Source organism: Variovorax sp. PDC80 (genome assembly GCF_900115375.1).
Lineage (GTDB): Bacteria > Pseudomonadota > Gammaproteobacteria > Burkholderiales > Burkholderiaceae_C > Variovorax.
The window spans coordinates 1-112,189 of record NZ_FOWG01000005.1; the positions used below are offsets into that span (position 1 = coordinate 1).

The following is a 112,189-nucleotide window of genomic DNA, read 5'->3' on the forward strand; positions in this document are numbered from 1 at the left end:
AGGCGACGTAGGTGTGGCCCGTGATCCAGCCGATGTCGGCGGTGCACCAGAACACGTCCTCGGGGCGGATGTCGAAGGTCCAGTCCATCGTCATCTTGGCCCACAGCAGGTAGCCGCCGGTGGCGTGCTGCACGCCCTTGGGCTTGCCGGTGGAGCCCGAGGTGTAGAGGATGAACAGCGGGTGCTCGGCGTTCACCGGCTCGGGCGCGCACTCGGTGCTCTGGCCGGCCAGCGCTTCGGCGAAGGTCTTGTCGCGGCCCTCGACGCGGTGCCAGGCCGAGGCCGTACGCTCGTAGACGAACACGGTCTTGATCGACTCGCAGCCGCCGAGCGCGATGCCGTCGTCGACGATGGCCTTGAGCGGCAGCTCCTTGCCGCCGCGCAGTTGGAAGTTGGCCGTGATGACCGCGACCGCGCCGGCGTCGATGATGCGTTCCTGCAGCGCCTTGGCCGAGAAGCCGCCGAACACCACGCTGTGGGTGGCGCCGATGCGCGCGCAGGCCTGCATCGCGATCACGCCCTCGACCGTCATCGGCATGTAGACGATGACGCGGTCGCCCTTCTTGATGCCGGAGGCCTTGAGCGCATTGGCGAACTGGCTCACGCGCGCGAGCAGTTCCTTGTAGGTGACCTTCGTGACGGTGCCATCGTCGGCTTCGAAGACGATGGCGGTCTTGTTCTCGACGGGCGTGCCGATGTGGCGGTCGAGGCAGTTGGCGCTGGCGTTGAGTTCGCCGTCGCCGAACCATTGGTAGAACGGCGCGTTCGACTCGTCGAGGATCCTGCTGAAGGGCTTGGTCCACTGCAGGTGGGTCGTGGCCTGGCGGCTCCAGAAGCCTTCGAAGTCCTGTTCCGCTTCCTTGCACAGGGCCTCGTAAGCGGCCATGCCGGAAATGCGGGCGCCTTGCGTGGCGCGGGCATCGGGCGGGAACACGCGGTTCTCGACCAGGACGGATTCAATGTTCTTCGATGCGCTGCTCATGTCTCGTGTCTCCTGGATGAATTGCGGCCGTAATGTCGGCGCGACCACTTACGGGCCACTGACGCCGAACCGGCGTGCTGCTGACGGACCCCCGATGTTAGAGCGGGGGGTTATCACGAGTGCGTCACCGGGACACCCCTAGAATCCGCGCTCCCGTCACACACGCCTCCCCGATGTCCTCCCCCGACCCCTTCGATCCCCGGAACATGCCCGTTCACGCCCGCACCTCTCCGTTGCGCCCGCTGCCACGGCTGATCTTCGCGAGCCGCTGGCTCCAGCTGCCGCTGTACCTGGGACTGATCGTGGCGCAGGCGGTTTACGTGGTGCATTTCCTGGTCGAGCTGCTGCACCTGGTCGAGGCCGCGTTCGGCAGCCAGACCGCGCTGCAGGCGCTGATCAACAGCATCGGCTACAAGACCACCGCGCCGGTGGCCGCGCTCAACGAGACGGTGATCATGCTCGTGGTGCTGGCGCTGATCGACGTGGTGATGATCTCGAACCTGCTGATCATGGTGATCGTGGGCGGCTACGAGACCTTCGTGAGCCGCATGGACCTCGAAGGCCACCGCGACCAGCCCGAGTGGCTGAGCCATGTGAACGCCTCGGTGCTCAAGGTCAAGCTGGCCACCGCCATCATCGGCATCAGCTCGATCCACCTGCTCAAGACCTTCATCAACGCCGACAACTACACCGACAAGGTGCTGATCGCGCAGACGGTGATCCACGTCGCCTTCCTGCTCTCGGCCATGGCCATCGCCTTCACCGACCGGCTGATGGCGCATCCCCCGGCCGACCACTGAGCTTCGTTCAGGCCGCCAGCGGCAGGTCCCAGGCCGGCACGGCGGTGAAGCGCTGCGCCAGGAAATCGAGCATGGTGCGCAAGGTGGCCGGCATGTGCTTGCGCGAGGTGTAGACCGCGTACATGCCCACCACCTGCGGCTCGAAATCGGGGAACAGCGGCACCAGCTCCCCGCCGTGCACGAGCTGCGCCGTCAGGTAGGTCGGCAGCATCGCGATGCCCGCGCCCGCGCGCGCCAGGCACATCAGGCTGGCCGCATCGTTGGCCGACACGTTGCCGTCCACGGCCACCGACACCGGCGCGCCGTCGCTCTTGCGCGTGAAGCTCCAGAGGCTGTGGCCGAAGTAGGAATGCGTGAGGCAGTTGCGCTGCGCCAGTTCGTCCACGCGCTGCGGCGTACCGTGCTCGGCCAGGTAGGCCGGCGAGGCGCAGACCACCGAGCGGCAGTCCGTGAGCCGGCGCGCGATCAGGTTGGGATCGATCTCGGCCGCGGTGCGGATCGCGAGGTCGATGCGCTCGTCGACCAGATTCACGGTGCGGTCGAGCAGCACCAGGTCGACCATCACGCCCGGATAGAGCCGCACGTAGTCGGCGATGGCATCGGCCAGTTGCGCCTGCGCGAACGAGGTGCCGGTGGTGATGCGCAACTGCCCGCGCGGCGCCTCGGCCGGATGGCGCACCGCGGCCTGCATGTCGCCCGCGAGCTCCAACACCTGGCGGCAGCGCGGCAGCAGTTCCTCGCCCGCGGCCGTGAGGCTCAGGCGCCGGGTGGTGCGGTGCAACAGCCGCGCGCCGGTCCATTGCTCGAGCTCGGCGACGTAGCGCGTGACCACGGGGCGCGACATGTCGAGCTTGTCGGCGGCGGCCGAGAGGCTGCCCGCGTCGACCACGGTCACGAAGACGCGCATTGCGTTGAGACGGTCCATTCGAACGATTTTAGGAATAAAGAAGCGCGAATTTCGAGGTATTTCTTTCGAAATGAGAAACCTAAGATGAGCCTCATCGCCCTCTTCCCATCGCTCGTTCCAAGGAGTCCTCCATGAGCCATATCGCCATCATCGGCGCCACCGGTCGCGCCGGCGGCCGCCTCCTCGAAGAAGCACTGCGCCGCGGCCACACGGTCACGGCCATCGCGCGCCATGCCAGCGCCAAGCTCGCCGACCGCGCCAACGTCAAGGCCGTCGACCTCGACGTGCTCGACGGCGCCGCGCTCGAGAAGGCCCTGGCCGGCCACGACGCCGTGTTCAGCGCCGCCCACTTCGCGACCGTGCCGCCCACGGCCATCATCGAACCCGCGAAGCGCGCGGGCGTGAAGCGCCTGCTGGTGGTCGGCGGCGCCGGCAGCCTGTTCGCGGCACCGGGCCTCAAGGTCATCGAGACACCGAACTTCCCCGAGGCCTACAAGGCCGAGGCCTCGGCCGGTGGCGTGTTCCTCGAGGCGCTGCGCGCCGAGAAGGAACTCGACTGGACCTTCCTCTCGCCCTCGGCCGAATTCGTCGAAGGCGAACGCACCGGCAAGTTCCGCCTCGGCCAGAACGACCTGCTGGTCAGCGCCGAGGGCCGCAGCTGGATCACGTTCGAGGACTACGCGATCGCCTTTATCGACGAGCTCGAGAAGCCCGCGCACTCGCGCCAGCGCTACACGATCGGGTACTGAACCCACCCGTCGCCCAACGAAAAAAGGACCCTCACGGGTCCTTTTTGCATGGGGCAGGCTCGACTCAGCGGCCCGTCATGTTCTCGGGCACCACCCACTGGTCGAACTGCTCGGCCGTGAGGTGGCCCGAGGCGATCGCGGCCTCGCGCAGGCTGGTGCCTTCCTTGTGCGCCTTCTTCGCGATATAGGCCGACTTGTCGTAGCCGATGTGCGTGTTGAGCGCGGTCACCAGCATCAGCGAACGCTGCACCAGCTCGGTGATGCGCTCGCGGTTCGGCTCGATGCCCACGGCGCAGTGGTCGTTGAAGCTCACCATGCCGTCGGCCAACAGGCGCACGCTCTGCAGGAAGTTGTGGGCCACCATCGGGCGGAACACGTTGAGCTCGAAGTTGCCCGAGGCGCCGCCGATGTTGATGGCCACGTCGTTGCCGAACACCTGCGCGGCCAGCATCGTGACGGCCTCGCTCTGGGTCGGGTTGACCTTGCCCGGCATGATCGACGAGCCCGGTTCGTTCTCGGGAATGCTCAGCTCGCCGATGCCGCTGCGCGGGCCGCTCGCGAGCCAGCGCACGTCGTTGGCGATCTTGTTCATGCTGGCGGCCAGGGTCTTGAGCGCGCCGTGGGCATGCACCAGCGCATCGACGCTGGCCATCGCCTCGAACTTGCTCGGCGCGGTCACGAACGGCAGGCCGGTGAGCTTCGCGAGCTCGGCCGCCACCTGCTCGGCATAGCCCTTGGGCGCGTTGAGGCCGGTGCCCACGGCCGTGCCGCCCAGCGCCAGTTCGCTCAGGTGCGGCAGCGCGGCGCGCACGTGCGCCTCGCCATGGGCGAGTTGCGCCACGTAGCCCGAGAACTCCTGGCCCAAGGTGAGCGGCGTGGCGTCCTGCAGGTGGGTGCGGCCGATCTTCACGATGTCGGCGAAGTCCTTCGACTTCTGCTCGAGCGTGCCGCGCAGCTTGGCGATGGCCGGCAGCAGCTTGTGCGTGATGGCCTCGACGGCCGCCACGTGCATCGCGGTCGGGAACACGTCGTTGCTCGACTGGCTGCGGTTCACGTCGTCGTTGGGATGCACCAGGCGCCCTTCGCCGCGCTCGCCGCCCAGCAGTTCGCTCGCGCGGTTGGCCAGCACCTCGTTGACGTTCATGTTGGTCTGCGTGCCCGAGCCGGTCTGCCAGACCACCAGCGGGAACTCGCCCGGGTGCTTGCCGGCGATGACCTCGTCGGCCGCGGCGACGATGGCGTGGGTCTTCTTCTCGTCCTGCAGGCCCAGCGCGTGGTTGACCACGGCCGATGCGCGCTTGACCTGGGCCAGGGCCTTGATGATCTCGCGCGGCTGCTGCTCGCCCGAGATGTCGAAGTTCTGCAGCGAGCGCTGCGTTTGCGCGCCCCACAGCTTGTCGGCCGGCACGTCGATCGGTCCGAAGGTGTCGCGCTCGGCACGGGTCTTGGGGGAAGTCGTCATGAGAAAAGCTCCGCAGTCTTGAAAAGGGGTGCGCCCGCTCGCCGGACGCGGCCCCGAGTATCGCCCGATAAGAATGGCTCTCATCTGACGCGGCCATTGCGTTCCAGACTACAGCCGTTCGCAGGCGGCGGATTGACATGCTTCATGTCAAAAAGTTATAATCATCGTCTTTCGCGGACCTGCAAGTCATTTACAAATCCCACTGCGGGATGACGCTGCAGCTCCCGCCGGCACTACTCGCGGATCTCCGAATCCCGTCGCGGTGCAGGTTCTCCCGCCGGGCCCAGCCCGGCACACCGGCCGGATAGTTCCGGCCCCACTGCCACGTCACGCTTCTCCAGGCGGCGCCCCTCGACCAGGCCCGTTGCCCGCGAGCGAAGCATCCGGCGGGCACTGGTTTCGTCGCCACGTCGTCCTCAGTGCCTTCCGGCAGCCATCGGCTGATGGCGTGGCCGCTGCCGTCCCGCTTCCAGGCGGAACGGCACCCGTCCAACCTTCGCACAAGGAGCCCGGCATATGGCCAAAGGAATTCTCATCGACCACGTCTTCAAGGTCTTCGGCGACGCGCCCGACGACGCGCTGGCGCTGGTGCGCCAAGGTCTGTCGAAGAGGGAGATCCTCGCGAAGACCGGCCAGTCGATCGGCGTGTTCGATGCCACCTTCGAGATCCAGGCCGGCGAGATCTTCGTGATCATGGGCCTGTCGGGCTCGGGCAAGTCGACGCTGGTGCGGCTGCTGAACCGGCTGATCGAGCCGACCGCGGGCCGCATCGTGATCGACGGCGCCGACATCAACGAACACTCCGACGCCAGGCTGCGCGCGCTGCGCCGCAAGGACATCAGCATGGTGTTCCAGTCCTTCGCGCTGATGCCGCACATGACGGTGCGCGAGAACACGGCCTTCGGGCTCGAGCTGTCGGGCACCGGCAAGAAGGAGCGCCTGGCGCAGGCCGACCTCGCGCTCGCGCAGGTGGGGCTGGCCGGCTGGGGCGACAGCTATCCCGACGAACTCTCGGGCGGCATGCAGCAGCGCGTGGGCCTGGCGCGCGCGCTGGCCTCCGATCCCTCGATCCTGCTGATGGACGAGGCCTTCTCGGCGCTCGACCCGATCATCCGCACCGAGATGCAGTCCGAGCTGCTGCGGCTGCAACAGCAGCAGCGCCGCACCATCGTCTTCATCTCGCACGACCTCGACGAGGCGATGCGCATCGGCGACCGCATCGCGATCATGAAGGACGGCCAGGTGATCCAGGTCGGCACGCCCGACGAGATCCTGCGCTGCCCGGCCAACGACTACGTGCGCAGCTTCGTTCGCGGCGTGGACGCGGCGGCCGTGTTCAAGGCCGCCGACATCGCGCGCAAGCCGCTGACCGTGGTCTGCGAGCATCCCGAGCGCGGCGCCCGCGCGGCGCTCAAGCTGCTCGAGGACCAGGACCGCGACTTCGCCTACGTGACCAGCCCCGACCGGCGCTACCTCGGCACGGTCTCGGCCGACACGCTGCGCGCCGCGCTCGACGGCCATTCGGGACCGCTGGGCCTGCGCCATGCGTTCCTCGCCGATCTCGGCACCATCGAGGCCGACGCGCCCGTGGCCGGACTGATCGGCCAGGTGGGCCAGGCGCCCTGCGCGGTGCCGGTGGTGGCGGCCGACGGCCGCTTCTGCGGCGCGATCAGCAAGACCACGCTGCTGAAGTTCCTCGATCGCGACACGCCGCCGATCGATCCCGCGCTGCCGCCCGCGCCCGCCGCGAGCGCCGCTCCTGCCCATGTCCTGGCCTGAACCCGATTTCGAAGGAACCGCCGAGAAGATGAACGACACCACCCTGCCCTCCGACCTCGCCACCGCCAACGATGCCGCCGCCGCGCTGGCGCAACAGCCCGCGCCGGCGCCCGTCGCGCTCGATCCCTGGGAGGCCCTGTCGGCCGCGCCCGATCCCGCGGCCACCAGCGCCTGGCTCGACGCACCCGTGCCGTCCGACGCCGCGCACCAGCTCGCCGGCCAAGCCGATGCCGCCGGCTTCCAGCTGCACCGCCTCTGGGACGGCTCGCTGCCGGTCGAGTCCTGGATCAACCAGGGCCTGGGCTGGGTGGTCGAGCATTTCCGCCCCTTCTTCCAGACCGTGCGGCTGCCGATCGACAGCACCCTGAACTCGGTGCAGAGCCTGCTGACCGGGCTGCCGACACTCGCGATGATCGCGCTGATCGGCCTCCTGGCCTGGCAGTTCGCGGGCCGCGCGCTGGCCATCGGCAGTACCGTCGCGCTGCTGCTGGTCGCGATGCTGGGCATCTGGCCCGAGGCCATGGTCACGCTGTCGCTGGTGCTGACCTCGCTGGTCTTCTGCATGGTCATCGGCCTGCCGCTGGGCGTGCTGCTGGCCAGCAGCGACCGGGCCCAGCGCGTGATGCGCCCGGTGCTCGACGCGATGCAGACCACGCCGGCCTTCGTCTACCTGGTGCCGGTGGTGATGCTGTTCGGCATCGGCAACGTGCCGGGCGTGATCGTGACCATCGTGTTCGCGCTGGCGCCGCTGGTGCGCCTGACCAACCTGGGGCTGCGCCAGGTGCGTCCCGACCTGATCGAGGCCGCGCGCGCCTATGGCGCCTCGCCCTGGCAGATGCTGGTGAAGGTGAAGCTGCCGCTGGCCATGCCCTCGATCATGGCCGGCATCAACCAGGCGCTGATGCTGTCGCTGTCGATGGTGGTGATCGCCTCGATGATCGCCGTGGGCGGCCTGGGCCAGATGGTGCTGCGCGGCATCGGCCGGCTCGACATGGGCCTGGCCACCGTCGGCGGCCTGGGCATCGTGCTGCTCGCGATCTCGCTCGACCGGCTGACGCAGGCCATGGGCCGGCCGCGCCGCGGCGGCCAGCGCTGGTGGCATGGCGGACCCGTGGGCCTGGCGCTGCGCACGCTGCAGCGCGCGGTGGCGCCGTCCGCATCGCGCGGCGCGGAAGAAGCCGTGCCGGCCCTTTCGACCCAGACCCGCTGAAGCACCGGAGGAACACGACGCATGAAGACATCGATGAATCCCTTCGCACGCAGCCTCGGCCTGCTGGCCCTGGCCTTCGCGGCCGCGACGACCTTCACCCTGCCGGCGCATGCCGCCACCGACCTGCCCGGCCAGGGCATCGTCGTCAAGCCGCTCAAGAGCTCGCTGGCCGAAGAGGCCTTCCAGACCCTGCTCGTGATGCGCGCGCTCGAGAAGCTCGGCTACACGGTCGAACCGATGAAGGACCTGGAGCCCGCGACCGAGCACCTGGCGATCGCCAACGGCGACGCCACCTTCATGGCCAACCACTGGAGCCTGCTGCACGCCGACTTCTACAAGAACAGCGGCGGCGACGCGAAGCTGTGGCGCCAGGGCGTCTACGCCGACGGCGCGGTGCAGGGCTACCTGATCGACCGCAAGACCGCCGAGCAGTACCACATCACCAACATCGCGCAGCTCAAGGAGCCGGCGATCGCGAAGCTGTTCGACACCGACGGCGACGGCAAGGCCGACCTCACGGGCTGCAACCCCGGCTGGGGCTGCGAGCTCGCGATCGAGAACCACCTGGGCGCCTACGGCCTGCGCGACACCGTGACGCACCGCCAGGGCAGCTATGCCGCGCTGATGGCCGACACCATCGCGCGCTTCAAGCAGGACAAGCCGATCCTCTACTACACCTGGACGCCCTACTGGGTCAGTGCCGTGCTGCGCCCGGGCGCCGACGTGGTGTGGCTGCAGGTGCCGTTCTCGGCCTCGCAGGGTGGCGAGAACATCGACACGCGCCAGCCGAACGGCAAGAACTACGGCTTCCTCGCCAACCAGGAACGCATCGTCGCCAACCGCGAATTCGCCGAGAAGAACCCGGCCGCGGCGAAGCTGTTCGAGGTCATGAACGTGCCGATCGGCGACATCAACGCGCAGAACCTGCGCATGAGCGAAGGCGCGAACAGCCAGCAGGACATGGAGCGGCATGCCGACGGCTGGATCCGCGCGCACCAATCGCTGTTCGACGGCTGGATCGCGCAGGCGCGGGCCGCGGCGCAGTAGCCACCGGCCGCGCGGCCGGGATCAGAAAGCGACCCGGTCCGCGCCCTTGAGCGCCAGCATGGCGCGCGCCTCGTCGGGCGTGGCGATCTCGTGGCCCAGTTCCTCCAGCAGGCGGCGTACCTTCGCCACCTGCTGCGCGTTCGACGTCGCCAGCTCGCCGCGCGCGATCTGCAGCGAATCCTCCAGGCCCACCCGCACATGGCCGCCCAGCGTCGCGGCGGCCACGGCCAGCTGCATCTGGCTCGCGCCCGCGCCCAGCACCGACCATTGGTAGCCGGTGCCGAAGAGCTTGTCGGCGGTGCGCTTCATGAAGACCAGGTTCTCGAGGTCCGCGCCGATGCCGCCGAGGATGCCGAGCACGAACTGGATGAAGACCGGGGCCTCGAACAGGCCGCTGTCCATGCAGAACTTCAGGTTGTAGAGCTGGCCCACGTCGTAGCACTCGTGCTCGAACTTGATGCCGTGCGTTGCCAGCGCACGGGCCGCCATGCCGATGTCGCGGAAGGTGTTGCGGAAGATGTAGCCGTCGGACTCGCGCAGGTAGGGCTCCTCCCAGTCGAACTTCCATTCCTTGTAGCGCTGCGCGAGCGGATGCATGGAGAAGTTCATGCTCCCCATGTTGAGCGAGCACATCTCCGGCGAGAAGCGCAGCGCCGGCGCGATGCGTTCGGCCACCGTGTGATTGAGGCTGCCGCCGGTCGACAGGTTGACCACCGCGCCGGTGGCGGCGCGGATGGCGGGCAGGAAGGCCTGGAAGCGTTCCGGCTCGATGGAGACCGCGCCCGTTTCCGGATGCCGCGCATGCAGGTGCAGCACCGCGGCGCCGGCCTCGGCCGCCTCGATGGCCTGCCGGGCGATGTCCTCGGGTCGATAGGGCAGCGCGTCCGACATGGTGGGCGTGTGGATGGCGCCGGTCACGGCGCAGGTGATGATGACTTTTCTAGAAGGCTTGGTCATGGCGTGGCCGATGGGGTGGGTGTGCGAAGGGGTTCGGGCATGGCATCCAGCCCGATGGGGGCGCGCTGCCAGACCAGCTTCAGGACGGTCTCGACACCCGCCTGCGGCTGCGGCGCGGTGCGCAGCTCGATCGTGTCGCCGGCCAGCCGCACCTCGCGGCGCAGGCGGGTCCCGACCCAGTTCGGGTAGCTCGAGATGTCGACGTGGTGCACGATCCAGTCGCCCTCGCGGACATAGCGCCCGGCATAACCGATCGACGAGCGGTACGCCGCTGCGCTCTCGGCGTCGGTGGCGTCCTGCCGGTCCGAGCCCGAAAGGCGCGCGCGGCCGTCGTGCGTGATGAGTGCCGTCATGCGGCCGTCGGCGCCGTAGTGGATGACGCCCGAGGGTCGGGCGCCGTAGACGTCGAACAGACGTTCGCCACGGGGGTCCACGGCATGGGCCTCGCGGAGGTACCAGGTCCCGAGCAAGGCGTGGTCCGGCGCGGCGCTCATGGCAGCACCGCCACGGCCCGCACCCAGCCGGCCGAGGCCTTGTGGATCTTCACGGGGAAGCAGATGACGTGGAAGCCGCTGGCGGGCAGGAGGTCGAGGTTGGTCAGTTTTTCCATCTGGTAGTAGCCCGTGGTGCGGCCGGCCTTGTGCCCCTCCCATATCAGGGAGGCGTCTCCGGTGGCGGCGTAGCGCCGGGCGGTGTGCGAGAAAGGGGCGTCCCAGGACCAGGCGTCGGTGCCCACCACGCGCACGCCCTGCTGCGTCAGCCAGAGCGTGGCTTCGCGGCCCAGGCCGCAGCCGCTGTCGAGGTAGTCGGGTTGGCCGTAGCGCGCGGCGGCGGCCGTGTTCACCAGCACGATGTCCAGCGGCTGCAGCACGTGGCCGATGCGCTGCAGCTCCGCGCCCAGGTCATCGACCGTGGCGACGTGGCCGTGCGGCAGGTGGCGCAGGTCCAGCTTCACGCCGGGGCGATGGCACCAGTCCAGCGGCACCTCGTCGATGGTGGCGGCGGGCCGGCCGCCGTCCATGGTCGAGGCGTAGTGCCACGGCGCGTCCATGTGGGTGCCGTTGTGGGTGGACAGGTCGATGCGCTCCACCGCCCAGGCCTCGCCATCGGGCAGGTCCTCGGGCCGCAGGCCGGCGAAGGGCCCGGCCAGGGCCGCGAAGGTCTCGCGGTGGTGCTGGTAGCGGATGCGCGGCCCGTTGCCCGGGCGGTCCACCGGCAGGTCGTTCTCGATGGCGACGGACAGGTCGATCAACTGCATGAATGCCCCCGCCTCACTGCTGCGCCAGGCCGATGGACTTCACCAGTCCGGGCCAGCGCTGCGTTTCGGTCTTCAGGTGCGCGGCGGCCGCCTCCACCGTGCCGCCCACGGGCTCGTTGGCGAACTCGCGGAACTTCGCGGCCACCTCGGGCTGCGCCAGGATCGCGTTCGCCTCGCGATTGAGCCGCGCCACCACGTCGGCGGGCGTGCCGGCCGGCGCCACCAGCATGAACCACAGGGAGAAGTCGATGCCCGGCAGGCCAGCCTCGGCGAAGGTGGGCACCTCGGGCAGCAGGCTGGTGCGGGCGCGGGTGGAGACGGCCAGCGGCCGCACCTTGCGCGACTCGATGAAGGGCCGGATGGTGCCCACGTTGTCGCACAGCGCCTGCACGCTGCCGCCCAGCAGGTCGGTGATGGCGGGGGCGGCGCCCTTGTACGGCACATGGGTCACGGCCGCGCCGGCCTCGCGGGCGAACAGCCCGGCGCAGATGTGATGCGGCGAGCCCTCGCCGGCGTTGGCCAGGGTCAGTTGGCCCGGATGCTGGCGCGCGAAGGCGATCAGCTGGCGCAGGTCGCCCGCGGGGGCGCCCGGGCCCGCCACCAGCACCAGCGGCGCGGACGAGACCTGCACGATGGGCGCGAACGCGCGTGCCGGGTCGTAGGGCATGCGTGCGTACAGCCCCGGGTTCACGGCCAGCGGGCCCAGGCCCGCGAGCAGCAGCGTGTAGCCGTCGGGCCGGGCCTTGGCCACCGCGTCGGCGCCGATGTTGCCGTTGGCGCCGCCCCGGTTGTCGACCACGAAGGGCTGGCCCAGGCGCTGCGAGAGCTTGTCCGCGAGCAGGCGGGCGATGTTGTCGGTGCCGCCGCCCGCGGGGTAAGGCACGACCAGGCGAACGCTGCGCTCGGGGTACTGGGACCAGGCCGGCGCGGCGGCGAGCACGGCCAGGGACAAGGCGGCGGCAGCGCCGCGCAAGAGGGTGAACAGGGTCATCGGGTCTCCACCGGCGGTTCATCCGCCGGGTTTATTAGTTAGTCGATCGACTAATAATAACCACGAAATCGGACCCTCGGCAAGGCCAGTTACCATCGATCCCCTTCCCCGCAGCCCGCGCGATCGCGATCCCCGATGCCCGCCACTCCCAAAGCCGCCACGGCCGAAGCGCCCGCGCCCAAGGCCCCTCGAACACCTCGCAAGACCGATGGCCGCGAAGCCATCCTGCGCGCGGCCGAGCGGCTGTTCGCGGAGCACGGATTCGAAGGCTGCTCGCTGCGCGCGGTGGCCGACCTGGCCAAGGTCAACCAGGGGATGATTCATTACTTCTTCAAGTCGAAGGACGCCCTCTTCCTCGAGGCCTACATGCGCGGCGGCCAGCCGCTGGTGGACGAGCGCATGCGGTTGCTCGATGCCGAAGAAGCGCTGCAGGAAGACCGCCCCATCGGGCTCGAGCGCCTGATCGAGATCTTCCTGACGCCGGCCGTGGCGCTCGCGCTCAGCGGCGCGCGGGGCCGCAACTTCCTGCGCATGCAGGCCCATCTGCAGCTCGACGGCACGCGCTTCGGCAGCAAGCTGCGCAGCTCGCTCTACGACGACTCCTCGCGGCGCTTCGTGCGCGCCTTCGCGCGCAGCCTGCCCGGGCTCTCGCAGGAGCAGGTGGCCTGGCGCTTCATCTTCGTGCTGGGCACCTACCAGTACGTGCTGGCCGACACCGGCCGGCTCGAAGTGATCTCCGACGGCGCGAGCAACGGCCGCGAATTCGACAAGGCGCTGCGCGAGATGATTCCGTTCCTGGCGGCGGGTATGCGCGCGGCGGGGCCCGCCTGACAAGGTGTGAATAGACCTACTGCGCGCCCCGATCTCGCACCTGCGGTCCTCACCGTACAAAGTACGGCTCCGGTCCTCGGCGCGACCTCGGGGCGCTCGCTACGGTTTCTTCACACCTTGTGAGCGCCCCAGCCGGCAAAACCCGGCGCTGAGATAATCGGGGGGCGTTTCCACACCCTAAAAAAAGCCCCCCACCATGACGACCACGATCCAGCAGGCCGACCTGATCGAATCGATCAGCGCCGCGCTGCAGTACATCAGCTACTACCACCCCGCCGACTACATCGCCCACCTGGCCAAGGCCTACGAGCGCGAGCAGAGTCCCGCCGCCAAGGACGCGATGGCGCAGATCCTCACCAACAGCAAGATGAGCGCGACCGGCCAGCGCCCGATCTGCCAGGACACCGGCATCGTCAACGTGTTCCTCAAGGTGGGCATGGACGTGCGCTGGGGCGGCTTCACCGGCAGCCTCGACGACGCCATCAACGAAGGCGTGCGCCGCGGCTACAACCACCCCGACAACACGCTGCGCGCCTCGGTCGTGGCCGATCCGCAGTTCGACCGCAAGAACACCAAGGACAACACGCCCGCGGTGATCTTCACCGAGATCGTGCCCGGCGACAAAGTCGAGGTGACGGTGGCCGCCAAGGGCGGCGGCAGCGAGAACAAGAGCAAGCTGGTGATGCTGAACCCCGGCGACAGCGTGGTCGACTGGGTGCTCAAGACCGTGCCGACCATGGGCGCCGGCTGGTGCCCGCCGGGCATGCTGGGCATCGGCATCGGCGGCACGGCCGAGAAGGCCGCGCTGCTGGCCAAGGAAAGCCTGATGGACGACCTCGACATGCACGAGCTGCAGGCCAAGGCGGCACGAAAGGAAGAGCTGACCAAGGTCGAAGCCCTGCGCCTCGAGCTGTTCGAGAAGGTCAACGCCCTGGGCATCGGCGCGCAGGGCCTGGGCGGCCTCGCGACCGTGCTCGACGTCAAGATCAAGATGTACCCGACCCACGCGGCCAGCAAGCCGGTGGCGATGATCCCGAACTGCGCGGCCACGCGCCATGCGCACTTCGTGATGGACGGCAGCGGCCCGGTCTACCTCGAGGCGCCCTCGCTCGACCTGTGGCCCAAGATCGACTGGGCACCCGACGAGAAGAAGAGCAAGCGCGTCGACCTCGACAAGCTCACGCCCGCCGAAGTCGCGAGCTGGAAGCCCGGCGACACGCTGCTGCTCAACGGCAAGATGCTCACCGGCCGCGACGCCGCGCACAAGCGCATCCAGGACATGCTGGCCAAGGGCGAGAAGCTGCCCGTGGACTTCACCAACCGCGTCATCTACTACGTGGGCCCGGTCGATCCGGTGAAGGGCGAGGCCGTGGGCCCGGCCGGCCCGACCACCGCCACGCGCATGGACGGCTTCACCGAGATGATGCTGGCCCAGACCGGCCTGATCGCGATGATCGGCAAGGCCGAGCGCGGCCCGGTCGCGATCGAGGCGATCAAGAAGCACAAGAGCGCCTACCTGATGGCCGTGGGCGGCGCCGCCTACCTCGTGAGCAAGGCGATCAAGACCGCCAAGGTGGTGGGCTTCGAGGACCTGGGCATGGAAGCCATCTACGAATTCGACGTGGTCGACATGCCGGTGACGGTGGCGGTCGATGCCGGCGGCACCAGCGCCCACATCACCGGCCCGGCCGGGTGGCAGAAGCGCATCGCCAGCGGCGAGTTCAAGACCATCACGCTGGAACCCGCTTGAGCCTCGCCGCGCGTCCGCAGCCGTCCGCTTCCACTTCGCCCGTCGGCGTGTTCGACAGCGGCGTGGGCGGGCTGAGCGTGCTGGGCGCGCTGCGCGCGGAGCTGCCGCGCGAGCGCTTCGTCTACTTCGCCGACACCGCGCATGCGCCCTACGGCGAGCGCGGCGACGCCTACGTGACCGAGCATTCGCGGCGCGTGGTCCACACGCTGGTGCGCGAGCACGGCATCAAGGCGCTGGTGGTGGCCTGCAACACCGCCACCACGGCCGCGATCCACGTGCTGCGCGCCGAGAACCCCGAGTTGCCGATCGTCGGCCTCGAGCCCGCGATCAAGCCCGCGGTGGCGGGCAGCGCCACCAGCCACGTCTCGGTGCTGGCCACGCGCGGCACGCTGGCGAGCGCCAAGTACGCGGCGCTGCGCCATACCTTTGTCCATCCCGAGCGCATCCGCTCGGTGCCCTGCGACGGGCTGGTGGCGGCGATCGAGCGGCTCGACGAGCTCGCCATCGACCAGCTCTGCGCCCACTACATGGCGCTGGCCGGCCCCTTCGGCGGCGACGCCGGCGAGACCGACACCGTGGTGCTCGGCTGCACCCACTATCCGCTGCTGCAGGACCGCCTGCGGCGGCTGGCACCCGCCGCCGTCCGTTTCCTCGATTCCGGCGTGCCGGTGGCGCTGCAGACGCGGCGGCTGCTCGGTGCGGCGGGGCTGCTGCGCGAAGATGCCGCGGCCCATGACGAAGGCTGGGTGGCGCTGCGCAGCAGCGGCGATGCCGCGGTGCTCCAGGCCGCGGCCGCGCGCTGGCTGGGACTGCGGCCTGCCGACCTGCTCCCCGACCGCCCGCAGGCGACCACGGCCTGAACGGCCGCCTCGTTCCATGCGCCCGCTGCGCCACCTCGCCCTCCTGCTCGCCGGCCTGCTCGCGGCCGGCGCGGGCCATGCGGCCTGCGAGAGCGGCCTGGCCGAGCGCATGCACGCCAAGCTGCATCCGCACCGGCCGCTCGACGAGCGGCTGGCCGCCTGCAAGCCCTGGCCGGCCTATCCGGGCCGCAGCATCGTCGTGCTGCCGATGCCGCGCGAGACCAGCGACAACGGCGCCAAGGTCTACGACCTCGAGGTGCTGCTGATCCAGCGCCCCGACAACGGCAACACCGAGCGCGACACCGTCATCGGCCGGCTCTTCCAGGCCGAGGCGCTCGACGAGGACCGCCACAACCTGATCCAGGACGTGCGCATCGACACCTCGCGCTACGTGCTCGCGAGCGACACCCGCGCCTTCGGCCTGCGCGTGCGCTACCGAGACGTCGGCACCGCCAGCGCCGCAAGCGAGACGCTGCGCCTCTACGTGCAGCAGGGCTCGAAGCTGCGCCAGGTGCTGCAGGAGATCGAGCTCGATCGCGAGAGCGGCGAATGGGATGCCTCGGCCTGCGCCGGACATTTCGAGAAACTGCGCACCATGCTGTCGGTGGGCAAGGCCGCGAGCAACGGCTATGCCGACCTGATGCTGTCGCGCACCGTCGTGCAAAGCCGCGCGCAGGCATCCGAGGACCAGGGCTGCATCGAGAAGGCGCTGCCCGCGCGTTTCAATTCGGTGACGCTGCGCTACGACGGCGAACGCTACAAGGTACCGAAGTCGCTGCGGCAGTCTTCGTTCTGACACACCGTCTTTACCGTCGAGCACCGCGGTGTTTCACTGAAATGTCATCCCAAAGTACCAGCATGCGCGGTTTGTTCAGAACAACCAACGCGCACCATGACAACGCCCACTCCGCTTCGCTCGACCCGCATTCCTTTCAAGCCCATGCTGCTCGCCAGCGCCCTCTCGCTGATGCTGGCCGCCTGCGGTGGCGGCGGTAGCGACGGCGGTTTCATCGGCTTCCTGCCGCCCCCGCCGCCCGCCACGGCGCCGCCGCCGCCTGCGCCCCCGCCGGCGCCGCAGCTCGTGTCGAGCGCCACCTTCACGCCCAACGCCGGCACCACCGAAGGTTCCTCGGACGCCTCCACCGCCTTCGCGCTGCCCGACGGCTTCATGCTGGTGGCCGACGACGAGGCCAACGTGCTGCGCGTGTACCCGCGTGCCGGCGGCGCTGCGGTCAAGGAATGGAGCTACGAGACCGATGGGCCGAAGCTCGGCAAGGAGCTCGACCTCGAGGCCGGTACGCGCATCGGCGACACGCTGTACCTCACGGGCTCCAACAGCAACAAGAAGGACGGCGGCGATGCGCCGGATCGCTCGCACCTATTCGCCGTGAAGGTGTCGGGCACGGGCGCTGCCACCACCTTCACCTATGTCGGCCAGTTCTCGGCCCTCGAAGCCCAGCTCGTCGCCTGGGATGTCTCCAACGGCCACGGCCTCGGTGCCAACCACTTCGGCTTCGCCGTCTCGGCGGGTGCCGGCGTCGTACCCGAGCGGGTCGACGGCTTCTCGGTCGAAGGCATGACCAGCGCACCGAACGACAGCGCGCTGTGGCTGGGCTTCCGGGCGCCGCAGACCGGCGGCTCGACGCGCGCCAAGGCGCTGATCGTGCCGGTGCAGAACTACGCCGCGCTGGTCGGAGGGACGGCCACGCAAGCCACCTTCGGCGCACCGATCGAACTCGAACTGGGCGGCCGCGGCATCCGCTCGATCGACAAGGGCACCGACGGCAACTACCTGATCGTGGCCGGCCCCGCGGGCGCCGCCAGCCCCGACGTGGACCGCAACTTCGCGCTGTTCGCCTGGAACGGCAATCCGTCGAGCGCGCCGGTCGAGCTCTCGAACGACCTCGATGCGCTGCGCAAGGCCACGGGCGGCAGCTTCGAATCGACGGTCGAGGTGCCGGGTCCGGTGAAGGCGGGCACGCAGGTCCAGCTGCTGCTGGACAACGGCGACACCGTGTGGCCCGGCCAGACCAAAGCCTCGAAGGACCTCGACCCGGCCGACCAGAAGTTCGACGGCTTCGTCGTGCGCCTCGGCGAACCCTGGGTCGACACCACCGGACCTCAGCTCAAGGTCGCCGCACCGGCCGCCGGCCGTGTGGGCGTGAACCTCGACACCTCGATCTCGCTCTCGTTCAACGAAGCCATCCGCCTCGGCGCCGGCAACATCGTGCTGCACAAGGCCGACGGCAGCGTGGTCGAGACCTTCAACGCCAAGAGTGCCGCCGCGCGCGTGCAGCTGGCATTCAACGTACTGACGCTGGTGCCGAGCGCCAAGCTCGCCGGTGACAGCGGCTACTACCTGACGGTGGATGCCAACGCGATCACCGATCCGGTCGGCAATGCCTACGCGGGCATCAGCAGCGCGACCGAACTGAGCTTCGTCACGGCCGGCGCGCCGACGCAGCTGGTGGCCGGCGACCTGCTGTTCATGGCGGGCAATGCCGAAGCGCCGGACGCCTACGCCTTCGTGCTGCTCAAGGCCGTGAACGGCGGCACCCAGGTGACCTTCACCGACCGCGACCGCAAGGCCGGCGCGCTCGAATTCACCGACATCACGAACGAGACCGCCTTTGTCTGGACCGCCGACCGCAACCTGCCCGCGGGCACGATCGTGACCATCCAGACCGACGTGACGGGCAACCCGATCGCCGACAAGGGCACCACGCTCGGCTCGCCCGGCGGCATCGGCAAGTCGGAGACGGTCTATGCCTTCCAGGGCGGCACCATCGATGGATTGGGCGTGGGCACCGCGGGCAAGATCACCGCGGTCGGCAACTACCTTGCGAGCCTGACGCTCGGCGGCGCGGCGGGCACCATCCCCGACGCGCTCACGACGGCGGGCACCGCCTTCTCGTTCACGGTCAGCCCGGCGAACCAGACCAACGCGATCTACACCGGATCGCTCGACCGCTCGGACCTGCCCGCCTTCGCAGCGCGCGTGAAGGACCCGGCGAACTGGACCATCCGCTACGCGCCGGCCGTGGGTTGGCCGATCACCAACAACAGCCTGTTCAACGGTTCCTGAGAACTACGCCTGCCCTCGCAGCGCGGCCTCACGGCCGCGCCGCACGTCGATCGGCCACAGCAGCAGCAGGCCGGCGACGAACAGCACCGCGGTCGACAGGATCGCGATGCGCTGGTGGCCGGCCGTGAGCCAGGTGACCGCGCCGTAGGCCAGCGGGCCGACGATGCTCGCGAGCCGCGTGGCGAAGGACCAGAGGCCGAAGAACTCGGCCATCTGGGCCGGCGGCGCGAAGTAGCCGGTCATCGCGCGGCCGGCCGACTGGCTCGAACCCATCGCCAGGCCCGCGATGGCAGCGGCCCACCAGAAGCCGCCCTTGGTCGTGACCAGCGCGGCGATCACGCAGACCGCGATCCAGGCCACCAGCGTCACGGCCAGCGAGGTCTTGTGGCCGATGCGGTCCTGCACGTAGCCGAAGCCGAAGGCACCGAGCGCCGCCGCGATGTTGAGCACGAAGATCAGCACCATGGTCTCGCTCGCGACGAAGCCGATCACCTGCTCGGCATAGATCGCGGCCAGCGTGATCGCCACCGCCACGCCACCCTGGTAGCAGACGGTGCAGGCCAGCAGGGTCATGAAGTCGCGGTAGGCGCGCGCCTGGCGGAAAGTGGAGCGCAACTGCTGCCAGGCACCCGGCGCCTTGACGTCGCCGAGGGCTTGCGCGCTCGCTTTGGCGCGCTCGGGCAGCAGCGCGAAAGTGGCGCAGGCGGCCGTGCCGTAGATCGCGGCGGTGATCAGCATCGTCACCGGCACGAAGTGCGAGGCCGGCAGGCCGCGCGCCTGCGACCACAGCACGTAGGCCAGGCACAGGCCCAGCGCCAGCATGCCGCCGACATAACCGAAGGCCCAGCCCCAGCCGCTGACCTTGCCCATGCCCTCGGGCGTCGCGAGCTCGGGCAGGAAGGCGCCGGTCAGCGACTCGCCGTAGGAGTAGAAGGTGTTCGACACCACGATCAGCAGCATCGCGACCGCCACGCCCGTGGCGCCCGAGAAGCGCGGCGAGAGCGCCAGCGCCGCGGTGCCGATCACGCAACCCACGGTGGTGATCGCCAGCAGCCGCTTCTTGGCCGCGCGCAGGTCGGCCCAGGCACCGATGGCCGGCATCGTGAACATCACGATCGCATAGGAGATGCTGAGCGCCACGGTCCATGCGAACGGGCCCCAGGGCGCGCCCTTGGCGATGCCGCCCACGAAATAGGCGGCGAACACGGCCGTGATGACCACGGTCGTGTAGCCCGAGTTGGCGAAGTCGTACATGGCCCAGCCGAACACCTCGCGCTTGCGCACGCCGGTGTTGAGGGCGGAAGAAGGAAAGAGCGCTGCCATGCGGCGGATGGTGGTGGCGCCGCGTGGCAGGCGTGTGGCGCTCAGTGCAGGTGGCGCGGGCGGCGTCCGCCGCCATGGCCGCTGCTGCCGCCGCCACCGGTACCGCCGGTGCCGCGCGGGCGCTTGCCGATCTCGAGCGAATTCACCAGGGCATCGAAGCGGTCGCTGAACAGGCGGTCGATCTCGGCCACCACGCCGCCGAGTTCGGAGCCGTCGAAGTGACGCTCCATCAGGTTCACCACGTCCTCGACCAGCAGGTCGCGCTGCACCTGCATGATCGCGGCCGGATTCGGGCCCACGAACAGCATCACGAAGTCGTCGCGCGACTCCTCGTCGGGGTCGCCCTCTTCCTCGTCGAAGTCGGTGTCGTAGAAGGTGACCTCGATCGCCGCGCCGCGCTCGGAGAGTTCGTTCAGAGCCATGCACATCTCGTCGAGCGCCTGGCGGAAGTCCTCGTCGCCGGCCACGGTCCAGCACATCTGGAGCATGTGGTCCTTGGGCTCGAAGCGGATGCCGGGTTCTTCCTCGTAGGAGCTGGCCGCGCCGTCGGCGAGCGACTTGGCGCCCGCGTATTTCCACAGTGGCTTCAGCGCTTCCTGGATCTGGTCGAAACCGACGTCCGAACGCAGGGCCACGTCGCCATGCACATGAATTTCGAATGGAGCGTTGTAGCGAGGCATTGAATGCTCCCTTGTTAGATGTGGTGCCCGGAACGGGGGTCGAACCCGTATGCCCCGATTAAGGAAGCGGCGGATTTTAAGTCCGATGTGTCTACCAATTTCACCATCCGGGCCCCGGGTTGAATGACGACGATACCCCAAACGAAACGAGCCCCGTCAACGTGGTTGGCGGGGCCTGGTTTATCGACGCTGGATTCAACGGGAGAAGTGTGGAGGCGCGATCCGGAGTCGAACCGGACTAGACGGATTTGCAATCCGTTGCATAACCGCTTTGCTATCGCGCCACGCAGAAAAAACGAAATCGAACTAGCGAAAAAAAGGGAAGCTGTTGCTTCCCTTTTTCAAAACTGGAGCGGGAAAAGAGTCTCGAACTCTCGACCTCAACCTTGGCAAGGTTGCGCTCTACCAACTGAGCTATTCCCGCGTTTCGAGCCTTGAATTATAGACCAGATTTTCGAGGTTTCGCAAGGCGAGCCCCCGAATTTCATGATCGTGTCGTTCAGTGCTTGACCGAGCCTTCCGAAGCCTGCGACTCGCGCTGCTTCGCGATCTCGGCCACGGCCGCCGCCGAGGCCGCGACCTCTTCGTCGGACAGCGGCGTGGGCAGCTTCTCGAGCGCGATCTCGAGCACCTTGTCGATCCACTTGACCGGCACGATCTCGAGGCCGTTCTTCACGTTCTCGGGAATGTCCTGCAGGTCCTTGGCGTTCTCCTCGGGGATCAGCACCGTCTTGATGCCGCCGCGCAGGGCCGCGAGCAGCTTTTCCTTCAGGCCGCCGATGGCCGTGACCTCGCCGCGCAGCGTGATCTCGCCGGTCATCGCCACATCGGCGCGCACCGGGATGCCCGTGAGCGCCGACACGAAGGCCGTGGTCATCGCCGCGCCCGCGCTCGGGCCGTCCTTGGGCGTGGCGCCGTCGGGCACGTGGATGTGGATGTCGCGCTTCTCGAACACCTCGTCCTTGATGCCCAGGCGGCGCGAGCGGCTGCGCACCACGGTGCGCGCGGCCTCGACCGATTCCTTCATCACGTCGCCCAGCGAACCGGTGCGGCTGATCACGCCCTTGCCGGGCATGGTCACGGCCTCGATCGTCAGCAGGTCGCCGCCGACCTCGGTCCATGCGAGGCCGACCACCTGGCCGACCTGGTTCTGCTTCTCGGCCAGGCCGAAGGTGAACTTGCGCACGCCGAGGAAGTCGTTGAGGTTCTCGCCGGTGACCGTGACCTTGGGCGTCATCTGCTTGAGCAGCAGGCCCTTGACCACCTTGCGGCAGATCTTCGAGAGTTCGCGCTCGAGCGAACGCACGCCGGCTTCACGCGTGTAGTAGCGAACGATGTCGCGCACGGCCTCCTCGGTGACGAGCAGTTCCTCTTCCTTCACGCCGTTGTTCTTCAGCTGCTTGGGCAGCAGGTACTTGATCGCGATGTTGGTCTTCTCGTCCTCGGTGTAGCCCGAGAGGCGGATGACTTCCATGCGGTCCAGCAGCGCCGGCGGGATGTTCATCGAGTTCGAGGTGGCGACGAACATCACGTCGCTCAGGTCGAAGTCGACTTCCACGTAGTGGTCGCCGAAGGTGTGGTTCTGCTCGGGATCGAGCACCTCGAGCAGCGCGCTCGACGGGTCGCCGCGGAAGTCGGTGCCCAGCTTGTCGATCTCGTCGAGCAGGAACAGCGGATTGCGCGTGCCGATCTTGCTGAGCCCCTGCAGCACCTTGCCCGGCAGCGCGCCGATGTAGGTGCGACGGTGGCCGCGGATCTCGGCTTCGTCGCGCATGCCGCCGAGCGCCATGCGGGTGTACTTGCGGCCGGTCGCCTTGGCGATCGACTGCCCGAGCGAGGTCTTGCCCACGCCCGGCGGGCCCACGAGGCACAGGATCGGCGCCTTGACCTTGTCGACACGCTGCTGCACCGCGAGGTACTCCAGGATGCGGTCCTTGACCTTCTCGAGGCCGTAGTGGTCGGCGTTGAGCACCGCCTCGGCATTCGCGAGGTCGTGCTTGATCTTGGTCCGCTTGGCCCAGGGCAGGCCCACCAGCACGTCGATGTAGTTGCGCACCACGGTGGCTTCGGCCGACATGGGCGACATCAGCTTGAGCTTCTTGAGCTCGCCCTCGGCCTTCTTGAGCGCGTCCTTGGGCATCTTGGCGAGCTTGATCTTCTTCTCGATCTCCTCGATGTCCGCGCCCTCCTCGCCTTCGCCGAGCTCCTTCTGGATCGCCTTGACCTGCTCGTTGAGGTAGAAGTCGCGCTGGTTCTTCTCCATCTGGCGCTTCACGCGGCCACGGATCTTCTTGTCGACGTTGAGGATGTCGACCTCGCGCTCGAGCTGGCCGAACAAGTTCTCCAGCCGTGCCTTGGTGTCGTCGAGGTCGAGCACCGCCTGCTTGTTGTCGAGCTTGAGCGGCAGGTGCGCGGCGATCGTGTCGGCCAGGCGGCCCGGATCGTCGATGCTCGAGATCGAGGTCAGGATCTCGGGCGGAATCTTCTTGTTGAGCTTCACGTACTGGTCGAACTGCTGCATCACCGCGCGGCGCAGCGCCTCGACCTCGGTGCCCTTCTCGCCGCCCTCGGGCGCCGCCACCGGCGTCACGTTGGCCGAGAAGTGGGTCTCGCCGTCATCGATGCGGTTCACGCGGGCGCGCTGCTGGCCTTCGACCAGCACCTTCACCGTGCCGTCCGGCAGCTTGAGCATCTGCAGGATGGTCGAGACGCAGCCGACCTCGAACATGTCCTCGACCGAGGGCTCGTCCTTGGCCGCGGCCTTCTGGGCCACCAGCATGATGCGGCGCTCGGCCTCCATGGCCAGCTCGAGCGCCTTGATGCTCTTGGGGCGCCCCACGAACAGCGGGATCACCATATGGGGGAACACGACGACATCGCGCAGCGGCAGCAGCGGCAGATCGATGGCGTCGGCGGGCAGAGGGGTATGACCGGACATGGATATCCTTTGATTGATCAAGCAAAGATGGTCGGCGACACGGGCATTTCAAGCCCGCGGCCGCAGTCTTTGTCGAAGACGCCGGGCATCTTGGGGGGAAGAGCCGGCTTGGGAGTCACTCAGGCCTTCTTGGCTGCCTCGCGGTACACGAGCAGCGGGGGCTTGTTCTCGTCGATGGTCGATTCCTCGACCACGACCTTGTCGACGTTGGTGGCATTGGGCAGCTCGAACATCGTGTCGATCAGCGACTGCTCGAGGATCGAGCGCAGGCCGCGTGCGCCGGTCTTGCGGGCCAGGGCCTTGCGCGCGATCGCCTTGAGGGCGGCGGGGCGGATCTCGAGGTCCACGCCCTCCATCTGCAGCAGCTTGGTGAACTGCTTGACCACGGCGTTCTTGGGCTCGGTGAGGATGCGCACCAGCGCGTCCTCGCTGAGCTCGGCCAGCGAGGCCACCACGGGCATGCGGCCCACGAGTTCGGGGATCAGGCCGAACTTGATCAGGTCCTCGGGCTCGACCTCGCGGAACACCTCGGTGAGGCTGCGCTGGGCCTTGCTCTTGACGCTGGCGCCGAAACCGATGCCCGAGGCCTCGGTGCGGTTCTCGATCACCTTCTCGAGGCCCGCGAAGGCACCGCCGCAGATGAACAGGATGTTGGTCGTGTCGATCTGCAGGAAGTCCTGGTTCGGGTGCTTGCGCCCGCCTTGGGGCGGCACGCTGGCCATGGTGCCTTCGATGAGCTTGAGCAGCGCCTGCTGCACGCCCTCGCCCGACACGTCGCGCGTGATCGAGGGGTTGTCGGACTTGCGCGAGATCTTGTCGATTTCATCGATGTAGACGATGCCGCGCTGCGCGCGCTCGACCTCGTAGTTGCAACTCTGCAGCAGCTTCTGGATGATGTTCTCGACGTCCTCGCCGACGTAGCCGGCCTCGGTCAGCGTGGTGGCGTCGGCCATCACGAAGGGCACGTCGAGCTGGCGCGCCAGCGTCTGCGCCAAGAGCGTCTTGCCCGAGCCCGTGGGGCCGATCAGCAGGATGTTGCTCTTGCTGAGCTCCACGTCCTCGCCCTTGGCCTTTTCCTTGTGGCGCAGGCGCTTGTAGTGGTTGTAAACGGCCACCGACAGCATGCGCTTGGCCGGCTCCTGGCCGATCACGTAGTTGTCGAGGTTGGTCTTGATCTCGAGCGGCGTCGGCAGGTCGTTGCGCGCCTCGCGCGCTTCCTCGCCGGCCGGCAGTTCGTCGCGGATGATCTCGTTGCAGAGGTCGATGCACTCGTCGCAGATGAAGACCGAAGGACCCGCGATCAGCTTCTTCACCTCGTGCTGGCTTTTGCCGCAGAACGAGCAGTAGAGCGTTTTTTCGCTGGAAGTGCCTTTTTTCTCGGCCATGGACAGGTGCCTCGTAACGGGTTTGGACAATGATAACGAAACAAAAACGGCGTTTCCCGTGTGGAAAACGCCGTTGTTGCCTTTTTGGCGCCTCCGGCATCGCGACGCCGGCGCGCCGAACCCCGCTCAGGGGCGCTTGGCGATGACCTGGTCGACCAGGCCGTAGTCCTTGGCCTCGTCGGCCGTCAGGAAGTAATCGCGCTCGGTATCGGACTTGACCTTGTCCAGCGGCTGGCCGGTGCGCTCGGCCAGGATGCGGTTCATCTGGTCCTTGGTGCGCAGGATGTCGCGCGCATGGATCTCGATGTCGGTGGCCTGGCCGCGGGCGCCGCCAAGCACCTGGTGGATCATGATCTTCGAGTTGGGCAGCGAGAAGCGCTTGCCCTTGGCACCGGCCGCGAGCAGGAACGCGCCCATGCTGGCCGCGAAGCCCACGCACAGGGTCGAGACCTCGGGCTTGATGAACTGCATGGTGTCGTAGATCGCCATGCCGGCCGTGACGCTGCCGCCCGGGGAGTTGATGTAGAACGAGATGTCCTTGTCGGGGTTCTCGCTCTCGAGGAACAGCAGCTGGGCCACCACGAGGTTGGCGGTCTGGTCGTTGACCTCGCCCACCAGGAAGATGATGCGTTCCTTGAGGAGCCGCGAGTAGATGTCGTAGGACCGTTCGCCACGGCCCGATTGCTCGATGACCATCGGGACCATGCCGAGGCCTTGGATTTCCTGTGCGCTCATGAATTTGCTCCGGAGAAGGGTTCGTTCGCTGTCGTCAATCTGAACTGTACGCCTGAGTGAAATGGGGCTCGTGCCGCAAAGCACAAGCCCCATGGCGTCCCGGGCCGAGGCGGCGATCAGGCCTGTTGCTGCTGCGCCATCAGTTCGTCGAACGACACCGACTTCTCGGCGACCTTGGCCTTGCCGAGCACGAAATCGGTCACGTTGTTCTCGATCACCACGGCCTCGACTTCGGCCAGGCGGTTGTTGTCGCTGAAGTACCAGCGCACCACGTCGGCCGGCTTCTCGTAGCTCGAGGCGAGCTCGTCGATGTGGGCCTTGATCTGCTCGGGCTTGGCCTGCAGGTTGTTGGCGCGCACCAGCTCGGCGACCACCAGGCCCAGGCGCACGCGGCGCTCGGCCTGGGGACGGAACACTTCCTCGGGGATCGGCGCCTTGTCGGCGTCCTTGATGCCGCGCTGCTTGAGCTCGGCGCGCGCGCCTTCGATCATGCGGTTGACTTCGGACTGCACGCTGGCGTTCGGCAGGTCGAGCTCGGCGTTGGCCACCAGCGCGTCCATCACGGCGTTCTTGTTGCGCGCCAGCAGGCGGAACTTGACCTCGCGCTCGAGGTTCTTCTTGATGTCGGCGCGCAGGCCGTCGACCGTGGCGTCGGCGATGCCGAGCGACTTGGCGAGCTGCTCGTTGACTTCGGGCAGGTGCGAGGCTTCGATCTTCTTCAGCGTGACGAGGAAGTCGGCTTGCTTGCCGGCCACGTCCTGGCCGTGGTAGTCGGCCGGGAACGACAGCGGGAAGGTGCGGCTGTCGCCGGCCTTCATGCCGCGCACGGCGTCTTCGAATTCCTTGAGCATCTGGCCTTCGCCGACCACGAACTGGAAGTCCTCGGCCTTGCCGCCCTGGAAGGGCTCGCCGTCGATCTTGCCTTCGAAGTCGACGGTCACGCGGTCGTCGTCCTGGGCCACGGCATCTTGCGCGCGCTGCGCGAAGGTGCGGCGCTGCTTGCGCAGGATGTCCAGCGTCTTGTCGATCGCGTCGTCGCCCACTTCGGCCGACAGCTTTTCGACTTCGGCGCCCGACAGGTCGTTGATCTTGACTTCGGGGAACACCTCGAACACGGCGTCGAAGGACAGCTCGCCCTCGGGCGCGCCTTCCTTCTCTGTGATGCGGGGCTGGCCGGCCACGCGCAGCTTGGCTTCGTTGGCGGCCTGCGAGAAGGCCTCGCCGACCTTGTCGTTCATGACCTCGAACTGCACCGAGTAGCCATAGCGCTGGGCCACGACGTTCATCGGCACCTTGCCGGGACGGAAGCCGTCCATCTTGACGGTGCGCGCGAGCTTCTTGAGGCGCGAATCGACTTCGGACTGGATGATGCCGACCGGCAGGGTCAGCGTGATCTTGCGTTCGAGCTTCTCGAGGGTTTCAACGGTCACGGTCATGATGTCTTCCTTGTGAGGGGGCTGCCACGCGGGGCCTGCATCGTTTTTATCAATACAGATCAAGGACTTACACGCGCTGGCGGGATTGATGCGGAGGCACGCGCATGCTGCGCGTAAAACCGGGCAACCCAAGATTCTAATCGGCCGGAACAGGCTCCCTTGGGCATGACCCGAAGTCGATGCGCGGAGGCCGCGGATGGCAAGCCGGATGGCCCCCGGTTTCGCGCTTACAGTGGCGGCCGGTTCGCCATTGCCCACAGGAAACCCGATGCTCCAGCGATTGCTCGCCGCCTTCAGCCTGGCCCTTGCCGCCGCCCTCGTGTTCGCCCTTCCGCTGGCGGCCCAGGCGAAGACCGGCGACGCGCAGGCGGCGAAGGTACCGACCATCCAGCAGATCTACGAAGCGGCGAGCAAGGGCCGGATGGACGCCGCCAACACGATGATCGAGAAGGTGCTCAAGAGCCATCCCCGCAGTGCGAAGGCCCATTTCGTCCATTCGGAGCTGCTGGCGATGCAGGACCGGCTCGACGACGCACGGGAGGCGCTGGCGCGGGCCAGGAAGCTGTCGCCAAGCCTCGAGTTCGCGAAGGCCGAATCGGTCGCCAAGCTCGAACGCAAGCTGGAGACGCCGGTCGAGATCCAGCCCGAGCCCGCGCCCGCCGCATTGCCCGCCGCGCCGGCGATGCCCTCGAGCCTGCCCTCGCCGAACGACTACTTCCCGCCGGACAGCAAGATCGCCTGGGGACCGATTGCCCTGGCGGCGACCGGCATCCTCGCGCTGGCCCTCGTCGCGCAGGTCTTCTTCCGGCGGCGTGCGCGCGCCGTCGACTTTCTCGAGCCCACGGAGCCCTCTGCGCCCCGCTCGCGCCGGCTCTCGCGGCCCGTCAGCGATTCGTCGATGGGCTACGGCACGCCCGCGACGGACGGCGATCGGGAGTTCCCGCCCGCGCCGGTGCCGAGCCAGGGCCCGAACCTCACGGAAGCGCTCGCGGTCGGCGCGGTGGTCGGTACCGTGGTCGTGGGCGAAGTGCTGCGCCGGGTCATCCAGGATCACGCGGACGAGCAGCGCGGCACCACGGTGAACATCTTCAACCACCACCATCACCGCAGCAGCCGCAGTCCGTGGTCGTCGTCCGATCCCGACCCGGAACCCTCGTACGACCGCAGCTTCGTGGACAAGGACTTCGGCATCAAGGACACGAGCTCGTGGGACAGCGCGAGCGACAGCAGCGACAGCTCGAGCAGCAGCAGCGACAGCGGCGGCGGCAGCAACGACTGGTAGCCCACGAAAAAAGCCTCCGGTCCCTGCGGAACGGAGGCTTTCTCGCTGCTCGATAGAACGGTCTACATAGCAGAGGCTGGTGCGCGGGGCCGGACTCGAACCGGCACGTTCTTGCGAACGTCAGGACCTAAACCTGGTGCGTCTACCAATTTCGCCACCCGCGCGATGCCAATCTTTCAGGTGAATGCAAAAGCGGACGGCCTTCCGGCACCTCGGTCATCCCTGGTGCCAAAGACCATCCGCTTGAAATCGGTCAGCTTCGGATTTTAAACATGAATGGGGGCCGCTTCCGGCCCGCTCGGTGCCGCGGGCTGCGCCTCCTCGCGCTTGACCCGGAACGCCGCCGCATACATCGCCGGCAGCGCCAGCAAGGTCAGCACCGTCGCCACGATCAGCCCGCCCATGATGGCGACCGCCATCGGGCCCCAGAACACGCTGCGCGAAAGCGGGATCATCGCCAGCACGGCGGCCGCGGCGGTCAGCACGATCGGGCGCAGGCGGCGCACGGCCGACTCGACGATGGCGTCCCAGGCCGGCACGCCGGCCGCGCGGTCGTGCTCGATCTGGTCGATCAGGATCACGGCGTTGCGCTGGATCATCCCCATCAGCGCGATCACGCCGAGCAGCGCGACGAAGCCGAAGGGCCGGTTCAGCACCAGCAGCGCACCGGCCACGCCGGCGATGCCCATGGGGCCGGTGATGAACACCAGCAGCGAGCGGCTGAAGCTGTGCAACTGCAGCATCAGCAGCGTGAACACCAGAAACAGCATGATCGGCACGCCGGCCACGATGGAGGCCGAGCCCTTGCTGCTCTCCTCCACCGCACCCGCCACCTCGATGCGATAGGCGCCCTGCCCGGCCGCGTGCCAGCCGGCCTCGAGCTCGCGCAGCTTCGGCAGCAGCTGGTCGGTCACGGTCGCGCCCTGCAGGCCCTCGGTCACGTCGCCCTGCACGGTGATCGCGTAGTCGCGGTTCTCGCGCCACATCACGCCCGGCTCCCAGGTGAACACCGGCTTGGCGATCTGCGTCAGCGGGATCGAGCGGCCCGAGGCCGTCGGCAGGTAGGCGTTGCCGATGTCCGAGATGGCTTCGCGCTCGTCGGCCGACTGGCGCAGCACGATGTCGATCAGCAGGTCGTTCTCGCGGTACTGGCCCACAGTGGTGCCGCTGAACATGGTGCGCGAGGCCTGCGCGATGGCCTGGCTGGTCACGCCGAGCGCGCGCGCCTTGGCCTGGTCGACCTCGAGGCGGATCACCTTCACCGACTCGTTCCAGTTGTCGTTCACGCCGCGCATGTTGGCGTTCTCGCGCAGCACGGCCTTGACCTCGTCGGCGTGCGCGCGCAGCTGCGCCGGGTCGGTGCCGATCACGCGGAACTGCACCGGGTACGGCACCGGCGGCCCGTTGGGCAGCAGCTTCACGCGGCCGCGCACCTCGGGAAACTCCTGCGCCAGCAGGCCGGGCAGCGACAGCCGCAGCGTCTCGCGCACCTTGAGGTCGCTCGCCAGCACGATCAGCTGCGAGACGTTGGACTGCGGGAACACCTGGTCCAGCGGCAGGTAGAAGCGCGGCACGCCCGAGCCGATCCAGGTGCTGACGGTCTTCACGCCGGCCTCCTTGAGGATGCGCTGCTCGACCCGCTTCGCCACTTCCTCGTTGGCCTGGAACGAGGTGCCCTCGGGGAACCAGATGTCGACCAGGATCTCGGGCCGGCTCGAGTCGGGGAAGAACTGCTGCTGCACCTTGCCCATGCCGACGATGCCGAGCGCGAAGATCAGCACGGTGGCGCCGATGGTCAGCCAGCGGTGCTGCACGCACCAGTTCACCGCGCGGCGGAAGGCGTTGTAGAACGGCGTGTCGAACAGCTCGTGCGGCGGCGCGTCCGGGTCGTGCGGCTTGACCTTGAGCAGCAAGGTGCCCAGGTACGGCACGAAGTACACCGAGACGATCCACGACAGCACCAGCGCGATCACCGTCACGGCGAAGATCGCGAAGGTGTATTCGCCGGTCACCGACTTGGCGATGCCGATCGGCAGGAAGCCCGCGGCGGTGATCAGCGTGCCGGTGAGCATGGGCTTGGCCGTCACGTCGTAGGCGAAGGTGGCGGCGCGGACCTTGTCGTAGCCCTCCTCCATCTTCCGCACCATCATCTCGACCGCGATGATCGCGTCGTCTACCAGCAGGCCCAGCGCGATGATCAGCGAGCCCAGCGATATCTTGTGCAGCCCGATGCCGAAGTAGTTCATCGCCAGGAAGGTCACGGCCAGCACCAGCGGGATGGTGATCGCCACCACCAGGCCCGGGCGCATGTCGATGTACCAGCCGAAGCGCCCGCCCTTGTGCAGGCCCAGCGAGATGATGCTGACCGCCAGCACGATGGCCACGGCCTCGATCAGCACGCGCACGAACTCGTTGACCGAGCTCGCCACGGCGACCGGCTGGTCCTGCACCTGCGCGAGCTTCACGCCCAGCGGCAGCTGCTTGTCGATGCTCGCGGTGGCCGCGCGCAGCGCCTTGCCCAAGGCGATGATGTCGCCGCCCTTGGTCATCGACACGCCCAGCGCGATCACTTCCTTGCCCTGGTGGTGCACCTTGACCGAGGGCGGATCGATGTAGCCGCGGCGGATCTCGGCGATGTCGCCGAGCTTGAGCTGGTTGCCCGAGCTGCCGCGGATCGGCATCTCGCGCAGCTGGTCGACGTTGGTGAACTGGCCGCCCACGCGCACCTGCACCACGTCGAGCGGCGACTGGATCGTGCCGGCGCTCTCGACCGCGTTCTGCGAGCCGAGCTGCTGCAGCACGGCGTTGAAGTCGAGGCCCAACTGCGCCAGGCGCTTCTGCGAGATCTCGATGAAGACCTTCTCGTCCTGCACGCCGAACTGGTCGACCTTGGCCACGTCCTTCACGCGCAGCAGCTGCTGGCGCACGTCGTCGGCCAGGGTCTTGAGCTCGGCATAGCTGAAGCCCTCGCTCTCGAGCGCGTAGATCACGCCGTAGACGTCGCCGAAGTCGTCGTTGAAGAACGGCCCCTGCACGCCCGCGGGCAGAGTGCCACGCATGTCGCCGATCTTCTTGCGCACCGTGTACCAGACGTTGGCGACCTCGCTCGCCTTCGAGGAGTCCTTGATCTGGAAGATGATCTGCGACTCGCCGGGCTTGGAGTAGCTGCGGATCTTGTCGGCGTACGGCGCCTCCTGCAGCGTGCGCTCGAGCTTGTCGGTGACCTGCTCGGCCACCTGCTGCGCGGTGGCGCCGGGCCAGTAGGTGCGCACCACCATCGCGCGGAAGGTGAAGGGCGGATCCTCGTCCTGCCCGAGCTGGAAGTAGGCGAAGGCGCCCAGCAGCATCAGCACCAGCATCAGGTAGCGCGTGAGCGGCGCGTGGTCGAGCGCCCATTTCGAGAGATTGAAGCCACCCGCGCGGGCGTCCGGCTCGGCGCCGTGGGTCGCCTTGTCAGCGCCGCTCATTTGCCGGCACCCGCTGCGATCTCCTTCTTGTTGGCGGCCACGGGCGCGACGCCCTGCGTGGCACTGCCCGCGTCCGCACCGCCCGCCGCCACTTCACGCGGCTGGTAGATCGTGACCTTCTGGCCCGGCGACAGCACGTGCACCCCCGCCACCACCACCTGCATGCCGGGCGTGACGCCGGCGCCGATCACGGCCTCGTTGCCGTCGGCGGTCGCCACCTGCACCGGCTGCGAGCGCACGGTCATGGTCGACTTGTCGAGCACCCACACGGCCGTGCCCTTGCCTTCCTGGCGCAGCGCGCTGGTCGGCAGCTTGACGACGGCCGGGCCGCTGCGCGCGAGCGCCTGCGGCCGCGCATAGACCGTGGCGCCGAGCGCGGGGGCACTGGCGGCATCGATCGCCACCTTCACGGTGAAGGTGCGGGTCACGGCATCGGCGCTGGCCGCCACCTCGCGCACCTGGCCCTGCAATTCCTCGCCGCCCGACCAGCCGCGCACCGCGACCGCCGAGCCGGGCTTGACCAGGCCCGCGCGGTCCTCGGGCACCGCGAACACCACGTCGCGCGCGCCGTCCTGCGCGATCCGCACCACCGGCGTGCCGGCCTGCACCACCTGGCCCGGCTCGGCCTCGATGGCGGTGATGACGCCGGCCACGTCGGCCACCAGCGTCGTGTAGTTGGCCTGGTTGCCCTGCGACGAAAGCTGGGCCTGCGCCTGCTCGAGCTGCGCCTGGGCTGCCTTCCAGGTCGATTCGCGGCGCTCGAGCTCGGCGCCGCTGATGAAGTTCTGCTCGCGCAACTCGCGGTAGCGCTTGAGGTCGGCCGCGGCCAGGTCGCGGTTGGTCAGCGCCGCGGCCTGCTGGGCACGGGCGGCCTCGGCGGCCAGCCGGTAGTCCTGCGGATCGAGCTGGGCCAGCACCTGGCCGGCCTGCACGCGCTGGCCGAGCTCGGCCTGGCGGCGCGTGATCTTGCCCGCCACGCGGAAGCCCAGGCGCGACTCGACGCGCGCCCGCACCTCGGCCGAGAACTCGGGCTGGGCATCGAATTCGCTGGTGCCCACGGTCACCAGCTTGACCGCGCGGACCGGTTCCTCCGCGGGTTTGGACGGCGAGCAGGCGGCCAGGGCCACGAGGGCGGGAACCAGCAGCCAGGCGGCCGCGCGGTCGAGCGAGAAGATGGATTGGGAGGCGGTCATGAGACACCCTGGAAGGAACGAACCGGGTCTTTAATGACCCACCGGTTAGTAATCTAGGGTAAACGTGAACCGCTGTCAATTACCCGCCGGTCATTAACGCCGGCGGGAGGCGGCGCCAGCGCTCAGGTCCGCTGGCCCATCTCCACCAGCCGGTTGTCGGGCAGCTCGAAGTAGTCGGAAGCACGCCCCGCGTTGCGCTGCAGCCAGCCGAACAGCGCGCGCCGGATCGGGTTGAGGCCCGGCAGGTTCTCCTCGCCCACCGAGGCGCGCGAGACGAAGTACGAGGTCTTCATCGAGTCGATCGCCAGCGTCTTCTGGTAGGCCAGGATGCGGATGAACTCGGGCACGTCGGGCCGCTCCATGAAGCCGTGGCGCGCGGTCACGACCCAGATGCCGGTCATCAGCGACTCGGCCTCGATGCGCAGGCGCGCGTCGACGCGCGGCGTGTCGCAGGGCAGCACACGCAGCACGATCACCTGCTCGTGCAGCACCTGGTTGTGCTTGAGGTTGTGCAGCAGCGCATGCGGCACCGACGTGACGTTGACGTTGAGGAACACCGCCGTGCCCTGCACCCGGTGCGGCATGTGGTGGGCCAGCGACTCGAAGAAGGGCCGCAGCGGCAGGCTCTCGGCCGCGGCCGCCTCCAGCCCCAGGCGCCGCCCCTTGGCCCAGGTGGTGAACAGCAGCATCACGCCCGCCGCCACCGCCAGCGTGAGCCAGCCGCCCTCGGCCACCTTGAGGCTGTTGGCGACCACGAAGGTCAGGTCGACCGCCGCGAAGGCCGCCACGCCCAGCGCCACCGCCGGCTTGTTCCAGCGCCACAGCCCCCAGGCCACGATGCCGGCCAGCAGGGTGGTCGTCACCATCGTGATCGACACCGCGATGCCGTAGGCCGCCGACAGCGCGCTCGAGCTGCGGAAGCCCAGCACCAGCAGCAGCACGCCCACCATCAGCAGCCAGTTGACGGTCGGCACGTAGATCTGGCCGATGGCCGTGCCCGAGGTCTGGATCACGCGCATGCGCGGCAGGTAGCCCATGCGCATCGCGTGCGCCGTGAGAGAGAAGGCACCCGAAATCACGGCCTGCGAGGCGATCACCGTCGCCATCGCGGCCAGCAGCACCATCGGCAGCACGCCCCAGGCCGGAAAGAGCCGGAAGAAGGGGTTGTCGATCGCCGCCGGGTTGGCCAGCACCAGCGCGCCCTGGCCGAAGTAGTTGAGCACCAGCCCCGGCAGCGCGATGAACAGCCAGGCGAGCCGAATCGGCCGCGCGCCGAAGTGGCCCATGTCGGCGTAGAGCGCCTCGCCGCCGGTGAAGGCCAGGAACACCGCGCCCAGCACCGCCAGCGACTGCAGCCGGTGCTCGACCAGGAACAGCACGGCGCGGCGCGGATCGAGCGCCGCCAGCACCTGCGGCTGGGCCAGCACCTGCAGCAGCCCGGCCACGCCGATCACCACGAACCACAGCAGCATCACCGGCCCGAACACCTTGCCGACCGCGCCAGTGCCCTTCTTCTGCACCGCGAACAGCGCGATCAGGATCACCACCGTGATCGGCAGCACCGCGCGCTCGAGCATCGGCGCGCGCACCTCCAGCCCCTCGACCGCCGACAGCACCGAGATCGCCGGCGTGATCAGGCTGTCGCCGTAGAACATGGCCGCGCCCACCAGGCCCAGCAGCCCGATCAGGTGGCCGAGCCAGGGCTTCGCACCGATGCGCGTGGCGGCATTGCGCGCCAGCGCCTGCAGCGCCAGGATGCCGCCCTCGCCGTCGTGGTCGGCGCGCAGCACGAACACCACGTACTTGAGCGTCACCACGAACAGCAGGCCCCAGAAGATCAGCGACAGCAGGCCAAGCACCGCGTCGGGCGAGAACGGCACGCCGTGCTCGGGATTGAGCGTTTCCTTGAAGGCGTACAGCGGCGAAGTGCCGATGTCGCCGAACACGACGCCGAGCGCCGCGATCACGACCAGGCCCTTGCCGGCCGGGTGCGCCGCGTCGCCTTGCGCGGTGGAGGTCCTGGCCGGTGCATTCATGGGAGCAAGAATCGGGAGTGGGGACGCCGGGAGCATAGCCGTGCTGGTTGACAATCGCAGCGTGTCCCAGACGCCCCCTCCCCCCCTCGCCGCCGCCGCCCCGACGCACTACGAGAATTTTCCCGTGGCCTCGTGGCTGTGCCCGCCGCGGCTGCGCGCGCCGATCGCGGCCATCTACCACTTCGCGCGCACGGCCGACGACATCGCCGACGAGGGCCAAGCCACGCCCGCACAGCGCCTGGCCGAGCTGCACGCCTACCGCGCCGCGCTGGCCGATGCGGCCCAGGGCCGCGTCGACCCGGCCGGGCGCTGGGCCGGGGTGTTCGGCCCGCTGGCCCACAGCATCGAAGCCTTCGGCCTGCCCGAGACGCTGCTGGCCGACCTGCTCGACGCCTTCATGCAGGACATCGTGAAGACCCGCGACGGCAGCGACTACGCCGACCGCGAGGAGCTGCTCGACTACTGCCGCCGCTCGGCCAACCCCGTGGGCCGGCTGCTGCTGCACCTGTACGGCGTACACGACGCGCCCTCGCTCGCGCAGAGCGACGCCATCTGCAGCGCGCTGCAACTCATCAATTTCTGGCAGGACCCGAGCGTGGACCTGCCGCGCGGGCGCTTCTACTTCCCGCTGACCGACTGCGCCCGGCGCGGCTTCACGCGCCAGCACTTCAAGGTGTTCGCGCCGCTGTCGCCCACCTACCCGCCGCCGCAGGAGGCCATCAACCTGATCTCGGTGGTGTCGTTCTGGGCCCGCGAGCTGATGCAGCAGGGCGCGCCGCTGGTGCACCGCCTGCCGGGACGCGCCGGCTGGGAGCTGCGCCTGGTCGTTCAAGGCGGCCTGCGCATCCTCGACAAGATCGAGGACCTGGGCTTCGACAGCTTCACGCAGCGGCCCACCATCGGCAAGGCCGATGCCCCCGTGCTGCTCTGGAAGGCACTGCGGATGCGGAGACAATCACGGCCCATGAACGCAGCGCCCTCCCGATGAATCCCGAGCAATACGTGCAAGACAAGGCCGCCGCCTCGGGCAGCAGTTTCTATTACGCCTTCCTGTTCCTTCCCAAGCCGCGGCGCGCGGCCATCACCGCCTTCTACGCCTTCTGCCGCGAGGTCGACGACGTGGTCGACGAGGTCAGCGACCCCGGCGTGGCCGCCACCAAGCTCGCCTGGTGGCGCACCGAGGTGGCCCAGGCCTTCGCGGGCACGCCGCGCCATCCGGTGATGCAGGCGCTGATGCCGCACGTGGCGGCCTACGGCATCGAGGCGCGCCAGCTCGACCAGGTCATCGAGGGCTGCCAGATGGACCTCGAGCAGACCCGCTACCTCGACTTCCCCGGCCTCGCGCGCTACTGCCACCTGGTGGCGGGCGTGGTGGGCGAGGTGGCGGCGCGCATCTTCGGCCAGACCGAGGCGCAGACCACCGCCTACGCACACAAGCTCGGCCTCGCGCTGCAGCTCACCAATATCATTCGCGACGTGGGCGAGGACGCCCTGCGCGGACGCATCTACCTGCCGGTCAACGACCTGCAGAAGCACGAGGTCAAGGCGCACGAGATCCTCAACCGTGTGCATTCCGAGCGCTTCGTCGCGCTGATGAAGTTCCAGGCGCAGCGCGCCCATGCCGCCTACGACGAGGCGCTGGCGCTGCTGCCCGCGGCCGACCGCCGCGCGCAGAAGCCCGGCCTGATGATGGCCAGCATCTACCGCACCCTGCTGCGCGAGATCGAACGCGACGACTTCCAGGTGCTGAACCAGCGCGTGAGCCTCACGCCCGTGCGCAAGCTGTGGCTGGCCTGGAAGGTGCAGGCGCTGGGCCGGCTGTGAGGCTGGCGGTCGTCGGCGCCGGCTGGGCCGGCCTGGCCTGCGCGGTCGAGGCCGTGCGCCAGGGCCATGCGGTCACCGTGTTCGAGGCCGCGCCCAACGCTGGCGGCCGCGCGCGCCGCGTCGACGATATGCACGGCATGGCGCTCGACAACGGCCAGCACATCCTGATCGGCGCCTATGCAGCCACACTGCAGTTGATGCGCGATGTCGGCGTCGATCCCGAGCGCGTGCTGCTGCGCCTGCCGCTGTCGCTGCGTTTCGCCGACGGTGGCGGCCTGCAGCTGCCGCGGCTGCTCGCGCCGCTCGACCTGCTGGTGGGCATCTTCCAGGCGCGCGGCTGGACCTGGCGCGACAAGTCCGCGCTGCTGCGCACCGCGATCGGCTGGCGCTTGAAGGGCTTTCGCTGCGACGCATCCACCACCGTGGCCGAGCTCTGCACGGGCCTCACGCCGCGCGTGATGCAGGAGCTGATCGAGCCGCTGTGCGTCTCGGCGCTCAACACCTCCGTCGCGCAATCGAGCGGCCAGGTCTTCCTGCGCGTGCTCCACGACGCGCTGTTCAGCGGCAGCGGCGGCGCCGACCTGCTGCTGCCGCGCGCCGACCTCGGCGCGCTGCTGCCCGACGCGGCGCTCGCCTGGCTGCGCGCGCATGCCGCGACCCTGCGCATCGGCCAGCGCGTGCGCGCGATCGCGCCCGAGGCGAAGACGTGGCGCGTCGACGACGAAGCCTTCGACCGCGTGGTGCTGGCCTGCGCGCCCTGGGATGCCGCGCGGCTGGTGCGCGCCAGCGGCCTGCCCGCCGAGGCCTGGTGCGCATGCACCGAGGCGCTGCGCTTCGAGGCCATCGCCACGATCTACCTGCGCGGTGCCACGCCGCTGGCCGAACCGATGCTCGCGCTGCGCAGCGACCCGGCCACGGCACCGGCCCAGTTCGTGTTCGACAAGGAACGGCTCTGCGGCCTGCCGGGCGTGCTCGCGATGGTCGTGAGCGCGAACGAGACGCCGCGCGAGCTGCTCGAGACGCAGGCGCTCGCGCAGGCGGCCGCGCAACTGGGCCAGGCCGGCCTGCAGGTCGTGCAGACCGTGGTCGAGAAGCGTGCGACCTTCGCCTGCACGCCTGGACTGGCGCGGCCACCGGTCACCATCGCGCCCGGCCTGCTGGCCTGCGGCGACTATGTGGCAGGCCCCTACCCCGCCACGCTCGAAGGCGCGGTGCTCAGCGGCCTGGCCGTTGCGAGGACGGCCGCATGAGCAGCGAGTTGCGCTACCTCAACTTCGACTACAGCGAGGACGCCGACGGCCATGGGAGCTTCGATGCGATGGCCTCGGTCGCGCCCGAGCGCCTGGGCGAGGTGCAAGCCGAGATCGACCGGGTGCTGGCCTGGGCCGAGGCCGCCTTTCCCGATGCGCGCGGCGCACTCGACGAGGGAGCGGTGTGGGACTGCGACCTGCAGCACACGCGCGACGATGCGCGTTTCGAGACCCTGGCCCTCTCGCTGAGCGGCACGGCCGATTTCTGCGCCGCGCTGCGCGAGCGCTTCGGCTTGGATTAAGCGGCAGTCTTGTTGCGCAACCGCAGCAGGCTCAGCCCCAGCAGCACGAACGCACCGCCCGAGACCTTGTTGAACAGCCGCGTGCGGCGCGGGTCCGACAGCTGCTTGCGCAGCAGGCGCGCCAGCAGCACGTAGAAGGCGTGCGACAGCACCGAGGCGGCCGCGAAGGTGGTGGTCAGCACCGCGAACTGGGTGGCGATCGGCGCGTCCTGCGTGAGGAACTGCGGGAACAGCGCCGAGAAGAACAGGATGCTCTTCGGATTGGTCAGCGCCACCGTCAGGCCATGGCCGAACAGGCGCCAGCTCGAACGCGGCGAGCCCGCCGCCGAGGCGCCCTGCAGGTCGGCGAACACGCTGCCCTGGCTGCGCCACTGCTTGATGCCGAGGTAGATCAGGTAGGCCGCGCCCGCCAGCTTCAGCACCATGAAGGCATGGGCCGAGGTCGAGAGCACCACGCCCAGCCCGGCCATCGCGGCGGCCGACACCATGAACAGCCCGGTCGCATTGCCCAGCGAGCTGATCATCGCGCGGCGCGGCCCCACGGACATGGAGTTCGACACCGCCAGCAGCACCGCGGGGCCGGGCGTGAAGGCGACGAGCAGGGTCACGCCGCAGAAGAGGAGCCAGTTGGACAGATGCATGGGGAGCTTTCGCGCGGCGCGCTCGCGCCGCAGGCCGGGGAAGCAAAACTATAGTCGGGCCACCCGTTCGCCGCAGCCGCGGCGGAAATTGCCCTCACGGCCCACCCTCCCCCTTCACCCCCACCATGGTCACCTGCTACCTGCGCTACATCGTCGACCCCTACAAGCTCGAGGAGTTCGAGCACTACGGCAAGCTCTGGATCCCGCTGGTCGAGAAGTTCGGCGGCCAGCACCACGGCTACTTCCTGCCTTCCGAAGGCGTCAGCAACGTGGCGCTCGCGATGTTCAGCTTTCCCAGCCTCGCGGCCTACGAGCAGTACCGCGCCGACTCGATGCAGGACGCCGACTGCCAGGCCGCCTTCCGCTATGCCGAGGAAACGCGCTGCTTCCTCAGCTACGAGCGCAGCTTCTTCCGTCCGGTCTTCGCCTGAGGATCAGGCGCCGAGCGCCACGCACAACGCGTGCAGGTTCGGCACGATCAGCTGCGGCCGCGCGCCATGCACCCAGGGCCGCTCGTCGCGCACCAGCCAGGCCGCCTGCATGCCGGCGTTGAGCGCGCCCACCACGTCGAGCTCGGCATCGTCGCCCACGTGCAGCACGTCCTTGGGCAGCAGGCCGACCGAGGCCGCGGCGGCGCGGAAGATCGGCGCATGCGGCTTGCCGCTGCCGAAGGCGCGCGCATTGAAGGCGGTGCGGAACCAGCGCGCCACGCCGGTCTTGTGGATGTCGGCATTGCCGTTCGACACCGCCACCAGCGGATAACGTTCGCTGAGCCACTTGAGCGCGGGCAGCGCATCGTCATAGAGCGTCACGCGCTGGCGCTCGGCGAAGAAGGCGTCGAAGGCCGGATCGGCCAGCGCCGGGTCCTCGCCCGCGCGGCGCAGCGCGGTGCGTATCGATTCGCGGCGCAGCGCGCTGAGGTCGTGCGCGAGGTCGGAACGCTCCTTGGCCGTGGCTTCGCGCAGCTCGCGCAGCACGCCCGGCGTGACCAGCAAGGCGGCCGTCTTCGGCGCCTCGCGCAGCAGCCAGGCATGCAGCACGGCCTCCGCACGTTCGATGGTCGGCCAGATCGGCCAGAGGGTGTCGTCGAGGTCGAGGGTGATGGCGCTGATGCGCTTCAGATCGAGCGGCGCGTTGCTCGCGGGGACCGTGGGGTCGGAAGTCATGCCCGAGAATATCGCATGCCTCCAAGTCCCTCGCTCGCCCCCGGCAACGCTCCCCGCAGCACCGCCGTCCTCTGGTGCAACCTGGGCTCGCCCGATGCCCCCACCGCCGCCGCCGTGCGCAGCTATCTCGCGGACTTCCTCGGCGATCCGCGCGTGGTCGAGATCCCGCGCCTGCTCTGGCTGCCGATCCTGCACGGCATCATCCTGCGCGTGCGGCCCGCGAAGTCGGCCGCCAAGTACGCGAGCATCTGGCTGCCCGAGGGCTCGCCGCTCAAGGTCTGGAGCGAACGGCAGGCGCAGCGCCTGGGCGACACGCTGGGCCGGCGCGGCCACCGCGTGGCGGTGCGCGATGCGATGCGCTATGCCAACCCGTCGATCGGCGCGCGGCTCGATGCGCTGCAAGCCGAAGGCGTCGAGCGCGTGCTCGTGCTGCAGGGCTATCCGCAGTACTCGGCCACCACCACCGCGAGCGTGATCGACGCCGTCAACGACTGGAGCCGCGCGCAGCGCAGCGTGCCCGAGTTCCGCTTCGTCAACCAGTTCCACGACGACCCCGGCTACATCGAGGCGCTCGCGCGGCGCATCGAGACGCACTGGCAGGACCAGGGCCGCGGCGAGGTGCTGCTGCTGAGCTTCCACGGCATTCCCGCGCGCAACATCGAGCTCGGCGATCCCTACCAGTCGCAGTGCCTCGAGACCGCGCGCCTGCTCGCCGCGCGCCTGGGCCTGGCACCCGCGCAATACCGCGTGACCTTCCAGTCGCGCTTCGGCAAGGCCAAATGGCTCGAGCCCTACACCGAACCCACGCTGCGCGAACTCGGCGCCGCGGGCGTGAAGCGCGTCGACGTGGCCTGCCCGGGCTTTCCGGCCGACTGCCTCGAAACGCTCGAGGAGATCGCGATGGAAGGCCGCGAGGCCTTCCTGCATGCGGGCGGCCAGCAGTTCAGCTACATCCCCTGCCTCAACGACGGACCGGCCTGGATCGACGCCCTCGCCGACATCGCCGAGCGCCATCTCGCGGGCTGGAGCACGCGATGAAGCCCGAGCTGCACGAGGCCAACCGCCTCTCGTGGAACGCCGCCACGCTCGCGCACAACAGCCACAAGGGCGACCAGGCGGCCTTCTTCCGCGACGGCGGCAGCACCCTGTTCCCCGAGGAGGCCGGCCTGCTCGGCGAGGTGAAGGGCCTGTCGGTGCTGCACCTGCAATGCAATGCCGGGCAGGACAGCCTGAGCATCGCGCGCCTCGGCGCCGAGGTGACGGGCGTCGACATCTCCGACGAGGCCATCGACTTCGCCACCCGGCTCTCGCGGCAGTCGGGCATCGCGGCGCGCTTCGTCCGCTCGGACGTCTACGACTACTTCCGCGACGCGCAGGCACGCGGCGAGCGCCACGACATCGTGTTCTGCTCGTACGGCACGCTGTGCTGGCTCTCCGACATCGCGGCCTGGGCACGCGGCGTGGCGCAGCTGCTCGCGCCCGGCGGCCGCTTCGTCTTCGTCGAGTTCCATCCGTTCGCGCTGGTGTTCGACCCGGCCTGGAAATTCCATTACGACTACTTCAACGACGCCCCCGTGCCCGAGGAAGGCGTGGGCGACTACGTGGCCGCGTCGGGCGATGGCCTCGTGCGCGAAGGCTATGAGCGCGGCGTGGAGAACTTCAGCAACCCGCACCCGAGCTTCGAATTCACCTGGGGCCTGGGCCAGGTGACGACGGCGCTGTCGCAGGCCGGACTGGTCATCGAGCGGCTCGACGAGTACCCGTACGCCAATGGCTGGAAGCCCTTCGAGGGCATGCGCGACATCGGCGGCCGCCGCATGGCGCCGCCCGAGGGCATGCCGCGCATTCCGCTGATGTATTCGATCCGCGCACGCAAGCCCTGACCTGCTGCGCTCAGCTCGCGGCACGGCGCGCCAGCAGCGCCTCGATCGCGGCTTCCATCTCGGCGTATTCGCCCTCGCCGAAATGCCGCCGCATCACCTGCCCCTTGGCGTCGACCAGATAGAACGCGGGCCAGTACTGGTTGTCGTAGGCCTTCCAGGTGGCGAAGCCGTTGTCCTGCGCCACCGGGTAGCGGATGCCGAAGCGCTCGATCGCGTCCTGCACGTTGCGCGTCGACTTCTCGTAGGCGAACTCGGGCGAATGCACGCCCACCACCACGAAGCCCTGGTCCTTGTACTTCTCGTACCAGCGCACCACGTGCGGCAGCGTGTGGATGCAGTTGATGCAGGAGTAGGTCCAGAAATCGACCAGCACCACCTTGCCGGCCAGCCCCCGCAGGGTGAGCGGCTCCGAGTTGAGCCACTTGTCGATGCCCGCGAACTCGGGGGCCTTGCCATAGTCGCGCAGGCCCGGCGACACGGCCAGCGCGCTGCGCACCGGCCATCCGCCGCCCACGGCCGCCACGAACGCGGAAGCGCCGGCGGCCAGCCCCGAGAACGCCCTTCTGGACAACATGTTCATGATCGCGAACCTCGCTCGAATGTCAGACCGACAGCGGTCAGGCGCGATTGTTCGCGGCACGCGCCGTGCGTGCGCAGGTGTCACGGCAATTTGAAGGTTGTCCCGGCAGCGTGAAGGTCGCCGGCCTTCGCGGTCTCAGAACTTGCCGAGATAGTCCATCTTGCCCACCGGCACGCCGGCGTTGCGCAGCACGTCGTAGGCGGTGGTGGCGTGGAAGAAGAAGTTGGGCAGCGCGAACTGCAGCAGGTAGCGCTGCGCGGTGAAATGCACCTCGGTGCCGCGCGCGGTGATGACCACCGGGCGGTCCTCGTGGCCATCGATCTGCGCGCGGTCCACGCCGAGCAGGAACTCCTCGGTCTTCGCGATGCGCACCAGCAGCTCGTCGTAGCTCTTCTCCTCGTCGGGGAAGCTGGGCGCGGTCACGCCCGCGATGCGCGCGGTGCCGAGCTTGCAGGCATCGCTCGCGCGCTGCACCTGGCCGGCCAGCGTGAGCATGTCGGGCGCGAGGCGCGCATCGACCAGGGTCGAGGGATCGATGCCGTTGGCTTGCGCATGGGCCAGGCCCTTGCCGAGCACGTGGCGAAGCTGGGCCAGCCCGCGGGTGAAGACCGGCACGGAAATGTCGTACATCGAAAGCGCCATGGTGCGAATGCCTCTGTGTGTTGCTGTGGGTGATGACCGGCGGCGATTGTGGAGGCCGCCGTCCCCTCAGCGGCCGGCGGCGCGAATAAACCCTTCGATGCACTCCAGTTGTTCGGGCACGTTGAGCGCGGGCGCGTGGCCGCAGCCCTGGATCTCGACCACCTCGAGCCGCCCCGCCGCGCCCGGGCCGCGATGCCGCATGGCCTCGACCACCTCGGGCAGCACCAGGTCGGACTCGGCGCCGCGCAGGCACAGCACCGGCGCCTCGACGGCGTCGTAGTGCGGCCAGATCAGGTAGTCGTCCTCGCGCGTGCTGAACTGGCGCACCATCGCCGGGTCGTAGTGCGGCGTGACGCGGCCGTCGGGCAGCCGGCGCGTCGAGGTCTCGGCGAGCCGGCGCCACTGCGCGTCGCTGAGCCAGCCATAGGGCTTGTAGACGCCGCGAAAGAAGGTCTCGAGTTCGCTCACCGTGTCGAAGGCCGGCGGGTTGCCGGCATAGGCGCGGATGCGCTCGATCGCGGCCTGCGCGAGTTCGGGCGCGTTGTCGTTGAGCACCAGGCTCGCGATGCGTGCCTTCATGCGCGGCACGACCAGGCCGCCCGCGCAGACGGTGCCGATCGCGCCGCCCATCGAGGTGCCGACCCAGTGCACGCGCTCTAGCTTCAGTTCGTCGCACAGCGCCTCGGCCAGTTGCGCATAGAACGCGAGCCGGTACTCCTCGTCGGGCAGCGGGCTCCACTGGCTCAGGCCGCGGCCGATGGTGTCGGGGCAGATCACGCGGAAGCCGCGCGCGGCGAAGTGCTCGGCCAGCTCGTCCATGTCGCGGCCGGTGCGCGCCAGGCCGTGCCAGGCGATCAGCACCTGCGGGTCGGGCTCGGCCGTGGGCCAGTCCAGCCAGTGGATCTCGCGGCCCGCGAGCCGTGCATAGTGGGAGGAAGGAACGATGCGGGAAGTCATGAGGTCGCTCATCGCGCGGCGCTGGCGCGGCGGGCCCGCAGCTTGCCGACGATGCCGGTGGGGAAGTAATAGACGGACAGCACGAACAGCACGCCGAGCCACAGCAGCCAGCGGTCGGGCGACAGCAGCGCGGCCAGCCACGGCAGGCCGCTCGCGGCCTCGCTGCCCATGCGCAGCAGATCCTGCAGGTAGCTCTGCGCGACCACGAACAGCACGGCGCCGATGGCCGCGCCGTAGATCGTGCCCATGCCGCCGATCACAACGATCAGCAGCACGTCGACCATGATCTCGAAGCTCAGCGAGGTGTCGGGACCGTTGTAGCGCAGCCAGATCGCGAGCATGGCGCCGGCCAGCGTGGCGAACAGCGCCGACAGCACCGCGGCCGTGGTGCGGTAGACCACCACGCGGTAGCCGATCGCCTCGGCACGGAACTCGTTCTCGCGGATCGCCTGCAGCACGCGGCCGAAGGGCGAGTTGACGATGCGCAGCATCGCCAGCACCAGCACCACGGCCGCCACGAACAGCAGGTAATAGCACAGCAGACGACCGTCGAGCGAGACGCCGAGGAAGGGCTCCTCCGCGAACTCGAAGCTCGGCGAGATCAGCTCGGGCAGCTTGAAGGTCAGGCCGTCCTCGCCGCCGGTGAAGTCCGACAGCTGCGAGGCCAGGGTCTGGAAGGCCGAGGCCACGGCCAGCGTGATCATCGCGAAGAAGATCGCGCGCACGCGCAGCGAGAACAGGCCGATGGCGAACGAGAGCACCAGCGAGACCGCGAGCGAGGCGCCCAGGCCCAGCAGCACCGCGCCCCAGTCGGGCCCGAGCCGCGAGGCCGAGATCGCGATGCCGTAGGCACCGATGCCGAAGAACATGGTGTGGGCGAAGCTCACGATGCCGGTGTAGCCCAGCAGCAGGTCGAAGCTCGCGACCAGCACCACGAACACCAGGATCTTGGCCGCGACGCTGAGCGCCTTCACGCCCGGGAACAGGAAGGGCGCGAAGGCCAGTGCGAGGAACAGCGCCACCAGCAGCACGGCCAGCAGGCGGCTTCGGGGCATGTCGTTGGAGAGGAGTCGTTTCAGGAACATGGCTCGGTCCTCAGCGGTTCGCCACCGGATACACGCCCTGCGGACGCCACAGCAGCACGGCCACCATCAGGAAGATGCTCGCGAACTGCGTGAGCGCGGGCAGCACGAAGCCGATGTAGTTGGTCATCAGCCCGACGAGCAGCGCGCCGAGCAGCGCGCCGCCGGTGGAGCCGAGGCCGCCGATGATGATGACGATGAAGATCAGCACGTTGACCTGCGCGCCCATCTGCGGCACCAGGTTCTGCTGGAACAGGCCCCACATCACGCCGCCCAGCCCGGCCAGCGCGCTGCCGACCACGAACACGCCGACGAACAGGCGGCCGATGCGGTAGCCGAGCGACTCGACCATCTCGCGGTCCTGCACGCCGGCGCGGATCAGGAGGCCGATCTTGGTGCGGCTCAGGGTCCAGGCCAGCAGGCCGAACACCACCACGCCTACCGCCACCGCGAGCAGCCGGTACTTGCTGATCGCCGCGTCGCCCACCAGCAGCGAGCCGCGCAGCGCCTCGGGCAGCGGCAGCGGCACCTGCGCCGGACCCCAGATCACCTTGATCAGTTCCTCGCCGATGATCATGCCGCCCATCGTGATGAGGATCTGCTTCAGGTGCTGGCCGTAGACCGGCCGCACGATGAAACGCTCGAAGGCCAGGCCGACCGCACCGGCCACCGCCATCGCGACCAGCATGGCCGGGAATACCGCCACCAGGTTGCGCCACAGTTCCTGCGAGCCGGTCCAGTCGCCCATCAGGCCGAGCACGCTGCTGGCCACGAAGGCGCCCAGCGCGATGAAGACGCCGTGGCCAAAGTTCAGCACGTCCATCAGGCCGAACACCAGGGTGAGGCCCGAGGCGATGATGAAGATGATCATGCCCATCGCCAGGCCCGCGACCGTGAGCGTGAGCCAGGTCGAGAACGAGCCCGTGAGCGGCAGCGCGACCAGCGCGAGAACGGGCACCAGCAGCAGCGGCTTCCAGTCGAATTCGAGTTTCATAGGGCCAATCCGAGCAGCGACTGCTGCAGTTGCGCATCGGCCGCGAAGGCCGCCATCGAGCCGCTGTGCACCACGCGCCCGTTGTCCATCACCGCGACCGCGTCGCCGAGGCGCAGCGCGAAGTTGATGTTCTGTTCCACCAGCAGGATCGTGACGCCGCTGCGCTTGAGCTCGTCGAAGGCGTCGATCATGTTGTTGATGATGGCCGGCGCGAGGCCCTTGCTGGGCTCGTCGACGATCAGCAGCTCGCGCGGCTCGACGATGGCGCGCGACACGGCCAGCATCTGCTTCTGCCCGCCCGAGAGCTTGCCCGCGGGGTGGTTCCAGAACTTCTCGACCGCGGGGAACAGCTTGAAGATCCACGCGAGGCGCGTGTCGTCCATCTGCTGCGCGTTTTTCGCGCCGCGCGCGGCCAGCAGCATGTTCTCCTTCACCGTGAGGTCGGAGAAGATGCCCATGTTCTCGGGCACGTAGGCGATGCCCAGCTCGGCGATCTGCGGCGTGCGCAGGGCCGTGATGTCGCGCTCGCCGAAGCGCACCCTGCCCTGCGACGCATGCCACAGGCCCATGACGGTGCGCAGGGTGGTGGTCTTGCCCGCGCCGTTGCGGCCCAGCAGCATCGTGAGCTGGCCCTTGGGCACGGCGAGGTCGACGCCGTGCAGGATGTGATAGGCCCCGATGTGCGTGTGCACGCCCTCGAGGGTCAACAGATTGGTGCTCATGCCGTGGCCTCCTTCGCGATGCCCAGGTAGGCTTCCTGCACCACCGGCGAGGCGATCACGGTGGCCGGATCGCCGTCGGCCACCAGCGTGCCGTTGTGCAGCACGATGATGCGGTCGGCGAGCTCGCGCACCACGTCCATCTTGTGCTCGACCAGCAGGATGGTCTTGCTGCGGTCCTGCTTGAGCTGGCGGATCAGGTCGAGGATCACGGGCGCCTCGGCCGCGTTCATGCCGGCCGTGGGCTCGTCGAACATGAAGACCTTGGGCTCGAGCGCCATCAGCAGCGCCACCTCGAGCTTGCGCTGGTCGCCGTGCGGCAGGCTGGCCACGGTGGCGTGCTCGCGCGACTTGAGGTTGGTCTGCGCCAACAGCTCGTCGGCGCGCGCGGTCAGCGCCGCATGGTCGCTCCAGATGCTCCAGAGGTTGAGCCCGCGGCGGTGCGCGCCCTCGCGCGTGGCCTGCACCGCGAGGCGCACGTTCTCCAGCACCGTGAGGTTGGGGAACAGGTTGGTGAGCTGGAAGGCCCGCCCCAGCCCGGCGCGGGTGCGGGCCGACGGCGACAGCCCCGACAGCGGCTGGCCGTCGAGCGACACCGTGCCCGCGCTCGCCTTGAGCTGGCCCGAGATCAGGTTGAAGTAGGTGGTCTTGCCCGCGCCGTTCGGGCCGACGATGGCCGTCAGCGTGCCCGGCGCGAATGCGCAGCTCACGCCATTGACGGCCACGTGCCCGCCGAAGCGGATGGTCAGATCTCGGGTCTCAAGCATCGTTGGTCATTGCGAAAACGAAAAATCCAGGAAGGTCGACCGGCCTCAACAGCTGCCGATCACGTAGTAGTTGGGGCCGGTCTGCTTCAGCGTGGTGGTCACGTAGATGTTCCACAGGCCCATCGATTGCCCTGAGCCGTAGGCATAGGTCAGGCCCCACAGCGCATAGGCGCGGCCGGCCACCGTGTGGGCGTAGTTGCTCGCGGTGAAGCAGGTGCCGCCGCCGCTGCCGCCGGTGGTGGTGCCGGTGGCGGCGGTCGACATCGCGCCCTCGACATTGGCCGCGGTCAGGCCGGTCACGGTCCAGCTGTAGCTGGTCGAGGGCGCCAGGCCGGTGTCGGTGTAGCTGGTGCCGGCCACGGGCGAGGCGTTGACCTTGCTGCCGCCGCGGTAGACGTTGTAGCCGCTGGCGCCGGCCACGGCGGTCCAGCCGATGACCATGCTGCTGCTGGTCGCGCCCGAGGTGCCCACGCCGGTGGGCGCGGGCAGCGCGCTGCCGCCTCCGCCGCCGGTCAGGCGGTCGACCATGGCCTTGACGGCCGCCATCTGCGGGCCGGACTTCTTGGCGTAGTTGACGCTGCCGTAGCCCCACCAGTCCCAGCAGCTGTTGGTGGCCGCGGTGCTGGTCTGCGGATAGACCAGCACGATGTTGTTGGTGTCGGCCCAGCGGTTGTAGCCGGTCTTCTTCACGTACTGGTCGCCCACGTCCGTGTAGTTCTGCTTGCAGCCGTGCAGCACCACGTGCACGCGGCAGCTGTTGCCGCTGCCGGCCGCGCAGGCCGCGGGCGTGTAGAGCCAGCCGGTGGCGGCCATGCCCGAGCCGCCCGAGAACTCGCCCTGGTTGAACTCGGTGAAGCTGCCGCCCAGCGTGCCGTTGTTGCGTGCGTTGAGCGGGCCGTAGAGGTGCTTGAGGATCTCGCCCGCGAGATCGAAGCCGCAGTTGTTGATGTAGGGCGAGGCCGTGGTGGCGCAGGCGGCGCCGTAGTCGTCGGTGACCATCGCATGGCCTGCGCCGAGGTTGTTCTTGTAGACCGTGTTGGCCGCCGGCACGAAGCTCTGGTAGTAGGTCTTGAGGTCGTCCATCACCGGCTGCTTGACCGTGTTGTCGGAGGTGCCCGAGAACAGGTAGACCTTCGAGCCCGTGAGGTTCGACACCGGGTCGATCGCGCCGCTGGCGGCCCAGCTGTTGGTGGTGCTCACGAGCGTGGACACCGGGATGCTGCTCGCATGCGTCATGCAGCGGCCCGTGGCGTTGAGCACCGAGCCTTCGGCGCAGTAGTACGGGCCGCCGGCCACCACGCCGGCGCCGCGCTTGAAGGTGGCCGAGTAGGCCACGTGCAGTTGCACCGCCATGAAGCCGCCGGCCGACAGGCCGGACACGCTGACCTCCGCCGGGTTCGCGCCGAGCGCCGGCAGCGGCACCGCCGCCGCCGCGCCCTGCGCGGCCACCGCCATGGCCGCGGCCATGGCCAATCTCTTCCAGTTCCAATTCATCGCTGGCATCGCTGTCTCCTTCCGTTATGGGTGTAAGAACGCTGCTTGGCTGATCGAGGACTCGGCCGTGGAGCGCGCCGCCCGCGCGGACGCAGGCTGGCGCTTCGCCCGGCGGCCATCCGGGGCGAAAGAGAAAGAAAACGGTGGGCGGCGCTCGGCGCCGCGTTCAGGTGGCGGGAAGCGCCGGACTCAGCGCTTGTTCTTGATCGGGATGTCCATTTCCTCGGGCTTGATCTCGTGCACCAGCTCCGGCACGCCCCAGGCGAACGCCGGGTCGACCTTGATCTTGAAGTGGTACATCGACTGCATCGCCTGGTGGTCTTCCTTGCGGAAGGTCATCTTGCCCTTGGGCGTGTCGAAGCTCATGCCTTCCATGGTGCTGATGAGCTTGTTGGTGTTGGTGTCGCCGTTGGTCTTCTTGAGCGCCGTCACCACCGCCATCGCGGCCGAGAAGCCGCCGGCCGTGAAGAAGTCCGGCGGCGTCTTGAATTCCTTGTAGTGCGCCGCGACCATCGCCTCGTTCACCGGGTTCTTCGGGATGCCGAAGTAGTAGTAGGCCGCGCCTTCCATGCCCGGCAGCGCCTTGTAGGCCGCCATGGCCGGCAGGATGTTGCCGCCGGTGGCGATCTCGATGCCGTAGCGCTTGAGGTCGAGGTCGACGATCTTGAACGGGTTGCCCGCGCCGGCCCAGACGATCCAGATGATCTTGCGGCCCGGCTGGTCCTTGAGCTTGTCGATCAGGCGCTGGGCGCCGGCCGTGAAGTCGGTGGTGGCGGGCGGCAGGTACTCCTCGTGGACCAGCTTGGCCTTCTTGAGCGCGGCACCGAAGGCCTTCACGCCGTCGCGGCCGAAGGCGTTGTCCTGCGCCAGCGTGGCGACCGTCACGCCGGCCTTGTCGACGGCCACCGCGTTGGAGATCGCGTCCTGGCTCGAATTGCGGCCGGTGCGGAAGATGTACTTGTTCCACTTGTCGCCGGTGATCGAGTCGGCCACGGCGGGCTCGACCAGCAGGATCTTCTTGTACTCCTCGGCCACCGGCAGCATCGCCAGCGCCACGCCCGAGGCGGTCGGGCCGACGGCCAGCGCGGCCTTGTCGTCGGAATAGGCCGCGGCCAGCAGCGACTTGCCGAGGTCGGGCTTGCCCTGGTCGTCCTTCTCGATCACGACCAGCTTCTTGCCCGCGACGGTCATCGTGCCCTCGGTGGCGTAGTTCAGGCCCATCATGAAGCCGGTCTGCGTCTGCTTGCCGTAGGCCTCGAGCGCCCCGGTCTTGCTGTAGATGTGGGCGATGCGGATCTCCCCGGACTGGGCCCAGGCGGGTGCGGCGGCGGCACAGGCGGCGAGCGCGGCCAGAGCGACGAGGTGGCGACGGTTCATTCGTTGTCTCCTGATAAAGATGACTGAATATTGCACACTTCGTGCCACGCGCTAAACCGTTGATAACAAAGGTTTCTCCATTCGGAGAAAGCGCGATTCGGCTGAATTCAGAACAGTCGGCGTGTCTGAATTTCAGGCGATTGTCTATTTTTCAGTCAGGGTTTTCGCGGAGGCCCGGCGCTCCTCGATCCATTGCCTGAACTGCCGCTCGGCCTGCAGCCGGAATTCGTTGCGCGCGTGGTTGCAGGCCGCATGGGCCAGCCGCCGGTGCTTGGGCGAACGCACGCCGCCCAGCGTGGCGTCGACCAGGTGCTCGATGGTGGCCGATTCGGGCCGGCCATGCGGCTCCTCGAAGTCCATCGGCAGGCCGCACCAGTGGCAGTTGGGGCCGAAGGTGGAACGCAGGGCGCGGACGCTCACAGGCTGGCGTACTCGAGGATTTCCTGGCCCATCAGCGTGCAGTCCTTGCCCGCCACGTGATAGATCAGGCGCATGCGGTAGTTGCCCTTGTAGATCGAGCCCCAGACCTCGAGCACGCGGAACTGCTGCGCCTTGTTGGCGGGGTTGCGCAGCGGCGGCAGCTCCTTGACCTCGGAGCCGACGCGGATGCGATCGTCCTCGCCGAAATGGAACACCAGCAGCTTCTTCGCGCGCGAAACCGCCTCGTCGGCGCAGGGCGGCGCGGCCAGGGCGGCGCCGGCACAGGCGCACGATGCGGCGAGAACGAGGGAGCGGATCGGTGTCTTCATGGAAGGCTCTGGTGGAAGGCAGGTTCGCAGGCGGGTGGAGGCCGCATTGTCAGGTGGGCGTGTCGACCTCGTCCCACTCGCGGTCCTCGAAGCGCACCAGCCAGTTCAAGGCGCGATGCCGCTCGGCGATCACGCCCGCATCGAGTTCCGGCGGCACGGGGACCTGCTGGAGCCCGGCCTGACGTACGCGCCAGTGCAGGCGGTAGTGCAGGTCGAGCGCATCGAGGATTTCGCCTTCGCCGCGCATGCGCAGCGAACGCAGCGCGCCCGGCAGGTCGCGGGCTTCCAGCATCGTGCGCGCGGCGAGCGGCACGTCGCAGATCGCGCCGGGAAAAGGCAGCGCATCGACCAGGCCCATCGCCCACTCGAGCAGATACAGGCACTCGTAGCGCCAGCCGAACTGGACGACATCGGACGCCAGCGGTTCGGGGTCCGAGAGGAAAGCCTGCTCCGCCGGCGTGAGATGCGCCCGTGCCGAGGGCAGCCGCTCGAACAGGTCCTCGGGCGCCAGTGGCTCCTTGCTCGCGAGGGACTCGGCCCGCGCCGATACCGCGAGCAGCGCGAAGGCCCGGCCCGTGATCTCCTGCGGCGTGCGCAACCGCAGCTCGGGCTCGCAGACCAGCGGCGGCAGGTGGCGCGGGACCTCGATGCCCCGCGCCGCGAGCGCTGCCTCGGTGCGTGCCTTGCGCTCCCAGGCCTCGGACGGATAGGGCAGCGCGGCTTCGCCATCGGGCTCCTCGCCCGCCGCCGACAAGAGGATGCGCCCCCGGGGATCGCGAATGCTGCCGTCGGGCAGGAACACGATCGCGTTCGCGCGCACGGCCCAGTCCGAGAACGCATCGAGCAGGCCCTCGTCGATCGACAGGCTCAGGTGCTGGCGCACGCGCTGGACATGACGCATCACGTGATAGCGGTTGCGCGACATCGTGCCGTCGCCGCGGCTCAGCACGTAGCCGACGAAGCCGGCCAGGTGGGGCGCGAGTTCGGGGTCCGACAGATCGCGGCGACCCTGCAGGGCATGGGGAAACTCGAGCGCCGGTACATCGGCTCGCGTGCAGTAGGCGTTGACCAGGACCCGCTCGCCCTGCCCGGCCTCCTCGGAGCGGCTTGGCGCCGGCCGGCCCAGCGCCCCCTTCAATCGCGTCAACAGGCCCTTCATCGATGCTCTCCTCCTTCGTGGTCCGCGCTCGGCGCGCGGGTCAATGCGCCTGGTTCGTCATGCGCTCGTACAAGGTCGCCCGCGAGATGCCCAGCAGCCGCGAGGTCGCGAGCTTGTTCCCCCCGGTCGCCGCCAGCGCCGCGCCGATCGCGCGGCGCTCGAGCTCGGCCACCTGCTGCGCGAGCGGCCGCAGCAGCGCGGCCTCCTCGTCGGCATCGTGGGCGTCGCGCAGCGCGGCAGGCTGCGCGATCTGCTCGAGGCCGGCTTCGCGCAGGATGCGCTCGAGCTGCGCCGCGTCGATGCGCTGCGAGTCGCTGCGCATGGTCACCTGCTCGAGCACGTTGCGCAGCTCGCGGATGTTGCCGCGCCAGTGCTGGCCGGCCAGCAGCGCAAGCGCATCGGGCGTGAGCTCGGGCGGGGCCTCGCCGCTGCGCAGCGCCATGTCCTCACCGAGCGCCTCGACCAGCGCCGGGATGTCGGAGCGCCGCTCGCGCAGCGGCGGCACGCGCAGCGGCAACACGTTGAGGCGGTAGTAGAGGTCCTCGCGGAACTGGCCGCGGCGCACCAGCTCGGGCAGGTCGCGCGAGGTGGCGGCGATCACGCGCGCATCGAAGGGAATCAGCTTGTTCGAACCGAGCGGCTCGATCTCGCCCTCCTGCAGCGCACGCAGCAGCTTGGCCTGCAGGCCCAGCGGCATGTCGCCGATCTCGTCGAGGAACAGGCTGCCGCCGTCGGCCAGCTTGAACTTGCCCTCGCGCCCGCGCTTGTCGGCGCCGGTGAAGGCGCCCGGCGCGACGCCGAAGAACTCGGCCTCGAGCAGGGTGTCGGGCACGGCCGCGATGTTGAGGCTCACGAACTGGCCCCTGGCGCGCGCCGAGGCCGCATGGATCGCATGCGCGAGCAGCTCCTTGCCGGTGCCGGTCTCGCCGAGCAGCAGCACCGGGCTCGCCGACTGCGCGGCGCGGCGCGCATGGCGCTTGACCTCGACCGCGGCCGGGCTGCTTCCGATGAAGCTCGCGAAGGTGTACTTGGAACGCCGCTGGCCCTCGGCCGCCTGCTGGTAGAGCGGGTTGTTGCGCTGGCTCGCGAGCTCGCGCCGCGCATCGTCGAGGTCGCGCTGCAGCAGCGCGAACTTGCTGATCAGCGGCTGCAGGGTGGTCTCGGGCTGGTCGAACAGCACGATGCCGATGGCGCCGATCACCTCGCCCGCGCCGTCGGCACGCTCCTCGCGCAGCGGGATGCGGCTCACGACGAAGGTGCCGGCCTTGTTGGTCAAGAGGTCGATCAGGATCGGCTCGCCGCTCTCGAGCACGCGGCGCATCTGGGTGTTGGGGATCACGTCCTCCACCATGTGGCCGAGGAACTGGTCGATCGACGAGAAGCCCAGCGCGGGCAGGAAGCGCCGGTAGCCCTCGTTGACCCAGACGATGCGCCCGCTGCGGTCGACCAGGAACATGCCCTGGCTCATGCGCGAGAACAGGTGGAACATGGAACGCGCGGCCAGCGCGAGGATGCCGTCGGCATCGAGCGGCAGGGCGGAGGGCGCGGCGGCGGTGGAGGCAGGCATGCGCGGATCGTAGCCTGCATCAATCCGCAACAAATCCGGCATCGCCGGCCGGCGCGGCCGGGTCAGAATGCACGGGCGCGCGAGCCGGCACCGCGATCGAAAACCACACCAGGAACAGGGTGCCGCCGCCAGGCAGCGATGGGCCCCCTCCCCGCCACCCACGCGCCCCGCCAGAACGCTTCGCCCCGCTCCCGATCGCCCACCGTCCTGCGTTGCACCTTGTCTTCAGGAGACCTTCAGCATCGCCTCAGGCGAGCCTAAGTTAATCAATCGTTTGATTTTCGGCATGGTGTAATCGCCCGCATGAAGTCCACGGCTCCTCCTTCGACGCCGCCGGCGGAAAAGACCGCCGCCGCCCCGCGCGCGCCCCGCAGCGACGGCGCCGAGGCGCGCCAGCGGCTGCTCTACACCGCGCTGCGGCTGTTCGCGCAGAAGGGCTTCGCCAAGACCTCCACGCGCGAGATCGTGCGCGAGGCCGGGGTCAACATCTCGGCCATCAGCTACTACTTCGGCGACAAGGCCGGCCTCTACGCCGCCACCTTCAGCGAGCCCATGGGCGGCAACGCGGGCGACTTCGTGGCGCTCTACGCCGCGCCCGGCCTCTCGCTCGAGGAATCGCTGCGCATCTTCTTCGCCAAGATGGTCGAGCCCTTCGACCAGGGCGAGGTGGTGCGCCAGTGCATCCACCTGCACATGCGCGAGATGCTCGAGCCCACCAGCCTGTGGGCCAAGGAGCTCGAGCGCGACATCAAGGACCCGCACCGCGCGATCGCCGCGATGCTGTGCCGCCATCTCGGCGTGGCGCGCGCCGACGACGACATCCACCGGCTGACCTTCGCGATCACGGGCCTCGCGATGCAGCTGTTCGTGAGCCAGGACGTGATCGAGGCGATCCGCCCCGCGCTGCTGCGCACGCCGCGTGCCGTCGACACCTGGGCCCGGCGCCTCGCCGGCTACGCGGTGGCGCTGGTCGAGGCCGAGGCGCAGCGCCGCGCCGCCGAACCGGTGCCGCCCGCGCGCACGCAGGCGCCCCGCCCCCCATCCCGCTCCGGGAGAAAGACAGCATGAGACGAGTTCCACGACCGATCGCCATCCTCTGCCTCCAGGCAGGCCTCGGGCTCGGCCTGGCCACCGGCCTCGCCGGCTGCGGCCTGACCCGCCCGCCCGCCGCGGTCGGCGCGAGCGCCCCCGCGCAATGGCATGCGCCGCTGCCGCATGGCGGCTCGCTCGCCCAGCTGGCCGAATGGTGGCGCCAGCTCGACGATCCCTTGCTGGTCGACCTGATCGCGGCCGCCGAGGGCGCGAGCCCCAACGTGGCGAGCGCCGCGGCGCGGCTGGCCGAGGCGCGCTCGACCCGCGTGCAGGCCGGCGCCGCGCTGCTGCCCAGCCTCGATGCGACGGGCTCGGCGAGCCGGGGCACCGCAGGGCTCACGGGCGGCACGCCATCGGGAAGCAGCGGCGGCACCAGCTCGGGCTCGGGCAGCACCTCGGCCACCACGCCGATCACCACGCTACAGGCCGGCCTGCAGACCAAGTGGGAGATCGACCTGTTCGGCCGCCTGCGCGCCGACCGCGACGCGGCCGTGCAGCGCGAGCGCAGCGCCGATGCCAAGTGGCACGAGGCGCGCGTGTCGGTCGCGGCCGAGACCGCCAACGCCTATTTCGCCGAGCGCGCCTGCCAGCAGCAGCTGCGCGTGGCCGAATCCGATACCCGCTCGCGCGGCGAGACCGCGCGCCTGACCGACCTGTCGATGCGCGCCGGCTTCACCGCGCCGGCCGATGCCGCGCTCGCGCGCGCCAGCGCCTCCGATGCCTCGGGCCGGCTGACGCAGCAGCGCGCGCAGTGCGCGGTGCAGCGCAAGGCGCTGGTGGCGCTCACGGGCATTGCCGAGACCGAGCTCGAGACCCGGCTCGCGGCCGCGCCCGCGCAGCGCGCGCTGCCGACCGTGGGCCGCATCGACAGCGTGCCGGCCAACGCCATCGCCCAGCGGCCCGACGTCTACGCGGCCGAACTCGGCGTGGCCGCGGCCAGCGCCGACGTGGGTTCGGCCGAGGCCGAGCGTTATCCCCGGCTCACCATCTCCGGCAACATCGGCCGCACGGGCTTTCGTGTCAGCGGCTTCCGCGAATCGATCGAGACCTGGACCGTCGGCCCGGTGGCGCTCACCGTGCCGCTGCTCGACGGCGGCGCGCGCGCGGCCAATGCCGACGCGGCCAAGGCGCGCTACACCGAGGCCGTGGCGCTCTACCGCGCCAACGTGCGCCAAGCGGTGCGCGAGGTCGAGGAGGCGCTGGTCAACCTCGACGCCACCGATGCGCGCACCGGCGACGCCGACACCGCGGTGCAGAACTACCAGGCCTCGTTCAATGCCACGCAGGCGCGCTTCGACAGCGGCCTGGCGAGCCTGTTCGAGCTCGAGGATTCGCGCCGCACGCTGTTCAGCGCGCAGACCGCGCGCGTCTCGCTGCAGCGCGAGCGCGCCGAGGCCTGGGTCGCGCTGTACCGCTCCATGGGCGGCGGCTGGACCCGCCCGGGCACCGCGGCAGCCGCCGTCGAAGCCGCGCCGAAGCGCGTCCCCGTGACCATCATCACCACGCCGGGCCGCACCCTCACCATCTACCGCTCCTCCACCCCGGCCGCCAAGGTCGCGACGTCGCCATGAAAAGCCCCTCCCGCTCCACCCTCATCGTCGTCCTGGTCGCCGTGGCCGCCATCGCCGCGGCGCTGTTCCTGTTCGGCCGCGGCAAGCCCGCCGATGCACCGGCGCAACAGGGCCAGCAGGCGCCCGCCAAGGATGGCAAGGCCGCGCCGTCGCGCCCCGTGCTCACGGTCACCATCGGCCAGCCCGAGACCACCGAGCTCGCGGTGACGCTCGCGGCCAACGGCAACGTCGCGGCCTGGCAGGAGGCCAGCGTGGGTTCCGAATCGAACGGCCTGCGGCTGGCCGAGGTGCGCGTCAACGTCGGCGATGTGGTGAAGAAGGGCCAGGTGCTCGCCACCTTCTCGCCCGAGACGGTTCAGGCCGACATCGCGCAGGCCAAGGCCTCGCTGGCCGAGGCCCGCGCCACCGCGGCCGATGCGGCCGGCAATGCGGCGCGCGCGCGCACCCTGCAGGCCACGGGCGCGCTGAGCCAGCAGCAGATCAACCAGTACCAGACCAGCGAGCAGACCGCGAAGGCGCGCGTCGAGGCCGCCGAGGCGGTGCTGGCGGCGCAGCAGGTGCGCGGCCGCAACACGCAGGTGCTGGCGCCCGATGACGGCGTGATCTCCGCGCGCAGCGCCACCGTGGGCAGCGTGGTGTCGGCCGGCACCGAGCTGTTCCGGCTGATCCGCCAGGGCCGGCTCGAATGGCGCGCCGAGGTCACCTCGGCCGAGATCGCGCGCATCGCGCTCGGCACGCCGGTGTTCGTGGTGGGCGCCAGCGGCGCGCAGGTGCAGGGCAAGGTGCGCAGCATCGCGCCCACGGTCGATCCGCAGACGCGCGCGGCGCTGGTCTACGTCGACCTGCCGCCGGTGCAGCAGAACACCGGCATCAAGGCCGGCATGTTCGCGCGCGGCGACTTCGAGCTCGGCCGCAGCAGCGCGCCCACGGTGCCACAGAGCGCGATCGTGCCGCGCGACGGCTTCAACAACCTGTTCCTGCTGAAGGACGACAACCGCGTCTCGCAGCTCAAGGTGCAGACCGGCCGCCGCGTGGGCGACCGCGTGGAGATCACGAGCGCGCTGCCGCAGGGTGCGCGCATGGTGGTCCAGGGCGCGGGCTTCCTCAACGACGGCGACCTGGTGAAGGTGGTCGATGCGCCGGCGCGCTCCCCGGCCGCCGCGGCATCGGCCCCGGCCGCGCCATCCGCCGGCAACGGCAAGTAAGCCAGCCCCGGAGAAACCGCCATGAACGTTTCCGCCTGGTCCATCCGCAACCCCATCGCGGCGGTGATGCTGTTCGTGCTGCTCACCTTCGGCGGGCTGCTGTCCTTCAACGCGATGAAGGTGCAGAACTTCCCCGACATCGACCTGCCGACCGTCACCGTCTCGGCCTCGCTGCCGGGCGCCGCGCCCTCGCAGCTCGAGAACGACGTCGCGCGCAAGATCGAGAACTCGATCGCCACCGTGCAGGGCCTCAAGCACATCACGACCAAGGTGCAGGACGGCGCGGTCACGCTGATCGTCGAGTTCCGGCTCGAGAAGCCGGTGCAGGAGGCCGTGGACGACGTGCGCTCGGCGGTGCAGAAGGTGCGCGCCGACCTGCCGGCCGACCTGCGCGACCCGGTCATCACCAAGCTCGACTTCGCGGCCCAGCCGGTGCTGGCCTTCACCATCGCCTCGAGCCACATGGACGCCGAGGCGCTGTCGTGGTTCGTCGACAACGACGTGAGCAAGAAGCTGCTGGCGCAGCCCGGCGTGGGCGCGGTCGCGCGCGTGGGCGGCGTCACGCGCCAGGTGCACGTGGACATCGATCCCAACAAGCTGCAGGCGCTCGGCGCCACCGCCGCCGACATCTCGCGCCAGCTGCGCCAGGTGCAGGTGGAGAGCGCGGGCGGCCGCTTCGACCTCTCGGGCAGCGAGCAGCCGGTGCGCACGCTCGCCACCGTGACCTCGGCCGACCAGTTGAACGCGATGCAGATCGCGCTGTCGGACGGCCGGCGCGTGCGCCTCGACCAGGTGGCGCGCATCAGCGACACCATCGCCGAGCCGCGCGCGGCCGCGCTGCTCGACGGCAAGCCGGTGGTGGGCTTCGAGGTGGCGCGCAGCCGCGGCGCCAGCGAGGTGGAGGTGGGCGCGCTGGTGCACAAGGCGCTGGACGACCTCAAGGCCCAGCATCCCGACATCGAGCTCACCGAGGCCTTCAACTTCGTGGAGCCGGTGCAGGAGGAATACGACGGCTCGCTGCACCTGCTGTACGAGGGCGCCATCCTCGCGGTGCTGGTGGTGTGGCTGTTCCTGCGCGACCTGCGCGCCACCTTCGTCTCGGCCGTGGCGCTGCCGATGTCGGCGATTCCGGCCTTCATCGGCATGCACCTGCTGGGCTTCTCGATCAACGTGGTGTCGCTGCTGGCGCTGTCGCTGGTGATCGGCATCCTGGTCGACGACGCGATCGTGGAGGTCGAGAACATCGTGCGCCACCTGCGCATGGGCAAGTCGCCCTACGACGCGGCGATGGAGGCGGCCGACGAGATCGGACTGGCGGTGATCGCCACCACCTTCACGCTGATCGCGGTGTTCCTGCCCACGGCCTTCATGAGCGGCGTGGCCGGCAAGTTCTTCAAGCAGTTCGGCTGGACCGCCTCGCTCGCGGTGTTCGCCTCGCTGGTGGTGGCGCGGGTGCTCACGCCGATGATGGCGGCCTACCTGCTCAAGCCCATCGTCGACCAGGAGAAGGAACCGCGCTGGCTGTCGGTCTACATGCGCTGGGTCACCTGGTGCATGACGCACCGCTTCAAGACCATGGTGCTGGCCACGCTGTTCTTCTTCGGCTCGCTGGCGATGATCCCGCTGCTCAAGACCGGCTTCATCCCGCCCGACGACAACTCGCAGACCCAGGTCTACCTGTCGCTCGCGCCCGGCGCCACGCTGGCGCAGACGCAGGCCACGGCCGAGGAGACGCGGCGCCGGCTGATGGAGGTGCGCCACGTGCGCAGCGTCTACACCACGGTGGGGGGCGGCAGCGCGGGCGGCGATCCGTTCGCGAACTTCGGCACGCCCGAGACGCGCAAGGCCACGCTGACGGTGAAGCTCGACCCACGCGGCGACCGGCCGCGCAAGCAGGTGATCGAGAACGAGATCCGCCGCGCCCTCGAGACCCTGCCCGGCGTGCGCAGCACGGTGGGCCTGGGCGGCTCGGGCGAGAAGTACATCCTCTCGCTGTCGGGCGACGACCCCGCCACGCTGGTGGGCGCCGCGCGCGACGTGGAGCGCGACCTGCGCACCATCGCCGGCCTGGGCAACATCACCTCCACCGCGAGCCTGATCCGGCCCGAGATCGCGGTGCGCCCCGACTTCGCGCGCGCTGCCGACCTGGGCGTGACAAGCAGCGCCATCGCCGAGACGCTGCGCGTGGCCACCCTGGGCGACTACGACCAGTCGCTGCCCAAGCTCAACCTCGCGCAGCGCCAGGTGCCGATCCTGGTGAAGCTCGAGGACAGCGCGCGGCAGGACCTGGCGCTGCTCGAGCGGCTGACCGTGCCCGGCAGCCGCGGCCCGGTGATGCTGGGCCAGGTGGCGCAGCTCACGGTCGAGGGCGGCCCGGCCGTGATCGACCGCTACGACCGCTCGCGCAACGTCAACTTCGAGATCGAGCTCTCCTCGGTCGGCCTGGGCGACGCCAAGAACGCCGCGATGGCCCTGCCCTCGATCCGCAACCTGCCGCCGGGCGTGCGCGTGACCGAGGTCGGCGACGCCGAGGTGATGACCGAGCTGTTCAACAGCTTCGGCCTGGCGATGCTGACCGGCGTGCTGTGCATCTACATCGTGCTGGTGCTGCTGTTCAAGGACTTCCTGCACCCGGTGACCATCCTGTGCGCGCTGCCGCTCGCGCTGGGCGGTGCCTTCGTCGGCCTGCTGCTGGGACAGAAGGCGCTGTCGATGCCCTCGCTGATCGGCCTGATCATGCTGATGGGCATCGCGACCAAGAACTCGATCCTGCTGGTGGAGTACGCGATCGTGGCGCGCCGCGACCACGGCATGAACCGCTGGGAGGCGCTGCTCGATGCCTGCCACAAGCGCGCGCGGCCGATCATCATGACCACCCTGGCCATGGGCGCCGGCATGGCGCCGATCGCCTTCGGCTGGAGCGCCGCCGACTCGAGCTTCCGCTCGCCAATGGCGATGGCGGTGATCGGCGGGCTGATCACCTCGACGGTGCTGAGCCTGCTGGTGGTGCCGGCCGTGTTCACCTACGTCGACGACATCGAGCACTGGATCCGGCGCATGGTGCGCAGGCTGCGCGGGCAGCCGCCGGATCCGCACATCGACGACGACCTGGCGAAGGCGCCCTAGAAGTCGAAGCTGGCCTGCACCTGCCAGGTCCGCGGCGGCGCCACCGAGATGAAGTTGCGCCCCGCGATGGTCCAGTAGTTGTCGTCGAGCAGGTTCGAGATGCCGGCGCGCAGGGTGGTGGCCACGCCGTTCACGCGCGTGGCGTAGCGCGCGCCGATGTCGATGCGCTTCCACGAGGGCACGCGCTGCGTGTTCGCGAGGTCGACCCAGGCGCTGTCGGTGTAGATGTAGCGGCCGGTCAGCGTGAGGCCGGGCACGGCGGGCACGTCGTACTCCAGGCCGAGGTTGGCGGTGAACTCGGGCACGCCGATGGCCTTCCTGCCGTCGCTCGCGCCGCCCGCGGTCTTCGACATGCGCGCGTCGATCCAGGCCACGCCGCCGAGCAGGCGCAGGCCCTTGCCGATCTCGCCGAAGCTCTCGATCTCCACGCCCTTGTTGCGCTGCAGGCCGGCGGCGCGGAAGAAGTTGTCGCTGTCGACGAAGGCCGTGGCCTTGCGGATGTCGAAGTACGCGACGGTGAGGCCATGGCTGCCGCGGTCCCACTTGAGGCCGAACTCGTGCTGGCGCGACAGGTAGGGCGCGAGCTGCTCGCCCGCGTTGCGCGCACCGGCCGGCGCCACCGCGCCCTGGGCCAGCGATTCGGCGTAGTTGCCGTAGACCGAGATGCCGTTGTCGAACCTGTAGAGCGCGGCCACCGTGGGCGTGGTCTTCGACTGGTCGTAGGGCAGCTTCTTGATGCGCTGGTGGCGCGCGCCCAGCGTGACGAACAGGCGGTCGTCGAAGGCCGAGATCGTGTCGGCCACGGCGAGGCTGTCGAGGTCGAGCGCCGGGCTGTCGACGCCCTGCACCACCGGCACGCCGAAGGCGAAGGGATTCGGCACCAGGTTTTGCGTGTAGATGCTGCCGACCACGCGCCGGGGCAGCGGCAGCGACTGCGAACGCATGTCGAGCAGTTGCTGTCGCTGCGACACGGCGCTGAGCGCGAGCTTGTGATTCGTCGCCCCGAGCGAGAAGCTGCCGCGCACGCCGACATCGGCCACCTGGTTGGACTGCGTCCACAGCAGGCTCGAGGCGCTGCTGTAGCTGACCTGGCCCAGGCCGTTGATGGTGGTCTGGTCGATGTAGCGGCGCTCGGGCGCGGTCTCGCGCAGCTTGCCGAAGCGCGCGTAGGCGGTCCAGTTGTCCGCGAAGTCCCACTCGGTGCTCAGCAGCGCGAAGGGCTGGCGCACCTCGAGCATTTCCCACGAAGGCTTGGGATGCACCTTGGGATCGGGCGGCGGCGGCAGCGCGGCGCCGGCCTGCAGCAGCCAGTGGTTGAACAGCGGCGACGAGGTGCGCCGCGTGTAGCCGGCATCGAGCACGGCACGGAAGCGGTCGCCGCGGTAGTCGAGCGCGATCTGCGCCGCGGCCAGGCGCCGGTCGGCGCCGTCGTAGACCCGGCCGTCCTCGGCACTGAGGTTGATGCGCGCGCCGAACTGGTGGTCAGCGCCGAAGCGCTGGCCCAGGTCGACATGCGTGCCGAGCAGCGAGCGCTGGTTGGCCGACAGCGTGATCGAGCGCACCGGCGTGTCGGTGGCGCGCTTGGGCACCAGGTTGAAGCTGCCGCCGGTGGTGCTGCCGTAGCCCGAGGCACCGACCAGCCCGGCCGCCGGCCCCTTGAGCACCTCGAGGCGCTCGTAGTGCTGGATCGGGATGTTGCTGTACGCGAACAGGCCCTCGAGGCCGTCGAACAGGTAGGCGTCGCTGTTGGTGAGGAAGCCGCGGATCGAGCTCTGGTCGAGCGGCGAGGTGGCCGACAGGCTGGTGCGGATCGAGGGATCGTTGGCCACCATGTCGTTGACGTTGCGTGCGCCCTGGTTGCGGATCAGCTCGGCCGTGTAGGCCTTGGTGCTGAACGGCGTCTCGAAGATGTCGGCCGTGCCCAGCATGCCGAGCCGGCCGCCACGCGCCACCTGCCCGCCCGCGTAGGGCGCCGCGAGCACTTCGACGGCGGGGCCGGCGGCCGTGACGGTCACCGGCGCCAGTGCCGCGCCGCCGGCGCCGGGGACCACGGGCGCGCGCGCCTCCACCCGGCGCAGCGAGAAGCCGCCGCCCTGGCGCGGCACGGCCTCGAGCGCGCTGCCGGCCAGCAGCGCGGCCAGTCCGCTCGCGATGCCGTGGCGGCCCTCGAGCCCGCGCGTGACGGCGCCCGCGACCAGCGCCGGGTCGTAGCTGAGGTTGACGCCCGCGCTGCGCGCGAAGCGGTCGAGCGCGGCGTCGAGCGGACCGGCGGGCACGCTGAAGCTGCGGATCTCGTCGGGTGCCTGCGCGCGCGCCGCCTCGGGCAGCGCGGCGGCGGCGAACACGCCGAGGGCCAGCGCGGCATGCAGCGCCGTGTACAGCGCGAAGGTCGGCGCGCCGGCGGCGCGGAATCGGGAAAGGCTCATGGGTCTGGACAGGCTCGAAGGATGGAAGGCGCTCGTCGCCGAGCGGGTTCATCCAGGAGGTCGGACGAGAAATGCGATCCCCTCAGTTTTTTTGCGCCGTCCCCGAAATTTTTTGAAAAGCCCGCTCAGGCCGGCGGGCCGACCGACACCCAGTAGCGCGTGCGCAGCCGCACCGAGATCGGCTGCGTCTGCGCGAGGAACTGCAGCGCGCGGTCGCTGTCGCGCACATGGAACACGCCCGAGACGCGCAGTTCGGCCACGGCCGGATCGCACGACACCACGCCATGGCGGTAGCGGCCGAGCTCGGCCAGCAGGTCGGCCATGCGGATGTTCCGGCCGGCGATCACGCCGTCGACCCAGCCGTCCTCGTCGAAGCCGCGGCTGGCGGCCGGCGTGCTGCCCGATTCGGCGAGCCAGCGGCTCTGGCCTGCCTGCACCACGGCCTCGACAGGGCCGTCGCCCGGATGCAGCGCCACCGCGCCCTGCTGCACGCTGACGCGCGCGCGCCGTTCGTCGATGCGCACCACGAAGCGCGTGCCCAGCGCCTGCATCCGGCCGAACGGCGTGTAGACCCAGAACGGGCGCTTGGCGGCGGCGCCGGCATCGTCGCCGGTGCTGACCATGATCTCGCCGCGCCGCAGCACCACGAGGCGGCGCTCGTCGTTCAGGTCGGTGCTGACCGCGCTGTCGGTGTTGAGCACCAGCGTCGTGCCGTCGGCCAGCCGCAGGGTGCGCTGCTCGCCGGTCTCGGTGCTGGCATCGGCCAACAGGCGCTGCCACGGCGCGTGCTCGCGCAACAACCAGCCGGTGCCCAGCGCCACGCCGGCCAGCGACAGCAGCTTGAGCGCACCACGGCGGCCGCGCTGCTGCCGATGCAGCTGCGCGGCCTGCAGGGTGTCGCGCGCGGGGCCGGCCGGCATGCCGGCAAAGCCGCGTCGCAGGTCGCCGACACGCTGCCAGGCCTGCGCATGGCGCGGATCGGCCGCCAGCCATTGCGCGTGCGCGCGCTGCATCTTCGGCGTAGGTTCGCCATGGGCCAGCCGCACCGACCACAGGATGGCGGCGTCGATCACGCTGTCGGGTAGAACAGTGCTCATGATTCGAAGCGGAAGGCGTAGCAGGCGCGCAGCGCCTTCGCCACGTAGCGCTCGGCGGTGGCGAGCGAGACGCCCAGCCGCTCGCCGATCTCGCGGCAGCTCAGGCCGTCGAACTGGGCCAGCAGGAAGGCGGTGCGCACGGCGGGCTTGAGCGTGTCGAGCATGCGGTCGATCTCGACCAGCGCCTCGAGGATCAGCAAGCGCTGCTCGGGCGAAGGCGCTGTGGCCTCGGGCATCTGCGCGAGGGTTTCGAGCCAGGCCTGCTCGAGCTCGCGGCGGCGCCAGTGGTCGATCACCAGGCCGCGCGCCACCGACGACAGGTAAGCCCGCGGCTCCTTCATGCCCACCGGTTCGCGGCGCGCCAGCAGGCGGAGGAAGACATCGTGCGCGAGGTCCGCGGCATCGAAGGCATTGCCCAGGCGACGGCGCAGCCAGCCCTGCAGCCAGCCGTGATGGTCGCTGTACAAGCTTCGGACTTCCTGCTGCAAGGCGGATTCGGCCGCGGCCATGGCACTTCTCCAACGAGTGCCGGGCACCCATCAACGAATAAGAATAGTTCTCATTTTATGAAATTCGGCCGGTGCCTGAAACCGTTCGTGTTCGCGCGCAGGGCGGCAACCCAAAGAAAAAGCGCCGCGGGCATCGCTGCCCGCGGCGCTGTGTCGAACGAAGACCGGCCTCAGCTCGAGGCCGCGAGCCGCGCGAGTTTCTTCTCGCTCATGCGCTTGGCCACGCGCGGCAGCACCAGCACGGCGACGATCACGATGACGATCACGATCGACTCGGGCCGCTGGAAGAACACCACCGGGCTGCCCTGCCCCATCGAGATCGCGTTGCGCAGGTTGGCCTCGGCCAGCGGGCCCAGGATCATGCCGACCACCACCGGCGCGGTCGGGAAGTCGAAGCGCCGCATCACCACGCCCAGCAGGCCGATGGCATAGAGCAGGAACAGGTCGAAGGTGTTCTGGCGCATGCCGTAGGCGCCGACGGTGGCGAAGATCAGGATGCCGGCATAGAGCTGCGGCTTCGGGATCTTGAGCAGCTTGACCCACAGGCCCACCATCGGCAGGTTCAGCACCAGCAGCATGAGGTTGCCGATGTAGAGCGAGGCGATCAGCGCCCACACCAGCGCGGCCGAGGTGGTGAACAGCTGCGGGCCCGGCTGGATGCCGTAGTTCTGGAACGCGCCCAGCATGATGGCCGTGGTGTTCGAGGTCGGGATGCCGAGCGTGAGCAGCGGGATCAGCGCCGCCGTCACGGTGGCGTTGTTCGCGGCCTCGGGACCGGCCACACCCTCGATGGCGCCGGTGGTGCCGAACTCCTGCTTGGCGTCCGCGTCCTTCGCCATCTTCTTCTCGGTGGCATAGCTCAGGAAGGTCGGGATCTCGGTGCCGCCGGCCGGGATGCAGCCGAAGGGCGTGCCGATGGCGGCGCCGCGCAGCCAGGCCGGGATCGAGCGCTTCCAGTCGCGCTTGGTCATGTGCACCCGGGTCAGCTTGTTCTGGCCCTCGACCACGCGGCCTTCGTAGAGCACCGCGTAGAGCACCTCGGCCACCGCGAACAGGCCCACGGCCACCAGCACGATCTCGATGCCGTCGAGCAGCTCGGGCATGTCGCCCGTGTAGCGGCCCTGGCCCGAGATCTGGTCGAGGCCGACGCAGCCGATCGCGAGGCCCGCGAACAGCGCCGTCATGCCGCGCAGCGTGCTCTTGCCGAGCACCGCGCTCACGGTGGTGAAGGCCAGCAGCATCAAGAGGAAATACTCGGGCGCCGCGAGCCGCACCGCGTAGTCGGCCACGAAGGGCGCGAACAGCGTGACGACCACGGTGGCAATGGTGCCGGCGACGAAGGAGCCGATGGCCGCGGTGGCGAGCGCCGCGCCCGCGCGTCCGCTCTTGGCCATCTTGTTGCCCTCCATCGCCGTCACCATGCTGGCGGTTTCGCCGGGCGTGTTGAGCAGGATCGAGGTGGTCGAGCCGCCGTACATGGCGCCGTAGTAGATGCCCGAGAAGAAGATCATCGAGGCCGTGATGTCGACCTTGCCGGTGATCGGCAGCAGCATCGCCACCGCCACCGCGGGGCCGATGCCGGGCAGCACGCCGACGGCCGTGCCCAGGGCGCAGCCGATCAGGCACCACAGCAGGTTGATCGGGGTGATTGCGGCCGCGAAGCCGCTCATGAGGGCGTTGAAGATGTCCATGTCAGATCCACCCTGTGGCAGTGAGGCCCGGCAGGCTGATGGCCAGGAACTTGGTGAACATCCAGAACACCGGCGCCGAGATCGCGACGCCGGTCAGGAAATCGACCACCCAGGTGCGCGCCGAGCCGGCGGCCGGCTGGCCACTCGCGCGGCGCAGGCCCTGCACCGCGAGCAGATAGCACAGCGCGCAGCTCAGGATGAAGCCGATGGTGGTGATCAGCGCCGCGTTGAGCAGCAGCCCGGCCGAGACCCAGACGAAGCCGGGCCAGTAGGCGCGGTCGTCGCCCGAGGGCGCCTCGAGTTCGCGGAAGCCACCGCTGCGCGCTTCCCAGGTGATCCAGGCGCCGCAGATGATCAAGACGATGGACACCAGCCAGGGCAGGAAGTTGGGGCCGACGCCGCCGTAGCCGGCCTCGGAGGAGATGCCGATGGCGCCGAAGGCCAGCGCGGCGCCGGTCAGCAGCACGCCGACGCCGACGACCGTTTGAGGCCACGGCGCGGACGGCGCGGCGGGGGCGGCGCCCGGGTCGGGCGGCGCCATCGAGGGATTTGGTGTTGTCATTTCTGGCTCCCGGATTCGAGCGAGACGGGCTGGATTTGAAAACGGCACGCTGTCGTGAGGGACAGCGCGCCGTGTGGGCTGGGTGGAGCGGAGGCTCAGACCATGCCGGACTTGGCCATGATGGCGCGCAGGCTCGCGAAGTCGTCGTCGACGAACTTGCTGAAGGCGTCGCCCGAGAGCACGGCCGGCGTCCAGTCGTTCTTCTTGAGCGACTCGGCCCACGAGGCGCTCTTGAGCGCGGCCAGCACCATCTCGGTCAGGGCCTTGCGCTGCTCGGCGCTGATGCCGGGCGCGCCGTACACGCCGCGCCAGTTGCCGATCTCGACGTCGATGCCCTGCTCCTTGAGCGTGGGCACGTTGATGCCAGGCAGGCGCTGGGCCGAGGTGACGGCGATGGGCTTCATCTTGCCGGCCGCGATGTATTCGGCGAACTCGCTGTAGCCGCTGCCGCCGATGGTGACGTTGCCGCCGAGGATGGCCGCGGTGGCCTCGCCGCCTCCGCGGAAGGCCACGTAGTTGATCTTCGAGGGATCGGCGCCGACCTTCTGCGCGATCATGGCCGCGGCGATGTGCTCGGTGGAGCCGCGCGAACCGCCGCCCCACTTGACGCTGCCCGGGTCCTTCTTGAGCTGCTCGACCACGTCCTTCATGGTCTTGAACGGCGAGTTCGAGGGCAGCACGAAGACGTTGTATTCGGTGGTCATGCGCGCGATCGGCGTGGCCTGCTCGAGCTTGACCGGCGGCTTGCCGGTGATGATGCCGCCCAGCATGACCGAGCCCATCACCATCAGCGCGTTCGGATCGCCCTTGGAACCGTTGACGAACTGGGCCAGGCCCAGCGCGCCGGCGGCGCCGCCCTTGTTGTCGTAGGCCACCGTGTCGGCCACCTTGGCGTCGGTCAGCGCCTTGCCCAGCGCGCGACCCGTGGTGTCCCATCCGCCGCCGGGGTTGGCGGGAATCATCATCTTGACGTTGGCTGCGGCGCGTGCCGACAGCGGCAGCGCGCCGGCGGCGGCCAGCGCGGCCAGGGACTTCAAAAAGGTATCGCGACGCATCGTTGGTGTCTCCTGAGGGGGAAAAGGAACGGAACCTGACTTGGACCTGAACCGCTATCATGCGCCGCCCCGCTGTCAGTTGGCTGTCCACCGGACTGGGGAAAACACCGAAGCCCTCCCCCGCCCCGAGCCCCTTTCCGAGCTTTGCGCGCGCCCCCCGCCGGCCGCCCCGATCCATGAAGTTGCTGCTGGTCGAAGACGATCCCTCGATGCAGGTCACGCTGCAGCGCAGCCTCGCGCGCCGCAAGATCGACGTGCGGGTCTGCGGCGATGGCGCGCTCGCGCTCGAGCACTGGCGCGCGGTCGAGCCCGACGTGGTGGCGCTCGACCTCAGCCTGCCCAACCTCGACGGCCTGCAGGTGCTGGCGCAGGCGCGCGCCGAGGGCCTGCGCACCCCCGTGCTGCTGCTGACCGCGCGCGGCACCGTGGGCGACCGCATCGTCGGGCTGAACGCCGGCGCCGACGACTACCTGCCCAAGCCCTTCGACCTCGACGAGCTCGAGGCCCGCATCCGCGCGCTGCGCCGGCGCAACCAGAACGCCGGGCCCGACCCGGTGCTCAATCCGCAGGAGGTCGGCGGCCTGCGCTTCGAGCCCGACAGCGGCGCCATCTACCACCGCGCCGAGGTGCTCGAACTCACGCCGCGCGAGCTCGCGCTGCTCAAGGCGCTGATGATGAAGCCCGGCCACGCGCTCACCAAGGAACGGCTGTTCGAACTGGTGTTCCCGGGCGAGACCGACGTGCAGTACGAGGCGGTCGAGGTGGTGGTGTACCGGCTGCGCAAGAAGCTGGTGGGCACCGGCGCCGCGCTGATGACGCTGCGCGGCCTGGGCTACCTTCTTCGCGCGGAGCCATGACGACCAACCTGTCGCTGCGCGCGAGGCTGCTGTTCGGCATCCTCGCGCCGGTCGCGCTGCTGATCGTGATCAACAGCGTGAGCCTCTACCGCCAGAGCCTGGCCGCCGCCACCACCGCCTACGACCGCACGCTGCTCGCCTCGGCCAAGACCATCGGCGAACAGCTCGACGTGGAGGGCTACGACGAGCATGCCGAGCTGCGCGCGATCGTGCCCTACTCGGCGCTCGAGGCCTTCGAGGCCGACAACCGCAGCCGGCTCTTCTACCGCGTCTCCACGCTGCAGGGCGAGATGATCTCGGGCTTCGCCGAGCTGCCGTTCTGGCACGGCCGCATTCCCGATCGCACGCCCTATGCCGCGCTGGTCGACTTCTACGACGCGCGCTTTCGCGACCAGCCGGTGCGCGTGGCGGTGCTGCTGCAGCCGGTGGCCAGCGCGCGCGGCCGCGGCATGGCCGTGGTGCAGGTGGCCGAGACCCTGGAGCTGCGCGAGACCCTGGTGCGCAAGCTGCTGCTCGACACGCTGTGGCGCCAGCTGCTGCTGATGGGCGTGATCGCGGCCGTGACGGTGTTCGTGGTGCAGCGCGCGACCCGGCCGGTGCGCCAGCTCGGCGAGGCGATCGACCGGCGCGCCGCCGACGACCTGTCGCCGATCGACGCGCCCGATGCGCCGCGCGAGCTGCGCCCGCTGATCGATGCCACCACCGAGGTCATGGGGCGGCTGCAGCGGCTGCTCGACCACCAGAAGCGCTTCGTGCGCGACAGCGCGCACCAGCTGCGCACCCCGCTGGCGGTACTCAAGGCGCAGGTGCAGTCGGCGCGGCGCGGCGACCTGGCGCCCGAGCAGGCGCTGGTCGAGATCAATCAGACCGTGGACCGCGCGACCGCGCTGGCCAACCAGATGCTGTCGCTGGCCAAGGTGGAGCAGCTGCGCCAGCAGCCCGAGTCGGTGCGGCTCGACCTGGCCGAGGTGGCACGCCAGATCGTGCTCGACCTGTCGCCGCTGATCGCCGACAAGGCGCTCGACTTCGAGCTCGATGCCGACGCGCCGGTGCCGGTGCGCGCCCACCGCTGGATGCTGCAGGAGCTCACGCGCAACCTGCTGCACAACGCGATCAAGCAGTCGCCGGCCGGCGGCGCGCTGTCGGTGGCGGTGCGTGCCGAGGCCGGCGAGGCGATGCTGCGGGTGCGCGACAGCGGCCCGGGCATCTCCGCCGAGCTGCGGCAGCGGCTGTTCGCGCCCTTCTCGGCCGGCGACAGCGCCAGCGGCTCGGGCCTGGGCCTCGCGATCTGCCGCGAGATCGTGCTCGCGCTCGACGGCCGGATCGCGCTCGACAACCGCACGGGGCCCGACTCGCGGGACAATATCGCCGGGCTCGACGCCGTCGTGCACCTGCCCCTGGACCGGCACACCTCCTGATTTATGGATCGTCTTCGCATCGACAAATGGCTTTGGGCCGCCCGCTTCTTCAAGACCCGCTCGCTGGCGGCCGAGGAGATCGGCAAGAACCGCATCCTGGTGAACGGCGACGTCGCCAAGGCCTCGCGCGAGGTCAAGGTCGGCGACGCCGTCGCAATCCGGCTCGGCCCGCTGACCCGCACCGTCACCGTGCGCGGCCTCAGCGGCCAGCGCGGCCCGGCGCCGGTGGCCCAGCAGCTCTACGAGGAAACGCCCGAGAGCCTGGCGGCGCAGGCCGCCTTCCGCGAACAGCGCCGCATGGGCAGCGAACCCGCGCTCGCCATCGAGCAGGGCCGCCCGACCAAGCGCGACCGGCGCGTGCTCGACGACGCGGCGCGCCATGCCGAGTGGGACAACCGCTGGAGCGCCTCGATCGATCCCGACGAGCGCTGACAGCCGCGGCGCGTGCATCGCGTACCCTGTGGCCTTCGTTCATTCAACGGAGACCGCAGGCCATGGCCAGCTTCAAGAAGTACCGCGTCGGCAGCAAGTTCCAGCTTTCCCGCATCGATCCCGGCGACACGCCCTTCCTCAAGGGCAACGAGGCCGCGCAGCGCGACCGCCTCGACGCCCTGGCGATCGAGCTCGACGAACTGCAGAACCTGCTGCATGCCGAAGGCCGGCGCAAGCTGCTGGTGGTGCTGCAGGGCATGGACACCAGCGGCAAGGACGGCACCGTGCGCTGGGTGTTCTCGCGCACCTCGCCGCTGGGCGTGCGCGTGAGCGCCTTCAAGGCGCCCAACGACGAGGAGCGCGCACACGACTACCTGTGGCGCTGCCATGCCGTGGTGCCGCGCACCGGCGAGGTCATGGTGTGGAACCGCAGCCACTACGAGGACGTGCTGGTGCCGGTGGTCGAAGGCTGGATCGACAAAGCCGAAACGAAGCGCCGCTATGCGCAGATCGAGGACTTCGAGCGCTTGCTCGTGGAGACCGGCACCACCATCGTGAAGTGCATGCTGCACATCGACAAGGAGGAGCAGCGCCAGCGGCTGCAGGCGCGCATCGACACGCCCGGCAAGGAATGGAAGTTCAGCATGGCCGACCTCGAGGTGCGCACCAAGTGGGATGCCTACCAGCGTGCCTACGACAAGGCGCTGGGAGCGACCTCGAGCGCGCATGCGCCCTGGCACGTGATCCCGGCCAACAGCAAGCGGCACCGCAACCTGATGATCGCCGAGCTGCTGGTGAAGACCCTGCACGAGATGGACCTGAAGCCGCCGCCGGCCGATCCCGCGCTGCGCGGGCTGGTCGTGAACTGAGCTGCACGCCTTCAAGGGCCGCACGCCCGCGCGCGGACTGCGCGAGCGCCTACGCGACGCCGTCACCGAAGCGAACTAAGGTTCCACCGTGCGGATCGAAGCCCCTGCGACGGTGCTTCGCCGCGCATCCACTCCCATGAAGGACTCCAACATGAAAAAGACCCTCTTCATCCTCGCGGCCGCCCTCGGCCTGCTCGCTTCCTCCGGCGCCGTCATGGCCCAGCCCCATGGCGGCCCCGGCTACGACCGGCCGCACATGGCACCCCACCACCGCAAGCACAAGGTCTGGGTGCCGGCCCACCGCGAGCACGGCCGGCTGGTGCGCGGGCACTACGTCTGGCGCTGAGCCAGCCCAACGAAGAAGCGGCGCCGAGGCGCCGCTTTTTTCTTGACCGGTCGGACCCGGTTCAGGAGCGCCGCATGGGCGCCTGCGCCAGCACGCGGCACTGGCCGAACTCGCAGCGCACGGCCCAGCTGCCGCCGTTCTCGCACGGCACGGTGTAGGCCTCGTAGCCCGGGCCCTTGGCCGTGAGCTCGGCGCGCGGCTGCAGGTTGCAGCGGCCGTTCTTCGCGATCCGCTCGACGTTGTAGGTGTCGACGCCGGTGCGGCGCGGCGCGAACGACTCGACCGGCGAGTAGCCGTAGGCATAGAAGCTGTCGCGCACGTTCGGGTCGAGGTTACGGTAGCCGCGCTTGGCCATGCAATGGACCACGGCGATCTGCTGGTGCTCGGCGATCACGGCTTCGGGCGGGCGCGAAGTCATGTCGGCCACGACCGCGGCAACGCTGGTCCAGGCGGCGGCGCCCGCGATGCCCTGGCCGTGCACGGTGATCAGGCCCAGGCCGAAGGCGGCCCACATGCCGTTGTTGTCCTCGTTGCGTGCCGTGATGCGCAGGGCGGAGGTGCGGCAGTCGGCCACGTCGGCGTCGTAGCGCGCCTTGTCCACGCCCTGCATCGCCACCATGGGCACATAGGACAGGCCGCGGCCGGTTCCCGGCTCGGTCGGCGTCGGCGGCGTGCTGACGCAGCCGGCCAGGGCCACGACCGCGCACGCAAGGCTCAACAGCAGCTTCATGGGATCCCTCGTCCTCTACTTCGCGTAAGTTGCGGCGGATTTAACCATACATAAAGTTACTTTTGCATCGCCTCGTTGCGGATCAGCGACGCGTGCGTGCCGCGCTCCTACGCCGGGCAACCCTCGGCCTTGGGCACACTGCCCCCCATGCAATCCACGAGCACCCGGCCCGGCAGCGCCATCCGCGAACTCTATGCAGCCCTGTGGCACTTCGCCGCCGGCGCGCGAGGCCAGTTGCTGGGCGCCACCGCGCTGCTGGCCAGCTCGCAGCTGATCCGCCTCACCCTGCCCTACCTCGCGGGCCAGGCCATCAACGCGCTGCAGCGCGGCGACTTCAGTGGCGCCGGCCGCTGGATCGCCACGCTGGCCGGGGTCTACGTGGGCGCCTGGGCGCTGCACGGGCCGGGCCGCATCCTCGAGCGCAACGTGGGCGTGAAGGTGCGCGAGACGCTGGCCGACCAGCTCTATGCGCGCATCGCCGCGGCGCCGCTGGCCTGGCACGACGGCCACCATTCGGGCGAGCTGCAGCACCGGGTGCACCAGGCCAGCCGCGCGCTGTCGGACTTCGCGCAGAACCAGTTCATCTGGCTCACCAACCTCGTCAACTTCGTCGGGCCGCTGGTGGCGCTGGCGCTGCTGTCGCGCACCAGCGGCGCCACGGCGCTCGCGGGCTACGTGCTGATCGCGGTCGTGATCCTGCGCATCGACCGCGCGCTGATGCGGCTGGCGCGCACCGAGAACGACGCCGACCGCCGCTACGTGGCGGCGCTGCTCGACTTCCTCGGCAATGCCTCGACCGTGATCGGCTTGCGGCTGCAGGGCGCCTCGCGGCTGCTGCTGCGCCGGCGCATGCGCGCGGTGTCCGAACCGCTGAAGCGCACCGTGGTGCTCAACGAGGGCAAGTGGTTCGCGGTCGACCTGATGGGCCTGGCGCTGACCTGGGGGCTGGTGGTCATCTACGTCTGGCAGTCGCGCACGCCGGGCCAGGCCGTGATGCTGGGCGGCGTGTTCATGATCTACCAGTACGCGCAGCAGGCCGCGGGCGTGGTCACCTCGGTGGCGGCCAACTTCAGCTTCTTCGCGCGCATGCACACCGACTACGGCAGCGCCGCGCCGATCTGGGACGCGCCGAAGGGCGACTCGCTGGCCACGCCACCCGAGCAGGTGCCCGCGAGCGAGCGCATCGATGCCGAGGCCGCCTGGCAGACGCTGGCCGTCGACGCGCTGGACTGGAACTACGCACCGCGCGGCAGCGCACCCGCAACGACGACGGCCCCCGGCGAGGAGCGCCCGCGCGGCGGCCTGCATGCGGTGTCGCTCGCGCTGCGCCGCGGCGAACGCGTGGCGCTGGTCGGCCCGAGCGGCGGCGGCAAGAGCACCTTGCTGCGCGTGCTCGCGGGCCTTTATGCGCCGCAGGGCGGCGTGCTCGCGCTCGACGGCCAGCCCGCCGACTGGACGCAGTTGCGCCGCATCGCCACGCTGATCCCGCAGGAGACCGAGCTGTTCGAGGCCAGCGTGCGCGAGAACCTCGCCTTCGGCCTGCCCTTCGACGACGACGCGCTGCGCGCCGCGCTGCATGCGAGCACCTTCGACGAGGTGCTGGCCGCCACGCATGGCGACCTCGACACGGCGGTGTCGGAGCGCGGCTTCAACCTCTCGGGCGGCCAGCGCCAGCGGCTGTGCCTGGCGCGCGGCGTGCTCGCGGCCCAGGGCAGCTCGCTGCTGCTGCTCGACGAACCCACGAGCGCGCTCGACGCCGCCACCGAGGCGCGCGTGCTCGAGCGCATCGCGCAGGCCTTTCCGCGCGCCTGCGTGGTCGCCTCGGTGCACCGGCTGAGCCTGCTCGAGCGCTTCGACGCGGTGGTGCTGATGGAGGCCGGCCGCGTGGTCGATGCCGGTCCGCGCGACGCGGTGTTCGCGCGCCAACCCTTCCTGCAGCGCATGGTGGCGCCCGCGGCCGCAACGCCCTGAGCCGGACCCCGCTGCATAGAATCTCGCGCTTTCGGGCACGAGCACCGCACTGCGCATGAAACCCAAGGCCGGCAAGGCGAGCATCAAGGACGTGGCCACGCTCGCCGGCGTGTCGCTGGGCAGCGTCTCGCGCGTGATCAACAAGGTCGAGAACGTGAGCCCCGCGCTGCGCGAGCGCGTCGAACGCGCGATGCGCGAGCTCGACTACCGGCTCAACCATGCGGCGCAGGCGCTGCGCTCGCGCAGCTCGCGCACGGTGGGCTGCATGTTCACCGACGTCGCCAATCCGCTCTACGCCAAGCTCTACCGCACCTTCGAGGCCAAGCTGCGCGAGGCCGGCTACATGGTGCTGCTGGCCAACAGCCTCAACGATCCGCAGTGGGAACTCGAGATCCTCGCGATGTTCCAGGGCCGCCGCATGGACGGCGTGATCATCGCGCCGGGCAACGAGCGCGACCCGGCGGTGCTCGAGGCGGTCGAGAAGCTCGGCATCCCGGCCGTGATCCTCGACCGCGACATGGACGTGGCGCAGGACCAGTTGCTGTTCGACCATCCGCGCGGCGTGAAGGAGGCCGTGCTGCACCTCGCGGGCCTGGGCCATCGCGAGATGGGCCTGGTGGTGGCCGACATGCAGAGCCGGCCGATGCGCCGCCGCATCGAGGGCTTCAGGGCCGGGCTCGAGGCCGGCGGCCTGGCGGCGCGGCCCGAGCACATCGTGCGGCTGCCGACCTCCACCAGCCCCGCCTTCGACGCCGTCACGCAGTTGCTCGAGGGCGCGGTGCGGCCCACCGCGCTGGTCACGCTCGGCACCAGCGTGCTGGCCGACGTGCTCCACGCCATCGCCGCGCAGGGCCTGCGCATTCCGCGGGACATCTCGCTCGTCACCCTGGGCGACCCGGACTTCGCGCGCAGCCACCGCCCGCCGATCAGCAGCGTGACGGTGGACCTCGACCGTGCGGCGGAGGATGGCGTGCGGATGCTGCTCGAGCGCATGCGCGACGCGCCCGATGCGCCGCCGCGCCACGTGCTCGCGCCCACGCGCTTCGTGCTGCGCGGCTCGTGCGGGCCGGCGCCCGCGCAGGCCTCCGCGAAGCCGCGCAAGCGCGCGGGCTGACCCCGCACCGCGATCACGCATGCGATGGCCCTACACCTTCAATGAAACGATTCACCCTGGGAAAAACACCGTTCGCCGGTGCCAGCCTCGCGACTTAAGCTGCGGACCATTCCCACCATCGTCCCCGGCCCCGCGCCTGCACCGTGAACATCTCCACCGCCCCCACACCCCATGCCGAAGCCGCCAGCAGCAGCCTCGAAGGCCGCGTCGCGATCGTGACAGGCGCCGGCTCGCGCAGCGCCGAGATCGGCAATGGCCGCGCCGCCGCCCTGCTGCTCGCGCGCCGCGGCGCGCGGGTGCTGCTGCTCGATGCGCAACTCAACTTTGCGCGCGAGACCGAGCGCATGATCGCGGCCGAGGGCGGCAGCGCGCTCGCGCTGGCCTGCGACGTGTCGGACGTCGCGCAATGCCGCCAGGCCGTGGCCCATGCGGTCGAGGCCTGGGGCCGCGTCGACATCCTGGTCAACAACGTCGGCATCGGCGGGCCGGCCGGCAATGCGGTCGACCTCGACCTGGAGGAGTGGGACCACGCGCTGCGCGTCAACGTCACCTCGATGATGCTGATGGCGAAGTACGCGATTCCCGAGATGCGCAAGCTGGGCCGCGGCGCCATCGTCAACATCGCCTCGGTCGCGGGCCTGATCGGCGGCACGCCGGCCCTGCTCTATCCGACCTCGAAGGGCGCGGTGGTCAACATGACCCGCGCCATGGCCGCGCACCACGGCGTCGAGGGCATCCGCGTCAACTGCGTGGCGCCCGGCATGGTCTACACGCCGATGGTCGCGGGCCGCATGACGCCCGAGGTGCGCGAGCAGCGCCGCAAGCGTTCGCTGCTGCAGACCGAGGGCTCGGGCTGGGACGTGGGCCAGGCCGTGGCCTACCTCGCGAGCGACGAGGCGCGCTGGGTCACGGGCGTGATCCTGCCGGTCGACGCGGGCGCCACGGCCGGCAACGTGCCCTCGCCCGGCCTGCGGCCCGACACCCGCGCCGCCTGACATCCACCGACCGAGGACCCAAACCCATGCCCCGCGTTCCCCTGCTGCCCGAGCATCCCGAGGATCCCGCCGCCGCGGCGCTGTTCGAGCGCGTGCGCGCCGCGCGCGGGCCGGACTTCCACCTGCCCCATCTCTACCGCGTGCTGGGCACCGCGCCCGAGCTGTTCCGCGGCTGGCTCGACTTCGCGTGGCCGCTGCGCCTGAATGCGAAGACGCCGCGGCTGCTGCGCGAGCTGATGATCCTGCGCGGCGCGCAGCTCTCGGGCACCGCCTACGAATGGGCCCATCACCTGCCGATGGCCAGCGAAGCCGGCGTGAGCGAGGCGCAGATCGACGCGCTCGCGCACTGGCGCGACAGCGATCTCTTCGATGCCGACGCGCGCGCGGTGCTGCAGCTCGCCGAGGAGGTCACGCGCGGGCCCTCGGCCTCGGCGGCCACCGTCGCGCAGCTCAGGGCGCGCGGCTTCGACGACGCGGCCGTGGTCGAGCTGGTTCTGACCGCGAGCTTCTATGTCTGCGTGAGCCGCTTCCTGCAATCGATGGACGTGGAGCTCGAGCCCGGCTACGAAGCGCATCGCGCGCGCATGTGAGCCCTGCTGCGCTTCAGGCGGCCGCGCTCGCCTCGCTGAGCAGCCCCATGAAGATCGGCCGCACGTAGAGCGCGACCACCGAGGCCTCGCTCGCATCGGGCACCCAGCGATGCAGCTCGGCCGCGCCGTTGATCAGGCCCACCACCAGCTGCGCCGCGATCGCGGCATCGAGCGGCCGCAGCGATCCGTCGACGAGACCATCGACCAGCATCGCCGCCATGCGCTCGATGCGCTGCTGCAGCGTCCGGTGAATCTGCGCACGGTCGGCCGCCTCGGGCAGCGCGCTGGTCGACGAGAGGCGCAGCAGCGGGCCCTCGGCCGAGAGCTGGAAGCGCACCAGCATGCGCGCCGCCAGGCCCGCGCGCTGCCAGCCGCTGTTGCCCGTTTGCTCGGCGAGATCGAAGGCGCGACGGATGACCTCGAAGGTGCGCTCGAAGCAGGCCGAGATCAGGTCCAGCTTGTTGTCGTTGTGGTGATAGAACGAGCCCTTGGTGACGTTGAGCCGCGCCGAGATCTTGTCGACCGAGGCGCCGCGGTAGCCCTGCTCGTTGAGCAGCGCGGTGGCCGCGCGCAGGAAGGCGTCCATCGCGGGGTTGTCGGTGGGCGCGTGCAGCGCGGCATCCTCGGACAGCGCCGCCGCTTCCCATCGCGCCGCCGGCGCGCCGAGCCCGTTAAGCACGATGTCGGCCACGCGCGCAATCATGCGCGGGTACTGCGCCTCCTCGTAGCGGCCGAACCAGGCCGGCAGCCAGTGCACCAGCGACAGCAGCAGATGGGTGCGCGCATTGCGCATCTCGCGCGGCCAGTGCACCGTGGCCGGATCCTTGAGCAGGCCGCGCACGCGGCGGAACATGCCGGTGTAGGCGGTGTGCACCGTCTCGAGCTGCGGGCTCGGCAGCGCGCGCACGTCGCTGAAGACCACCACCGGCGGATGCTCGCCGAGCGCCACCGCCGCCAGCAGCGCGGCATGGCCCGCGAGGAAGGCACGCACCCGCGCCGCCACCGTGGCCTCGCGCGCCGCGGCCTCGGCGATGCCGTCGAACAGCACGATGGCGCGCAGGAAGCAGGCGGTGGCCAGGTCTTCCTTCTTGCGGTAGTAGTAGGTGACGCTGTTGGTCACCAGGCCCACGCTGGCCGCGATGCCGGCCAGGGTCGCGCCCTTGACGCCCTGTGCGTTGAACTGCGCCGCGGCCGCGTTGAGGATGGCATCGCGCTTTTCCTGGAAACGCGCGGTCTGCGGCTCGCGGGCTGTGACGGCGGTCATTGGGGCAAGCTTCTTCGGCGGCGGGAAGGACGGTGGGCCGCGATGATACCGAGCAGGAATCGAAGAACAAGTATTCGCGCATTCATCGGCATCAGCCATGCGAGTCACCTATGTTCCACCATTTTGGAATGACCGGTTTGTACTGGAACGGCGCCCTTGCTATCGTCGCCAGGCCCGGCTGCGCCGGATCCGACGAACGAAGAAAGAGGAGACCGCCATGGACTTCACCCTGTCCGACAAGCAAGTGCACTGGCGCGATCGCGTGATCGCCTTCATGAAGACGCACGTCTACCCCGCCGTGCCCACCTACATGGCGCAGATGCAGGGCTTCGGCGAGAACCGCTGGCAGGTCGTGCCGATCGTGGAAGAGCTCAAGGCCAAGGCGCGCGAGGCCGGGCTGTGGAACCTGTTCCTGCCGCTCGATTCGGTGCCCTCCGACAGCCCCTACAAGGGCGCGGGCCTCACCAACCTCGAGTACGCCGTCTGCGCCGAGGAGATGGGCAAGGTCGGCTTCGCCTCCGAGGTCTTCAACTGCTCGGCGCCCGACACCGGCAACATGGAAGTGCTGATCCGCTACGGCAGCGACGAGCACAAGAAGCGCTGGCTGCAGCCGCTGCTCGAAGGGAAGATCCGCTCGGCCTTCCTGATGACCGAGCCCGACGTGGCCTCCTCCGACGCCACCAACATCGAGACCTCGATCCGCCGCGACGGCGACCACTACGTGATCAACGGCCGCAAGTGGTGGTCCTCGGGCGTGGGCGATCCGCGCTGCGAGATCGCCATCGTGATGGGCAAGACCGACCCCGAGGCACCGCGCCATTCGCAGCAGTCGCAGATCCTGGTGCCGCTGAACACGCCCGGCATCGAGATCGTGCGCATGCTGCCGGTGTTCGGCTTCGACGACGCGCCGCACGGCCATGCCGAGGTGGTGTTCCGCGACGTGCGCGTGCCGGCCTCGAACCTGCTGCTCGGCGAGGGCCGCGGCTTCGAGATCGCGCAGGGCCGGCTCGGGCCCGGGCGCATCCACCACTGCATGCGCTCGATCGGCGGCGCCGAGGTGGCGCTCGAGAAGATGGTGCGCCGGTTGCAGTCGCGCACCGCCTTCGGCAAGCGCATCGCCGACCAGTCGGTGTGGGAGCAGCGTGTGGCCGAGGCCCGCATCGACATCGAGATGACGCGCCTGCTGTGCCTCAAGGCGGCCGACCTGATGGACCGCGTGGGCAACAAGGTGGCGCGGCTGGAGATCGCGATGATCAAGGTGGCGGCACCGCGCACCGCGCTGCGCATCATCGACATGGCGATCCAGGCCCATGGCGCGGCCGGCGTCACCACCGACTTCGGCCTGGCCAAGCAGTACGCCAGCATGCGCACGATGCGGCTGGCCGACGGACCCGACGAGGTGCACAACCGCTCCATCGCGCGCATGGAGTACGGGCGCTACGCGGACTGACAACTTCGAGGAGACACAAAACCATGTCCTTGTTCTCGCTGGCCGGCAAGGTGGCCATCGTCACCGGTTCCTCGCGCGGCATCGGCCGCGCCATCGCCGAGCGCCTGGCCGAGCACGGCGCGAAGGTCGTGATCTCGTCGCGCAAACCCGAGCCCTGCGCCGAGGTGCGCGACGCCATCAACGCCGCGCACGGTGCGGGCGCGGCGATCTCGATCCCGGCCAACATCTCGTCGAAGGAAGACCTGCGCCACCTGGTCGAGGAGACCACTCGCCAGCTCGGGCGCGTCGACATCGTGGTGTGCAATGCCGCCTCGAACCCCTACTACGGCCCGCTGGCCGGCATCGAGGACGACCAGTTCCGCAAGATCCTCGAGAACAACGTGATCGCCAACCACTGGCTGATCAACTTCGCGGTGCCGCAGATGATCGAGCGCAAGGAAGGCTCCATCATCATCGTCTCGTCGATCGGCGGCCTGCGCGGCTCGCCCGTGATCGGCGCCTACAACGTCTCGAAGGCGGCCGACTTCCAGCTCGCGCGCAACCTCGCGGTGGAGTACGGGCCGCACAACGTGCGCGTGAACTGCATCGCGCCGGGACTGATCAAGACCGACTTCGCGCGCGCGCTCTGGGAAGACCCCGAGAACCTGCGCCGCCGCACCGAGAACACGCCGCTGCGGCGCATCGGCGAGCCCGACGAGATCGCGGGCGCGGCGGTGTTCCTGGCTTCGCGCGCGGGGGCCTTCATGACCGGGCAGAGCCTGGTCATCGATGGCGGCGTGACCTGCTGAGCGCCGCGGCGCCGGGACCGAGCCGGGCTCAGTCGGCGCTGCAGGTCCAGGCGCGAACGAACTGGACCGCCTTGGACTGGGCGCGCTGAAAGGCGATGTCCCAGGTCGGCTGCTCGGAAATCACCAGGGCGCAGCGCGGGACGCCGTCCAGGAAGATCTCGGCCACTCCGGCGCAGGAGCCGTCGGCGTTCATCGTGGGTTCGAAGGCGCCGGTCCAGTGGTCCGGCAGTTCGAGAACGAGGGATGGGGCGTGCATGTGCGACCAATCTTAGGACGCACGCCCGAAATCGACAACAAAAGTTAACATTCCCGCCGGAACAAAGTCACGCTTCCCGCGCAAAAGCGGAAATGATTTGCTAGCAATCCGGCGGGATTTCGCTGGAGGTTCCGATCTTCGGCCGCCGGCGGGTGGCCGACGGCCCCGACTCAGGGCCGCGGCAGGCTCGAGAGAAAGGTCGAGACGAACAGCGACGCGGCGCGACCGACGTCGAGCACCTCCGACAGGTCGAAACGCTGCGGCGTGGCGCCGCTGTCGTCGCCCGCGTGCCTGACCTCGATCAGGACCTCGCTCGCGAGCTCGCGGTCGCCGCGGGCCTTTCCATTGGGCATCAACCAGGTGTCGAGCGTCTCGGGGGGAATCCGGCGGAAGATGGCGACCGCCGGAACATAACGAAAACACCGCTCTTCGGCCGTGGCGATGGGCATGCTGACGCGACAGGCGAAGCTGTCCTGCAATGTGTTTGTCACTCCCTGTACCTTTTTTATGTGACGAGTTACGTAAGTTAATTCCTCCCCGCATGCCAGAGAAGAATCAGGTTACGTTTTGCACTGGCTGTTTGTGAATAACACACGCTTGGGGATTCACAGTTCACGTTTTCACAGCCACATCGCGCCCACTCCACGCCCTGGAGCGGCTCGATTCACAAGGCTTGGCAGTCCGGCGCTAAGGTTTTGACCTTCGTCACGTGCGCGATTCGGCCTACAGCCGAAGACATCAGGTAACTGACGGCAACGTTTGTTAAACGGCCCGACCATCGCTCCAGCCCATCGACAACAGGAGGTACTGATGAGCTTCAAGGAGATCAACGATCGTTTCGGCCTGCAGTTCCAACGCGGCAGCCGCGTGTTCTGCGACGGACGCCTGGGCACCATCACCGGCGCGACCCATTCGCACATCCGCGTGCGCTTCGACGGCCGCCAGAACGGCGCGCCCTGCGATCCGCTGGAAGTGCGACTGGTGGACAGCATGCCGGCGGTGCTGCCCGCCATGCCCGCTGCACCGCTGTCGGCGCTCGGGCAGTAGGCGAAGCGATCGGGCGGCGGTGCGATACCGCTGCCGTGCTGTCAGGCCGCGAAGGAACGAAAAGAAGGAAGCGCCACCCAGAGCGCATTCCGAGCGGCCAAGAAAAAAGCCCAGAAGCAGCGATGCTTCTGGGCTTTTCCGTCCTTGGACTTTCGTCCTCGGCACGGGTCTTGGCGGAACCGGAGGGATTCGAACCCTCGATGAGGCTCTACACCCCATACTCCCTTAGCAGGGGAGCACCTTCGGCCACTCGGTCACAGTTCCTGAAAGAAGCCGAGATTATGCCATCACTCAGGCGGCTGGTTGGTCCAGATCGAAGGCTTTGTGCAACGCGCGCACCGCCAACTCCATATATTTTTCGTCGATCACGACCGAGGTCTTGATCTCGCTGGTCGAAATCATCTGGATGTTGATGCCCTCTTCGCTCAGCACGCGGAACATCTTGCTCGCCACGCCCACGTGGCTGCGCATGCCGATGCCCACGATGCTGACCTTGCAGATCTTGGTGTCGCCGACGATTTCGGTCGCGCCCAGCGAAGGCATGACCTTGGCCTGCAGCAGGTCGACGGTGCGCGCGTACTCGTTGCGATGCACCGTGAAGCTGAAGTCGGTCTTGCCGTCCTTGCTGAGGTTCTGGATGATCACGTCGACTTCGATGTTGGCGTCGGCCACCGCACCGAGGATGTGATACGCGATGCCCGGCTTGTCGGGCACGCCGAGCACCGAGATCTTGGCTTCGTCGCGGTTGAAAGCGATGCCGGATACGACGGCTTGTTCCATGTTTTCGTCTTCCTCGAAAGTGATCAGCGTGCCGGACTTGGCCTCTTCATTGATGTCGATGTCCCAGGGCGTGAAGCTGGACAGCACGCGCAGCGGCACCTTGTACTTGCCGGCGAATTCCACCGAGCGGATCTGCAGCACCTTGGAGCCCAGGCTCGCCATCTCGAGCATCTCCTCGAAGCTCACGGTCGAGAGGCGGCGCGCATCGGGCTCGACGCGCGGGTCGGTGGTGTAGACGCCGTCGACGTCGGTGTAGATCAGGCACTCGTTGGCCTTCATCGCGGCCGCGATCGCCACCGCCGAGGTGTCGCTGCCGCCGCGGCCCAGCGTCGTGATGTTGCCGGCATCGTCCACGCCCTGGAAGCCGGTGATGACGACCACGCGGCCGACCGCGAGGTCGGCGCGCACGCGGGCGTCGTCGATGCTCTCGATGCGGGCCTTGGTGTAGGAGCTGTCGGTGCGCACCGACACCTGCCAGCCTGCGTAGCTCACGGCCTCCACGCCCTCGGCCTGCAGCGCGATCGCCAGCAGCGCCGACGAGGCCTGCTCGCCGGTGGAGGCGAGCATGTCGAGTTCGCGGTTGTGCGCCTCGGCCGGTTTGCTGGGTGCGAGCTCTTTCGCCAGGCCGAGCAGGCGATTGGTTTCGCCGCTCATGGCACTCGGGACCACGATCATCTGGTGGCCGGCGCGCGCCCACTTGGCGACGCGCTTGGCGACATTGCGGATGCGCTCGGTCGAGCCCATCGACGTGCCGCCGTATTTGTGAACGATCAATGCCATGGGTGAATTCTGAGAGAAGAAAAATCCCGCGCTTCAACCATATGCGGCGCATGCGGCGAAGGCGGCGCCCCGCAGGCTGTCAGCGCGAGGCTGGTGGCGAGGGCGGGGCATTGTACCAATGCAGCCGATCCCCCCTGCGTTCGGCGAAACCGTCGGCCACCTTGAGGTGGATCCGGTGGCCGCGCGTGGTGCAGGCGCGGACCTGGTCGAGCAGCTGGTCGAGCTGCGCCGCGCTCGGTGCGCGGCCATGCGTGCGCACGAGCCAGTGGCGCAGCAGATTGGCCTGGCGTGCGCGCGACAGCGCCTGCAGCGCGGCGATCCGCGGCGGCTCGCCGGCGGCCTCGAGGTCCTGCGCAGCGACCTCGTCGAGCAGTTGCTGCGCCTGCGCCGCATGGCCGGCACTGCGCGCGAAGGTGCCGCGGAATTGCGGGAAGGCCTCGGCCAGCGCGGGCAGCAGCACGGCGCGGATGCGGTTGCGCGTGAAGCGCGCGTCGGTGTTGGTCGGGTCCTCGATCCAGGGCAGCCCGGCGGCCGCGAGCCATGCGCGGATCTCGCTGCCCGGCACCGCGAGCAGCGGCCGGTGGAAGTCGATGCCGCCGCGCAACGCATGCGCGGGCATGGCCGAAAGACCCGGCAGCCCCGCGCCGCGCGACAGGGCCAGCAGCAGGGTCTCGATCTGGTCGTCGGCGTGATGGCCCAGCGCGATGGCGCGCACGCCCTCCTCGCGCGCCATTGCTGCCAGCGCTTCGTAGCGCGCGCGCCGCGCCGCATCCTCGGGGCTGTCGCCGGCCGTATGGCGCGCATCGACGCGCCGCACGCTCACGGGAACGCCGAGCCGCTCGCCGACCGCGCGGCAATGGCGCTCGAAATCGTCGGCCGCCGACTGCAGGCCGTGATGCACGTGCAAGGCACGCACCTGACCCGGCCAGCGCGCGGCGCAGGCCGCCAGCAGTGCGGTGGAATCGGCGCCGCCGCTGAAGCCCACGGCCAGCGGCAGATACGCCGGCTCGAACGCGGCCATGGCCCGTTCGAAGGCGGCGGTCATGGCGGTGCCGCGGCCGGCTCAGCGGCCGGCGTCGGCCTTGGTGTCGGTAAAGCGGCCGTAGCTTTGCAGGCGCTCGTAGCGGCGGTCGAGCAGTTCGCGCGGCTTCAGGTCGCTGACCTGGCGGAACGCATCGTTGAGCGCGCGCTTGAGGAAGGCGGCCATCTGGCGATGGTCGCGGTGCGCGCCACCCACCGGCTCGCTCACGATCTTGTCGACCAGGCCCAGGGCCTTGAGACGGTGCGCGGTGATGCCAAGCGCGTCGGCAGCTTCCTGCGCCTTCTCGCTGGTCTTCCAGAGGATCGACGCGCAGCCTTCGGGGCTGATCACCGAATACACGGAGTACTGCAGCATCAGCACCTGGTCGCCGACCGAGATCGCCAGCGCGCCGCCGGAGCCGCCCTCGCCGATGATGGTCACGATGATCGGCACCTCGAGCTGCGCCATCTCGAAGATGTTGCGGCCGATGGCCTCGGACTGGCCGCGCTCCTCGGCGTCGATGCCAGGATAGGCACCGGGCGTGTCGACGAAGGTGAAGACCGGTAGCTTGAACTTCTCGGCCGTCTTCATGAGGCGCAACGCCTTGCGGTAGCCCTCGGGCTTGCTCATGCCGAAGTTGCGCGCGGTGCGCTCCTTGGTGTCGCGGCCCTTCTGGTGGCCGAGCACCATGCAGGGCGTGCCGTTGAAGCGCGCGAGGCCACCGACGATCGAGAGGTCGTCCGAGAAGTGGCGGTCGCCATGCAGTTCGACGAAGTCGGTGAAGATCTCGTGGACGTAGTCGAGCGTGTAGGGGCGTTCCGGATGCCGTGCGATCTTGGTGATCTGCCAGGGCGTCAGGTCGCTGTAGATGTCCTTGGTGAGCTGCTGGCTCTTTTTGCCGAGCTGATCGATTTCTTCCGAGATGTCGACCGCGGATTCGGTCTGCACATAGCGCAATTCTTCGATCTTGGTTTCGAGTTCCGCGATGGGTTGCTCGAAGTCTAGGAAGGTTCGTTTCGCCAACGTCTTCTCCTGTTTTTCAGTATGCGACGACCGGCGCCGGGTCGAGAGAGCGCCAAATATACCAAGTCGCCACGCTGCAATACGGGGCCCAGGCCACGGCCACGTCGCGGGCATCGCTGCGGCTGACCGGATCACCCGAAAAATAGTTGACGCTGATGCCGTTGAGCAGCCCCAGGTCGTCCACGGGCAGCACGTTGGGCCGCATCAGGTGGAAGATCAGGAACATCTCGGCGGTCCAGCGGCCGATGCCGCGGATGGCGACGAGCTCGTCGATGATGAGCTCGTCGGCCATGTCGTTCCAGGCGTCGACGTGCACCTTGCCCGAGTCGAAGTGCAGCGCCAGGTCGACCAGGTAGTCGATCTTGCGCACCGACAGGCCGGCCGCGCGCATGTCGTCGACCTTGAGCTTGAGCACGTTGCGCGGCGTGAGCTTGCGCGGCAGCGCGGCGAAGCGGTCCCAGACCGATTGCGCGGCCTTCACCGAGATCTGCTGCCCGACGATGCTGCGCGCCAGCGTGACGAAGGCATCGCCATGCGATTCGAGGCAGGCGTCGCCGAACTGCGGAATCAACCGCTTCATCACGCGGTCCTTCTTGGACAGGTGCCTGCAGGCCTCCTCCCAATAGTCCGGCGTGATGATCTCGACGCTCGTCTTGGGCAGGGTGGGCATGGGATTGGTCGTTCCGTTCACTGGGCAACGGCCCAGGTGGTGCCGGTGGGCGAGTCCTTGAGCACGATGCCCTGGTCGAGCAACTCCTTACGGATGCGGTCGGCCTCGGCGAAGTTCTTCGCGGCCTTGGCATCGGCACGCTGTGCGATCAGCACCTGGATGGCCGCGTCGTCGAGCGCGCTGCCCGCCTGCAGGAAGGCCTGGGGACTGTCCTGCAGCAGGCCGAGCACGCCGCCCAGCGCCTTGAGCAGGCCCGCGCTCTCGGCCGAGCGTGTGCGGTTGACTTCGCCCGCGAGCTCGAACAGCACGGCGATCGCCTCGGGCGTGCCGAAGTCCTCGTCCATTGCGGCCTTGAGGCGGGCCGCGTGCGGCTGCGTCCAGTCGAGCACGACCTCGGCGGGCGCCACCAGGTCGAGCGCGGTGTAGAGGCGCTTGAGCGAGTTGCGCGCATCGTCGAGATGCACGTTGCTGTAGTTCAACGGGCTGCGGTAGTGCGTGCGCGCGACGAAGAAGCGGATGGTCTCGGCGTCGTACTTCTTGAGCACGTCGCGGATCAGGAAGAAGTTGCCCAGGCTCTTGGACATCTTCTCGTCGTCGACGTTGATGAAGCCGTTGTGCATCCAGGTGCGCGCGAACGGCGCCTGGCCGGTCGCGCCTTCGGATTGCGCGATCTCGTTCTCGTGGTGCGGGAACTGCAGGTCGGCGCCGCCGCCGTGGATGTCGAATCGTTCGCCCAGCAGGTCGCAGGCCATGGCCGAGCATTCGATGTGCCAGCCCGGCCTGCCGGGTCCGAACTCGCTCGCCCACTTCACCTCGTCGGGCTCGCTGGGCTTGGCGCTCTTCCAGAGCACCGGGTCGAGCGGATCGTCCTTGCCGTCGAGCACGGCCACGCGCTCGCCCGCATGCAGCTCGTCGAGCGACTTGCCGCTGAGCTTGCCGTAGCCGGGGAACTTGCGCACCGCGTAGTTCACGTCGCCGTTGGGCGCGCGATAGGCCAGACCCTTCTGCTCGAGCGTGCCGATCATCGACAGCATCTGCGGAATGAACTCGGTGGCGCGCGGCTCGTGCGTGGGGCGCTCGATGCCAAGCGCATCGGCGTCCTCGTGCAGCGCATCGATCATGCGGTCGGTCAGCGCGCGGATGCTCTCGCCGTTCTCGACCGCGCGGCGGATGATCTTGTCGTCGATGTCGGTGATGTTGCGCACGTAGGTCACGGCAAAGCCGCTGGTCTTGAGCCAGCGCTGGACCACGTCGAAGGCGATCATCGAGCGCGCATGGCCCAGGTGGCAGAAGTCGTAGACCGTCATGCCGCAGACGTACATGCGCACCTGACCGGGCCGCAAAGGGGAGAACTCCTCCAGTTCACGCGAAAGCGTGTTGTAGATGCGCAGACTCATGAGATTCGGAAAGCGTCGTGTCGCGCTCGTGCGATGCGGGCGAACGACGGTGTTTTCAGGGGTGTTGGGGGCTGTGGCGACGAGGCGGCTGGAGAGGGCCCCTCGGCTACAATGCCGGGCAGTATAAACGGCTGCCGCCGAGTCTTCTTCCGGGTGTTTTCGAGCCCTTGCGCAGCGCAAGGCTTGCTCCCGACCCGGCTCCACCCCGCCCCCAATTCCGCAGCATTCGTGCCGCACTTTTGCAGAGGCTTCATGAAGAACGCCGTGTTTCCCAGACTTTCGATCGCCATCGCCCTGCTGTTCGGCCTGTGGGCCTCCGCGGCCCAGGCCAACGACTACGACGACGTCAACCTGCTGCTGCGCCAGGGCAAATCGAACGAGGCGCTGGCCAAGGCCGACACCTACATCGCCGGCAAGCCGCGCGATCCGCAGATGCGCTTCCTGCGCGGCGTGATCCTCACCGAGCAGGGCAAGAAGGACGAGGCCGTCAAGACCTTCACCCAGCTCACGCAGGACTTCCCCGAGCTGCCGGAGCCCTACAACAACCTCGCGGCGCTCTATGCCTCGCAGAGCCAGTTCGACAAGGCGCGCGATGCGCTCGAGACCGCGCTCAAGCTCAACCCCAACTACGCCACGGCCGAGGAAAACCTCGGCGACGTGTATGCGCGCCTGGCTGCTCAGTCCTACACCAAGGCGCAGCGCTTCGCGACCACCAACACCAGCGTCGCGCCGAAGCTGGAACTGATCCGCCAGATCTTCACGCCGAAGACCGAGGCCGACGCGGCCGCACTGCCCGGCGCCGCGCCCGTGGTGCGCAAGCCGGTGGGTCGCACCAGCAAGTAGGCGGCGAAAGCCAGCCGCTCGCACGCACCCGCGCAGCCGCACGCCGGAACGTTTGCCGCAGGCTCGCGCTCTCACGGCCAGCCTTCATCCTTTTCATCCCTCGGACACGGAGCTCTTCCTTGACGATCCAAGCCCTCTCCCGTTTCAGCCGCCGCGGCGCCCTCGTGCTCGCGGCCACCCTCGCCATCGCCGCCACGGCCCATGCCCAGGCGCAGCAGCGCGTGAAGCTCGCGACCTCGGCCGGCGACATCGTGGTCGAGCTCGATGCGGCCAAGGCGCCGAAGACGGTCGAGAACTTCCTGCAGTACGTCAAGGACAAGCACTACGACGGCACCGTCTTCCACCGCGTGATCGACGGCTTCATGATCCAGGGCGGCGGCTTCACGGCCGACCTGCAGCAGAAGCCCACGCGCGCGCCGATCCCGCTCGAGGCGAGCAACGGCCTGAAGAACGACAAGTACACGATCGCCATGGCGCGCACCGGCAACCCGAACTCGGCCACCTCGCAGTTCTTCATCAACGTGAAGAACAACGACTCGCTCAACGCCCCCAACCCCGACGGCTACGGCTACACGGTGTTCGGCAAGGTGGTGGCGGGCACCGACGTGGTCGACAAGATCCGCGGCGTCGCCACCGGCAACAAGAACGGCATGCAGAACGTGCCGGTCACGCCCGTCGTGATCCAGTCCGCCACCCTGGCGAAGTAAGCCGGCCCCGCCAGGCATCCACCCCCTTTCAAGGAGCATCAGCATGAGCAATCCCCAAGTCGACCTGCATATCCAGAACCTCGGCGTCATCACGCTCGAACTCGACGCCGCGAAGGCGCCGAAGTCGGCTGCCAACTTCATCGAGTACGTGAAGAAGGGCCACTACGACAACACGGTGTTCCACCGCGTGATCCCCGGCTTCATGGTGCAAGGCGGCGGTTTCGAGCCCGGCATGAAGCAGAAGCCCACCGGCGCCGAGATCGAGAACGAAGCCAACAACGGCCTCAAGAACGATGTCTACACCGTCGCCATGGCCCGCACCAGCGCGCCGCACTCGGCCACCGCGCAGTTCTTCATCAACGTGGCCGACAACGGCTTCCTCAACCACACCGCGCCCTCGGCCCAGGGCTGGGGCTACGCCGTGTTCGGCAAGGTGGTCAAGGGCACCGAGGTGGTCGACAAGATCAAGGCCGTGAAAACCGGCCGCAAGGGCTTCCATGACGACGTGCCGCTCGAGGACGTCGTGATCGAGAAGGCCGTCGTCGTCGGCGAATGACGGCACGGCCGACGGCGGCATGAACACGGCAGCCACGCCTCCCGCGGCCTTCGCGGAACTGGTGGCGCCTGCCGCATGGCGCACCGTCGACCTGATCTCCGACCTGCACCTGCAGGCCGGCGAGCCCGCCACCTTCGAGGCCTGGCGCGGCTATCTCGAGACCACGCCGGCCGACGCGCTGGTGGTCCTCGGCGACCTGTTCGAGGTCTGGGTCGGCGACGACGCGGCCGCCGAGCCGGGCTTCGAGGCCCAGTGCGCCGAGCTGCTGCGCCGCACGGCCGCGCGGCTGCCGGTGTTCTTCATGCACGGCAACCGCGACTTCCTCGTCGGCGCCGCGCTCGCCGCCCAAAGTGGCCTCACGCTGCTCGACGATCCCACGGTGCTGGTGCTGCACGGCGAACGCTGGCTGCTGAGCCATGGCGACGCGCTGTGCCTGGACGACACCGACTACCTGCGCTTTCGCGCCCAGGTGCGCACGCCCGAATGGCAGTCGGCCTTTCTCGCGCGTCCGCTCGCCGAGCGCCGCGCCCTGGCACGTGCGATGCGCGTGCAGAGCGAGGACCGCAAGCGCGATCCCTCGGTGGTCTGGGCCGATGTCGATGCCGATGCCGCGCGCGACTGGCTCGCGCGCGCCGATGCACGCACGCTGATCCACGGCCACACGCACCGTCCCGCCGACCACGACCTCGGCGGCGGCCTGCGCCGCCTCGTGCTCAGCGACTGGGATGCCGCCGCGCATCCGCCGCGCGCGCAGCTGCTGTGCCTGTCTCCCGCGGGCGCCCAGCGCGTCGATCTGCGCTAGGGGTTGCCGACGCAATGCTCGACTGGCTGCGCCGCCTGCGCCATCCGCGCGCCCTGCCCCCGATTCCCGAAGCCGCCTGGCAGGCCACGCTCGCGCGCTATGCCTTCCTGGCCGAGCGCCCGGCCGCCGACGTCGAGCGGCTGCGCGCGCTCACGGCGCAGTTCCTGCGCGACAAGCAGTTCCATGGCGCCCAGGGCTTCGTCATCACCGACGAGGTCGCGCTCGCGATCGCGGCGCAGGCCGTGCTGCCCGTGCTGCACCTGCGCGGCGGCCTGGTCTGGTACGACGATTTCGTCGGCATCGTGGTGCATCCCTCCGAGGTGGTCGCCCAGCGCAAGGTGGTCGACGAGGCCTCGGTGGTCCACGAGTACGAGGAAGTCGTGGCCGGCGAAGCCATGGACCACGGCCCGGTGATGCTCAGCTGGCAGGACGTGCTGGCCAGCGGCGTCACCAGCGAGGGCGGCTACAACGTGGTGATCCACGAGTTCGCCCACAAGATCGACATGCGCGGCGGCGATGCCGATGGCTGCCCGCCGCTGCCGCCGGGCTTCGCGGGCAACCGCAATGCGCGCGAGGCCCGCGCGGCCTGGCTCGGCGTGCTGCAGCCCGCCTACGAGGCCTTCCGCGAGCAGACCATCATGGCCGAGCGCTTCGGCGCCGAGCCGCCCTGGCTCGACGACTATGGCGCGACCTCGATCGGCGAATTCTTCGCGGTGGCCTGCGAGGCCTACTTCGTGAACCGCGCGAACTTCGGGCGCGATTTTCCGGGCGTGCTCGAACTGTTCGACCGCTTCTTCGGCCCGTCGCCGAGCAGAAGCTAGACGGCGACCCGCGCGCCCGGCGCGATCGTCGACGGCGCCGCGTTGAGGGTCTCGATCGCGAAGCCGGCCGCGGCCTTGTAGCGCGCCATGTAGGCCTCGCGCTCCGCCGCCGGAATGATCTGCTCGATGTCGTCGAACACGCCGCCGCAGCGCTCGTCGACCAGGCCCAGCAGGCCGAACGGGCCGGCACCGCGGTTGCGCAGCACCAGCGCCGAGATGTCGGCGCACAGGCGCTCGTCGTAGGCGCGCAGCGCTGCCGGCGTCACGCCGTGCGAGAGCATGGAAGCGCCGAGCACGCGCGCATCGACGATGGCCTGGCTCGCGCCGTTCGAACCCACCGGGTACATCACGTGCGCGGCGTCGCCGAGCAGCGCGACATGGCCGTCGACCCAGGTCGGCACCGGGTCGCGGTCGATCATCGGGTATTCGAAGACCTCCTTCGCGCCGCGCAGCATCGAGGGCACGTCGAGCCAGCCGAAGTCCCAGCCCTCGAAGTGATGGGCGAAGTCGCTCAGTTCGACGCGCCGGTTCCAGTCGCCCTGCGTCCAGCCCTCGGCGTTGTCGACCGTGATCTCGGCGATCCAGTTGATGGTGGCCAGGCCCGTGGCGGGATCGGGCGGCGAGATCGGATAAAGCACCACACGGTGCCGCAGCGAGCCGACGCCGACGAAGGACGCGCCGCTGCGCACCGGCACGCCCGGCGTGGTGCCGCGCCACATGATGGCGCCGCCCCACTGGATCGGCGGCTGCTGCGGATGCATCTGCGCGCGCACGGCCGAATGCAGGCCGTCGGCCGCGATCAGCAGGCGGCCCTCGACCTCGCTGCGCTGGCCGTCGCGCGACTCGACCAGCGCGGTGACGCCATGCTCGCCGTTGCGATAGCCCGCGACCCGCAGGCCGAGCTGGATGGCATCGGGCCCGAGCCGCTCGAGCACCGTGCGGTACAGCAGCATCTGCAGCTCGCCGCGATGCACCGAGTACTGCGGCCAGCGGTAGCCCGCGCGCAGGCCGCGCGGCTCGGCATAGACCTCGTTGCCGTTGCGCCCGACCAGCGCCCACTCGCGCGCCTGGATGCCGATGCGGTCGAGCACGTCGTTGCCGATGCCGAGCTCGTGCAGCTCGCGCACTGCGTTGGGCTGCAGGTTGATGCCCACGCCCAGCGGTTGCAGCGCCGGCACCGCCTCGAACACACGGCAGGGCACGCCGATCTGGTGCAGGGTCAGCGCGAGCGAAAGGCCGCCGATGCCGCCGCCGGCGATCAGTACGGGGGAAACGTCGGGTGTGGAGGCCATGCGGCGATCGTCGGAAGTCGGAAAAAGGAGGGGCCGCACGAGGCGGCCCGAGGAATGCCGGGCTCGCCACGGGCCCCAAGGCCCGCGGCGGCGCGCCGGTCTCTTACTTGCGCAGCAGCGCCTTCAGCGCGTTCTGCAGGCGCCGCGCGCTGGTCGCGTCGTGCGCCGCCGCCAGCACCTTGCCCGCGTCCTGGCCCCAGGTCTGGGCCGGGGCCGGATCGCCACGCTTGGTCAGCAGCTTGAGCTGCAACGCGCGGCGCGCCTCGAGCTGCTCGGCGGGCGTGGGCACCTCGGCGGCCATTTCGAGGCGCAGCAGCGCTTCGGCGGCCTCGTCGGCACGCGCGGCCGGCGAAGCACCGATCGCCTGCGACCAGCTGCTGCGCACGGCCGGCGTGACCGCGCGGCCGAGCTCCTGCACGCTCGGCAGGCGCGCGGCATCGCGCTGCTCCCAGGCGCCGAGCACCTGGGTCAGGGCTTCGCCATGGGCCTGGGCCGCCAGCTTGCGCAGCGCCATGTCGGCACGCTCGAGCGCCTCGCGCTGGGCGCGGAAGGCGGTGTCGCCCAGGCGAGGACCGCGGTCCTCGCGCGGCGGGTAGTCGCCGAAGCGGCCGCCCGGTGCGCCACGGTCGCCACCGCGATCGCCGCGGCCATCGGGACGCGGACCACTGCGGTCGCCGCCCGGACGGCCAGGGCCGCCAGGACCGCCGGGTCCGCGCCGGTCGCCGAAGCGGCCGCCGCCGCGGGTCGCGGGTGCCGCGGGTTCGGACTTGCGGTTGCCCGGACGGTCGTCGCCGCGCACGGCCACCACGGGGCGGGGCGCGGGCTTCGGCGGCGCGGCCGGTGCCGGGGGTTCGGCAGCGGCGGCTTCGCCGGCATCGTGCGCCGCGCTGTCGGCGCGCGCCGAGGCGTCGGCACCGTCGGCCGGTGCCACGAGATCGGGTGCTGCGGCGGATTCATGGGCCGGCACGGCCGCGGGCGAAGCCTCGGCATCGCTGGGCGACGGCGCCTGCTCGGCGCTCTCGCCGAACTCGGCGGCGGCCTGGTCCGGTCCCGACACCTCGGTCGCACCGACCGAGGGGCCGTCGCCCGATGCGGCGCGCTGCGGCGCCGGTGCCGGGGGCGGCACCTCGCCGCGCAGCGCGCCTTCGAGCTGGGCGATGGCGCTGCGGATCTTCTGCGCGTCGCCGCTGGCATTGGCCGCGTCCAGCGCCTTCGAGGCGTTGAGCACGTGGCGGTCGCGGTCGCTCATCGCGGCCGAGGCCTTCTCGCGTTCGGCCGACTTGCGGTTGAAGGCTTCGTCGATGGGCGCGCGGAACGCGTCCCAGAGCTTCTGTTCCTGACGGCGGTCGAGCGGCACGCCCTGCGCCTCGGCCTGCCAGCGCTGCTGCAGCGCCTTGACGGCATCGATGCGCAGCACGGGCTGGGCGCCCAGCTCGGTGGCCTCGGCGATCATGGCCTGGCGGCGTTCGATGCTGGCCTTCTGCGCGGTCTCGAACGGCGCGCGGGCGGCACCGAAGGCTTCGTTCCACTGGGGCTGCAGCTCGGCGAACACCTTCTCGCCCACGTGGCCGGCATCGCGCCAGCGGTCGGCGAACTGGTGCAGCGCGCGGTTGTGCGCCTTCAGGTCGGTGGCGCCCGCATGCTCGGCGGCCCAGGCCTTGACCTCCTCGATCAGGGCCACGCGCAGCGCGCGGTGTTCGGCCGCGTCGGCACGCACCTTCTCGAGCCAGGCCTCGACCACCTTGTGGGCCTCGTTGCAGGCCTCGTCGAAACGCTTCCACAGCGCGTGGTTCGGCACGCCGCCCTGGTCGGCCTGCTTCCACTGGTCGCGCAGCGCGCGCAGGGTTTCCTGCATCTTGCGGCCGCCCAGCGCCTGGCCTTCGGGGCGCTTGAGCAGGCCCTCGGCCTTGGCCACGAGGTCTTCACGGACCTTGTCGGCGCTCCAGCGCTGCCAGCCTTCGAGTTCGCCGGCCGCGACCAGCGCGGCATGCACGCGCGCCTCGAGCGGGGCCTCGACCAGCTTGCCGTGTTCCTTCAGCACCGCGCGCAGCGCGGCGGCGGCGCCGGCGCTGGCCTTGCCATGGCCTTCGGCGGTTTCCTGTTCGAGCTTGGCCAGCGCGGCCTGCACGGCGTCCTGCGCGGCGGCGCGCACCGCGGGATCGACCTTGGGTGCCGGCGGACGCGCGGGTGCCGCGGCCTTGGGCGCGACGGCCTCGCCGCGCGCGGCACGCAGTTCGTCGGCCCAGACCGGGACGGGCGGCAGCGGCGCGGCAGCATCGGCCGCGGCGGCAATGGCCTGTGCCAGCGCGCTGTGGAAGGCGTCGGACACGACGAGCAGCTGCGCCTTCGACGATTCGAGCTGCGGCGCGAACTTGGCGTCGAGGCTGGTCCAGTTGGCGTCGGCGACGATGTCGGCGGCCTGTTGTTGCCAGTGGGTGACGTCGGTGCGCAGCGATTCCTCGGCGACCTGGGCGTCCTGCCAGCCCTTGGTGGACAGCACCTCGAAGCGCTGCGCCAGCAGCACGGCGGCCTCGCGGTGGACCTGGGCGCGGTGCTGCAGGTCCTCGATGCCCTTGATGCGCTCGGCCAGCCGCACCTTGAAGCCGGCCAGCGGCTCGCGCGACAGCGGCGCGCCGGCCTTGGCGGCATCGCGCTGCCAGGCGAGCGCATCGGCGATGTTGAGCTTGGACTGGCCCAGCAGCCCCTCGGCCTTCTGGGCCCATTCGGCGGCGATGGCCTCCTGGCCCTTGGCGCGCTTGAGCTCGTCGAGTTTCTCGCGCAGCAGGCGGGCGGCACCCTTGTCGCGGCCGCTCAATTCCTTGAAGACTTCCTGCATCTGCTCGGGTGCCGGGTTGCTCGCGAGCCAGTCGCGGATGCGCGAGGCACGCTCGCCCGAGGTCGGCGCGGTGAAGGCGCCGCCGGTCAGCGAATCGAGGGCCTGAAGGTCGTGTGGCTTGGAAGAATTAGAGGTCACGTGCGCGAGATCGTTGTCTGAAGAGAGAAAGCGAAGGCGCCGGCAGAGGCCGGCGCAGACCGCCATTTTGACCCACTTGCCGCGCGCCGTCGAAATCCACCTTGCGGCGCGGCCCGGCGATGCGGCGAAACGACGCCTGGATCGGTCGCGCCGCAGGGGGAAACGGTGCCTGCATATATAGCAGTGCACCGTGAAAAACCAAGGGGCGCCGCGCGGCGCCCCTTTCGGTGCTCAGCGCATCGCGAGCTTGAGCTCGGCGCCCGGCTTCCAGTCGTCGCCGCTGGCCGTGGTGCGCACCGCGCCGAGGAACAGGCGCTCGCTGGTGAGCTTCTGCGACAGCAGGTAGTCGCGCACGGCGGCGCCCCGCGCCACCGCCAGCTGGCGCATCGACTCCTCGTCGACCGGCACGCTCGCGAGCAGCAGGTTCTCCATCTCCTTGAGCGGCAGGTCCTTGGCCAGGCCGACCATGTTGCGCGGCTTGGTGATGTCGGCGCGCTTGTAGACGGCGGTCAGCAGCTCGGGGTACTCGGCGTCGGTGACCGGCGGCACGTCGGTGCCGGCCTGACCGCCGCGCACCACGGCACGGCGCTTCTCGGCCAGGGTCATCTGGCGCAGGCGCTGGCGCTGGTAGGCATCGCGCTCCTTCTCGAGGCTGGCGGTGCCGATCACGGTCATCTCGAGCGTCGGCCGCTCGGCCAGCGCCTTCACGACCTTGTCGAGGCTTTCCTTGGAAGAAGCGCTCAGCTCCGAGCTGCCGGGCTCGAAGGTGATGGTGCTCGACTCGCTGCTGCCGCCGCCGCCCAGGCCGCCGGTCAGCAGGCTGAACGGCGCGGTCACGGCCTTCACGATCAGGTTGACCACCGCCTTGAAGATCAGCGGCCCGATGCTGAACTGCGGGTCGTTGAGCGAGCCGCGCAGCGGCAGGTCGACGTCGATCACGCCGTTGCGGTCGGCCAGCAGCGCCACCGCGAGCTTGACCGGCAGGCTGTTGGGCGCGCCGGCGACCTCCTCGCCGAACTGCAGCTGGTTGAGCACCAGCTTGTTGGTGGCGGTGAGCTGGCCGTCGGGCGCGATCTTGTAGTTGACGTCCATGCTCATCTTGCCGCGCTCGATGCCGTGGCCGGCGTAGCGCACCGAGTACGGCGACAGCGGCGCGAGGTCGAGGTCGCGCATCTTCGCGGTGATGTCGAGCTCGAGCGGCTTGGCCAGCGGATTGAGCTTGCCGGTGATCTCGAGCGCCGCGGTCTGCTGGGCCTTGCCGCGCAGCTCGAGCTCGGCCAGCGCCGGCCGGCCGCCCTGCCCGTTCGGCGGATTCGACGAGAAGGAGCTGAGCTTGCCGGTCAGCTCGCTGAGATCGGCCGAGTAGTTGGGCTTGACGAACAGGTCGGTGAAGTCGATCTTGCCGTTGACCAGGCTCATCGGGCCGAAGTTGATGACCGGCGCCGGACCGCCGGCGGCCGGCGCGGCCTGGGCCACCGCGGCGGGCGCGGAGGCCGGCTTGGCCGGTTCGGAGGCGCCACCGACCATCAGCTCGGCCGGCACCGGCGCGCCGCCCGCGGGCCGCTCCGGTCCGCGCGTGGTGGTGGTCGTGCCGCCCAGGCTGCGGCGCGAACGGGTTTCGACGGCCGCGGCCGTGGCCGCGTTGGCCTCGGCCTCGCCCTTCTTGGTCAGGCTCAGCAGGTTGAGCTGGCCGTTCGGATCGACGATCACGCGGGCGAAGAAGTCGGTCAGCGTGGTCTCGCGCACGTCGACGGTGGGCGCCGCATTGGGCGCCAGGCCCACCTGCAGGCCGCGCAGGCTCAGCGTCTTCCAGCTCAGCAACTGGTTGTTGTTGCGGTCGAAGCCCGGCGACTGGGTCAGCGACACGCTGTTGGCGCGGAAGTCGTCGAGCGCGGTGTCGCCCGCCAGCTTGACGGTCATGCCCGCCGGAGCCGTCGCGTAGTTCACGCTGCCGCGGTAGCTGACGAAGGCCCGGCGGATGTCGACGTTGAGCGCGTCGGCGTAGTAGGCCTTGAAGGCATGGGCCGGGAACGAGGCCACCTCGAGCCGGCCCTCGGCGGCCAGCGGCTTGAGCACGATGTGGCCCTTGTAGTCGAAGCGGCCCGGGTCGGTGCGGCGGCCCGAGCCGATGCGGCCCGACACCTGCAGCGGCGACTTGGTGGCGGTCTCGGGCGCGAGCTTCTCGGCATTGAGCTTGAAGGCCGTGATCTCGACCGCGACCGGCGTGGCGCTGGCCTTGTCGGCATACGAGAGGCTGCCGTTGTCGACCGCGAACGTGCCGACGGTCAGCGCCCAGGGCTTGGTGTTGGCGCCCGGCGGTGCCGATTCGGGGCCGCTGCCGGCCGGCTTGGGCGCGGCCACCTTGGCTTCGGCTTCGGGCTTGCCGCCCGCGGCGGCCGGCGTCTTGAGCCAGCGCTCGAACATCCAGCGTTTCTCGCTGTCGCGCTCGATGCTGACCTTGGGGTTGGTGGCGGTGAACGAGCCCACGGCCAGCGTGTGCTTCGCCATGTCGACCTCGGTATCGCGCAGCTCGAAGCGGCCGACGCTCGCGAGCGCGGTCTTGGCCTGGGTCAGCGCCAGGTTGTCGGCCGCCACCCGTTTGGCCTTGAAGCGCAGGTCGGGCGGTGCCCAGGCGACGTCGATCTCGCCGCTGAGCTTGCCGTCGAGCGTGGGCTCCAGGCTGTGGGCCAGGTAGGGCGCGGCCAGCGAGAGCGGCAGCGCGTCGACCTCGGTCTGCACGTCGGCCGCCTTGTCGGTGCCGCTGCCCTTGAACTTGAGCGTGGCGCCGCCGACCGCGGTGCTGCCGCTGAACTGGGCCGGCTTCTCCATCGGCCAGGTGAGGGCCGTGACGTCGATGCCGAGTTCGGTGACGTCGATCGCCGCGCCGGGCTGCACGGTCTCGTCGCGCCAGCCGATGCGCCCGCCGCTGAGGGCGACCTTGTCGACCTGGACCTTGAGCGTGGGCTTGGGTGCCGCCGCGCCCGCGGCGCCGCTGGCGGCACTGGCAGATGAAGCGGGCGGTGCCGGCGGCTTGGCCGCGACCACCTTCTCGGTCTGGCCCGTGGCCGGATCGCGCGCCATCAGGTTGAGCTGGCCCGAGGCATCGCGCGCCACCACCAGTTGCGGGCTCGCCAGCGCGACCTCGCTGAGATGGAACACCGATTCGAGCGGCCGCACGTCGGCCAGCGCGAGCTTGAGCGAGTCGAAGGCCAGCAGGTCGCGCCCGCGCGCATCGGCCAGCTTGGCGCCGTGCGCCTCGACCGTGCCGGTGACCTTGAGGCCGACCGTGGTGGCCTGCTGGAAGTCGATCTTCAGGTCGGCGTCGAGGCTGCCGGCCTGCAGCTGCACCGGCAGGCCGCCCGGGATGTAGCCCAGATAGGGCGCGAGGTCGAGCCCCTTGAACTGCACGTGGGCATCGGTCTTGCGGCTGGCGGCGAAGGGCGTGGTCAGCGCGGCCGAGTCGAACTTGCTGCCGTTGAGCGCGAAGGCCAGCTTGGGCTCGGTGTTGACCTCGCGCTGCGAGGCCAGGTTGCTGAGGAACGGCACCTTGAGCACGAAGTCGCGCAGCTCATGGCGGCGCTTGACGGTCTGGTCGTCGAAGTCGACCGCGCCCTCGGTGATCGCGATGTTGTAGATGGCGAAGCGCGCGGGCTCGGCCTTGGGATCGGGCGGCGGGCCGGAGGCCAGCTTGGCCAGGATGTCGTCGATGTCGTACTTGCCGTCGGCCTGGTGGGTCAGCAGGATGGCCGGCGCTTCCACCGTCACCGCATCGATCACGGGCGCGAGCCGGAACAAGGACTGCAGCTCGGCATCGGCATAGATGCGCCGCACGGCGACCTGGGTGTTCTTGCCGTCGGCGGTGGCGATGCGCAGGTTGTTGAGCGTGAGCTCGAGGGTCCAGGGCTTGAAGCCGATGCGCTCCACCGTGACCTGGCGGCCCAGCTTCTCGCTCGCGATCTTCTGCAGCTGGCTCTTGGCGATCGGCGGCACCGCCAGCCAGGCCAGGACCCAAAGGCCCAGAAGCACGAGCAGTGCAACGATCCCGCGTCGCACCCATTTGTTCTTTCTTAAGCTTTGTATCGAGGCGGCAGCATTCATTCGCGCGAGTGTGCCCCAAACAGGCGGCAAGCCAGAAACAAGAAAGCCCGGCGACGCGACGAATGTCATGTCACCGGGCTTGATGGCGGGCATAGACCCATTGCCATCGTTTCGCTCGACCGGAAGTCGATGGTTCCTGTCGTGCTGGCAGCAAGAGATTGCCGCCGTGGATCCTCCGCCGTTCGAGCCCGCGGCTTGCACCGTGACTGCCCGGCTTCGGAAAGCACCTGAAAACCTCAGGCCTGTTCAGCTTAGGCGCCCCTTCCGGGCTTTTCAAACCCGATTTTTCAAGGGATTTCCCTTAAGAAGGATGCGGTCCCGGACACGGATTTGAAACATTTGTTCGACACTTTTAAGAATTAAGACTGAATTTCTTATGCTTGACCGGGTATTTAGCAACGATAGAATCCCGCCTGCTCCGATCGCCCGACGCGACGGAACCACCCTGTATCCGCTGCCGACTCCCCCCGGCTTGATCAGACGGCCGCGCACCTTATCCCCCCTGAGCGCGGAATCTGATTGGTACCAATCCAAGCGCCGCTGCCTCCATCCCATCGCCCTTCCCGGCGCTGCGACAGGTGCCGCACAGAAAGGAAGAGCGATGAACAAGGCGTTTGATGCCACGGCCCGCGGGCTGAGGACCTTCGTGTCCGATGTGGCAGACGGCTTTTTTGAAATCACGCACAACGGTTTCGCCCTGCTGGGCCTGGCCATCGTGTTCGCGGTCCTCGCCCTCGTGGCGCGGCCCGACTTGCGCCATCAAGGCGAGGAACAGCTCATGGGCTGGCTGCAGTCGCGCAAACCCGCGCCCGAAGCCACCGACCTCGAGCCGACCGCGATCGAGCGCACGACGGCCGCGAGCCCCGGCGACCTGCCCAAGCAGCAGGCCGCCGTGGCCTACTGGCTCAGCAAGAAGTACCGCGTCGCGGCCGAGCCGCTGAGCGTGCTCGTGGCCGAGGCCTACAACATCGGCAAGCACACCAAGCTCGATCCGACGCTGATCCTCGCGATCATGGCGGTCGAGTCCAGCTTCAACCCGTTCGCGCAGAGCCAGGTCGGCGCGCAGGGGCTGATGCAGGTCATGACCCGCGTGCACGGCGACAAGTACGAGCCGGCCGGCGGCACGCTGACCGCCTTCGACCCCGTGACCAACATGCGGGTCGGCGTGAAGGTGCTGCAGGAATGCATCGCCCGCGCCGGTTCGCTCGAAGGCGGCCTGCGCTACTACGTGGGCGCGGCCAACCTCGAGGACGACGGCGGCTATGCCGGCAAGGTGATGGCCGAGCGCGAGCGCCTGCTGCAGGTGGCCAGCGGCCGCGCGCCCTCGCCGTTCGCGCCGACGCCGCCGGTGCTGCGCCCGCAGCCGCTGCCCCTGCCGGTGGTGGCCCCGGCCAAGCCCGACGAGGCGACCGAGCCGGCCAACGGCCCCACGCCGCCCAAGGTGGCGCTGCTGTCGGCCGTGTCCTGAATCTCCTTTCGCCCGCCGCCGGGCCGGTCCGATCCGCTACACTCGACCGGGTACGCGACTGGCGATAGGCGCGGTGCCGACAAGGCACCCGCGCTGACGTGGACTACCACTGGGAAGCGTACCGCCTGCGACGTCGCTCCAGACGCGCAGGCGATCAGCCGTTCGCCTGGGCAGCCCTTGTTTGGTTGAAGAACAAGGACCTCGTCTTCAAAGGACTGCCATGTACCAACGCAACATCCTGGTCGAACAGACCGATCCCGAAATCTGGGCTGCCATCCAGGCCGAAAACGCGCGCCAGGAACACCACATCGAGCTGATCGCGAGCGAGAACTACGCCTCGCCGGCCGTCATGGCCGCGCAGGGCTCGCAGCTCACCAACAAGTACGCCGAGGGCTACCCGGGCAAGCGCTACTACGGCGGCTGCGAGCACGTCGACGTGGCCGAGCAGCTGGCCATCGACCGCGTGAAGCAGATCTTCGGCGCCGAGGCGGCCAACGTGCAGCCCCATTGCGGCGCCTCGGCCAACGAGGCCGTGCTGCTGGCCTTCCTGAAGCCCGGCGACACCATCATGGGCATGAGCCTGGCCGAAGGCGGCCACCTGACCCACGGCATGCCGCTCAACATGAGCGGCAAGTGGTTCAACGTGGTGAGCTACGGCCTGGACGCCAACGAAGCCATCGACTACGACGCGATGGAACGCAAGGCGCACGAGCACCAGCCCAAGCTGATCATCGCGGGCGCCTCGGCCTACTCGCTGCGCATCGATTTCGAGCGCTTCGCCAAGGTGGCCAAGGACGTCGGCGCGATCTTCATGGTCGACATCGCCCACTACGCCGGCCTGGTGGCCGCGGGCGTCTACCCGAACCCGGTGCCGCATGCCGACATCGTGACCTCGACCACCCACAAGAGCCTGCGCGGCCCGCGCGGCGGCATCATCCTGATGAAGTCGCAGCACGAGAAGGCGATCAACAGCGCGATCTTCCCGGGCCTGCAAGGGGGCCCGCTGATGCACGTGATCGCCGCCAAGGCGGTGGCCTTCAAGGAAGCGCTGTCGCCCGAGTTCAAGGCCTACCAGCAACAGGTGGTCAAGAACGCCCAGATCGTGGCCGAAACGCTCACGCAGCGCGGCCTGCGCATCGTGAGCGGACGCACCGAAAGCCACGTGATGCTGGTCGACCTGCGCGCCAAGGGCATCACCGGCAAGGAAGCCGAGGCCGTGCTGGGCAGTGCCCACATGACCATCAACAAGAACGCGATCCCCAACGACCCCGAGAAGCCGATGGTGACCAGCGGCGTGCGTGTCGGCACGCCGGCCATGACCACGCGCGGCTTCAAGGACGAAGAGGCCCGCATCACCGCGAACCTGATCGCCGACGTGCTCGAGAACCCGCGCGATGCCGCGAACATCGACGCCGTGCGCGCCAAGGTTCACGCGCTGACCAGCCGCTTCCCGGTCTACCGCTGACCTCGAAGAAGAAGCTCTGACCGCATGAAATGCCCTTTTTGCGGTCATCTCGAAACGCAGGTCGTCGAGACCCGCGTTTCGGAAGACGCCGACTTCGTGCGCAGGCGCCGCCAGTGCGGGGCCTGCGACAAGCGCTTCACCACCTACGAGCGCCCCGACGTCAATTTCCCGGTCGTCGTGAAGAAGGACGGCAGCCGCGCCGACTTCGACTCGACCAAGGTCCGCGCATCGATGATGCTGGCGCTGCGCAAGCGACCGGTGAGCATCGAGCAGATCGACAACGCGCTGCTGCGCATCGAACAGAAACTGCTCGCCAGCGGCCTGCGCGAAATCGAGTCGACCAAGGTCGGCGAACTCGTGATGCGCGAACTCAAGAAGCTCGACAAGGTGGCCTACGTGCGCTTCGCCTCGGTCTATCGCAGCTTCGAGGACGTGGACGAGTTCCGGCAGCTGCTGCGCGACATCTGAGCCACGGCGTGTCGACGCCGGGCCGCGGGACGGCTGCTATCCGCCGCCCTGCCCGCACACACCCGTTCCGCATTCCCCCTTCCGATCGGGGTCGCAACTTCGAGGCCGCCCCGACGCCGAGAGGACGACGGCCGCGCGCCGCCCCGTCTCGGCCCTGAACGCGAGGCAGCCCGCGCCGAAGCCCGCATTGCGCAAGCGCCGCGAGAAGCCGTTGGCGTCGTAGTGCACCCCTTGCGCCAACCCGTCGCCCAGTTCCCGGTCGACCGCGATGCCCGGCGGCAGCCCATCGAAGCGCCGCAGCACGCTCGGCGCCTGGTCGCCGTCGGCATCGGTCACCACCGCCCAGCCCGCATCCCAGCCAGCGCCGCCGTCGGCCAGCACGCTGACTGGCTCGCCGCGCCGGATGGCCTCGATCCGCGCCATCCCGAGCGCGGCCACGAAGGCCTGCGACACGGCCGCCAGCCGCTGGTGGAGCAGCAGCGCGCGAAAACCCGGCACGCCGACGGCGGCCAGGATCGCGACGATGGCGATCACGGTGAGCAGCTCGATCAGCGTGAGCCCACGGGCCGGTCCCGCGCGCTTCATTGCCAGCACCGCGCACGCTGCGCGCCATCGCAGCCGCGGCCGCCCGTGCTGTCCAGCCACAGGTTGCCGACCGGCGGGTCCGAGAAGCCGGGCTTGAGCCGCGCCGAGAGCCGCAGGCAGTCGTCGAGGCTGCGCTGGCCGTCGCAATGCTCGCTGCGCACGAGGTACTTGCCGCCTTGCCCGCTCTCGGCGGAATCGCCTTCGTAGCGCCGGTAGTGGCCATCGACGGTGAAGTGGCGCTCCTGCTGCTGCATCTGCGCGAGCAGCGCCGACCGCGCCTCGGCGCGCCAGCCCCGGTGCACCGCATCGATGTAGGAGGGAAAAGCGATGGCCGCGAGGATGGCGACGATCGCGAGTGCGATCAGCACCTCGATCAGGCTCCATCCGAGGGCCGCGCCCGCGCGATGGCCTTGGCGGGTAATCATGGCTGTGTCCCTTGCGGGTCCGGCACCTGGCGCCAGTTGAGACGGCCGGCGCGGCGCGACACCGTGGCACCGTCGGGCGGCTGCGCGACCGACACCGCCGTGCCCTTGCGGGTGCCGGGGCTGAGGGCCGAGAGCCGCCGCGTCTCGACGCGCCGACCGGCCGGATCGGCGGCCCCGTAGGACGCGTCGCCCTGCTGGACCACGAAGGGCGCACCGAGCAGCCCCGCCTCCGAGGGCACGCAGGTGCCACCCTTGGACAGGCCGGTCATCGCGTCCACGGCGCAACTGCGCCCACCGCCTTCGCCGCAGGCCGCCTGCGGCGGAATCAGCGTGTTGAAGAACAGGCGACCATCGGCCAGCACGGACCGCTCGACCAGGCGCTCGCCCTGGTCGCGCGACGCCGGCAGGTCGAGGTACCAGCCGCGCCGCCGTGTCGTCGCGCGGTCGAAGGCGCCGTAGACGAAGGCCTGGCCCTCGATGGCCGTCAGCCCGCCCTCGATGGGTCGTGCCTGCCGTGGCGCCAATTGGGTCCGCGCCTCGCCCGCACGGATTGGCGTGCCCGTGTCCTGCACCGCATACACGGTCTGGACGCCGCGGCGCGAGGCGCCGAGGTCCGCGAGCTCGACGAACTGGCCGGTGCCGAACAGCACGATGCCACCGCCGCCGGGCCCGAGCCCCACTTCCGGCGGCACCGTGATCGGCTGGCGCCGGCTGCCCGCGCCGCCGTCCATCGCGACCATCAGCGGCGCACCGCCGAAGCCCAGCGCGTTGGCCTCGCTCCACGGCGCATCGCGCTCGAAGTCGAACTTCCACAGATTGCCCTGCGTATCGCCGGCATAGAGCCAGCGGACCGTTCCGTCGTCGGCCGCATGGTCGCCGGGCGCGCTCGCGAGCGCATTGACCAGGCGGATGTCCGCGGGCCGGGGCAGCAGGATCTTGTGATAGTCGAGGCCTCGCCGCCAGGGCGTGCCGGCCGGCTTGTCGAGCGACAGCAGGAACAGCGCGGCGCGTTTCTCGGGGTTGCGGTTGTTGAAGCCCGAGGGCACGACCGCGAACCAGGCGTGGGTGGCCGGGCGGCCCGCCGTCGCGGCTTTGGTGCGGAACTTCAGGATGCGCGGCGGCTGCATCAGGTGGCCCATGTCGGGGTCGTCGGCACTGCCGAACTCCCACAGCACCTTGTCGGCCGAAAAGGCCCGCGGATCGCTGACGTCGAGCGCGAAGACACCGGCGGCGCCCGCGCCCAGGCCCGAGACCAGCACGCTCTTCCACGGGCCGTTCGCCATGCGCGCATCGGCCACCGTGGGCGTGCCGTCGACATAGGCGCGATGCGCGCCACCGGGCTGCGCGAGCTGGCCCAGCGCGGGAAACAGCAGGCGCGGGACATAGCCGAAAAGCTCCTCGCCCGTGCGCGCCGAGAAGGCATGCAGCATGCCGTCGTTGGCACCCAGATAGACCGCGGGCTCGCGCTGGCGATGCGTGGCGAGGAATGCCGGGTGGTCGGCTTCGCGCAGGGCGGGATCGGGCGCCCCGACGTACACCGGGGCCGCATGCGCGACATCGCCCATCACCGAGTCGCGCACGCGGAAACGGCCACCCGCGAACGAGGCTTCGTTTCGACGCTCGCCGCGCAGATAGTTCAGGCGGTCGCGGGCCAGGGTGTCGGTGGCCCCGGCAGGCATCGGGGATGCGGGTCCGGTCTCCGTGCGCAGCGAGCGCCGCAAGGGCTCGTCGAGCGCCTCCCATTCGAAGGGAATGCCGACGCCTGCCGTCGACAGCGTGAAGATCTTTCGCGGCGCCGATGTCCCGGATTTCTCCATGCGCGCATCGAGCAAGGCACCCGCATCCCACGACGGCGTGTCGGCCACGCGCAAGGCGCCCGTGTCCGGATCGGTGAACAGGCGAAACGACAGCAAGGTGCCAGCCCAGCGCCGGCTGTCGGAGCGCGAGCGATAGAGGCTCGCGCCGGCCGCGCCCACCGTGTCCGAGGAGAGCGCGGCCGTGGCATTCGCGCCCAGCGGCGGCGCGGTGGCACGGCGCAGCACGCCGTGCAACGCATCCGCCGTCGATCGCGCATCGCTGGCGAGGAAGTAGTTGGCCGGCATCGGCTGCCCGTCGTGGTCGAGCCCTTCCGCCCATTCGGCGTTGCTGAACCATGCCGACTTGCCCGTTGGATCCGGGGCGCCGAAAAGCGCGGAGCTTCGGAACGGATCGCCATCGCCGTTGCGGTCGACGAATCCGCCGTACTTCGCGGCCAGGTAGAGCGCGCTGCCGCGCTGGCGCGTGCCCACCACAGCGCTGCGGTCGGCATCCAGGTCGATCGCGAAGGTCTGTACGCGCAGATCGGGATGGTCACCGCGGATCCGCTGCGTGTGCGCCCAGTAGGCGAGCCCCGCCATGCCGAAGGAGCCCTGGGCCGCGCCCGCCTTCCGATTCTCGAAAGCCCCGACGAGCCGGGCCCAGTGCGCGGTGTCGGGCGAGAAGGCCGCACTGCCCGAGCCCGGCGCCGAACCATCACGGCCGGTGTCGAGGTCTCCGATATTCAGGATGTGATGTCGCTGGCAGTTTCCGAGCACCGGGTCCGCGGGTGTCGGCAGCTTCGCCTGCAGGTAGCGCAGCGATTCATGGAACAGCTCGCCCGCGGGATCGAAGCGCGCGTAGTCGCCCGAGCGTCCGAAGCGGTTCACCGCCGCGATGACACCCTGCGCGGTGCCCGCAAGGTCGTCGCGGAACACGCCGGTGCGCGCATCCCATTCGGCCCGCGGGTTAGCGACCCGGTCGAAGCCGGCATCGGTTTTTTCGGGGCCGATGGACTTCATCGCTTCGCGCAGCACCCCACCCTGGTGCCTGGGATCGCTGCCAGGCAGGTAGCCGAACACGGCGAAACGCGCGTCGCCCGCATGGACCTGCAAGGCGCCCACGGGTTTGTGATGCCCGCTGGGATAGGCGGCGCAAAGATCGCGGCGCACGACGGCCTCATCGGCGGCACAGACCTCGACACGCGCGAAGTAGAGCTCGGCCCCGGCCGCCGAGACGCAGCCGCGGTCCGCATCGGCGCGCATGTCCGCATCGACGACCAGCCGCTCCCCGCAGTTCCGGATGCGCAGCGTTTCGTCCGCGCGAAGCCCGCTGCGCGGTGTCAGCCGCTCGAGATGCCCGCGCACGGTCTTGACGGAAAGCTCGACACCAGCCCCGATCGGCCAGGTCGCTCGCTGCAGCACGGTCCGCTCCGGCGTGTCCACCACGCGGTCGCCACCGGTCAGCGCCATGCGCAGGTGGTCGAGCGGCGATGCCGTGGCCCAGTTCAGCAGATTGCCGCTCCACTGCCCGCGGCAGGCGATCTCGCCACCGGCGAGCGTGGTGGCCGTTGCCGTGCGTCGGAAGTAGCCCTCGACACGCAGGTAGTCGTAGCAGCCCTTCGCATCCCAATAGCCCTCGTAGACCTTGGCGGGCTCGAAGCCGCCGAGGTACGCCGGTCCCGCGTTCGAGGCCTTGATCGACAGGTCGATCACGATGTTGGGATCGGGCTGACCGGCCAGCGCGTGGACCGGCACGCTGGTCAGCAGCGCATCGGGCGGTGTCGTGGATGCGATGCCGGCCCCTGCCGGCGCGCTCCACGTCGCGCAGAAAACCAGGGCGATGCACACGATGAATGCGCGAAGCAAGGGCATGGCAGTCCGATCAGGTGGAAGGAGAGGAAGCGTCGGCACAGCCGGGACTCGCCGACGGCTTGGCCAACGTGGTCTGCAGCAGCACCCGCGTCTCCTCGCGCGGCCCGAAGCCGATGGCGGTGACGCGGAAGACATGTGTCGCGACGGCCGCGCTCGCGCTGTGCAGCACGCCCGGCGGGCCGCTGCCCCGGCTGCGCAGGGCCTCGACGATGTAGCGCGGCGCGCGCACGGACAGGCCACCGGCACCGGTGGCATAGACCTGCCCGGTGAAGCGGCCATAGGCCACCGACCGGTTCGCATCGGGTGCGAAATCGACCTGCGTCCACACCGGCGGGTCGCCCACCGGCGCGGCCGCGCAGAGTCCCAGCCGTGCGCCGGTCCCGGCGCAATCGGCGACGAAGGCCGAGACATCGCGGCCATCGAACAGGCACAGCCGCTGCGCCGCATGGTCGTTGGGCCCGAGCACGTCGCGCTCGGCATCGAGCAACGCGGCCTCGGCCGCCTGGAAAGCCACCTCGGTGTCGCGGTCGTTGCGCGCGATGCGCTCGCCGACCAGCGCGTTCTGCGCTGCGGCGAGGCCGAGCACCGACACCACGAGCAGCAGCATCAGCACGACGATCAGCGAGAAGCCGCGCGAGGCGCGCACCGGCCGGTTCATGGCGCGGCCTCGCGTTGGCTGTTTCGCAGCGCCACCGTGAAGCTCGCGACACGCCGCAGCCGCCCGTCGGCCGCGGGCCGGAAGCGCGCCGCCGGGAACTCGGGGCCGAGCGGATAGAGCTGCGCCTCCTCGGGCCGGGGCCAGTGGCCCGGCCGTGCGCTGCGCGCCACCATCCCGATGCGCAACGCCACCACCTGCCGCCAGGCCGCATTGCCGAGCGACGACGCGGCCGCCACCGCATCGAGCTGCGCGGCATCGAGCCACTGCTCGGGCGTGCCGTCGCCATCGAGGTCACGCCCGAACAGCACGCGGAACACTTCGATGCCACGCGCCAGCGGCTCGGACCGAAAGCTGCCGCTCCGGTCGCCGCGGTATTTGCAATAGAGCTCGGGCTCCCCGTCGGCCGCCTCGGCGACATGGAAGATGCTCCAGGCCCGGTCGGCCGGCGTGGCGGTGCCGGCGCTCGGCGCGGGCTGCGCGAAACCCATGCAGTCGACCATGGTGCCGTCGGCCTCCGTGGCGCTGCCGTCGTCGTCGGTGCGCGAGCTGCCGGCAAAGCGCACCAGCAGCGAATCGCTGTCGTTCACGCCGCGTGCGTTGTGCCTCCCATAACTTTCGCCGCTGGCGCCGACGCGAGTGTTGCGAGCACCGACGATGTCGAGGTCGAAGGGATCGTTCCCTGCGGCCGCGGCCGTATCGCCGGCCGCGCGATCGGCATAGCCGGCCTGCCGCACCGTGCGCCGCACGACGAAGGCGGCGAAGCGCAGCGACTCCTCCACCGTGCGGGCCTCGGACTCGGCGACGAACAATTGCCGGCTGCCGCCGAAAGCCAGCATGGCCGCGAGCACCACCACCAGGCCGAGCGCCAGCGCGACCATCAGCTCGACCAGCGACACGCCACGCAGCCGCGCGCGCCCTGCGGGTTCGACACGCTCAGCCACCGCGCGGCCCCTCGCTGGCCTGCGCGGGCATCAGCGGCATTGCGAGCCGCGGCGGTGCCGATGCCCCCGCGCGGCGCTGCGCCTCGCTCGCGTTGCGCGGCAACCAGCCGAGCTTGACGACCAGCAACGGTCCGTCGTCCTCGCAGTCCCAGGCATGGGCGCCCGCTGCGTCGTTCCATGGATTGCCGTCGAAGCAGACCGTGATGCGCGCGCCCGGCAGGGCCTTCGCGGCGCGCCGCTTCCACGCCTGCATGTCCCAGCGCGCGAGGTCCTCGGGTTTGCAGGCGGCGCCGGCCGCCGCGCAATCGGTGACGCCCGCCTCGCCCGCTGCAGACCCTGCCGTCCATTGCGCCACGAGGTAGCCATTGGCCGCATCGCGCCGCCCCGCCACGGCCCGGTTGAGCCGCGTCTTCTCTGACAGCTCGCGCACCAGGTTCAGCGCCGCGCCGAAGTTCGCGGCCTCGCCGCTCGCGCGCACCGCATGCAGCAACATGGCCGCCGCGCCCAGCAGCCCCAGGCTCAGCAGCGCGATGGACACCAGCACCTCCACGAGCGAAAAGCCCGCGGCGGCATGCGCCGTTCGATTCGACCTTGCCATATCCGTCCTCCCCCCCGTTCTCTTCTGGTGTCGCGTGTCTCGCGATCGAACGGCAAGCGTACGAGCGCACCGGGCGCGAGCGCCGCGCCGTCCATCCGCATTCGCGCGCCGCTCGTATGATCCCGACGCACCCCTGTCAACTTTTCCTCGCGAAGCCTCCATGCCCTCCCCCCAACACGACGCGCAGCACATGGCGAGCGCCCTGCGCCTGGCCGCGTCGGCGCTGCTGATCACCGATCCGAACCCGCGCGTGGGCTGCGTGATCGCCGATGCGCAGGGCCGCGTGCTCGGCCAGGGCCACACGCAGAAGGCCGGCGGCCCGCATGCCGAGGTGATGGCGCTGCGCGACGCGGCGGCACAGGGGCATTCGGTCGCGGGCGCCACCGCCTACGTCACGCTCGAACCCTGCGCCCACCATGGCCGCACCGGACCGTGCTGCGATGCGCTGATCGCGGCCGGCATCGGCCGCGTGGTCGCCTCGCTCGCCGATCCCAATCCGCTGGTCGCGGGCCAGGGCTTCGAGCGGCTGCGCGCGGCGGGCGTGGCGGTCGAGGTGGGCCCGGGCGCCGAGGAAGCGCGCGAGCTCAATCTCGGCTTCCTCTCGCGCATGGTCCGCAAGACCCCCTGGGTGCGCATGAAGGTCGCGGCCTCGCTCGACGGCCGCACCGGCCTCGCCAACGGCGTGAGCCAATGGATCACGGCCGAAGCCGCGCGCGCCGACGGCCACGCCTGGCGCGCCCGGGCCAGCGCGGTGCTGACGGGCGTCGGCACGGTGCTCGAGGACAACCCGCGCCTGGACGTACGGCTGATCGAGACGCCGCGCCAGCCGCACCTGGTGATCGTCGACAGCCACCTGCAGACACCGCCCGACGCTCATCTTTTCATAGCAGGCCGCGCGGTCTGGATCTATGCGGCGGTGCGCGACGAAGCCCGCGCCGCGGCGCTCGAGGCCCGCGGCGCCACGGTCAGCTGCCTGCCGAATGCCCACGGCAAGGTCGACCTGCCCGCGCTGCTGCGCGACCTCGCGGCGCGCGGCGTCAACGAGCTGCACGTGGAATCGGGCCACAAGCTCAATGGCTCGCTGCTGCGCGAAAGCTGCGTCGACGAGCTGCTGGTCTATCTGGCGCCCAAGCTGATCGGCAGCGGCCTGGACATCGCGAGCCAGATCCACGCCGACGGACCGCTGGTCTCGCTGGCCGGGGCGCTGCCGCTGGCATTCCGCTCGGCCGACATGATCGGGCCCGACCTGCGGATCGTGGCGCGCGTGGCCGGCCGGGACGCTTTCTGACGCCGCCCGCGGCGCGCCGGCTGCCGTCCACAGCCGCCCGGCGAGACGCCCGCGCAACTGCGCCGGCGGTCCCGAAGTGCCAGGAAATGCCGCGGGCCTTCCGG

At 69.6% G+C, this 112,189-nt stretch carries 98 protein-coding genes, 5 tRNA genes and 1 riboswitch; of the genes, 43 read left to right on the top strand and 60 right to left on the bottom strand.

Going from position 1 to position 112,189, the window contains the following annotated elements:
- On the bottom strand, positions 1-982 hold a 982-nt coding region (locus BM109_RS15795), incomplete at its 3' end, for an AMP-binding protein (protein WP_143129174.1).
- A gap of 173 nt (positions 983-1,155) precedes the next feature.
- Between BM109_RS15795 and BM109_RS15800 the strand changes: the two genes are divergently transcribed.
- On the top strand, positions 1,156-1,782 hold the full coding sequence (locus BM109_RS15800; RefSeq protein ID WP_093344195.1) for a YqhA family protein: 627 nt from the start codon (positions 1,156-1,158) through the stop codon (positions 1,780-1,782).
- Positions 1,783-1,789: 7 nt separating this feature from the next.
- Here BM109_RS15800 and BM109_RS15805 read toward each other — a convergent pair whose 3' ends face one another.
- Complete coding sequence (locus tag BM109_RS15805; protein WP_093344196.1) at positions 1,790-2,707, bottom strand: LysR family transcriptional regulator; 918 nt, start codon at positions 2,705-2,707, stop codon at positions 1,790-1,792.
- A 113-nt stretch (positions 2,708-2,820) separates the two neighbouring features.
- Here BM109_RS15805 and BM109_RS15810 point away from each other — a divergent pair, with 113 nt between their 5' ends.
- Positions 2,821-3,438, top strand: coding sequence for an NAD(P)-dependent oxidoreductase (locus BM109_RS15810; protein ID WP_093344198.1), 618 nt, complete (start codon positions 2,821-2,823; stop codon positions 3,436-3,438).
- Between the two features lie 64 nt (positions 3,439-3,502).
- Here BM109_RS15810 and fumC read toward each other — a convergent pair whose 3' ends face one another.
- A complete protein-coding gene (gene fumC, locus BM109_RS15815; protein ID WP_093344199.1) occupies positions 3,503-4,900 on the bottom strand; it encodes a class II fumarate hydratase in 1,398 nt (465 codons plus the stop codon).
- 516 nt (positions 4,901-5,416) lie between these two features.
- Between fumC and proV the strand changes: the two genes are divergently transcribed.
- The 3 genes from proV to proX are packed head-to-tail and all read left to right on the top strand — an operon-like array spanning position 5,417 to position 8,936.
- Positions 5,417-6,679, top strand: coding sequence for a glycine betaine/L-proline ABC transporter ATP-binding protein ProV (gene proV, locus BM109_RS15820; RefSeq protein ID WP_093344201.1), 1,263 nt, complete (start codon positions 5,417-5,419; stop codon positions 6,677-6,679).
- Between the two features lie 28 nt (positions 6,680-6,707).
- Positions 6,708-7,889, top strand: a complete 1,182-nt coding sequence (gene proW, locus BM109_RS15825) for a glycine betaine/L-proline ABC transporter permease ProW (protein ID WP_093344202.1) — start codon at positions 6,708-6,710, stop codon at positions 7,887-7,889.
- Positions 7,890-7,910: 21 nt separating this feature from the next.
- Positions 7,911-8,936, top strand: a complete 1,026-nt coding sequence (gene proX / locus BM109_RS15830) for a glycine betaine/L-proline ABC transporter substrate-binding protein ProX (RefSeq protein ID WP_093344204.1) — start codon at positions 7,911-7,913, stop codon at positions 8,934-8,936.
- 21 nt (positions 8,937-8,957) lie between these two features.
- On the opposite strand, the gene BM109_RS15835 is transcribed toward proX, so the two are convergent.
- The 4 genes from BM109_RS15835 to BM109_RS15850 are packed head-to-tail and all read right to left on the bottom strand — an operon-like array spanning position 8,958 to position 12,142.
- Entirely contained in the window at positions 8,958-9,893 is a 936-nt protein-coding gene (locus tag BM109_RS15835; protein WP_093344205.1) for a 3,5-dioxohexanoate:acetyl-CoA acetone transferase, read from the bottom strand.
- Positions 9,890-10,387, bottom strand: coding sequence for a lipocalin-like domain-containing protein (locus BM109_RS15840; RefSeq protein ID WP_093344207.1), 498 nt, complete (start codon positions 10,385-10,387; stop codon positions 9,890-9,892). The genes BM109_RS15835 and BM109_RS15840 overlap by 4 nt, the downstream gene beginning before the upstream one ends.
- Entirely contained in the window at positions 10,384-11,151 is a 768-nt protein-coding gene (locus BM109_RS15845; RefSeq protein WP_093344208.1) for a cyclase family protein, read from the bottom strand. The genes BM109_RS15840 and BM109_RS15845 overlap by 4 nt, the downstream gene beginning before the upstream one ends.
- A 13-nt stretch (positions 11,152-11,164) precedes the next feature.
- A complete protein-coding gene (locus BM109_RS15850) occupies positions 11,165-12,142 on the bottom strand; it encodes a Bug family tripartite tricarboxylate transporter substrate binding protein (protein WP_093344210.1) in 978 nt (325 codons plus the stop codon).
- 135 nt (positions 12,143-12,277) lie between these two features.
- Between BM109_RS15850 and BM109_RS15855 the strand changes: the two genes are divergently transcribed.
- The 5 genes from BM109_RS15855 to BM109_RS15875 all read left to right on the top strand — a co-directional run bounded on the left by BM109_RS15855 (position 12,278) and on the right by BM109_RS15875 (position 18,668).
- Positions 12,278-12,973, top strand: a complete 696-nt coding sequence (locus BM109_RS15855; RefSeq protein WP_093344211.1) for a TetR/AcrR family transcriptional regulator — start codon at positions 12,278-12,280, stop codon at positions 12,971-12,973.
- A gap of 196 nt (positions 12,974-13,169) precedes the next feature.
- Positions 13,170-14,723 (top strand): fumarate hydratase, encoded by a 1,554-nt coding sequence (locus BM109_RS15860; protein ID WP_093344212.1) that lies wholly within the window; start codon positions 13,170-13,172, stop codon positions 14,721-14,723.
- A complete protein-coding gene (murI, locus tag BM109_RS15865) occupies positions 14,720-15,583 on the top strand; it encodes a glutamate racemase (protein ID WP_093344214.1) in 864 nt (287 codons plus the stop codon). The genes BM109_RS15860 and murI overlap by 4 nt, the downstream gene beginning before the upstream one ends.
- Positions 15,584-15,599: 16 nt before the next feature.
- Positions 15,600-16,379 carry a PA3715 family protein gene (locus BM109_RS15870; protein ID WP_093344216.1) on the top strand — a complete coding sequence of 260 codons (780 nt, stop codon included), beginning with the start codon at positions 15,600-15,602 and terminating at the stop codon, positions 16,377-16,379.
- A 96-nt stretch (positions 16,380-16,475) separates the two neighbouring features.
- Entirely contained in the window at positions 16,476-18,668 is a 2,193-nt protein-coding gene (locus BM109_RS15875; RefSeq protein WP_093344217.1) for an Ig-like domain-containing domain, read from the top strand.
- A 3-nt stretch (positions 18,669-18,671) separates the two neighbouring features.
- Here the strand turns inward: BM109_RS15875 and BM109_RS15880 are convergent, their stop codons facing one another.
- The 9 genes from BM109_RS15880 to tig all read right to left on the bottom strand — a co-directional run bounded on the left by BM109_RS15880 (position 18,672) and on the right by tig (position 27,165).
- Positions 18,672-19,991, bottom strand: a complete 1,320-nt coding sequence (locus tag BM109_RS15880) for an MFS transporter (RefSeq protein WP_093344219.1) — start codon at positions 19,989-19,991, stop codon at positions 18,672-18,674.
- Positions 19,992-20,032: 41 nt separating this feature from the next.
- A complete protein-coding gene (locus BM109_RS15885; protein WP_093344220.1) occupies positions 20,033-20,671 on the bottom strand; it encodes a DUF6806 family protein in 639 nt (212 codons plus the stop codon).
- 21 nt (positions 20,672-20,692) lie between these two features.
- Positions 20,693-20,784 (bottom strand) — tRNA-Leu (locus BM109_RS15890).
- A 97-nt stretch (positions 20,785-20,881) separates the two neighbouring features.
- Positions 20,882-20,955, bottom strand: a tRNA-Cys gene (locus tag BM109_RS15895).
- Positions 20,956-21,019: 64 nt separating this feature from the next.
- Positions 21,020-21,095 (bottom strand) — tRNA-Gly (locus BM109_RS15900).
- A 75-nt stretch (positions 21,096-21,170) separates the two neighbouring features.
- Entirely contained in the window at positions 21,171-23,609 is a 2,439-nt protein-coding gene (lon, locus tag BM109_RS15905; RefSeq protein WP_093344222.1) for an endopeptidase La, read from the bottom strand.
- Positions 23,610-23,728: 119 nt separating this feature from the next.
- Positions 23,729-24,994 carry an ATP-dependent Clp protease ATP-binding subunit ClpX gene (gene clpX, locus BM109_RS15910; protein ID WP_093344223.1) on the bottom strand — a complete coding sequence of 422 codons (1,266 nt, stop codon included), beginning with the start codon at positions 24,992-24,994 and terminating at the stop codon, positions 23,729-23,731.
- Between the two features lie 126 nt (positions 24,995-25,120).
- Positions 25,121-25,729: an ATP-dependent Clp endopeptidase proteolytic subunit ClpP gene (gene clpP / locus BM109_RS15915; RefSeq protein WP_093344225.1), complete on the bottom strand. Its 609-nt coding sequence runs from the start codon at positions 25,727-25,729 to the stop codon at positions 25,121-25,123.
- A 116-nt stretch (positions 25,730-25,845) separates the two neighbouring features.
- Complete coding sequence (tig, locus tag BM109_RS15920; RefSeq protein ID WP_093344226.1) at positions 25,846-27,165, bottom strand: trigger factor; 1,320 nt, start codon at positions 27,163-27,165, stop codon at positions 25,846-25,848.
- Between the two features lie 268 nt (positions 27,166-27,433).
- Between tig and BM109_RS15925 the strand changes: the two genes are divergently transcribed.
- Positions 27,434-28,447, top strand: coding sequence for a tetratricopeptide repeat protein (locus BM109_RS15925; protein ID WP_143129175.1), 1,014 nt, complete (start codon positions 27,434-27,436; stop codon positions 28,445-28,447).
- A gap of 77 nt (positions 28,448-28,524) precedes the next feature.
- Here the strand turns inward: BM109_RS15925 and BM109_RS15930 are convergent.
- The 4 genes from BM109_RS15930 to BM109_RS15945 all read right to left on the bottom strand — a co-directional run bounded on the left by BM109_RS15930 (position 28,525) and on the right by BM109_RS15945 (position 35,074).
- Positions 28,525-28,611: transfer RNA gene (locus BM109_RS15930), tRNA-Leu, on the bottom strand.
- Between the two features lie 102 nt (positions 28,612-28,713).
- Positions 28,714-31,914 (bottom strand): efflux RND transporter permease subunit, encoded by a 3,201-nt coding sequence (locus BM109_RS15935; protein ID WP_093344229.1) that lies wholly within the window; start codon positions 31,912-31,914, stop codon positions 28,714-28,716.
- Positions 31,911-33,107: an efflux RND transporter periplasmic adaptor subunit gene (locus BM109_RS15940; protein WP_093344231.1), complete on the bottom strand. Its 1,197-nt coding sequence runs from the start codon at positions 33,105-33,107 to the stop codon at positions 31,911-31,913. Before BM109_RS15940 ends, BM109_RS15935 begins: the two co-directional genes overlap by 4 nt.
- A gap of 122 nt (positions 33,108-33,229) precedes the next feature.
- Entirely contained in the window at positions 33,230-35,074 is a 1,845-nt protein-coding gene (locus BM109_RS15945; protein ID WP_093345013.1) for a potassium transporter Kup, read from the bottom strand.
- 67 nt (positions 35,075-35,141) lie between these two features.
- Between BM109_RS15945 and hpnC the strand changes: the two genes are divergently transcribed.
- The 4 genes from hpnC to BM109_RS15965 are packed head-to-tail and all read left to right on the top strand — an operon-like array spanning position 35,142 to position 38,519.
- On the top strand, positions 35,142-36,131 hold the full coding sequence (hpnC, locus tag BM109_RS15950; protein WP_093344232.1) for a squalene synthase HpnC: 990 nt from the start codon (positions 35,142-35,144) through the stop codon (positions 36,129-36,131).
- A complete protein-coding gene (gene hpnD / locus BM109_RS15955) occupies positions 36,128-36,967 on the top strand; it encodes a presqualene diphosphate synthase HpnD (RefSeq protein WP_093344234.1) in 840 nt (279 codons plus the stop codon). Before hpnC ends, hpnD begins: the two co-directional genes overlap by 4 nt.
- Positions 36,964-38,217: a hydroxysqualene dehydroxylase HpnE gene (hpnE, locus tag BM109_RS15960; protein ID WP_093344235.1), complete on the top strand. Its 1,254-nt coding sequence runs from the start codon at positions 36,964-36,966 to the stop codon at positions 38,215-38,217. Before hpnD ends, hpnE begins: the two co-directional genes overlap by 4 nt.
- A complete protein-coding gene (locus tag BM109_RS15965; protein WP_093344237.1) occupies positions 38,214-38,519 on the top strand; it encodes a hypothetical protein in 306 nt (101 codons plus the stop codon). Before hpnE ends, BM109_RS15965 begins: the two co-directional genes overlap by 4 nt.
- Here BM109_RS15965 and BM109_RS15970 read toward each other — a convergent pair.
- Positions 38,516-39,160 (bottom strand): LysE family translocator, encoded by a 645-nt coding sequence (locus BM109_RS15970; RefSeq protein ID WP_093344238.1) that lies wholly within the window; start codon positions 39,158-39,160, stop codon positions 38,516-38,518. The genes BM109_RS15965 and BM109_RS15970 overlap by 4 nt on opposite strands.
- A 125-nt stretch (positions 39,161-39,285) precedes the next feature.
- On the opposite strand from BM109_RS15970, the gene BM109_RS15975 reads away from it, so the two are divergent.
- Positions 39,286-39,591 (top strand): NIPSNAP family protein, encoded by a 306-nt coding sequence (locus BM109_RS15975; protein ID WP_093344239.1) that lies wholly within the window; start codon positions 39,286-39,288, stop codon positions 39,589-39,591.
- A gap of 3 nt (positions 39,592-39,594) precedes the next feature.
- Here BM109_RS15975 and BM109_RS15980 read toward each other — a convergent pair whose 3' ends face one another.
- Positions 39,595-40,326 carry an HAD family hydrolase gene (locus tag BM109_RS15980; RefSeq protein ID WP_093344241.1) on the bottom strand — a complete coding sequence of 244 codons (732 nt, stop codon included), beginning with the start codon at positions 40,324-40,326 and terminating at the stop codon, positions 39,595-39,597.
- Between the two features lie 15 nt (positions 40,327-40,341).
- Here BM109_RS15980 and hemH point away from each other — a divergent pair, with 15 nt between their 5' ends.
- Both hemH and BM109_RS15990 read left to right on the top strand, forming a co-directional pair.
- The gene (gene hemH, locus BM109_RS15985) at positions 40,342-41,364 is read left to right on the top strand and encodes a ferrochelatase (RefSeq protein ID WP_093344242.1); all 1,023 of its coding nucleotides are present in this window, start codon (positions 40,342-40,344) and stop codon (positions 41,362-41,364) included.
- Positions 41,361-42,209 carry a class I SAM-dependent methyltransferase gene (locus BM109_RS15990; protein WP_093344244.1) on the top strand — a complete coding sequence of 283 codons (849 nt, stop codon included), beginning with the start codon at positions 41,361-41,363 and terminating at the stop codon, positions 42,207-42,209. The genes hemH and BM109_RS15990 overlap by 4 nt, the downstream gene beginning before the upstream one ends.
- A 10-nt stretch (positions 42,210-42,219) precedes the next feature.
- Here BM109_RS15990 and BM109_RS15995 read toward each other — a convergent pair whose 3' ends face one another.
- From BM109_RS15995 to BM109_RS16055, 13 genes are all read right to left on the bottom strand, one after another.
- The gene (locus BM109_RS15995) at positions 42,220-42,783 is read right to left on the bottom strand and encodes a thioredoxin family protein (RefSeq protein WP_093345015.1); all 564 of its coding nucleotides are present in this window, start codon (positions 42,781-42,783) and stop codon (positions 42,220-42,222) included.
- A gap of 141 nt (positions 42,784-42,924) precedes the next feature.
- Positions 42,925-43,431, bottom strand: a complete 507-nt coding sequence (locus BM109_RS16000) for a DUF1993 domain-containing protein (RefSeq protein ID WP_093344245.1) — start codon at positions 43,429-43,431, stop codon at positions 42,925-42,927.
- 66 nt (positions 43,432-43,497) lie between these two features.
- Positions 43,498-44,388: an alpha/beta fold hydrolase gene (locus BM109_RS16005; protein WP_093345017.1), complete on the bottom strand. Its 891-nt coding sequence runs from the start codon at positions 44,386-44,388 to the stop codon at positions 43,498-43,500.
- 8 nt (positions 44,389-44,396) lie between these two features.
- Entirely contained in the window at positions 44,397-45,473 is a 1,077-nt protein-coding gene (locus BM109_RS16010) for a branched-chain amino acid ABC transporter permease (RefSeq protein ID WP_093344246.1), read from the bottom strand.
- A 10-nt stretch (positions 45,474-45,483) separates the two neighbouring features.
- Positions 45,484-46,464 (bottom strand): branched-chain amino acid ABC transporter permease, encoded by a 981-nt coding sequence (locus tag BM109_RS16015; protein ID WP_093344248.1) that lies wholly within the window; start codon positions 46,462-46,464, stop codon positions 45,484-45,486.
- The gene (locus BM109_RS16020) at positions 46,461-47,186 is read right to left on the bottom strand and encodes an ABC transporter ATP-binding protein (RefSeq protein WP_093344249.1); all 726 of its coding nucleotides are present in this window, start codon (positions 47,184-47,186) and stop codon (positions 46,461-46,463) included. The genes BM109_RS16015 and BM109_RS16020 overlap by 4 nt, the downstream gene beginning before the upstream one ends.
- Positions 47,183-47,950: an ABC transporter ATP-binding protein gene (locus BM109_RS16025; protein WP_093344251.1), complete on the bottom strand. Its 768-nt coding sequence runs from the start codon at positions 47,948-47,950 to the stop codon at positions 47,183-47,185. Before BM109_RS16025 ends, BM109_RS16020 begins: the two co-directional genes overlap by 4 nt.
- Positions 47,951-47,995: 45 nt before the next feature.
- Entirely contained in the window at positions 47,996-49,453 is a 1,458-nt protein-coding gene (locus BM109_RS16030) for an extracellular catalytic domain type 2 short-chain-length polyhydroxyalkanoate depolymerase (RefSeq protein ID WP_093344252.1), read from the bottom strand.
- A gap of 180 nt (positions 49,454-49,633) precedes the next feature.
- Positions 49,634-50,821, bottom strand: coding sequence for a substrate-binding domain-containing protein (locus tag BM109_RS16035; RefSeq protein WP_057594307.1), 1,188 nt, complete (start codon positions 50,819-50,821; stop codon positions 49,634-49,636).
- A gap of 144 nt (positions 50,822-50,965) precedes the next feature.
- Entirely contained in the window at positions 50,966-51,241 is a 276-nt protein-coding gene (locus tag BM109_RS16040; RefSeq protein ID WP_093344253.1) for a hypothetical protein, read from the bottom strand.
- Positions 51,238-51,570: a hypothetical protein gene (locus BM109_RS16045; protein WP_093344255.1), complete on the bottom strand. Its 333-nt coding sequence runs from the start codon at positions 51,568-51,570 to the stop codon at positions 51,238-51,240. Before BM109_RS16045 ends, BM109_RS16040 begins: the two co-directional genes overlap by 4 nt.
- A gap of 49 nt (positions 51,571-51,619) precedes the next feature.
- Positions 51,620-52,729 carry a DUF4272 domain-containing protein gene (locus BM109_RS16050; RefSeq protein ID WP_093344256.1) on the bottom strand — a complete coding sequence of 370 codons (1,110 nt, stop codon included), beginning with the start codon at positions 52,727-52,729 and terminating at the stop codon, positions 51,620-51,622.
- A gap of 40 nt (positions 52,730-52,769) precedes the next feature.
- Positions 52,770-54,296 carry a sigma-54 interaction domain-containing protein gene (locus BM109_RS16055; RefSeq protein WP_093344258.1) on the bottom strand — a complete coding sequence of 509 codons (1,527 nt, stop codon included), beginning with the start codon at positions 54,294-54,296 and terminating at the stop codon, positions 52,770-52,772.
- Positions 54,297-54,599: 303 nt separating this feature from the next.
- Between BM109_RS16055 and BM109_RS16060 the strand changes: the two genes are divergently transcribed.
- From BM109_RS16060 to BM109_RS16075, 4 genes are read left to right on the top strand one after another with little or no spacing between them, the layout of a single operon-like run.
- Complete coding sequence (locus BM109_RS16060; protein WP_093344259.1) at positions 54,600-55,364, top strand: CerR family C-terminal domain-containing protein; 765 nt, start codon at positions 54,600-54,602, stop codon at positions 55,362-55,364.
- Positions 55,361-56,959 (top strand): efflux transporter outer membrane subunit, encoded by a 1,599-nt coding sequence (locus tag BM109_RS16065; protein ID WP_093344261.1) that lies wholly within the window; start codon positions 55,361-55,363, stop codon positions 56,957-56,959. Before BM109_RS16060 ends, BM109_RS16065 begins: the two co-directional genes overlap by 4 nt.
- Positions 56,956-58,164 (top strand): efflux RND transporter periplasmic adaptor subunit, encoded by a 1,209-nt coding sequence (locus BM109_RS16070; RefSeq protein WP_093344262.1) that lies wholly within the window; start codon positions 56,956-56,958, stop codon positions 58,162-58,164. Before BM109_RS16065 ends, BM109_RS16070 begins: the two co-directional genes overlap by 4 nt.
- Before the next feature lie 21 nt (positions 58,165-58,185).
- Positions 58,186-61,290 (top strand): efflux RND transporter permease subunit, encoded by a 3,105-nt coding sequence (locus BM109_RS16075; RefSeq protein WP_093344263.1) that lies wholly within the window; start codon positions 58,186-58,188, stop codon positions 61,288-61,290.
- Here the strand turns inward: BM109_RS16075 and BM109_RS16080 are convergent.
- The 6 genes from BM109_RS16080 to BM109_RS16105 all read right to left on the bottom strand — a co-directional run bounded on the left by BM109_RS16080 (position 61,287) and on the right by BM109_RS16105 (position 68,630).
- Complete coding sequence (locus BM109_RS16080; RefSeq protein ID WP_093344265.1) at positions 61,287-63,716, bottom strand: TonB-dependent receptor; 2,430 nt, start codon at positions 63,714-63,716, stop codon at positions 61,287-61,289. The genes BM109_RS16075 and BM109_RS16080 overlap by 4 nt on opposite strands.
- A 125-nt stretch (positions 63,717-63,841) precedes the next feature.
- Positions 63,842-64,813: a FecR domain-containing protein gene (locus tag BM109_RS16085; protein ID WP_093344266.1), complete on the bottom strand. Its 972-nt coding sequence runs from the start codon at positions 64,811-64,813 to the stop codon at positions 63,842-63,844.
- Positions 64,810-65,322 carry a sigma-70 family RNA polymerase sigma factor gene (locus BM109_RS16090; RefSeq protein ID WP_093344267.1) on the bottom strand — a complete coding sequence of 171 codons (513 nt, stop codon included), beginning with the start codon at positions 65,320-65,322 and terminating at the stop codon, positions 64,810-64,812. Before BM109_RS16090 ends, BM109_RS16085 begins: the two co-directional genes overlap by 4 nt.
- 170 nt (positions 65,323-65,492) lie before the next feature.
- Positions 65,493-67,013, bottom strand: coding sequence for a tripartite tricarboxylate transporter permease (locus tag BM109_RS16095; protein WP_093344269.1), 1,521 nt, complete (start codon positions 67,011-67,013; stop codon positions 65,493-65,495).
- Position 67,014: 1 nt separating this feature from the next.
- Entirely contained in the window at positions 67,015-67,554 is a 540-nt protein-coding gene (locus tag BM109_RS16100; protein ID WP_093344270.1) for a tripartite tricarboxylate transporter TctB family protein, read from the bottom strand.
- Positions 67,555-67,670: 116 nt separating this feature from the next.
- Positions 67,671-68,630, bottom strand: coding sequence for a Bug family tripartite tricarboxylate transporter substrate binding protein (locus tag BM109_RS16105; protein WP_093344272.1), 960 nt, complete (start codon positions 68,628-68,630; stop codon positions 67,671-67,673).
- A gap of 176 nt (positions 68,631-68,806) precedes the next feature.
- On the opposite strand from BM109_RS16105, the gene BM109_RS16110 reads away from it, so the two are divergent.
- From BM109_RS16110 to BM109_RS16130, 5 genes are all read left to right on the top strand, one after another.
- The gene (locus BM109_RS16110) at positions 68,807-69,487 is read left to right on the top strand and encodes a response regulator transcription factor (protein ID WP_093344273.1); all 681 of its coding nucleotides are present in this window, start codon (positions 68,807-68,809) and stop codon (positions 69,485-69,487) included.
- On the top strand, positions 69,484-70,905 hold the full coding sequence (locus BM109_RS16115) for a sensor histidine kinase (protein ID WP_093344275.1): 1,422 nt from the start codon (positions 69,484-69,486) through the stop codon (positions 70,903-70,905). The genes BM109_RS16110 and BM109_RS16115 overlap by 4 nt, the downstream gene beginning before the upstream one ends.
- 3 nt (positions 70,906-70,908) lie before the next feature.
- Positions 70,909-71,337: an RNA-binding S4 domain-containing protein gene (locus BM109_RS16120; RefSeq protein WP_093344276.1), complete on the top strand. Its 429-nt coding sequence runs from the start codon at positions 70,909-70,911 to the stop codon at positions 71,335-71,337.
- Between the two features lie 62 nt (positions 71,338-71,399).
- On the top strand, positions 71,400-72,206 hold the full coding sequence (locus BM109_RS16125; RefSeq protein WP_093344277.1) for a PPK2 family polyphosphate kinase: 807 nt from the start codon (positions 71,400-71,402) through the stop codon (positions 72,204-72,206).
- Between the two features lie 151 nt (positions 72,207-72,357).
- Positions 72,358-72,552, top strand: coding sequence for a hypothetical protein (locus BM109_RS16130; protein WP_143129176.1), 195 nt, complete (start codon positions 72,358-72,360; stop codon positions 72,550-72,552).
- A gap of 61 nt (positions 72,553-72,613) precedes the next feature.
- On the opposite strand, the gene BM109_RS16135 is transcribed toward BM109_RS16130, so the two are convergent.
- On the bottom strand, positions 72,614-73,282 hold the full coding sequence (locus BM109_RS16135; RefSeq protein ID WP_093344280.1) for a hypothetical protein: 669 nt from the start codon (positions 73,280-73,282) through the stop codon (positions 72,614-72,616).
- Between the two features lie 147 nt (positions 73,283-73,429).
- On the opposite strand from BM109_RS16135, the gene BM109_RS16140 reads away from it, so the two are divergent.
- From BM109_RS16140 to BM109_RS16155, 4 genes are all read left to right on the top strand, one after another.
- Complete coding sequence (locus tag BM109_RS16140; RefSeq protein WP_093344282.1) at positions 73,430-75,253, top strand: ABC transporter ATP-binding protein; 1,824 nt, start codon at positions 73,430-73,432, stop codon at positions 75,251-75,253.
- 55 nt (positions 75,254-75,308) lie between these two features.
- On the top strand, positions 75,309-76,367 hold the full coding sequence (locus BM109_RS16145) for a LacI family DNA-binding transcriptional regulator (protein ID WP_093344283.1): 1,059 nt from the start codon (positions 75,309-75,311) through the stop codon (positions 76,365-76,367).
- Between the two features lie 143 nt (positions 76,368-76,510).
- Positions 76,511-77,362 (top strand): SDR family NAD(P)-dependent oxidoreductase, encoded by an 852-nt coding sequence (locus BM109_RS16150; RefSeq protein ID WP_256222603.1) that lies wholly within the window; start codon positions 76,511-76,513, stop codon positions 77,360-77,362.
- A gap of 26 nt (positions 77,363-77,388) precedes the next feature.
- Entirely contained in the window at positions 77,389-77,952 is a 564-nt protein-coding gene (locus BM109_RS16155; protein WP_093344285.1) for a carboxymuconolactone decarboxylase family protein, read from the top strand.
- A 13-nt stretch (positions 77,953-77,965) separates the two neighbouring features.
- Here BM109_RS16155 and BM109_RS16160 read toward each other — a convergent pair whose 3' ends face one another.
- On the bottom strand, positions 77,966-79,216 hold the full coding sequence (locus BM109_RS16160; protein ID WP_093344286.1) for a TetR/AcrR family transcriptional regulator: 1,251 nt from the start codon (positions 79,214-79,216) through the stop codon (positions 77,966-77,968).
- A gap of 217 nt (positions 79,217-79,433) precedes the next feature.
- Here BM109_RS16160 and BM109_RS16165 point away from each other — a divergent pair, with 217 nt between their 5' ends.
- Both BM109_RS16165 and BM109_RS16170 read left to right on the top strand, forming a co-directional pair.
- Positions 79,434-80,666: an acyl-CoA dehydrogenase family protein gene (locus BM109_RS16165; RefSeq protein ID WP_093344288.1), complete on the top strand. Its 1,233-nt coding sequence runs from the start codon at positions 79,434-79,436 to the stop codon at positions 80,664-80,666.
- Positions 80,667-80,689: 23 nt separating this feature from the next.
- Complete coding sequence (locus tag BM109_RS16170) at positions 80,690-81,454, top strand: SDR family NAD(P)-dependent oxidoreductase (RefSeq protein ID WP_093344289.1); 765 nt, start codon at positions 80,690-80,692, stop codon at positions 81,452-81,454.
- A gap of 28 nt (positions 81,455-81,482) precedes the next feature.
- Here BM109_RS16170 and BM109_RS16175 read toward each other — a convergent pair whose 3' ends face one another.
- Positions 81,483-81,710: a hypothetical protein gene (locus tag BM109_RS16175; RefSeq protein WP_093344290.1), complete on the bottom strand. Its 228-nt coding sequence runs from the start codon at positions 81,708-81,710 to the stop codon at positions 81,483-81,485.
- A gap of 170 nt (positions 81,711-81,880) precedes the next feature.
- On the bottom strand, positions 81,881-82,159 hold the full coding sequence (locus tag BM109_RS16180; RefSeq protein WP_093344292.1) for a hypothetical protein: 279 nt from the start codon (positions 82,157-82,159) through the stop codon (positions 81,881-81,883).
- Positions 82,160-82,520: 361 nt separating this feature from the next.
- Between BM109_RS16180 and BM109_RS16185 the strand changes: the two genes are divergently transcribed.
- The gene (locus BM109_RS16185) at positions 82,521-82,757 is read left to right on the top strand and encodes a hypothetical protein (RefSeq protein ID WP_093344293.1); all 237 of its coding nucleotides are present in this window, start codon (positions 82,521-82,523) and stop codon (positions 82,755-82,757) included.
- Between the two features lie 171 nt (positions 82,758-82,928).
- Here BM109_RS16185 and BM109_RS16190 read toward each other — a convergent pair.
- The 6 genes from BM109_RS16190 to cysS form a co-directional block, all read right to left on the bottom strand.
- A tRNA-Ser gene (locus BM109_RS16190) sits at positions 82,929-83,021 on the bottom strand.
- Between the two features lie 27 nt (positions 83,022-83,048).
- Entirely contained in the window at positions 83,049-84,317 is a 1,269-nt protein-coding gene (locus tag BM109_RS16195; protein ID WP_057594462.1) for an aspartate kinase, read from the bottom strand.
- A 79-nt stretch (positions 84,318-84,396) separates the two neighbouring features.
- A complete protein-coding gene (gene tilS / locus BM109_RS16200; RefSeq protein WP_093344295.1) occupies positions 84,397-85,362 on the bottom strand; it encodes a tRNA lysidine(34) synthetase TilS in 966 nt (321 codons plus the stop codon).
- A gap of 18 nt (positions 85,363-85,380) precedes the next feature.
- Positions 85,381-86,361: an acetyl-CoA carboxylase carboxyltransferase subunit alpha gene (locus tag BM109_RS16205; protein ID WP_093344296.1), complete on the bottom strand. Its 981-nt coding sequence runs from the start codon at positions 86,359-86,361 to the stop codon at positions 85,381-85,383.
- 16 nt (positions 86,362-86,377) lie between these two features.
- Positions 86,378-87,031 (bottom strand): DNA-3-methyladenine glycosylase family protein, encoded by a 654-nt coding sequence (locus BM109_RS16210; protein WP_093344298.1) that lies wholly within the window; start codon positions 87,029-87,031, stop codon positions 86,378-86,380.
- A gap of 17 nt (positions 87,032-87,048) precedes the next feature.
- The gene (cysS, locus tag BM109_RS16215; RefSeq protein ID WP_093344299.1) at positions 87,049-88,428 is read right to left on the bottom strand and encodes a cysteine--tRNA ligase; all 1,380 of its coding nucleotides are present in this window, start codon (positions 88,426-88,428) and stop codon (positions 87,049-87,051) included.
- A gap of 252 nt (positions 88,429-88,680) precedes the next feature.
- Here cysS and BM109_RS16220 point away from each other — a divergent pair, with 252 nt between their 5' ends.
- From BM109_RS16220 to BM109_RS16240, 5 genes are all read left to right on the top strand, one after another.
- Entirely contained in the window at positions 88,681-89,271 is a 591-nt protein-coding gene (locus tag BM109_RS16220) for a tetratricopeptide repeat protein (RefSeq protein ID WP_093344301.1), read from the top strand.
- A gap of 119 nt (positions 89,272-89,390) precedes the next feature.
- Positions 89,391-89,978, top strand: a complete 588-nt coding sequence (locus BM109_RS16225) for a peptidylprolyl isomerase (protein ID WP_093344303.1) — start codon at positions 89,391-89,393, stop codon at positions 89,976-89,978.
- Positions 89,979-90,021: 43 nt separating this feature from the next.
- Entirely contained in the window at positions 90,022-90,534 is a 513-nt protein-coding gene (locus BM109_RS16230; RefSeq protein WP_093344304.1) for a peptidylprolyl isomerase, read from the top strand.
- Positions 90,535-90,553: 19 nt separating this feature from the next.
- Positions 90,554-91,336, top strand: a complete 783-nt coding sequence (locus BM109_RS16235) for a UDP-2,3-diacylglucosamine diphosphatase (RefSeq protein ID WP_093344305.1) — start codon at positions 90,554-90,556, stop codon at positions 91,334-91,336.
- A gap of 14 nt (positions 91,337-91,350) precedes the next feature.
- The gene (locus BM109_RS16240) at positions 91,351-92,157 is read left to right on the top strand and encodes a M90 family metallopeptidase (protein ID WP_093344307.1); all 807 of its coding nucleotides are present in this window, start codon (positions 91,351-91,353) and stop codon (positions 92,155-92,157) included.
- Here BM109_RS16240 and BM109_RS16245 read toward each other — a convergent pair.
- The 3 genes from BM109_RS16245 to BM109_RS16255 all read right to left on the bottom strand — a co-directional run bounded on the left by BM109_RS16245 (position 92,154) and on the right by BM109_RS16255 (position 100,521).
- Complete coding sequence (locus tag BM109_RS16245) at positions 92,154-93,449, bottom strand: flavin-dependent oxidoreductase (protein ID WP_093344308.1); 1,296 nt, start codon at positions 93,447-93,449, stop codon at positions 92,154-92,156. The genes BM109_RS16240 and BM109_RS16245 overlap by 4 nt on opposite strands.
- A 103-nt stretch (positions 93,450-93,552) precedes the next feature.
- A complete protein-coding gene (locus tag BM109_RS16250) occupies positions 93,553-96,423 on the bottom strand; it encodes a DUF349 domain-containing protein (RefSeq protein ID WP_093344310.1) in 2,871 nt (956 codons plus the stop codon).
- A 231-nt stretch (positions 96,424-96,654) separates the two neighbouring features.
- Positions 96,655-100,521, bottom strand: a complete 3,867-nt coding sequence (locus BM109_RS16255) for a DUF748 domain-containing protein (RefSeq protein ID WP_093344311.1) — start codon at positions 100,519-100,521, stop codon at positions 96,655-96,657.
- 601 nt (positions 100,522-101,122) lie between these two features.
- Between BM109_RS16255 and BM109_RS16260 the strand changes: the two genes are divergently transcribed.
- From BM109_RS16260 to nrdR, 3 genes are all read left to right on the top strand, one after another.
- Positions 101,123-101,989 (top strand): lytic transglycosylase domain-containing protein, encoded by an 867-nt coding sequence (locus BM109_RS16260; RefSeq protein WP_093344313.1) that lies wholly within the window; start codon positions 101,123-101,125, stop codon positions 101,987-101,989.
- Positions 101,990-102,033: 44 nt separating this feature from the next.
- Positions 102,034-102,168: riboswitch (ZMP/ZTP riboswitch) on the top strand.
- 41 nt (positions 102,169-102,209) lie between these two features.
- Positions 102,210-103,454 carry a serine hydroxymethyltransferase gene (gene glyA / locus BM109_RS16265; protein ID WP_093344314.1) on the top strand — a complete coding sequence of 415 codons (1,245 nt, stop codon included), beginning with the start codon at positions 102,210-102,212 and terminating at the stop codon, positions 103,452-103,454.
- Between the two features lie 24 nt (positions 103,455-103,478).
- Positions 103,479-103,922, top strand: a complete 444-nt coding sequence (gene nrdR, locus BM109_RS16270) for a transcriptional regulator NrdR (RefSeq protein WP_057594475.1) — start codon at positions 103,479-103,481, stop codon at positions 103,920-103,922.
- Between the two features lie 36 nt (positions 103,923-103,958).
- Here the strand turns inward: nrdR and BM109_RS16275 are convergent, their stop codons facing one another.
- The 6 genes from BM109_RS16275 to pilV are packed head-to-tail and all read right to left on the bottom strand — an operon-like array spanning position 103,959 to position 110,797.
- Complete coding sequence (locus tag BM109_RS16275) at positions 103,959-104,507, bottom strand: GspH/FimT family pseudopilin (protein WP_093344316.1); 549 nt, start codon at positions 104,505-104,507, stop codon at positions 103,959-103,961.
- The gene (locus BM109_RS16280) at positions 104,504-104,932 is read right to left on the bottom strand and encodes a type IV pilin protein (protein ID WP_093344318.1); all 429 of its coding nucleotides are present in this window, start codon (positions 104,930-104,932) and stop codon (positions 104,504-104,506) included. The genes BM109_RS16275 and BM109_RS16280 overlap by 4 nt, the downstream gene beginning before the upstream one ends.
- Positions 104,929-108,600, bottom strand: coding sequence for a pilus assembly protein (locus BM109_RS16285; RefSeq protein ID WP_143129177.1), 3,672 nt, complete (start codon positions 108,598-108,600; stop codon positions 104,929-104,931). The genes BM109_RS16280 and BM109_RS16285 overlap by 4 nt, the downstream gene beginning before the upstream one ends.
- 10 nt (positions 108,601-108,610) lie before the next feature.
- Positions 108,611-109,258 carry a pilus assembly PilX family protein gene (locus BM109_RS16290; RefSeq protein WP_093344321.1) on the bottom strand — a complete coding sequence of 216 codons (648 nt, stop codon included), beginning with the start codon at positions 109,256-109,258 and terminating at the stop codon, positions 108,611-108,613.
- Positions 109,255-110,199: a PilW family protein gene (locus tag BM109_RS16295; protein WP_143129178.1), complete on the bottom strand. Its 945-nt coding sequence runs from the start codon at positions 110,197-110,199 to the stop codon at positions 109,255-109,257. The genes BM109_RS16290 and BM109_RS16295 overlap by 4 nt, the downstream gene beginning before the upstream one ends.
- Positions 110,192-110,797 carry a type IV pilus modification protein PilV gene (gene pilV / locus BM109_RS16300; RefSeq protein ID WP_177239360.1) on the bottom strand — a complete coding sequence of 202 codons (606 nt, stop codon included), beginning with the start codon at positions 110,795-110,797 and terminating at the stop codon, positions 110,192-110,194. Before pilV ends, BM109_RS16295 begins: the two co-directional genes overlap by 8 nt.
- Positions 110,798-110,957: 160 nt before the next feature.
- Between pilV and ribD the strand changes: the two genes are divergently transcribed.
- Complete coding sequence (ribD, locus tag BM109_RS16305; protein ID WP_093344324.1) at positions 110,958-112,085, top strand: bifunctional diaminohydroxyphosphoribosylaminopyrimidine deaminase/5-amino-6-(5-phosphoribosylamino)uracil reductase RibD; 1,128 nt, start codon at positions 110,958-110,960, stop codon at positions 112,083-112,085.
- Positions 112,086-112,189: the final 104 nt, after the last annotated feature.

Excerpts from the sequence above, each read along its gene's own strand:
- BM109_RS16125 (WP_093344277.1), top strand. The coding sequence starts at position 71,400 with ATGGCCAGCTTCAAGAAGTACCGCGTCGGCAGCAAGTTCCAGCTTTCC.
- BM109_RS16255 (WP_093344311.1), bottom strand. The coding sequence starts at position 100,521 with ATGAATGCTGCCGCCTCGATACAAAGCTTAAGAAAGAACAAATGGGTG.
- BM109_RS15970 (WP_093344238.1), bottom strand. The coding sequence starts at position 39,160 with ATGCATCTGTCCAACTGGCTCCTCTTCTGCGGCGTGACCCTGCTCGTC.
- BM109_RS16070 (WP_093344262.1), top strand. The coding sequence starts at position 56,956 with ATGAAAAGCCCCTCCCGCTCCACCCTCATCGTCGTCCTGGTCGCCGTG.
- BM109_RS16120 (WP_093344276.1), top strand. The coding sequence starts at position 70,909 with ATGGATCGTCTTCGCATCGACAAATGGCTTTGGGCCGCCCGCTTCTTC.
- BM109_RS15835 (WP_093344205.1), bottom strand. The coding sequence starts at position 9,893 with ATGACCAAGCCTTCTAGAAAAGTCATCATCACCTGCGCCGTGACCGGC.
- BM109_RS16175 (WP_093344290.1), bottom strand. The coding sequence starts at position 81,710 with ATGCACGCCCCATCCCTCGTTCTCGAACTGCCGGACCACTGGACCGGC.
- BM109_RS16010 (WP_093344246.1), bottom strand. The coding sequence starts at position 45,473 with ATGTTCCTGAAACGACTCCTCTCCAACGACATGCCCCGAAGCCGCCTG.
- BM109_RS16130 (WP_143129176.1), top strand. The coding sequence starts at position 72,358 with ATGAAAAAGACCCTCTTCATCCTCGCGGCCGCCCTCGGCCTGCTCGCT.
- BM109_RS16095 (WP_093344269.1), bottom strand. The coding sequence starts at position 67,013 with ATGGACATCTTCAACGCCCTCATGAGCGGCTTCGCGGCCGCAATCACC.
- BM109_RS16235 (WP_093344305.1), top strand. The coding sequence starts at position 90,554 with ATGAACACGGCAGCCACGCCTCCCGCGGCCTTCGCGGAACTGGTGGCG.
- proW (WP_093344202.1), top strand. The coding sequence starts at position 6,708 with ATGAACGACACCACCCTGCCCTCCGACCTCGCCACCGCCAACGATGCC.
- BM109_RS16075 (WP_093344263.1), top strand. The coding sequence starts at position 58,186 with ATGAACGTTTCCGCCTGGTCCATCCGCAACCCCATCGCGGCGGTGATG.
- BM109_RS16015 (WP_093344248.1), bottom strand. The coding sequence starts at position 46,464 with ATGAAACTCGAATTCGACTGGAAGCCGCTGCTGCTGGTGCCCGTTCTC.
- hpnC (WP_093344232.1), top strand. The coding sequence starts at position 35,142 with ATGGGAGCAAGAATCGGGAGTGGGGACGCCGGGAGCATAGCCGTGCTG.
- BM109_RS16055 (WP_093344258.1), bottom strand. The coding sequence starts at position 54,296 with ATGCCTGCCTCCACCGCCGCCGCGCCCTCCGCCCTGCCGCTCGATGCC.
- BM109_RS16165 (WP_093344288.1), top strand. The coding sequence starts at position 79,434 with ATGGACTTCACCCTGTCCGACAAGCAAGTGCACTGGCGCGATCGCGTG.
- proX (WP_093344204.1), top strand. The coding sequence starts at position 7,911 with ATGAAGACATCGATGAATCCCTTCGCACGCAGCCTCGGCCTGCTGGCC.
- BM109_RS16220 (WP_093344301.1), top strand. The coding sequence starts at position 88,681 with ATGAAGAACGCCGTGTTTCCCAGACTTTCGATCGCCATCGCCCTGCTG.
- BM109_RS16005 (WP_093345017.1), bottom strand. The coding sequence starts at position 44,388 with ATGACTTCCCGCATCGTTCCTTCCTCCCACTATGCACGGCTCGCGGGC.
- BM109_RS16060 (WP_093344259.1), top strand. The coding sequence starts at position 54,600 with ATGAAGTCCACGGCTCCTCCTTCGACGCCGCCGGCGGAAAAGACCGCC.
- BM109_RS16140 (WP_093344282.1), top strand. The coding sequence starts at position 73,430 with ATGCAATCCACGAGCACCCGGCCCGGCAGCGCCATCCGCGAACTCTAT.
- BM109_RS16290 (WP_093344321.1), bottom strand. The coding sequence starts at position 109,258 with ATGAACCGGCCGGTGCGCGCCTCGCGCGGCTTCTCGCTGATCGTCGTG.
- BM109_RS16160 (WP_093344286.1), bottom strand. The coding sequence starts at position 79,216 with ATGACCGCCGTCACAGCCCGCGAGCCGCAGACCGCGCGTTTCCAGGAA.
- BM109_RS16050 (WP_093344256.1), bottom strand. The coding sequence starts at position 52,729 with ATGAAGGGCCTGTTGACGCGATTGAAGGGGGCGCTGGGCCGGCCGGCG.
- hemH (WP_093344242.1), top strand. The coding sequence starts at position 40,342 with ATGCCTCCAAGTCCCTCGCTCGCCCCCGGCAACGCTCCCCGCAGCACC.
- BM109_RS15810 (WP_093344198.1), top strand. The coding sequence starts at position 2,821 with ATGAGCCATATCGCCATCATCGGCGCCACCGGTCGCGCCGGCGGCCGC.
- BM109_RS15995 (WP_093345015.1), bottom strand. The coding sequence starts at position 42,783 with ATGTTGTCCAGAAGGGCGTTCTCGGGGCTGGCCGCCGGCGCTTCCGCG.
- ribD (WP_093344324.1), top strand. The coding sequence starts at position 110,958 with ATGCCCTCCCCCCAACACGACGCGCAGCACATGGCGAGCGCCCTGCGC.
- BM109_RS15975 (WP_093344239.1), top strand. The coding sequence starts at position 39,286 with ATGGTCACCTGCTACCTGCGCTACATCGTCGACCCCTACAAGCTCGAG.
- BM109_RS16135 (WP_093344280.1), bottom strand. The coding sequence starts at position 73,282 with ATGAAGCTGCTGTTGAGCCTTGCGTGCGCGGTCGTGGCCCTGGCCGGC.
- BM109_RS15965 (WP_093344237.1), top strand. The coding sequence starts at position 38,214 with ATGAGCAGCGAGTTGCGCTACCTCAACTTCGACTACAGCGAGGACGCC.
- BM109_RS15855 (WP_093344211.1), top strand. The coding sequence starts at position 12,278 with ATGCCCGCCACTCCCAAAGCCGCCACGGCCGAAGCGCCCGCGCCCAAG.
- BM109_RS15860 (WP_093344212.1), top strand. The coding sequence starts at position 13,170 with ATGACGACCACGATCCAGCAGGCCGACCTGATCGAATCGATCAGCGCC.
- BM109_RS15840 (WP_093344207.1), bottom strand. The coding sequence starts at position 10,387 with ATGAGCGCCGCGCCGGACCACGCCTTGCTCGGGACCTGGTACCTCCGC.
- BM109_RS16185 (WP_093344293.1), top strand. The coding sequence starts at position 82,521 with ATGAGCTTCAAGGAGATCAACGATCGTTTCGGCCTGCAGTTCCAACGC.
- BM109_RS15940 (WP_093344231.1), bottom strand. The coding sequence starts at position 33,107 with ATGACCGCCTCCCAATCCATCTTCTCGCTCGACCGCGCGGCCGCCTGG.
- BM109_RS15870 (WP_093344216.1), top strand. The coding sequence starts at position 15,600 with ATGCGCCCGCTGCGCCACCTCGCCCTCCTGCTCGCCGGCCTGCTCGCG.
- BM109_RS16000 (WP_093344245.1), bottom strand. The coding sequence starts at position 43,431 with ATGGCGCTTTCGATGTACGACATTTCCGTGCCGGTCTTCACCCGCGGG.
- BM109_RS15990 (WP_093344244.1), top strand. The coding sequence starts at position 41,361 with ATGAAGCCCGAGCTGCACGAGGCCAACCGCCTCTCGTGGAACGCCGCC.
- BM109_RS16065 (WP_093344261.1), top strand. The coding sequence starts at position 55,361 with ATGAGACGAGTTCCACGACCGATCGCCATCCTCTGCCTCCAGGCAGGC.
- tig (WP_093344226.1), bottom strand. The coding sequence starts at position 27,165 with ATGACCGTGACCGTTGAAACCCTCGAGAAGCTCGAACGCAAGATCACG.
- BM109_RS16240 (WP_093344307.1), top strand. The coding sequence starts at position 91,351 with ATGCTCGACTGGCTGCGCCGCCTGCGCCATCCGCGCGCCCTGCCCCCG.
- clpX (WP_093344223.1), bottom strand. The coding sequence starts at position 24,994 with ATGGCCGAGAAAAAAGGCACTTCCAGCGAAAAAACGCTCTACTGCTCG.
- BM109_RS15845 (WP_093344208.1), bottom strand. The coding sequence starts at position 11,151 with ATGCAGTTGATCGACCTGTCCGTCGCCATCGAGAACGACCTGCCGGTG.
- tilS (WP_093344295.1), bottom strand. The coding sequence starts at position 85,362 with ATGACCGCCGCCTTCGAACGGGCCATGGCCGCGTTCGAGCCGGCGTAT.
- BM109_RS16045 (WP_093344255.1), bottom strand. The coding sequence starts at position 51,570 with ATGAAGACACCGATCCGCTCCCTCGTTCTCGCCGCATCGTGCGCCTGT.
- BM109_RS16080 (WP_093344265.1), bottom strand. The coding sequence starts at position 63,716 with ATGAGCCTTTCCCGATTCCGCGCCGCCGGCGCGCCGACCTTCGCGCTG.
- BM109_RS15925 (WP_143129175.1), top strand. The coding sequence starts at position 27,434 with ATGCTCCAGCGATTGCTCGCCGCCTTCAGCCTGGCCCTTGCCGCCGCC.
- BM109_RS16020 (WP_093344249.1), bottom strand. The coding sequence starts at position 47,186 with ATGAGCACCAATCTGTTGACCCTCGAGGGCGTGCACACGCACATCGGG.
- BM109_RS15805 (WP_093344196.1), bottom strand. The coding sequence starts at position 2,707 with ATGGACCGTCTCAACGCAATGCGCGTCTTCGTGACCGTGGTCGACGCG.
- fumC (WP_093344199.1), bottom strand. The coding sequence starts at position 4,900 with ATGACGACTTCCCCCAAGACCCGTGCCGAGCGCGACACCTTCGGACCG.
- BM109_RS15935 (WP_093344229.1), bottom strand. The coding sequence starts at position 31,914 with ATGAGCGGCGCTGACAAGGCGACCCACGGCGCCGAGCCGGACGCCCGC.
- BM109_RS16245 (WP_093344308.1), bottom strand. The coding sequence starts at position 93,449 with ATGGCCTCCACACCCGACGTTTCCCCCGTACTGATCGCCGGCGGCGGC.
- BM109_RS16030 (WP_093344252.1), bottom strand. The coding sequence starts at position 49,453 with ATGCCAGCGATGAATTGGAACTGGAAGAGATTGGCCATGGCCGCGGCC.
- lon (WP_093344222.1), bottom strand. The coding sequence starts at position 23,609 with ATGTCCGGTCATACCCCTCTGCCCGCCGACGCCATCGATCTGCCGCTG.
- BM109_RS16285 (WP_143129177.1), bottom strand. The coding sequence starts at position 108,600 with ATGCCCTTGCTTCGCGCATTCATCGTGTGCATCGCCCTGGTTTTCTGC.
- BM109_RS16275 (WP_093344316.1), bottom strand. The coding sequence starts at position 104,507 with ATGAAGCGCGCGGGACCGGCCCGTGGGCTCACGCTGATCGAGCTGCTC.
- BM109_RS16090 (WP_093344267.1), bottom strand. The coding sequence starts at position 65,322 with ATGGCCGCGGCCGAATCCGCCTTGCAGCAGGAAGTCCGAAGCTTGTAC.
- BM109_RS16115 (WP_093344275.1), top strand. The coding sequence starts at position 69,484 with ATGACGACCAACCTGTCGCTGCGCGCGAGGCTGCTGTTCGGCATCCTC.
- BM109_RS16085 (WP_093344266.1), bottom strand. The coding sequence starts at position 64,813 with ATGAGCACTGTTCTACCCGACAGCGTGATCGACGCCGCCATCCTGTGG.
- BM109_RS16170 (WP_093344289.1), top strand. The coding sequence starts at position 80,690 with ATGTCCTTGTTCTCGCTGGCCGGCAAGGTGGCCATCGTCACCGGTTCC.
- BM109_RS16260 (WP_093344313.1), top strand. The coding sequence starts at position 101,123 with ATGAACAAGGCGTTTGATGCCACGGCCCGCGGGCTGAGGACCTTCGTG.
- BM109_RS16280 (WP_093344318.1), bottom strand. The coding sequence starts at position 104,932 with ATGATTACCCGCCAAGGCCATCGCGCGGGCGCGGCCCTCGGATGGAGC.
- BM109_RS15880 (WP_093344219.1), bottom strand. The coding sequence starts at position 19,991 with ATGGCAGCGCTCTTTCCTTCTTCCGCCCTCAACACCGGCGTGCGCAAG.
- BM109_RS16110 (WP_093344273.1), top strand. The coding sequence starts at position 68,807 with ATGAAGTTGCTGCTGGTCGAAGACGATCCCTCGATGCAGGTCACGCTG.
- BM109_RS15875 (WP_093344217.1), top strand. The coding sequence starts at position 16,476 with ATGACAACGCCCACTCCGCTTCGCTCGACCCGCATTCCTTTCAAGCCC.
- BM109_RS16155 (WP_093344285.1), top strand. The coding sequence starts at position 77,389 with ATGCCCCGCGTTCCCCTGCTGCCCGAGCATCCCGAGGATCCCGCCGCC.
- hpnD (WP_093344234.1), top strand. The coding sequence starts at position 36,128 with ATGAATCCCGAGCAATACGTGCAAGACAAGGCCGCCGCCTCGGGCAGC.
- clpP (WP_093344225.1), bottom strand. The coding sequence starts at position 25,729 with ATGAGCGCACAGGAAATCCAAGGCCTCGGCATGGTCCCGATGGTCATC.
- BM109_RS15800 (WP_093344195.1), top strand. The coding sequence starts at position 1,156 with ATGTCCTCCCCCGACCCCTTCGATCCCCGGAACATGCCCGTTCACGCC.
- BM109_RS16035 (WP_057594307.1), bottom strand. The coding sequence starts at position 50,821 with ATGAACCGTCGCCACCTCGTCGCTCTGGCCGCGCTCGCCGCCTGTGCC.
- BM109_RS16105 (WP_093344272.1), bottom strand. The coding sequence starts at position 68,630 with ATGCGTCGCGATACCTTTTTGAAGTCCCTGGCCGCGCTGGCCGCCGCC.
- BM109_RS16230 (WP_093344304.1), top strand. The coding sequence starts at position 90,022 with ATGAGCAATCCCCAAGTCGACCTGCATATCCAGAACCTCGGCGTCATC.
- nrdR (WP_057594475.1), top strand. The coding sequence starts at position 103,479 with ATGAAATGCCCTTTTTGCGGTCATCTCGAAACGCAGGTCGTCGAGACC.
- cysS (WP_093344299.1), bottom strand. The coding sequence starts at position 88,428 with ATGAGTCTGCGCATCTACAACACGCTTTCGCGTGAACTGGAGGAGTTC.
- BM109_RS16180 (WP_093344292.1), bottom strand. The coding sequence starts at position 82,159 with ATGCCCATCGCCACGGCCGAAGAGCGGTGTTTTCGTTATGTTCCGGCG.
- BM109_RS16195 (WP_057594462.1), bottom strand. The coding sequence starts at position 84,317 with ATGGCATTGATCGTTCACAAATACGGCGGCACGTCGATGGGCTCGACC.
- BM109_RS16100 (WP_093344270.1), bottom strand. The coding sequence starts at position 67,554 with ATGGCGCCGCCCGACCCGGGCGCCGCCCCCGCCGCGCCGTCCGCGCCG.
- glyA (WP_093344314.1), top strand. The coding sequence starts at position 102,210 with ATGTACCAACGCAACATCCTGGTCGAACAGACCGATCCCGAAATCTGG.
- BM109_RS15850 (WP_093344210.1), bottom strand. The coding sequence starts at position 12,142 with ATGACCCTGTTCACCCTCTTGCGCGGCGCTGCCGCCGCCTTGTCCCTG.
- BM109_RS16145 (WP_093344283.1), top strand. The coding sequence starts at position 75,309 with ATGAAACCCAAGGCCGGCAAGGCGAGCATCAAGGACGTGGCCACGCTC.
- BM109_RS15980 (WP_093344241.1), bottom strand. The coding sequence starts at position 40,326 with ATGACTTCCGACCCCACGGTCCCCGCGAGCAACGCGCCGCTCGATCTG.
- BM109_RS15885 (WP_093344220.1), bottom strand. The coding sequence starts at position 20,671 with ATGCCTCGCTACAACGCTCCATTCGAAATTCATGTGCATGGCGACGTG.
- BM109_RS16025 (WP_093344251.1), bottom strand. The coding sequence starts at position 47,950 with ATGCTTGAGACCCGAGATCTGACCATCCGCTTCGGCGGGCACGTGGCC.
- BM109_RS16210 (WP_093344298.1), bottom strand. The coding sequence starts at position 87,031 with ATGCCCACCCTGCCCAAGACGAGCGTCGAGATCATCACGCCGGACTAT.
- proV (WP_093344201.1), top strand. The coding sequence starts at position 5,417 with ATGGCCAAAGGAATTCTCATCGACCACGTCTTCAAGGTCTTCGGCGAC.
- pilV (WP_177239360.1), bottom strand. The coding sequence starts at position 110,797 with ATGGCAAGGTCGAATCGAACGGCGCATGCCGCCGCGGGCTTTTCGCTC.